At 75.1% G+C, this 110,751-nt stretch carries 104 protein-coding genes (1 of these 104 only partly in view); 59 read left to right on the forward strand and 45 right to left on the reverse strand.

Annotation, left to right across the window (positions count from 1 at the left end; all coding sequences use genetic code 11):
* Window positions 1-147 precede the first annotated feature (147 nt).
* From pcp to ACFVUY_RS35415, 5 genes are all read right to left on the reverse strand, one after another.
* The gene (gene pcp, locus ACFVUY_RS35395) at window positions 148-831 is read right to left on the reverse strand and encodes a pyroglutamyl-peptidase I (RefSeq protein ID WP_380636312.1); all 684 of its coding nucleotides are present in this window, start codon (window positions 829-831) and stop codon (window positions 148-150) included.
* Between the two features lie 154 nt (window positions 832-985).
* Window positions 986-2,179, reverse strand: a complete 1,194-nt coding sequence (locus ACFVUY_RS35400) for an alpha-hydroxy-acid oxidizing protein (RefSeq protein WP_387736353.1) — start codon at window positions 2,177-2,179, stop codon at window positions 986-988.
* 184 nt (window positions 2,180-2,363) lie between these two features.
* On the reverse strand, window positions 2,364-3,578 hold the full coding sequence (locus ACFVUY_RS35405; protein WP_387736354.1) for an MFS transporter: 1,215 nt from the start codon (window positions 3,576-3,578) through the stop codon (window positions 2,364-2,366).
* An 84-nt stretch (window positions 3,579-3,662) separates the two neighbouring features.
* A complete protein-coding gene (locus ACFVUY_RS35410) occupies window positions 3,663-4,442 on the reverse strand; it encodes a MerR family transcriptional regulator (protein ID WP_387736355.1) in 780 nt (259 codons plus the stop codon).
* Window positions 4,443-4,502: 60 nt separating this feature from the next.
* Window positions 4,503-5,417 (reverse strand): alpha/beta fold hydrolase, encoded by a 915-nt coding sequence (locus tag ACFVUY_RS35415; protein WP_387736356.1) that lies wholly within the window; start codon window positions 5,415-5,417, stop codon window positions 4,503-4,505.
* Window positions 5,418-5,690: 273 nt separating this feature from the next.
* Between ACFVUY_RS35415 and ACFVUY_RS35420 the strand changes: the two genes are divergently transcribed.
* The 4 genes from ACFVUY_RS35420 (at window position 5,691) to ACFVUY_RS35435 (ending at window position 9,616) form a co-directional block, all read left to right on the forward strand.
* Window positions 5,691-7,115: a DUF2079 domain-containing protein gene (locus ACFVUY_RS35420; protein WP_387736357.1), complete on the forward strand. Its 1,425-nt coding sequence runs from the start codon at window positions 5,691-5,693 to the stop codon at window positions 7,113-7,115.
* Window positions 7,116-7,213: 98 nt separating this feature from the next.
* On the forward strand, window positions 7,214-7,666 hold the full coding sequence (locus ACFVUY_RS35425) for a GntR family transcriptional regulator (RefSeq protein ID WP_387736358.1): 453 nt from the start codon (window positions 7,214-7,216) through the stop codon (window positions 7,664-7,666).
* 43 nt (window positions 7,667-7,709) lie between these two features.
* Window positions 7,710-8,624 (forward strand): ABC transporter ATP-binding protein, encoded by a 915-nt coding sequence (locus ACFVUY_RS35430; RefSeq protein WP_387693468.1) that lies wholly within the window; start codon window positions 7,710-7,712, stop codon window positions 8,622-8,624.
* Complete coding sequence (locus ACFVUY_RS35435) at window positions 8,621-9,616, forward strand: hypothetical protein (protein WP_387736359.1); 996 nt, start codon at window positions 8,621-8,623, stop codon at window positions 9,614-9,616. Before ACFVUY_RS35430 ends, ACFVUY_RS35435 begins: the two co-directional genes overlap by 4 nt.
* 190 nt (window positions 9,617-9,806) lie before the next feature.
* Here the strand turns inward: ACFVUY_RS35435 and ACFVUY_RS35440 are convergent, their stop codons facing one another.
* Entirely contained in the window at window positions 9,807-10,463 is a 657-nt protein-coding gene (locus ACFVUY_RS35440; RefSeq protein ID WP_387736360.1) for a response regulator, read from the reverse strand.
* A complete protein-coding gene (locus ACFVUY_RS35445; RefSeq protein ID WP_387736361.1) occupies window positions 10,451-11,800 on the reverse strand; it encodes a sensor domain-containing protein in 1,350 nt (449 codons plus the stop codon). Before ACFVUY_RS35445 ends, ACFVUY_RS35440 begins: the two co-directional genes overlap by 13 nt.
* Window positions 11,801-11,969: 169 nt before the next feature.
* Between ACFVUY_RS35445 and ACFVUY_RS35450 the strand changes: the two genes are divergently transcribed.
* Entirely contained in the window at window positions 11,970-12,995 is a 1,026-nt protein-coding gene (locus tag ACFVUY_RS35450; protein WP_387693473.1) for a hypothetical protein, read from the forward strand.
* Window positions 12,996-13,163: 168 nt separating this feature from the next.
* Here ACFVUY_RS35450 and ACFVUY_RS35455 read toward each other — a convergent pair whose 3' ends face one another.
* From ACFVUY_RS35455 to ACFVUY_RS35465, 3 genes are all read right to left on the reverse strand, one after another.
* On the reverse strand, window positions 13,164-13,916 hold the full coding sequence (locus ACFVUY_RS35455) for an FAD:protein FMN transferase (protein WP_387736422.1): 753 nt from the start codon (window positions 13,914-13,916) through the stop codon (window positions 13,164-13,166).
* A gap of 31 nt (window positions 13,917-13,947) precedes the next feature.
* Complete coding sequence (locus ACFVUY_RS35460; RefSeq protein WP_387736362.1) at window positions 13,948-14,478, reverse strand: FMN-binding protein; 531 nt, start codon at window positions 14,476-14,478, stop codon at window positions 13,948-13,950.
* A gap of 90 nt (window positions 14,479-14,568) precedes the next feature.
* Window positions 14,569-15,948, reverse strand: a complete 1,380-nt coding sequence (locus ACFVUY_RS35465) for a ferric reductase-like transmembrane domain-containing protein (protein ID WP_387736363.1) — start codon at window positions 15,946-15,948, stop codon at window positions 14,569-14,571.
* 227 nt (window positions 15,949-16,175) lie between these two features.
* Here ACFVUY_RS35465 and ACFVUY_RS35470 point away from each other — a divergent pair, with 227 nt between their 5' ends.
* On the forward strand, window positions 16,176-16,892 hold the full coding sequence (locus tag ACFVUY_RS35470) for a response regulator transcription factor (protein WP_387736364.1): 717 nt from the start codon (window positions 16,176-16,178) through the stop codon (window positions 16,890-16,892).
* On the forward strand, window positions 16,889-18,388 hold the full coding sequence (locus ACFVUY_RS35475; protein WP_387736365.1) for a sensor histidine kinase: 1,500 nt from the start codon (window positions 16,889-16,891) through the stop codon (window positions 18,386-18,388). The genes ACFVUY_RS35470 and ACFVUY_RS35475 overlap by 4 nt, the downstream gene beginning before the upstream one ends.
* Here ACFVUY_RS35475 and ACFVUY_RS35480 read toward each other — a convergent pair.
* Window positions 18,369-19,442, reverse strand: a complete 1,074-nt coding sequence (locus ACFVUY_RS35480) for a GlxA family transcriptional regulator (RefSeq protein WP_387736366.1) — start codon at window positions 19,440-19,442, stop codon at window positions 18,369-18,371. The two genes, ACFVUY_RS35475 and ACFVUY_RS35480, sit on opposite strands and share 20 nt — an antisense overlap.
* A gap of 152 nt (window positions 19,443-19,594) precedes the next feature.
* Here ACFVUY_RS35480 and ACFVUY_RS35485 point away from each other — a divergent pair, with 152 nt between their 5' ends.
* Together ACFVUY_RS35485 and uppS are read left to right on the forward strand one after the other, a co-directional pair.
* Window positions 19,595-20,185, forward strand: coding sequence for an isochorismatase family protein (locus tag ACFVUY_RS35485; protein WP_387736367.1), 591 nt, complete (start codon window positions 19,595-19,597; stop codon window positions 20,183-20,185).
* 148 nt (window positions 20,186-20,333) lie between these two features.
* Window positions 20,334-22,169 (forward strand): polyprenyl diphosphate synthase, encoded by a 1,836-nt coding sequence (gene uppS / locus ACFVUY_RS35490; protein ID WP_387736368.1) that lies wholly within the window; start codon window positions 20,334-20,336, stop codon window positions 22,167-22,169.
* Here uppS and ACFVUY_RS35495 read toward each other — a convergent pair.
* Window positions 22,108-22,794 carry a hypothetical protein gene (locus tag ACFVUY_RS35495; RefSeq protein WP_387693481.1) on the reverse strand — a complete coding sequence of 229 codons (687 nt, stop codon included), beginning with the start codon at window positions 22,792-22,794 and terminating at the stop codon, window positions 22,108-22,110. The two genes, uppS and ACFVUY_RS35495, sit on opposite strands and share 62 nt — an antisense overlap.
* A 363-nt stretch (window positions 22,795-23,157) precedes the next feature.
* Between ACFVUY_RS35495 and ACFVUY_RS35500 the strand changes: the two genes are divergently transcribed.
* From ACFVUY_RS35500 to ACFVUY_RS35515, 4 genes are read left to right on the forward strand one after another with little or no spacing between them, the layout of a single operon-like run.
* On the forward strand, window positions 23,158-23,937 hold the full coding sequence (locus tag ACFVUY_RS35500) for a DUF2071 domain-containing protein (RefSeq protein ID WP_359910831.1): 780 nt from the start codon (window positions 23,158-23,160) through the stop codon (window positions 23,935-23,937).
* Window positions 23,934-24,776 carry a class I SAM-dependent methyltransferase gene (locus ACFVUY_RS35505; protein WP_387736369.1) on the forward strand — a complete coding sequence of 281 codons (843 nt, stop codon included), beginning with the start codon at window positions 23,934-23,936 and terminating at the stop codon, window positions 24,774-24,776. The genes ACFVUY_RS35500 and ACFVUY_RS35505 overlap by 4 nt, the downstream gene beginning before the upstream one ends.
* Window positions 24,773-25,195, forward strand: coding sequence for a hypothetical protein (locus ACFVUY_RS35510; RefSeq protein WP_380551336.1), 423 nt, complete (start codon window positions 24,773-24,775; stop codon window positions 25,193-25,195). The genes ACFVUY_RS35505 and ACFVUY_RS35510 overlap by 4 nt, the downstream gene beginning before the upstream one ends.
* 47 nt (window positions 25,196-25,242) lie before the next feature.
* Complete coding sequence (locus ACFVUY_RS35515) at window positions 25,243-25,749, forward strand: hypothetical protein (protein WP_387736370.1); 507 nt, start codon at window positions 25,243-25,245, stop codon at window positions 25,747-25,749.
* Between the two features lie 102 nt (window positions 25,750-25,851).
* On the opposite strand, the gene ACFVUY_RS35520 is transcribed toward ACFVUY_RS35515, so the two are convergent.
* Window positions 25,852-26,616: an alpha/beta hydrolase gene (locus tag ACFVUY_RS35520; RefSeq protein WP_387693485.1), complete on the reverse strand. Its 765-nt coding sequence runs from the start codon at window positions 26,614-26,616 to the stop codon at window positions 25,852-25,854.
* Between the two features lie 200 nt (window positions 26,617-26,816).
* Here ACFVUY_RS35520 and ACFVUY_RS35525 point away from each other — a divergent pair, with 200 nt between their 5' ends.
* Window positions 26,817-27,623, forward strand: a complete 807-nt coding sequence (locus ACFVUY_RS35525) for a hypothetical protein (protein WP_387693486.1) — start codon at window positions 26,817-26,819, stop codon at window positions 27,621-27,623.
* Window positions 27,624-27,663: 40 nt separating this feature from the next.
* Here the strand turns inward: ACFVUY_RS35525 and ACFVUY_RS35530 are convergent, their stop codons facing one another.
* The gene (locus tag ACFVUY_RS35530) at window positions 27,664-28,017 is read right to left on the reverse strand and encodes a DUF6401 family natural product biosynthesis protein (RefSeq protein ID WP_359910813.1); all 354 of its coding nucleotides are present in this window, start codon (window positions 28,015-28,017) and stop codon (window positions 27,664-27,666) included.
* Window positions 28,018-28,180: 163 nt separating this feature from the next.
* On the opposite strand from ACFVUY_RS35530, the gene ACFVUY_RS35535 reads away from it, so the two are divergent.
* The 3 genes from ACFVUY_RS35535 (at window position 28,181) to ACFVUY_RS35545 (ending at window position 31,018) form a co-directional block, all read left to right on the forward strand.
* The gene (locus tag ACFVUY_RS35535; protein ID WP_387736371.1) at window positions 28,181-29,107 is read left to right on the forward strand and encodes an LLM class F420-dependent oxidoreductase; all 927 of its coding nucleotides are present in this window, start codon (window positions 28,181-28,183) and stop codon (window positions 29,105-29,107) included.
* Window positions 29,108-29,251: 144 nt separating this feature from the next.
* Window positions 29,252-29,920 (forward strand): AAA family ATPase, encoded by a 669-nt coding sequence (locus tag ACFVUY_RS35540; protein WP_387693488.1) that lies wholly within the window; start codon window positions 29,252-29,254, stop codon window positions 29,918-29,920.
* Window positions 29,921-30,013: 93 nt separating this feature from the next.
* Window positions 30,014-31,018, forward strand: coding sequence for a zinc metalloprotease (locus ACFVUY_RS35545; RefSeq protein ID WP_387736372.1), 1,005 nt, complete (start codon window positions 30,014-30,016; stop codon window positions 31,016-31,018).
* Window positions 31,019-31,069: 51 nt separating this feature from the next.
* On the opposite strand, the gene ACFVUY_RS35550 is transcribed toward ACFVUY_RS35545, so the two are convergent.
* Window positions 31,070-31,453 carry a hypothetical protein gene (locus ACFVUY_RS35550; RefSeq protein WP_387693490.1) on the reverse strand — a complete coding sequence of 128 codons (384 nt, stop codon included), beginning with the start codon at window positions 31,451-31,453 and terminating at the stop codon, window positions 31,070-31,072.
* 147 nt (window positions 31,454-31,600) lie between these two features.
* Here ACFVUY_RS35550 and ACFVUY_RS35555 point away from each other — a divergent pair, with 147 nt between their 5' ends.
* Window positions 31,601-32,062, forward strand: coding sequence for a universal stress protein (locus ACFVUY_RS35555; RefSeq protein ID WP_359900206.1), 462 nt, complete (start codon window positions 31,601-31,603; stop codon window positions 32,060-32,062).
* 51 nt (window positions 32,063-32,113) lie between these two features.
* Window positions 32,114-32,962 (forward strand): DNA-formamidopyrimidine glycosylase family protein, encoded by an 849-nt coding sequence (locus tag ACFVUY_RS35560; RefSeq protein WP_387693491.1) that lies wholly within the window; start codon window positions 32,114-32,116, stop codon window positions 32,960-32,962.
* Here the strand turns inward: ACFVUY_RS35560 and ACFVUY_RS35565 are convergent.
* Both ACFVUY_RS35565 and ACFVUY_RS35570 read right to left on the reverse strand, forming a co-directional pair.
* Window positions 32,910-33,545: a uridine kinase gene (locus ACFVUY_RS35565; RefSeq protein WP_387736373.1), complete on the reverse strand. Its 636-nt coding sequence runs from the start codon at window positions 33,543-33,545 to the stop codon at window positions 32,910-32,912. The two genes, ACFVUY_RS35560 and ACFVUY_RS35565, sit on opposite strands and share 53 nt — an antisense overlap.
* A 60-nt stretch (window positions 33,546-33,605) precedes the next feature.
* Window positions 33,606-34,943 carry a PQQ-binding-like beta-propeller repeat protein gene (locus tag ACFVUY_RS35570; RefSeq protein ID WP_387736374.1) on the reverse strand — a complete coding sequence of 446 codons (1,338 nt, stop codon included), beginning with the start codon at window positions 34,941-34,943 and terminating at the stop codon, window positions 33,606-33,608.
* A 162-nt stretch (window positions 34,944-35,105) separates the two neighbouring features.
* On the opposite strand from ACFVUY_RS35570, the gene ACFVUY_RS35575 reads away from it, so the two are divergent.
* The gene (locus ACFVUY_RS35575; RefSeq protein ID WP_387736375.1) at window positions 35,106-35,672 is read left to right on the forward strand and encodes a Uma2 family endonuclease; all 567 of its coding nucleotides are present in this window, start codon (window positions 35,106-35,108) and stop codon (window positions 35,670-35,672) included.
* A gap of 11 nt (window positions 35,673-35,683) precedes the next feature.
* Here ACFVUY_RS35575 and ACFVUY_RS35580 read toward each other — a convergent pair whose 3' ends face one another.
* A complete protein-coding gene (locus ACFVUY_RS35580; protein ID WP_380553349.1) occupies window positions 35,684-36,010 on the reverse strand; it encodes a DUF4326 domain-containing protein in 327 nt (108 codons plus the stop codon).
* Between the two features lie 186 nt (window positions 36,011-36,196).
* Here ACFVUY_RS35580 and ACFVUY_RS35585 point away from each other — a divergent pair, with 186 nt between their 5' ends.
* The 7 genes from ACFVUY_RS35585 (at window position 36,197) to ACFVUY_RS35615 (ending at window position 45,091) form a co-directional block, all read left to right on the forward strand.
* Window positions 36,197-38,635 (forward strand): SpoIIE family protein phosphatase, encoded by a 2,439-nt coding sequence (locus ACFVUY_RS35585; RefSeq protein ID WP_387736376.1) that lies wholly within the window; start codon window positions 36,197-36,199, stop codon window positions 38,633-38,635.
* A 132-nt stretch (window positions 38,636-38,767) separates the two neighbouring features.
* Window positions 38,768-40,435, forward strand: coding sequence for a sensor histidine kinase (locus ACFVUY_RS35590; RefSeq protein ID WP_387693497.1), 1,668 nt, complete (start codon window positions 38,768-38,770; stop codon window positions 40,433-40,435).
* A gap of 148 nt (window positions 40,436-40,583) precedes the next feature.
* On the forward strand, window positions 40,584-41,252 hold the full coding sequence (locus tag ACFVUY_RS35595) for a response regulator (protein ID WP_387693569.1): 669 nt from the start codon (window positions 40,584-40,586) through the stop codon (window positions 41,250-41,252).
* Window positions 41,253-41,808: 556 nt separating this feature from the next.
* A complete protein-coding gene (locus tag ACFVUY_RS35600; RefSeq protein WP_387736377.1) occupies window positions 41,809-42,564 on the forward strand; it encodes a transglycosylase family protein in 756 nt (251 codons plus the stop codon).
* 230 nt (window positions 42,565-42,794) lie between these two features.
* Complete coding sequence (locus tag ACFVUY_RS35605; RefSeq protein WP_387736378.1) at window positions 42,795-43,493, forward strand: class I SAM-dependent methyltransferase; 699 nt, start codon at window positions 42,795-42,797, stop codon at window positions 43,491-43,493.
* A 118-nt stretch (window positions 43,494-43,611) separates the two neighbouring features.
* A complete protein-coding gene (locus ACFVUY_RS35610; RefSeq protein ID WP_387693500.1) occupies window positions 43,612-44,367 on the forward strand; it encodes an SDR family NAD(P)-dependent oxidoreductase in 756 nt (251 codons plus the stop codon).
* A gap of 118 nt (window positions 44,368-44,485) precedes the next feature.
* On the forward strand, window positions 44,486-45,091 hold the full coding sequence (locus ACFVUY_RS35615; RefSeq protein WP_387736379.1) for a TIGR03086 family metal-binding protein: 606 nt from the start codon (window positions 44,486-44,488) through the stop codon (window positions 45,089-45,091).
* A gap of 109 nt (window positions 45,092-45,200) precedes the next feature.
* Here the strand turns inward: ACFVUY_RS35615 and ACFVUY_RS35620 are convergent, their stop codons facing one another.
* The 3 genes from ACFVUY_RS35620 to ACFVUY_RS35630 form a co-directional block, all read right to left on the reverse strand.
* Window positions 45,201-46,367 (reverse strand): alpha/beta hydrolase, encoded by a 1,167-nt coding sequence (locus ACFVUY_RS35620; RefSeq protein ID WP_387736380.1) that lies wholly within the window; start codon window positions 46,365-46,367, stop codon window positions 45,201-45,203.
* Between the two features lie 138 nt (window positions 46,368-46,505).
* Window positions 46,506-46,973 carry a (2Fe-2S)-binding protein gene (locus tag ACFVUY_RS35625; RefSeq protein ID WP_387693503.1) on the reverse strand — a complete coding sequence of 156 codons (468 nt, stop codon included), beginning with the start codon at window positions 46,971-46,973 and terminating at the stop codon, window positions 46,506-46,508.
* 44 nt (window positions 46,974-47,017) lie between these two features.
* Complete coding sequence (locus ACFVUY_RS35630) at window positions 47,018-49,498, reverse strand: molybdopterin cofactor-binding domain-containing protein (RefSeq protein WP_387736381.1); 2,481 nt, start codon at window positions 49,496-49,498, stop codon at window positions 47,018-47,020.
* Window positions 49,499-49,949: 451 nt separating this feature from the next.
* On the opposite strand from ACFVUY_RS35630, the gene ACFVUY_RS35635 reads away from it, so the two are divergent.
* The 4 genes from ACFVUY_RS35635 to ACFVUY_RS35650 all read left to right on the forward strand — a co-directional run bounded on the left by ACFVUY_RS35635 (window position 49,950) and on the right by ACFVUY_RS35650 (window position 54,277).
* Window positions 49,950-51,224: an MFS transporter gene (locus ACFVUY_RS35635; protein ID WP_387693505.1), complete on the forward strand. Its 1,275-nt coding sequence runs from the start codon at window positions 49,950-49,952 to the stop codon at window positions 51,222-51,224.
* A gap of 160 nt (window positions 51,225-51,384) precedes the next feature.
* Window positions 51,385-52,191 (forward strand): Mut7-C RNAse domain-containing protein, encoded by an 807-nt coding sequence (locus tag ACFVUY_RS35640; RefSeq protein ID WP_387736382.1) that lies wholly within the window; start codon window positions 51,385-51,387, stop codon window positions 52,189-52,191.
* Between the two features lie 95 nt (window positions 52,192-52,286).
* A complete protein-coding gene (locus ACFVUY_RS35645; protein WP_387693507.1) occupies window positions 52,287-52,412 on the forward strand; it encodes a hypothetical protein in 126 nt (41 codons plus the stop codon).
* Window positions 52,409-54,277: a CocE/NonD family hydrolase gene (locus ACFVUY_RS35650; RefSeq protein WP_387736383.1), complete on the forward strand. Its 1,869-nt coding sequence runs from the start codon at window positions 52,409-52,411 to the stop codon at window positions 54,275-54,277. The genes ACFVUY_RS35645 and ACFVUY_RS35650 overlap by 4 nt, the downstream gene beginning before the upstream one ends.
* A gap of 82 nt (window positions 54,278-54,359) precedes the next feature.
* Here ACFVUY_RS35650 and ACFVUY_RS35655 read toward each other — a convergent pair whose 3' ends face one another.
* A complete protein-coding gene (locus ACFVUY_RS35655; RefSeq protein WP_387693509.1) occupies window positions 54,360-55,436 on the reverse strand; it encodes a restriction endonuclease in 1,077 nt (358 codons plus the stop codon).
* Between the two features lie 286 nt (window positions 55,437-55,722).
* On the opposite strand from ACFVUY_RS35655, the gene ACFVUY_RS35660 reads away from it, so the two are divergent.
* Window positions 55,723-56,223, forward strand: a complete 501-nt coding sequence (locus ACFVUY_RS35660; protein WP_387736384.1) for an inorganic diphosphatase — start codon at window positions 55,723-55,725, stop codon at window positions 56,221-56,223.
* A gap of 52 nt (window positions 56,224-56,275) precedes the next feature.
* Here ACFVUY_RS35660 and ACFVUY_RS35665 read toward each other — a convergent pair whose 3' ends face one another.
* Window positions 56,276-57,535, reverse strand: a complete 1,260-nt coding sequence (locus ACFVUY_RS35665; RefSeq protein WP_387736385.1) for a pyroglutamyl peptidase — start codon at window positions 57,533-57,535, stop codon at window positions 56,276-56,278.
* A gap of 223 nt (window positions 57,536-57,758) precedes the next feature.
* On the opposite strand from ACFVUY_RS35665, the gene ACFVUY_RS35670 reads away from it, so the two are divergent.
* Complete coding sequence (locus tag ACFVUY_RS35670) at window positions 57,759-58,841, forward strand: TerD family protein (RefSeq protein ID WP_387736386.1); 1,083 nt, start codon at window positions 57,759-57,761, stop codon at window positions 58,839-58,841.
* 116 nt (window positions 58,842-58,957) lie between these two features.
* Window positions 58,958-59,572, forward strand: a complete 615-nt coding sequence (locus tag ACFVUY_RS35675) for an SUKH-4 family immunity protein (protein WP_387736387.1) — start codon at window positions 58,958-58,960, stop codon at window positions 59,570-59,572.
* Between the two features lie 153 nt (window positions 59,573-59,725).
* Here the strand turns inward: ACFVUY_RS35675 and ACFVUY_RS35680 are convergent, their stop codons facing one another.
* Complete coding sequence (locus ACFVUY_RS35680) at window positions 59,726-60,361, reverse strand: TetR/AcrR family transcriptional regulator (protein ID WP_387736388.1); 636 nt, start codon at window positions 60,359-60,361, stop codon at window positions 59,726-59,728.
* 116 nt (window positions 60,362-60,477) lie between these two features.
* Here ACFVUY_RS35680 and ACFVUY_RS35685 point away from each other — a divergent pair, with 116 nt between their 5' ends.
* Entirely contained in the window at window positions 60,478-61,515 is a 1,038-nt protein-coding gene (locus ACFVUY_RS35685; protein WP_387693570.1) for an aldo/keto reductase, read from the forward strand.
* Between the two features lie 186 nt (window positions 61,516-61,701).
* On the opposite strand, the gene ACFVUY_RS35690 is transcribed toward ACFVUY_RS35685, so the two are convergent.
* On the reverse strand, window positions 61,702-62,676 hold the full coding sequence (locus ACFVUY_RS35690; protein ID WP_387693515.1) for an NAD-dependent epimerase/dehydratase family protein: 975 nt from the start codon (window positions 62,674-62,676) through the stop codon (window positions 61,702-61,704).
* A 381-nt stretch (window positions 62,677-63,057) separates the two neighbouring features.
* On the opposite strand from ACFVUY_RS35690, the gene ACFVUY_RS35695 reads away from it, so the two are divergent.
* From ACFVUY_RS35695 to ACFVUY_RS35725, 7 genes are all read left to right on the forward strand, one after another.
* Window positions 63,058-65,829, forward strand: a complete 2,772-nt coding sequence (locus ACFVUY_RS35695; RefSeq protein ID WP_387736389.1) for an SdrD B-like domain-containing protein — start codon at window positions 63,058-63,060, stop codon at window positions 65,827-65,829.
* Between the two features lie 118 nt (window positions 65,830-65,947).
* A complete protein-coding gene (locus ACFVUY_RS35700) occupies window positions 65,948-66,757 on the forward strand; it encodes a hypothetical protein (RefSeq protein ID WP_359900257.1) in 810 nt (269 codons plus the stop codon).
* Between the two features lie 202 nt (window positions 66,758-66,959).
* Entirely contained in the window at window positions 66,960-67,850 is an 891-nt protein-coding gene (locus ACFVUY_RS35705) for an ABC transporter substrate-binding protein (protein ID WP_359900259.1), read from the forward strand.
* On the forward strand, window positions 67,837-68,913 hold the full coding sequence (locus ACFVUY_RS35710; protein WP_387736390.1) for an amino acid ABC transporter permease: 1,077 nt from the start codon (window positions 67,837-67,839) through the stop codon (window positions 68,911-68,913). The genes ACFVUY_RS35705 and ACFVUY_RS35710 overlap by 14 nt, the downstream gene beginning before the upstream one ends.
* Window positions 68,910-69,710, forward strand: coding sequence for an amino acid ABC transporter ATP-binding protein (locus ACFVUY_RS35715; protein WP_387736391.1), 801 nt, complete (start codon window positions 68,910-68,912; stop codon window positions 69,708-69,710). Before ACFVUY_RS35710 ends, ACFVUY_RS35715 begins: the two co-directional genes overlap by 4 nt.
* The gene (locus ACFVUY_RS35720; protein WP_387736392.1) at window positions 69,710-71,368 is read left to right on the forward strand and encodes an amidohydrolase family protein; all 1,659 of its coding nucleotides are present in this window, start codon (window positions 69,710-69,712) and stop codon (window positions 71,366-71,368) included. Before ACFVUY_RS35715 ends, ACFVUY_RS35720 begins: the two co-directional genes overlap by 1 nt.
* On the forward strand, window positions 71,365-72,228 hold the full coding sequence (locus tag ACFVUY_RS35725; protein ID WP_387736393.1) for a serine hydrolase: 864 nt from the start codon (window positions 71,365-71,367) through the stop codon (window positions 72,226-72,228). The genes ACFVUY_RS35720 and ACFVUY_RS35725 overlap by 4 nt, the downstream gene beginning before the upstream one ends.
* 70 nt (window positions 72,229-72,298) lie before the next feature.
* Here the strand turns inward: ACFVUY_RS35725 and ACFVUY_RS35730 are convergent, their stop codons facing one another.
* The 3 genes from ACFVUY_RS35730 to lysA all read right to left on the reverse strand — a co-directional run bounded on the left by ACFVUY_RS35730 (window position 72,299) and on the right by lysA (window position 74,861).
* Window positions 72,299-72,472, reverse strand: coding sequence for a hypothetical protein (locus tag ACFVUY_RS35730; protein WP_387693522.1), 174 nt, complete (start codon window positions 72,470-72,472; stop codon window positions 72,299-72,301).
* Between the two features lie 97 nt (window positions 72,473-72,569).
* Window positions 72,570-73,496 carry a LysR family transcriptional regulator gene (locus ACFVUY_RS35735; RefSeq protein WP_387693523.1) on the reverse strand — a complete coding sequence of 309 codons (927 nt, stop codon included), beginning with the start codon at window positions 73,494-73,496 and terminating at the stop codon, window positions 72,570-72,572.
* A 9-nt stretch (window positions 73,497-73,505) separates the two neighbouring features.
* Window positions 73,506-74,861 carry a diaminopimelate decarboxylase gene (gene lysA, locus ACFVUY_RS35740; protein WP_387736394.1) on the reverse strand — a complete coding sequence of 452 codons (1,356 nt, stop codon included), beginning with the start codon at window positions 74,859-74,861 and terminating at the stop codon, window positions 73,506-73,508.
* A 172-nt stretch (window positions 74,862-75,033) separates the two neighbouring features.
* Here lysA and ACFVUY_RS35745 point away from each other — a divergent pair, with 172 nt between their 5' ends.
* The 3 genes from ACFVUY_RS35745 to ACFVUY_RS35755 all read left to right on the forward strand — a co-directional run bounded on the left by ACFVUY_RS35745 (window position 75,034) and on the right by ACFVUY_RS35755 (window position 77,802).
* The gene (locus ACFVUY_RS35745; RefSeq protein WP_387693525.1) at window positions 75,034-75,705 is read left to right on the forward strand and encodes a GntR family transcriptional regulator; all 672 of its coding nucleotides are present in this window, start codon (window positions 75,034-75,036) and stop codon (window positions 75,703-75,705) included.
* 105 nt (window positions 75,706-75,810) lie between these two features.
* A complete protein-coding gene (locus tag ACFVUY_RS35750; protein WP_387736395.1) occupies window positions 75,811-77,070 on the forward strand; it encodes an MFS transporter in 1,260 nt (419 codons plus the stop codon).
* Window positions 77,071-77,232: 162 nt separating this feature from the next.
* On the forward strand, window positions 77,233-77,802 hold the full coding sequence (locus ACFVUY_RS35755) for a Uma2 family endonuclease (RefSeq protein ID WP_387693526.1): 570 nt from the start codon (window positions 77,233-77,235) through the stop codon (window positions 77,800-77,802).
* A gap of 2 nt (window positions 77,803-77,804) precedes the next feature.
* Here ACFVUY_RS35755 and ACFVUY_RS35760 read toward each other — a convergent pair whose 3' ends face one another.
* The gene (locus ACFVUY_RS35760; RefSeq protein WP_387736396.1) at window positions 77,805-79,871 is read right to left on the reverse strand and encodes an MDR family MFS transporter; all 2,067 of its coding nucleotides are present in this window, start codon (window positions 79,869-79,871) and stop codon (window positions 77,805-77,807) included.
* A 286-nt stretch (window positions 79,872-80,157) separates the two neighbouring features.
* Here ACFVUY_RS35760 and ACFVUY_RS35765 point away from each other — a divergent pair, with 286 nt between their 5' ends.
* On the forward strand, window positions 80,158-81,663 hold the full coding sequence (locus ACFVUY_RS35765) for an MFS transporter (protein ID WP_387693528.1): 1,506 nt from the start codon (window positions 80,158-80,160) through the stop codon (window positions 81,661-81,663).
* Window positions 81,660-82,301, forward strand: coding sequence for a maleylpyruvate isomerase N-terminal domain-containing protein (locus ACFVUY_RS35770; RefSeq protein ID WP_387736397.1), 642 nt, complete (start codon window positions 81,660-81,662; stop codon window positions 82,299-82,301). The genes ACFVUY_RS35765 and ACFVUY_RS35770 overlap by 4 nt, the downstream gene beginning before the upstream one ends.
* Window positions 82,302-82,420: 119 nt before the next feature.
* Here the strand turns inward: ACFVUY_RS35770 and ACFVUY_RS35775 are convergent, their stop codons facing one another.
* Window positions 82,421-83,317, reverse strand: a complete 897-nt coding sequence (locus ACFVUY_RS35775) for an ABC transporter permease subunit (RefSeq protein ID WP_387736398.1) — start codon at window positions 83,315-83,317, stop codon at window positions 82,421-82,423.
* Window positions 83,314-84,237 (reverse strand): ATP-binding cassette domain-containing protein, encoded by a 924-nt coding sequence (locus ACFVUY_RS35780; RefSeq protein ID WP_387736399.1) that lies wholly within the window; start codon window positions 84,235-84,237, stop codon window positions 83,314-83,316. Before ACFVUY_RS35780 ends, ACFVUY_RS35775 begins: the two co-directional genes overlap by 4 nt.
* Window positions 84,238-84,363: 126 nt before the next feature.
* On the opposite strand from ACFVUY_RS35780, the gene ACFVUY_RS35785 reads away from it, so the two are divergent.
* Entirely contained in the window at window positions 84,364-85,581 is a 1,218-nt protein-coding gene (locus ACFVUY_RS35785) for a sensor histidine kinase (protein WP_387736400.1), read from the forward strand.
* A 50-nt stretch (window positions 85,582-85,631) separates the two neighbouring features.
* The gene (locus tag ACFVUY_RS35790) at window positions 85,632-86,273 is read left to right on the forward strand and encodes a response regulator (RefSeq protein ID WP_387693571.1); all 642 of its coding nucleotides are present in this window, start codon (window positions 85,632-85,634) and stop codon (window positions 86,271-86,273) included.
* A gap of 121 nt (window positions 86,274-86,394) precedes the next feature.
* Here ACFVUY_RS35790 and ACFVUY_RS35795 read toward each other — a convergent pair whose 3' ends face one another.
* Both ACFVUY_RS35795 and ACFVUY_RS35800 read right to left on the reverse strand, forming a co-directional pair.
* Window positions 86,395-87,234 (reverse strand): SAM-dependent methyltransferase, encoded by an 840-nt coding sequence (locus ACFVUY_RS35795; RefSeq protein WP_387693533.1) that lies wholly within the window; start codon window positions 87,232-87,234, stop codon window positions 86,395-86,397.
* 145 nt (window positions 87,235-87,379) lie between these two features.
* Window positions 87,380-88,129, reverse strand: a complete 750-nt coding sequence (locus ACFVUY_RS35800; protein WP_387736401.1) for a hypothetical protein — start codon at window positions 88,127-88,129, stop codon at window positions 87,380-87,382.
* 454 nt (window positions 88,130-88,583) lie between these two features.
* Here ACFVUY_RS35800 and ACFVUY_RS35805 point away from each other — a divergent pair, with 454 nt between their 5' ends.
* Window positions 88,584-91,382, forward strand: coding sequence for a hypothetical protein (locus tag ACFVUY_RS35805; RefSeq protein WP_387736402.1), 2,799 nt, complete (start codon window positions 88,584-88,586; stop codon window positions 91,380-91,382).
* A 132-nt stretch (window positions 91,383-91,514) separates the two neighbouring features.
* Here the strand turns inward: ACFVUY_RS35805 and ACFVUY_RS35810 are convergent, their stop codons facing one another.
* The 3 genes from ACFVUY_RS35810 to ACFVUY_RS35820 all read right to left on the reverse strand — a co-directional run bounded on the left by ACFVUY_RS35810 (window position 91,515) and on the right by ACFVUY_RS35820 (window position 94,757).
* Window positions 91,515-92,528, reverse strand: coding sequence for a DUF1648 domain-containing protein (locus tag ACFVUY_RS35810; protein ID WP_387736403.1), 1,014 nt, complete (start codon window positions 92,526-92,528; stop codon window positions 91,515-91,517).
* Window positions 92,525-92,872 (reverse strand): GntR family transcriptional regulator, encoded by a 348-nt coding sequence (locus ACFVUY_RS35815; protein ID WP_359900298.1) that lies wholly within the window; start codon window positions 92,870-92,872, stop codon window positions 92,525-92,527. The genes ACFVUY_RS35810 and ACFVUY_RS35815 overlap by 4 nt, the downstream gene beginning before the upstream one ends.
* 94 nt (window positions 92,873-92,966) lie before the next feature.
* Window positions 92,967-94,757: an oleate hydratase gene (locus ACFVUY_RS35820; RefSeq protein WP_387736404.1), complete on the reverse strand. Its 1,791-nt coding sequence runs from the start codon at window positions 94,755-94,757 to the stop codon at window positions 92,967-92,969.
* A gap of 283 nt (window positions 94,758-95,040) precedes the next feature.
* Between ACFVUY_RS35820 and ACFVUY_RS35825 the strand changes: the two genes are divergently transcribed.
* Window positions 95,041-95,589: a universal stress protein gene (locus tag ACFVUY_RS35825; RefSeq protein ID WP_387736405.1), complete on the forward strand. Its 549-nt coding sequence runs from the start codon at window positions 95,041-95,043 to the stop codon at window positions 95,587-95,589.
* A 6-nt stretch (window positions 95,590-95,595) separates the two neighbouring features.
* Window positions 95,596-96,012 (forward strand): hypothetical protein, encoded by a 417-nt coding sequence (locus tag ACFVUY_RS35830; protein WP_387736406.1) that lies wholly within the window; start codon window positions 95,596-95,598, stop codon window positions 96,010-96,012.
* A gap of 240 nt (window positions 96,013-96,252) precedes the next feature.
* Here ACFVUY_RS35830 and ACFVUY_RS35835 read toward each other — a convergent pair whose 3' ends face one another.
* Both ACFVUY_RS35835 and ACFVUY_RS35840 read right to left on the reverse strand, forming a co-directional pair.
* Window positions 96,253-96,681, reverse strand: coding sequence for an RNHCP domain-containing protein (locus tag ACFVUY_RS35835; protein WP_387693541.1), 429 nt, complete (start codon window positions 96,679-96,681; stop codon window positions 96,253-96,255).
* A 30-nt stretch (window positions 96,682-96,711) separates the two neighbouring features.
* Entirely contained in the window at window positions 96,712-97,080 is a 369-nt protein-coding gene (locus ACFVUY_RS35840; protein ID WP_380549823.1) for an RNHCP domain-containing protein, read from the reverse strand.
* 289 nt (window positions 97,081-97,369) lie between these two features.
* Here ACFVUY_RS35840 and ACFVUY_RS35845 point away from each other — a divergent pair, with 289 nt between their 5' ends.
* A complete protein-coding gene (locus ACFVUY_RS35845) occupies window positions 97,370-97,966 on the forward strand; it encodes a GNAT family N-acetyltransferase (RefSeq protein WP_387693542.1) in 597 nt (198 codons plus the stop codon).
* Window positions 97,967-98,015: 49 nt separating this feature from the next.
* Here the strand turns inward: ACFVUY_RS35845 and ACFVUY_RS35850 are convergent, their stop codons facing one another.
* Window positions 98,016-98,999, reverse strand: a complete 984-nt coding sequence (locus ACFVUY_RS35850) for a S1C family serine protease (RefSeq protein ID WP_387736407.1) — start codon at window positions 98,997-98,999, stop codon at window positions 98,016-98,018.
* Between the two features lie 185 nt (window positions 99,000-99,184).
* On the opposite strand from ACFVUY_RS35850, the gene ACFVUY_RS35855 reads away from it, so the two are divergent.
* Window positions 99,185-100,192, forward strand: coding sequence for a Clp protease N-terminal domain-containing protein (locus ACFVUY_RS35855; protein WP_387736408.1), 1,008 nt, complete (start codon window positions 99,185-99,187; stop codon window positions 100,190-100,192).
* Between the two features lie 53 nt (window positions 100,193-100,245).
* Window positions 100,246-100,926: a GPP34 family phosphoprotein gene (locus ACFVUY_RS35860; RefSeq protein ID WP_387736409.1), complete on the forward strand. Its 681-nt coding sequence runs from the start codon at window positions 100,246-100,248 to the stop codon at window positions 100,924-100,926.
* Window positions 100,927-101,032: 106 nt separating this feature from the next.
* Here ACFVUY_RS35860 and ACFVUY_RS35865 read toward each other — a convergent pair whose 3' ends face one another.
* Complete coding sequence (locus tag ACFVUY_RS35865) at window positions 101,033-101,449, reverse strand: DUF3592 domain-containing protein (protein WP_387736410.1); 417 nt, start codon at window positions 101,447-101,449, stop codon at window positions 101,033-101,035.
* 165 nt (window positions 101,450-101,614) lie between these two features.
* Here ACFVUY_RS35865 and ACFVUY_RS35870 point away from each other — a divergent pair, with 165 nt between their 5' ends.
* Window positions 101,615-102,601 carry a right-handed parallel beta-helix repeat-containing protein gene (locus ACFVUY_RS35870; protein WP_387736411.1) on the forward strand — a complete coding sequence of 329 codons (987 nt, stop codon included), beginning with the start codon at window positions 101,615-101,617 and terminating at the stop codon, window positions 102,599-102,601.
* 15 nt (window positions 102,602-102,616) lie between these two features.
* Here ACFVUY_RS35870 and ACFVUY_RS35875 read toward each other — a convergent pair whose 3' ends face one another.
* The 5 genes from ACFVUY_RS35875 to ACFVUY_RS35895 form a co-directional block, all read right to left on the reverse strand.
* Complete coding sequence (locus ACFVUY_RS35875; RefSeq protein WP_387736412.1) at window positions 102,617-103,882, reverse strand: NAD(P)/FAD-dependent oxidoreductase; 1,266 nt, start codon at window positions 103,880-103,882, stop codon at window positions 102,617-102,619.
* A gap of 126 nt (window positions 103,883-104,008) precedes the next feature.
* Complete coding sequence (locus ACFVUY_RS35880) at window positions 104,009-104,440, reverse strand: nuclear transport factor 2 family protein (RefSeq protein ID WP_387693549.1); 432 nt, start codon at window positions 104,438-104,440, stop codon at window positions 104,009-104,011.
* 7 nt (window positions 104,441-104,447) lie between these two features.
* The gene (locus tag ACFVUY_RS35885) at window positions 104,448-105,251 is read right to left on the reverse strand and encodes an MBL fold metallo-hydrolase (protein WP_387736413.1); all 804 of its coding nucleotides are present in this window, start codon (window positions 105,249-105,251) and stop codon (window positions 104,448-104,450) included.
* Between the two features lie 130 nt (window positions 105,252-105,381).
* A complete protein-coding gene (locus ACFVUY_RS35890; RefSeq protein ID WP_387736414.1) occupies window positions 105,382-105,948 on the reverse strand; it encodes a hypothetical protein in 567 nt (188 codons plus the stop codon).
* Window positions 105,949-106,045: 97 nt separating this feature from the next.
* The gene (locus tag ACFVUY_RS35895) at window positions 106,046-107,320 is read right to left on the reverse strand and encodes an MFS transporter (protein WP_387736415.1); all 1,275 of its coding nucleotides are present in this window, start codon (window positions 107,318-107,320) and stop codon (window positions 106,046-106,048) included.
* 101 nt (window positions 107,321-107,421) lie between these two features.
* Between ACFVUY_RS35895 and ACFVUY_RS35900 the strand changes: the two genes are divergently transcribed.
* The 3 genes from ACFVUY_RS35900 to ACFVUY_RS35910 form a co-directional block, all read left to right on the forward strand.
* Entirely contained in the window at window positions 107,422-108,519 is a 1,098-nt protein-coding gene (locus ACFVUY_RS35900) for a DUF5937 family protein (protein ID WP_387693553.1), read from the forward strand.
* A gap of 92 nt (window positions 108,520-108,611) precedes the next feature.
* Window positions 108,612-109,469 carry a PhzF family phenazine biosynthesis protein gene (locus tag ACFVUY_RS35905; protein WP_387736416.1) on the forward strand — a complete coding sequence of 286 codons (858 nt, stop codon included), beginning with the start codon at window positions 108,612-108,614 and terminating at the stop codon, window positions 109,467-109,469.
* A gap of 330 nt (window positions 109,470-109,799) precedes the next feature.
* Window positions 109,800-110,751, forward strand: partial view of an aminoglycoside phosphotransferase family protein gene (locus tag ACFVUY_RS35910; protein ID WP_387736417.1) — the 5' portion only. Its footprint extends 296 nt past the window's final position; only the first 952 of its 1,248 coding nucleotides appear in the window; its start codon is at window positions 109,800-109,802; its stop codon lies off the right edge, out of view.

A 110,751-nucleotide genomic window follows, 5' to 3' on the forward strand; every position in this document is an offset into this window, starting at 1 on the left:
GCGCCGATGGTACTGCAGGGGGGACCCTGTGGGAGAGTAGGACGCCGCCGAACAATTCTTCAGAAGAACCCCCATCCGGGATCCGGATGGGGGTTCTTCGCATTTCCGGAAGTTTCCGGAAGTCTCCGGAACCCAGTTTCCGGGGAATCAGTTGCTCCGGCGGGACAGCCAGCTTCGTCGGCGCGGTGCCGCCACCGTGCCGACGGGCGGCAGGTGCAGGGTGGCCACGGCGCTGCGGATCAGGATGCGGACCCCCTCGGCGGCCGTCTCGGCCGACATCGAGGCGCTCTGCTCCCGGCCGGAGGCCTGGCTCGGCAGGTACGGAAGGCGCGCGAACCCGCCGCGCAGCTCCGGGCGTTCGGTGGCGATCAGGTGCGCCAGCCCGTAGAAGACGTGGTTGCAGAGGTGGGTGCCGGCGGTGTGGGAGACGGTGGCCGGGATCCCGGCCTGCTGGACCGCCTCCACACAGGCCTTCACCGGCAGGGAGGAGAAGTACGCGGCCGGGCCGTCCGGCACGACCGGCTGGTCGAGCGGCTGGTGGCCCTTCCGGTCGGCTGTCCGGACGGCGTCGTCGAGGTTGATCGCCACCCGCTCGACCGTGAGGTCCGGCCGGTTGCCGCCCTGGCCGGTGGCGATGACCAGGTCCGGCTCGAACCGGGCCACCGCCCGGCGCAGTTCGGCGATCGAGTCGCCGAACGCCCAGGGCAGCCCGGCGAACTCAAGGGCCACCCCGGCCGGCGGACCGGCGGCGACCAGCCGGCCCGCCTCCAGGGACGAGTTCAGGGGATCGCGGCCGAACGGTTCGAAGGCGGTCAGCAGGACGCGGATGATGGCGGACCTCCGAGCGTGCGGGAACGTACGGACCCGATTTGTGCCGTTCGAGCGTAGGGCCGTCCCGAATGTCCCGGCAAGCCCCGCCGCTTTCCGGTGGACACGATGACCTGATTCCTCGTCGCGACCTGACCTCTCGTGACCTGAATTCTCGTCATGTGCGGCGCAGTGCGCCGTCCGCGCGGAGGGAGGCGAGGGTGGGATAGCCGTCGACGGCCATCAGGAGGTCGGCCTCGGCGAGCAGGGAGCGCAGTACGTGGATGATGCCGTCGGTGCCCTCCAGGGCCAGGCCGTAGGCGTAGGGGCGGCCGATTCCGACGGCGGTGGCGCCGAGGGCGAGGGCCTTGACGACGTCGGTGCCGGTGCGGACGCCGGAGTCGAAGAGGACGGGCAGGCCGTCGGCGGCTTCGACGACGTCGGGGAGGGTGTCGAGGGCGGCGAGTCCGCCGTTGGCCTGGCGGCCGCCGTGGTTGGAGCAGTAGATGCCGTCGACGCCGCCGTCCCTGGCGCGGCGGACGTCCTCGGGGTGGCAGATGCCCTTGAGGATGATGGGCAGGTCGGTGAGGGAGCGCAGCCAGGGCAGGTCGTCCCAGGTCAGCGGGTTGCCGAAGACGCCGGCCCACTCCAGGACGGCCGCCTGCGGGTCCTCCTCGGGGGTCTTGGCGAGGCGGGCGCGGAACACCGGGTCGGAGGTGTAGTTGGCCAGGCAGTGGCCGCGCAGCTGGGGGAAGTTGGCGGTCGCCAGGTCGCGGGGGCGCCAGCCGGTGACCCAGGTGTCCAGGGTGACGACGATGCCCCGGTAGCCGGCGGCCTCGGCGCGGTGGACCAGGCTCTCGGCGAGCGCCCGGTCGGTGGGGGTGTAGAGCTGGAAGAAGCCGGGGGTGTCGCCGAACTTGGCGGCCACCCGCTCCAGCGGATCGACGGTCAGGGTGGAGGCGACCATCGGCACACCGGTCCGGGCGGCCGCGCGGGCGGTGGCCAGGTCCCCGTGACCGTCCTGGGCGCACAGGCCGATCACCCCGATCGGAGCCATGAACAGCGGGGTCGGCAGCCGCATCCCGAACAGGTCCACCGAGAGGTCCCGTGCGCGCGCGCCGACCATCATCCGCGGCACCAGGCCCCACCGGCCGAAGGCGGCGACGTTCGCCCGCTGGGTGGACTCGTCGCCGGCCCCGCCCGCCACGTAGGAGAGCACGGAGGGCGCCAGCGCCGTGCTCGCACGCGCCTCCAGTTCGGCGAAGGCCATCGGCATCGTCGGCAGCACGCCGCCGAGCCCGCGCAGGTAGATCTCGCTCTGGTAGTCGCCGAACCGCCCCTGGAACGCCGGATCCGTCCGCTGGCTGTCCATCCGTCGGCCGTCCTCTCGTCCTCGGCCGCCCGGGACCGTCCCGGCCGGCGGTGCCGTCCGCGGCTCCGTCGTACGGGACGGACGGGCTGACGGCACCCCGGCATTCTCACTGCGGACGGAGCGGACGGCCAGGGTCCGGCCGGGGGTGTGTCACCGCGTCGGCCGTCTTACGGCGTCGGCCGTCTCACCGCGTCGGTTCGGGACGGACCCGGTGGCCGTGCCGCCACACGGCGGCCGCGGCGAGCAGGGCGACCGTCCCGCCGAGCAGCATGACTGTGCCCGGGGAGGAGTGGTCCACCGCCAGGCCGCCGGCCAGCGCGCCGATCGAGAAGGCGGCCTGGAACGCCGAGGTGAAGACCACGCCGGCACCCTCCGGGGCGTGCGGGGCCGCGGCGAGGAACCAGCTGAGCGCGCAGACCGGGACGGCCCCGTAGGCCGTGCCCCAGAGCGCCAGCAGGACGGCGGCGCCCGGACCGCCGGTGCCCAGCAGCGGCAGCAGCAGCGCCGCGGCGGCGAGCAGGACGGCCGTCGTGCCGAACACCGGACGCAGTGCCCCGGCCGCCCGGCCCCCGGCCAGGACGTTGCCGAGCAGTCCGGCGGCGCCGTAGAGGAGCAGCAGGGCGGTGATCAGGCCGGGGCCGGCGTGGGTGGTGCCGGCGAGGAAGGGCGTGACGTAGGTGTAGCTGCCGAAGTGGGCCGGCACGATCAGGAAGGTCACCAGAATGCCGGTCCGGGTGCCCCGGCCGGCCAGCAGACCGCGCAGCACTCCCAGCCCGGTGACGGTCAGCGGGGGCAGCGGCGGCAGGGACCGCAGGAGGGCGGCCAGGGCGAGGAGGGTCAGTGCGGCCATCGCGAGGAAGGCCGTCCGCCAGCCGGCCAGGGAGGCGAGGAACACCCCCGCCGGGACGCCGAGCACCGAGCCGAGCGGGACGGCGGAGAAGATCACCGTGTTGGCCCGGGCCCGCCGGTGCTCCGGGACGAGGCGCGGGGCGAGCCCCGAACCGATCGACCAGAACGCCCCGATGACCAGGCCGAGGACGATCCGGGCGGCCAGCACCGCCCAGTAGGCGGGGGCGAGGGCGCTGAGCAGGTCCGCCAGGGTCAGCACCAGCAGCAGCGCGCAGAGCATGGTCCGCCGGTCCGCGCGCCGGGTCATGACGGTCACCAGGGGCGCGGCCACCGCGGCGACGATGCCCGGCAGGGTCATCATCAGCCCGGCCGTGCCGTCGGAGATCCGGAAGGTGGCGCCGATCGGGGTCAGCAGGCCGATCGGGAGGATCTCGGTGGTGACGATGGAGAACACGCCGGTCGTCACGGCGAGGACGGCGAGGGTGCCGCCGTCCCGGGGGCGCGGGCCCGGGGCGGTCGGGGCTGGATGGAGGGTGGTGCCGGTCGGCATGCCGGAGGTCCCGTCGCTGGGTGGTGGGTTCGTGACCCGAAGTCCAGCAGTACGAACGGGGGTTGGGCTGGCGTGAATCCGACGTCAACGCTTCCGTGCCGGGTCCGCGGCCCGGCCTTCCTCGGCGGCGGGGGGTTCCTCGGCGATGCGGCGCTGCTTGGCGCGGTGGGCGAGCACGCCGAGGATGCGCTGCCAGGTCGGCGAGGCCTCGGCGAGCCGGGAGAAGATCACCGCCTGCTTGCCGGGCCGGCTGCTGTCCCGCCCGTGGGCGGCCTCCCAGGCGTCCAGGTCGTCGATCAGCCGGTCCACACGGGGGTCGTCCGGTTCCCAGTCGAGCGACTGGTCGCAGAGCAGGAACAACCGCATCGTCTCGGCGTCGCCGAAGCTGGCGTTCTTCTCCCGGATGCCCCGGCGCATGGCCTCCGGGTCCAGGGCCTGGTGCAGGATCCAGGTGTCCCGTTCGAGCAGCACCGACCGCTCGCTGACCCCGAGCGCGCGCATCCGGTCCAGGATGGCGACCACCTCGGGCGGCAGCGCGAGCCGCTCGCCGCTCGCGAGGTCGGCGATCCGGCGGCGGTGCTCGGCGAGTTGGTCGATCCGGTGCCGCAGTTCGGCGTCGAGGTCGGTGATGGCGGCGGCGAACTCCTCCGGCTGCGCGTGCAGCAGCGCGTCGATCCGGGCCAGCGGCACCCCGGCGTCGGCGAGCGTCCTGATCCGGATGAGGTCCACCGCGGCCTGGGCGCTGTACCGGCGGTAGCCGGAGCGGTCGCGCTCGGGCTCGGGCAGCAGCCCGACCTGGTGGTAGTGGCGGACGGTGCGCACGGTCACGCCCGTGGTCGCGGCGAGTTGACCGATCGTCAGCACCGTCCGGCTCCGGTTCCGTTGTTGAGGCTTCGTGGCTGTGGCCGTGGCCGTGGCCGAAGTCTAGGCGCGGCCCGCCCGGTCCACGACATCGCGGATCGCCTGGACCACGACATCGGTCCGCTCGAAGACGAACTGGCTGTGGCCGGTGTCGGCGAGGAGGCGCTGCTCGCCGTTCGAGACCCTGGCCACCATGTCCGCGTACAGCCGCGTCTTGCCGTCGTGCATCGCCTGGAGGAGCTCCTCCGACATCAGCGCCTGCTGGCCGGGGTCGACGCCCAGCGGGGTGAGCGCGATCAGCGGGACGTCGGGGAGGTCCGCCCCGGCCCGCAGTTCGACGGCCAGCTCGGGCATCGAGGCGCGTTCGGCGATGCCGGCGTGGATCCAGCGCTCGCTCACGTGGTACTCGGTCACCGCGTCGCGGACGTCCGCCGGGTAGTCCACGAGCAGTTCCTCGCACAGCTGCCGGATGGCGGGGAGCGCCTGCCGCAGCTGCTCCTCGGTGGGCGACAGGCGCTGGGTGGCGGCCAGGCTCGCCTCGGCGGGCATGTAGTCGTCCCAGTCCCGGTGGAAGGCGTCCAGCCAGACCAGTCCGGCCACGTCCTGCGGGTACCGCTGGGTGAACCCGTGGGCGTACGCGCCGCCGAGCGAGTGCGCGACCAGGACGTACGGGCCGGGAACGCCCTGGGCACGCAGCAGTTCGCGCAGTTCGGCCGCGACCTCGGCGGCGGTGCGGGGCAGTGCGGCCTCGTCGCTGAAGCCGGTGCCGCCGCGGTCGTACACCACGGCGGTGGTGAACTGCGCGACCCCCTGCTGGACACCGAAGTAGTCCAGGCCGATGGCGCTGGCGCCGGGCAGGAGGACGACTGCGGGCCCGCCCGTGCCCTGGCGGTGCAGGTAGAGGTGGCGGCCGTCGACCTCCTGGAAACCGCCGACCGGGGGGTGGAGCGGGGCGGTGGAAGTGCTCTCGTTCGTCATGCGGCAAGCCTCCAACCCTGACGCAGCGTCAAGGTCAAGCGTTCGTCGCGGGAGCCTTCGGGACCTTCGGGTGCTCGGGTGCTCGGGTGCTCGGGTGCTCGGGCGCGGAGTGAGCCGGATCGGGGGTTCGGCGGGCAGCCCGAAGGCCCGGTCGGCGTCGGCCGGCCGGGTTTGACGGCGGGTCCGCCTTCCACCACCCTTCCACTAATCAAATAGTGAAAGGGTACTTTGCCGATGCCCGCTTCCGTCTCCCCACCGCGAACCCTGCTCCCCATGCCCTCCGCGCCCTCCGCCCGGTTCGCGACCCTGGTGGCCCTGCTCGCCCGCCGCCCCGCCGCGCTCGCCTGGGGCATGGCGGCCGGGTTCGCCGCGCTCTACATCTGCGTCGCCGTCAACCGGCACCGGCGCGGCCTCACCAAGGCCTACGACCTGGGCATCTTCGAGCAGGCCGTCCGGGCGTACGCCCACGGGCAGGCGCCGATCGTGCCGCTCAAGGGGCCCGGCTACCACCTGCTCGGGGATCACTTCCACCCGCTGATCGCCGTCCTCGCCCCCGCCTACCGGGCCTTCCCGAGCGCGCTCACCCTGGTCGTCGCCCAGGCGCTGCTGATGGCGCTGGCCGTCGTCCCGCTGACCCGCTGGGCCCACGAGGTGGCCGGGGCGAGGGCGGCACTGGTCGTCGGCTGCGCCACCGGGGCTTCCTGGGGGATCGTCCGGGCGGCGGCAGACGACTTCCACGAGATCGCCTTCGCCGTCCCGCTGCTCGCCTTCGCCGCCACCGCCCTCGGCCGGCGCCGGCCGCTCGCCGCCGCGCTCTGGTCGCTGCCGCTGCTGCTGGTCAAGGAGGACCTGGGGCTGACGGTCGCCGCCGTCGGCGTCCTGATCGCCTGGCAGGCCCGGCGGGAGCGCCGCCGCAGTCCGTTGCCCGGGCTCGCCCTCGCCGTTGTCGGCCTCGCCGCGACCGTGCTCACCGTGCTCGTCGTGCTGCCGGCCTTCAACCCGAGCGGGGGCTTCGACTACTGGCAGCAGCTGGACGGCGGTGGGCAGGGCGGGCAGGCCTCGCTCCGGGCGCTGCCGCTGCGGCTCGGTTGGCCGCCGGTCAAGTGGCTGCTGCTGTTCCTGCTCGCCGCTACTGCCGGCTTCGCCGGTGTGCGCTCGCCGCTCCTCCTGCTCTGCGTGCCCACCCTCGCCTGGCGGCTGCTCTCGGCCAACCCGCACTACTGGGGCGTCAGTTACCACTACAGCGCGGTGCTGATGCCGATCGCGCTGGCGGCCCTGGTCGACGTCCTGCGGCATTGCGACGCCCGCCGCGTCCGCCGCGCGCTCGCCGTCAGCGCCCTGGTGACCGCCGTGACGCTGCCGCTCTACCCGCTGCACGAGGTGGTGATGCCCGAGGCCTGGCGCACCTCGCCCCGGCTCACCGAGACCCGGGCGATGCTCCACCGGATACCCGACGGCGCCGCCGTGGCAGCCTCCAACCGGCTGGCGGCGCAGCTCACCGGTCGGGCCGAGGTCACCCTGGTCTGCCGGGCGCCGGTGGGCCCCGGACCGCAGTGGGTGGCCGTCGACCTGCGCGACCCGAGCGTGCAGGCCCCGTGCGCCACCGCCGACACCGCCCGGATGCTGGCCCTCTACCGGGAGCGCGGCTACCGTCCGCTGGTCGAGCAGGACGGCCTGCTCCTGCTGCGACGTCCCTGACGGACCTCTGTCGGGACACCCTCCGGGGGTCCGGCTTGACCCGCGTGCCGCCGTGGGCCACTATTCCACTATTGAACTAGTGAAAGGCCGAAACGCCGGTGATCGAGTACCGCATTGAGCGGCGCAGCGGCGTCTCCACGTACCAGCAGATCGTGCAGCAGACCAAGCAGGCCCTGCGACTCGGACTGCTCCAGCCCGGAGACAAACTGCCGACCGCCCGTGAGGTGGTCGAACTGACCGCGATCAACCCGAACACCGTGCTGAAGGCCTATCGCGAACTCGAACGCGAAGGGCTGGTCGAACCCCGCCCGGGTCTCGGCACCTTCGTCCGGCGCTCGCTCGCCCGGCCGGAGGCGGCCGCGGACGGGCCGCTGCGCGCGGACCTGGTCGGGTGGGTGGACCGGGCCCGGGGGGCCGGCCTGGAGCGCGAGGACATCGCCGCGCTGATGGCCTCCGTCCTGGAGCAGCGCTTCGACACCGGGGCCTCCGGCTCCGACACCGGGGCCTCCGGCTCCGACAACAAGGCCTCCGGCTCCGACAGCGGGGTCTGAGGACCCCTCGGCAACATCGAACAGAGAACAGTGGGGGGACCGGGTGGACGACCCGACGACCACGGCGCCCGCGTCGGCGCCGGCCCTGGAGGCCGAAGGCCTCGGCAGGAGGTATCGCGGCGGCTGGGCCCTGCGCGGCTGCGACCTCACCGTCCCGGCCGGGCGGATCTGCGGAGTGGTGGGCCCCAACGGCGCGGGCAAGAGCACCCTGCTCTCCCTCGCCGCCGGCCAACTCGCGCCCACCGAGGGCGGACTGCGGGTGCTGGGCGCCACCGCCGGTGATCCCGGGCTGCGCGCCCGGATCGCCTACGTGCCGCAGGACAAGCCGCTCTACCCGGGCCTCACCGTCGCCGAGACGCTGCGGATGGGCCGCGAGCTCAACCCGGTGTGGGATGAGGACGGAGCCCAACAAATCGTCGACCAGGGCGAGTTGAACCCCGACGCGCGGATCGGCTCGCTCTCCGGCGGCCAGCGCACCCGGGTCTGCCTCGCCCTCGCCCTCGGCAAGCTCCCCGACCTGCTGCTGCTCGACGAGCCGATGGCCGACCTCGACCCGCTCGCCCGGCACCAGCTGATGGGCGCCCTGATGTCGTCCGCCGCCGAGCGCGGCACCAGCATCGTGCTGTCCTCGCACATCCTTCCCGAGCTGGACGGCGTCATCGACCACCTGCTCCTCGTCCAGCGCGGACGCGTCCGGCTGGCCGGCGACCTGGAGGAGATCCTCGACGGGCACCGGCTGCTCACCGGCCCGGCCGCCCAGGAGTCCTCCCTGGCCGCCGAGTCGGTGGTCGAGCAACGCGTCAGCGGCCGTCGGGCCATCGCCCTGGTCCGCACCGACGAGCCGGTGGACGGCGAGTGGGAGAGCGAGCGCCCGAGCCTGGAGGACCTGCTGCTCGGCTACCTCCGCGGACCCGCCGAACCGGCCGACCGCAAGGAACCGAACGAGGTGGCCGCATGAGCACGACCGTCCTGCCCGACCGCACCACCGCTCCCGCGGCCTCCACCAAGCCCGCCCTGCGCGGAATCCTCTGGCTGGTGCTCCGCCAGAACCGGCTCCTCCTCTGGACCCTGGGCATCCTGCTGGTCCTCGCGGTGGCCGACCTCCTGTGGATCCACTTCGCCAGCAGCGGGATCGTCAGCGAACTGCGCCGGACCGACTGCTACTACCCCGAAACCTGGGACCGGCGCGAGTGCTGGAACCGCCTGGAGCCGATCGACCGCCCGAACTTCTGGTACCTCCAGGTCCTCCAGCCCGCCGTCACCGCGGTCCCGCTGCTGACCGGCGTGTTCGTCGGCGCCCCGCTGCTGGCCCAGGAGTACGAGCGCGGCACCATCCGCCTGATCCGGGCCCAGTCCGTCAGCCCGGTCCGCTGGCTGACCGTCCGCCTCGCCGTTCCCGGCCTCGCCGTCCTGGCCGCCGCCGGCGTGCTCGCCTCCCTGATGACCTGGGTGTGGTGGACGGACATCGTGCACGGCCCGGCCGCCTTCGACCCGCCGTTCCAGTTCTTCACCTACCCGGTCCTCGGCCTCGCCCCGATCGCCTGGTCCCTGTTCGCCCTGACCCTCGGCGTCCTGATCGGCCAACTCGTCCGCCGCACCCTGCCCGCGATGTTCCTCACCGGCGCCCTCGTCGCCGCCGCCCACGGCCTCGTCCTCTGGGTCCGCCCCCACTTCTACCCGGCCGTGGAACAGATCGCCGCCGTGGGCACCCCCCAACCCACCAACGCCTGGCTCCTCGGCCGTGGCATCGTCCTGCCCGACGGCACCCACGCCAGCACCGACTCCTGCCTCTTCTCCGCCCGCGCCCCCGGCTGCGACGAGGCCATCGCCTCCTGGGCCCGCTTCCACCCGGCCGACCACCTCGTCCCCATCCAACTCGTCGAGGCCGGCATCCTCCTGGCGCTGACCCTGGCCCTCCTGATCGCCGTCTTCCGCCGCATCCGCGCCTAGCGTCACCGCTCCGTCGAGCGGGCGACGACGACCCACGGCCAGGCCCCGAGTCACCGACTCGGGGCCTGGCCCGTTCTGCCGGCAGCAAGAGGCGGACTCCCGCAGCGCCCGGCGTGGCAGCCTGAGGGACCCCGCAAGGACGCAGTCCGTGCCGGGGGGCGCGTCGAGCGGGGCGCGGGACGGCGGGTGGTCAGTTGTCCGCGAGTGCGCGCAGGTAGGTGAGGACGGCGCGTACCCGGCGGTGTCCGGTGTCGGGGGTGGGCATGCCGAGCTTGCCGAAGATGCTGCCGATGTGCTTGTTCACCGAACTCTCGGCGAGGAAGAGGAGCCGGGCGATGGTCGGGTTGTTGTGGCCCTCGGCCATCAGGGCGAGCACCTCCCGCTCGCGCGCGGTGAGGGCGGCCAGCGGGTCGGGGCCGGTGCGGTGGGCCATCAGCTGGGAGATGACCTCCGGGTCCATCGCGGTGCCGCCCTCGGCGACCCGCCGCAGCGCCTGGAGGAACTCCTCGGCGCGGCCGACCCGGTCCTTGAGCAGGTAGCCGACGCCGGTGGCGCTCTGGGCGAGCAGCTCGGCGGCGTAGGCGCGTTCGACGTACTGGGAGAGGATCAGGACGGGCAGTGCGGGCAGTCGGCGGCGGGCCTCGACGGCGGCGCGCAGTCCCTCGTCGCGGAAGTCCGGCGGCAGCCGGACGTCGACCACGGCGACGTCGGGGCGGTGGTCGAGCAGGGCGGGCAGCAGGTCGTCGCCGTGCTCGACGGTCGCGCACACCTCGTGTCCCTCGCTGTGCAGCAGCAGGACGAGGCCCTCGCGGAGCAGGGCGTTGTCCTCGGCGATCAGGATCCGCACGGGATCTCCACTTCCAGGATGGTCGGGCCCCCGGGCGGGCTGGACAGGCGGGTGGTGCCGTCGAACGCGGCGACCCTGCGGCGCAGGCCGGGCAGGCCGCTTCCGGCGCCCTCGACGGCGCCGCCCCGGCCGTCGTCCTCGACCCGGACGGCGATGGCGGCCGCGGTGATCCGCAGCCGGACCAGGGCGCCGCGGGCTCCGCTGTGCCGGGCGACGTTGGCGAGCGCCTCGGAGACCACGAAGTAGGCCGCGGCCTCGGCGGCGGCCGGTGCGCGCGGTGGCGGGTCGGCCGGAGAAGGGGCGGCCCGGCCGTCCCCGGTGTCCGGTTCGCCCCGGCCGTCCCCGGTGTCCGGTTCGCCCCGGCCGTCCTTGGTGTCCGGCTCGACCCGGGTGGGCACGGCGCAGCGGGCGGCGAGCGACCGGACGGCCTCGGCGAGACCGCGGTCGGCGAGCAGTGGCGGGTGGATGCCGCGCACCAGGGCGCGCAGCGACTCCAGGGCCTGCTCGGCGACGAGTTGGGTGGAGTCCACCAACGCGGCCGCCTGCTCGGGACGTTGGTCCAGCGCGCGGCGGATCATGCCGAGCCGGAGCGAGACGGCCACCAGGTTGGCCTGGGCGCCGTCGTGCAGGTCCCGTTCGATCCGGCGCAGTTCGGCGGCGTGGGCGTCCAGCGCCTCGGACCGGGTGGTGGTCAGCTCCTGGACGCGCCGGGCCAGCGAGGCGCGGGGCTGGGCGACGAGCAGCCGGCGGGAGGCCCGGGCGTGCAGGTCGGCGGCGGGCGCCAGCACGGCCAGGGCGACCACCGCGTAGCCGACCCCGCCGACCGCCGCCGCGACGGCCACCGGCCAGGAGTCGACGGTCAGCAGGATGATGCTCCCGCGCTCGTCCGGCAGGAGCCGCCACCACACCGGCGCCGTCAGCCAGTTGACGGCGTGGCTGCACAGGGTGAGGGCGGCGGCGGACAGGGCCGTCCCGGCGGTGGCGTGGGCGAGCAGCCACACCAGGTCCTTGCGGACGGCCGGGTCGCGCAGGGACGTCCGGTCGCGGTACGGGGTGCGCGGCCGGTCGCCGCCCAGCCGCCGGCCGGCCCGCCGGCGGTGGAACTCGGCGAAGCGGCGCAGCAGTCGCAGGGCCGGCGGCAGGAGCGGCAGGCCCGGGCCGACCGGGCAGAGGGCGAGGACGACGAGCAGCAGGCAGAGTCCGACCAGCGCGGCCGCCCCGGTGCCGAGGCAGAGCAGGAGGTGGCCGGCGGCGGCGGGGGAGCGGCGCACCGCGGAGCGGGCGGCGGACCGGACGGCCGACCGGACCGTGGACGCGGCAATCCTGGGCGCCCGCACGATGGTTCAGTCCTCCGAGCCTCCGAGCCGACTGTTCGATCACCCTAACACCGGCCCTGGAAGCGGCTCCGGGACCGGCCCGGAGGCCGTCACGGGGCGCGGCTCTTCCGCCGCCGTACCGGACACCTCCACAATGGGGCGGGTCGATCGCGGAAGTGGGGGAACCGGGGTGGAGTGGCTGCTGGGGATCGGTGGGGCCCTGCTGCTCGGGGTGGTGACCAATCTGGTGTACGACTTCGCCAAGTTCGGCGGCTCACGGCTCGGTTCCCGGGTGCCGGTGCCGCGGGTCCGGCGGGCGAGCCTGACGGCGGCGGCCCGGGCGCACGACGTGCGGGCGGACGGGCTGGCGCCGCTGATCACCTGGTCGGCGACCCGGCCGCTGGCGCCGAGCACGCTGGTGACGGCGCACCGCGGGCGGGTCGAGCGCCCGCACGTGCTGGACGCGGCCGGGTGGGCCGAGGAGGTGGTGCGCCGGAGGGCGGCCGGTGCGGCGGGCCGCACCGCGTACATCTCGCGGCTGACGGTCGATCACGGCGAGCACGGCGGTGCGCGGGTCTGCGAGGTGGACATCGCGGAGAGCGACTACGCGGAGTGCATGGCCACCACCGGGATGGGCCGGGAGGACCCGGAGGCGGCCCGGCTGCTGCACGAGGCGCTGGACCAGGGCCTGACGAGCTTCGTGGCCGTCGCGCCGCCCACGATGGTCAGCGCCTGCGTCGCGGTGCGGGACCGGCTGGGCCGGCTGCTGCTGCTCCGCCGCTCGCTGGCGGTCCACACCTTCCCGGCGCAGTGGACGGTCGGGATCAACGAGACGATGAAGTACCGCGACGAGCCGGGCGCCGCCGAGGACTTCTACGGGCTGGTCCGGCGGGCGCTGGAGGAGGAGTTGGGGCTGCTGCCCGACGATGTCGGGCCGACCGTGATCACCTGGCTGGGCTGGAGCGAGCCGGCCTCCTGCTACACGCTGGTGGCCACCGTCCGGTCCCGGCTGGACGCGGCCGAGATCGACCGCCGCCGCGAGGCCTGCCACAGCACCTTCGAGCACGACATGGCCGTCTGGGTGCCGTTCACCCGCCGGACGGTCTCCGAGCTGATCGAGGGCGGCACCTGCCCGGACGGCTCGCGGCGCTGGTCGTACCTCGCGCCGCTGGTGGCCTGGGAGGCCTGGCGGGCGGCGCAGCAGGAGCGGGCTTAGGCCGGAACTCGCCTCGCCGGGACGGGTGTTCCGTTCGGAGTGGGCACAGTCCGTGCGGAGTGGCGCAGTTCCGCGCGGAGCGGGCACCGTTTCGGATGGAGCGGGCGCCGTTTTCGCGCGGGGAAGCGCGGCCCAGGAGGAACCGGCGTGCCGGGCCCGGCCGCCCGGTCAGCCGACGGCGGTGCGCCAGTCCGCCGGCCCGCTCGCCGGGAGGTGCCCGGGCAGGCCCGGGGTCCAGCGCTTCGAGCCGTCCGGCAGTACGGCCAGGGCCTCGATGCCGGGTCGGCGGGCGGCCCAGGCGAGGGCGCGGTCCGGGCCCATGGCGAAGGCGGCGGTGGCCCAGGCGTCGGTGCGGGCGATGCCGGTGCCCGGGGCGCCGACCAGGGTGAGCGAGGCCAGGGCACAGGCCGGGCGGCCGGTGTGCGGGTCGAGGATGTGCGCGCCGCGCTCGGCGGTGCCGGAGGTGGCAACGGCCAGGTCGTGGCCGGCCAGGACGGCGGCCAGCAGACCCGGTCGCCGGGGGTCGGCGATGCCGATCCGCCACGGTCCGCCGGCGCTCTGCACGTCTCCGCCGCCGCTGACGCAGTACTGCCGGGAGCCGGAGGAGCGCAGCAGGGCGGCCGCCTGCTCGACCGCCCAGCCCTTGACCCAGCCGCTGGGGTCGAGCCGGCCGCCCGGCCGGTCGGTGAAGTAGCCGTCGGTCTCGGCGGCCACCTCCCGGCAGGCGGCCAGCACGGTGCGGACCTCCGGATCGCAGTCGTCCAGGGCGAGTTCGCCCCGGTCGAGGCGGCTGATGTCGCTGTCCGGCCGGTACGTCGAGAACACCGCGTCGATCCGGTGCAGCCGTTCCGCGATCCGCTCCAGCACGGCCGGGGTCCCGGGGGCGCGGTCGCGTACGGTGACCGAGAAGACGGTGCCCATCACGGGCTCGGCGTGGCGCAGCACGGGCGCCTCAGCCCTTGGCCCGGTCGAGGGCGCTCTGCAGGGAGCGGACGTAGCCGTCGCTGGTGTACGTCGCGCCGCTGACCACGTCGATCCGGGCGCTCTGCGCGGCTATCGCCTCCTGGTTGAGGACCGGCAGCGCGGAGGTGTTGATCTCGCGGTCGCGCCGTTCGGAGCTCGGGTACTTGACCACGTCGACGGCGGTGATCCTGCTGCCGGCCAGGGTGACCTGGACCTGCACCGGGCCGTAGCGGGTGTTGACGGTGTCCCCGCTGACCTTCCTGGTGGCGCCCGAGGCGGATGCGGGCGCGGGTGCGGAGGCGGAGGGCGCCGGGGCGTTCGACGGTGCCGAGACCTCGGACCCGGTGCCGGAGCCGGTGCCGGAGCCGGCGGTGGTGCCGGCGGTGGTGCCCTGGCCGGTGCCGCTGCCCGGCCCCGAGCCGATCACCGGCGCGGGCCCGGCGGCCTCGTGCGGTTTGAGGGACAGCAGCAGGACCACTCCGGCCGCGGTGGCGGCGCTGGTGACGACGGCTCGGCGCATGGAATGGACGCTCCTCGGGTGCTCGGGTGCTCGGGTGCTCGGGTGCTCGGGTGCTCGGGGGCGAGCCGAACGGGCTCAGAAGGAAAGGCTTCAGAAGGAAAAGCTCTCGTGGTGGATGCGTCCCGGCCGCACCCCCGCCGCCCGCAGCGCGCGGACGGCCTCCTCGGTCAGGGCGTCCGGGCCGCACAGGTAGACCTCGTGCTCGGCGAGGTCCGGGACCAGCCGGGCCAGTGCGGCCCCGAGGTCGCCGACCTGCTCGCGCGGGCCGAGCAGCTCGTGCACCGCCGCGCCGCGTCGCCGGGCAACCTCGGCCAGCTCCGCCCGGAACAGCACGTTCTGCGGCCGCCGGGCCCGTTGGACCAGCGTCAGCTCGCCCGGCAGGGTTTCGAACAGGGCGCGCAGCGGGGTGATCCCCACCCCGGCGCCGAGCAGCAGCACCCGGCGCTGCCGCAGCCCCCGCCCGGTGAACGCCCCGTACGGGCCCTCGGCGCGCACCCGGGTTCCCGGGCGCAGGGCGGCCACCGCGGCGCTGTGCCCGCCGAGGTCCTTGACGGTGAAGCGCAGGAAGCGTGGGTGCGGCGGCGCGGACAGCGAGTACGGGTTGGCGGCCCAGCGCAGCCCGGGCGCCTGGAACTGGAGCCGGAAGAACTGGCCGGGCTCGGCGCGGAGTTCGTCCAGCCGCCGCCCGCGCAGGAACAGCGACACCACCCCGGGGCCCTCCGGCCGTACCTCGGCGACGGTCAGCCCGTGCCGCCGGTCGAGCAGCCACGGCCGCAGCAGCCGGTACCAGCCCAGCAGCGCCGCGGTGCCGAAGTAGAGCGCGTACCAGGCCGCCCGGCCGGGGCCGCCGCCCAGGTCGGCGCCGGTGGCCAGTTGGTGGGCGAAGGCCAGCGCCACCGCGAGGTAGGTCGCCAGGTGCAGGTAGTACCAGGCCTCGTACGGGAGACGGCGGCGTGCGATCCGGGCGGAGACGGCGCCGGTGCCGAGCAGCAGCAGGGTGCCCAGGGTGGCCTTGAGCATCTCGGGGTAGTGGAAGACGATCTCCACGCCCTCGCCGATCGGCCCGCGCCCGTCGGTCAGCGCGTAGCCCCAGACGACCGTCAGCACGTGCACCGTGACCAGGGCCACCGTCCAGCGCCCGCCGAAGGCGTGCCAGCGCGCCAGCCGGTCCGCGCCGACCCCGCGCTCCACCGGCGGCAGCCGGGCCATCAGCAGGACCAGCACCGGCGCGGCACCGCCGGCCAGCAGCCCGGTGATCCGGCCGGCGCCGGTCAGCCAGCCGTCCGCGCCGACCACGGCCGGGGTGCCCGTCCACCACAGCGCGAGCACGCCCAGCACGCCCGCGGCGATCAGGCCGAGCGCCGCGCGCGGGTCGAGGGCGAACGGCGGACGCGGCGCCGCCCGGTGGCCCGGGCGGTCGGGTGCCCGCCGGGGCCCGGGCCGCGGCTTCGGGGCGGCGGCAGTGGTCATCGGATCCTCCTCGGCGCCCGGCGGCGAGTGCCGCCGAGGCCGTCCACGATCGCACCGCAAGCTCTGAGCTGGCTCTGAACCGGGCCGGCCCCGGCGCCCATCGGTGAGTGGAAAAGGGCAGCTCAGGGTGGGCATGTCGGCCTACGAACCGTTTTTCGGGGTCTCACCGGTTTCTCATCGGGACCGGCCAGGATGACCACCGCGCAGCACCCGACACGAGGAGCCCCATGGACGAGACCGCCGACCGCCCGGACTGGCGGGTCCTGGTCGTCGACGACGAACCGGACCTGGTCGAGGTGGTCTGCGGAGCCGTCCGCTACGAGGGCTGGCAGGCCCGCGGCGTGACCACCGGCCTGGCCGCCGTCGAGGCCGCCGCGGCCTGGCGGCCGCACGCCGTGGTGCTCGACGTGATGCTGCCCGACCTCGACGGCCTGGAGGTGCTGCGCCGCGTCCACGCCGGGCAGCCCGAGGTGCGGGTGCTCTTCCTGACCGCCCGGGACGCCGTCGAGGAACGGATCGCCGGCATCGCGGCCGGCGGCGACGACTACGTGACCAAGCCGTTCAGCCTGGCCGAGGTGGTGGTCCGGCTGCGCGGCCTGCTGCGCCGGGCCGCCCCGCCCGCCGCGGCCGGGCAGCCGCCGCCGCACGCGCTGGTGCTCGGCGACCTCGTGCTGGACGACCGGGCCCGCGAGGTCACCCGGGGCGGGGAGACGGTCGAGCTGAGCCCGACCGAGTACGCGCTGCTCGCCCACCTGATGCGCCATCCCCGGCAGGTGCTCAGCAAGGCGCAGATCCTGGACGCCGTCTGGTCGTACGACTTCGGCGGGCAGGCGCACATCGTGGAGCTGTACATCAGCTACCTGCGCAAGAAGGTGGACGCCGGCCGCAGCCCGATGATCCACACGGTGCGCGGCGCGGGGTACCTGATCAAGGCCGCGACATGAAGCCCCGCGCGGGGCGCTCCCGTCCACGGCCGGCCCGCCGCCCGGGCGGACGCCGTCCACGGTTGGCCCCCCGCACCCTGCGCGCCCGGCTGATCGCCGGCCTGCTGGTGCTGCTCGTCGCCACCTGCGCCGCCGTCGGCCTCGCCACCACCGCCGCGCTGCGCCACTTCCTGGTCGACCGCCTGGACCAGCAGCTCGCCGAGTCCGGCGGCCGCTACGCCGCGAGCCTGGAGCACACCGGCCACGGCGCCGGCCCCGACACCCGGGCCCAGACCCCCGGCACCCTCGGCGTACGGCTGCTGGGCGGGCGGGTCACCGCCGCGGGCGTGGTCGACGGGGACGCCGACGACGTGGACGACCCCGGGAACGACGACGACCGGGTCGCCTTCGCCCCCGACCGGGAGCACGCCCTGGCCGCCCTGCCCGTCGACGGCCCGGCCCGCACCCTCGACCTCGGCCGGGCGCTCGGCCACTACCGGGTCCGCGCGGTCGCCGGGCGGGACGGCGACGTGCTGGTCAGCGGCCTGCCGCTGCGCCCGGCCGAGGACACCGTGGAGCGGCTGGAGAGCCTGGAACTCACCGTCTTCGCGATCTCCGTCGCCGCGGCGGGCGCGGCCGGGGCCGCCTGGGTCGGCTTCTCGCTGCGCCCGCTGCGGCGGGTGGTGGGCATGGCCGAGCGGGTCAGCGCGCTGCCGCTCGCCAGCGGCGAGGTGATGCTCGCCGAACGCGTGCCGGACGACGACCCGCGCACCGAGGTCGGCCGGGTCGGCGCCGCGCTCAACCGGATGCTCGGGCACGTCGGCGACGCGCTGGCGCGCCGGCACGCGGTGGAGGAGCGGCTGCGCGGCTTCGCCGCCGACGCCAGCCACGAGCTGCGCACCCCGGTCGCGGCGGTCCGCGGCCACGCCGAGCTGGCGCTGCGCCACCCCGGGCCGGTCCCGGCGCCGGTACGGCACTCGTTGGAGCGGATCGACGCCGAGGCGCTGCGGATGGGGGCGATCGTCGAGGACCTGCTGCTGCTCGCCCGGCTGGACGCCGGCCGCCCACTGGCCGAGGAGGAGGTGGACCTGACCCGGATCGCCCTCGACGCGGTGGCCGACGCCCGCGCCGCCGGGCCGGAGCACCGCTGGCGGCTCGCCCTGCCGGAGGAGCCGGTGCTGGTGCGCGGGGACGAGCACCGGTTGAGTCAGGTGGTGGCGAATCTGCTGGCCAACGCCCGGACCCACACCCCGCCCGGCAGCGAGGTCCGGCTCTGCCTCGAACGGACGGACGGCCAGGTGGAGTTGAGCGTCACGGACGACGGTCCTGGGATCGCGCCGGAGCTGGCCGACCGGGTCTTCGAGCGCTTCGTCCGGGGCGACCGGGCCCGCTCCCGCGCCACTGGCTCGACCGGGCTCGGTCTGGCGATCGTCCGGGCCGTGGTCGGGGCGCACGGCGGCACGGTGGCGGTGGCGAGCCGGCCCGGCCGCACCGTGTTCACCGTCCGGCTGCCCTGACGGTCACCGCCGTCGCCGTCGCCGTTCCCGTCGCTGGTGTCGTCGCCGTCGGTGCCGTCGCCGCCGTCGTACGGAAGCGCTGCCGGTAGTCGGTCGGCGTGGTGCCGAGGCGGCGGCGGAAGGCGCGCACCAGGGTGTCGACGGTGCCGAAGCCGCAGACGGTGGCGATACGGTCGAGCGTCGCGTCGGTGGACTCCAGCCGGTGGCGGGCGAGTTCGACCCGGGCGGACTCGACGTAGGCGCTCGGGGTGGTGCCCAGCTCGGTCTTGAAGATCCGGGTCAACTGCCGTTCGCCGACGTGGGCGTGGGCCGCGAGGTCCGGGACGGTGAGCGGCCCGGCGAGGTTGCGCAGGATGTGGTGGCGCAGCTCCTCGATCCGCCGGGTGGTCGACACGGGGTCCAGCGGGACGCTGAACTGGCTCTGGCCGCTGGGTCGTTTGAGGTACATGACGAGCTGGCGGGCGACCCGCAGGGCCAGCTCCTCGCCGAAGTCCTCGGCGACCAGCGCGAGCGACAGGTCCAGGCAGGCGCTGATGCCCGCACCCGTCCAGACCTCGCCCTCGCGGATGAAGATCGGGTCCGGATCGACCTCGACCTCCGGGTGCTCCTCGGCGAGCTGGCCGGCCGTGGACCAGTGGGTGGTGGCGCGCCGCCCGTCCAGCAGCCCGGCGGCGGCGAGCAGGTGCGCGCCGACGCAGACGCTGGCCACCCGGCGCGAGCGGGCGGCCAGCGTGCGGACCCGGTCGACCACCGCCGGGTCGGCGAGCGCGCGGACCCGGCGGTCGTCGTCCACCTCGACCGAGCCGGGCACCAGCAGGGTGTCGATCCGGCTCCGGGCGGCCTCGTCGAAGGTGAGGTCGGGCAGGATGCGCACGCCCGCCGCGGTGGTGACCGGCTCCGCCGTCTCGGCGGCGAGGACGACCCGGTAGCCGGTCGCGTCGCCGGTCTCCCGGCGGACCAGTGAGAACACCTCGGGCGGGCCGGTCACGTCGAGCAGGTCGACGCCCTCGAACAGCACGATGACGATCAGCCGTTGCGCAGCGGGTGCGGGCACCGCGTCCCTCCTCCTCGTCCCTGCTCGATGTCGGAATCTGCAGGTTAGACGACATTGCCGACACCCGAGCGCCGACCGTAGCGTTTTCAGGGCCGGCCGCACCCGCAGTGGCCCGCGAGATCCCCGACTCCCGACCGTGAAGGCGGTACCCCGTGCCCACCACGACCCTGCGCACCCTCAACGGCCTCGACGAGAAGCCCGCCGTGCTCGGCGACTCGACCCTGATCATGATCGACTACCAGAACACCTATGTGCGCGGCGTGATGGAACTGGCGGGCTGGCAGGAGGCGCTGGCCGCCGGCGCCGACCTGCTCGCCCGGGCCCGGGAGGCCGGCGCCACCGTGATCCACGTGATCAACGACGGTGGCGAGGGCACCCCGTACGACATCCGGGCCGAGATCGGGCGGATCCACTCGAGCGTGGTCCCCGCCGAGGGCGAGCGGGTGGTGGTCAAGCAGGCCCCGGACGCCTTCGTCGGCACCGACCTGGGAGAACTGCTCGACGCGGCCGGCCATCGGGACGTCGTCGTCGCCGGATTCATGACCCACATGTGCGTCGCCTTCACCACGGCCGGCGCCTTCCTGCGCGGCAACCGCCCGACCGTCGTGGCCGCCGCCTGCGCCACCCGCCCGCTGGAGTCGGCCGGCACCGGGCTGACGGCCGCCCAGGTCCACCGCGCCGCGCTGGCGACGATCGGCGACCTGTACGGCGTGGTGGTGGAGTCCCCGGCCGACCTCGGCTGAGCCTCGGCCGGACCGCCCGCCGAAGCGGTCCGCCGTGGTGGTCCACCGTGGTGGTCCGGGGCGTCGAGGGCGCCCGGAAACGCCACCGATCCGCCCCCGCCTCGTTGACCAGTCCGCGCACGGTGTCGGCGGAGGGCGGGGAACGGGCATGGCGGGGAACGGGGCGGCGGCCGTGGGCGGCCCGCCGGAGCTGGCGGAGTCGTACCGCGTCTGCGAGCAGGAGGTGGCCGACCACGAGGCCTCGCTGCGGGCGATCAGCGACACACTGCCGCCCGAGGTGCGGCCGTACTTCCACGCTGTCAACGGCTTCGCCTCCCGGTCCGACCGGATCGCCGACGATGCCCCTGACGCCGATATCCCTGACGCCGACGCCCGCAACGCCCGGGCCCAGGCCGCCCCCGCCGAGCGGCTGCGCCGGTTCGCCCGCTGGCGGGCCGAGACCCTGGCCGAGCTGGCGGCCGGCCGCAGCGAGCACCCGCTGCGCCGGGCCTTCGTGGACACCGTGCGCCGGTGGGAGCTGGACCCGGCGCTGGTCGAGGAGTTCCTGGACGCCACCCAGGGCGACGGGGCCCACCCGCCGGTCTTCGAGACCCGTGCGGACCAGCGCCGCCACCTGCGCGGCGTCGCGGGGACGATCACCGAGCTGTGGGCCCCGCTGCTGGGGGCGCGGGGCCCGCGGGCGGCGGACGCGCTGTCCGCGCTGGGGGAGGCCTGCCAGCTGGCCGACATCCTGGAGGACCTCCCGCTCGACCTCGCGGCCGGCCGCTGCTACCTGCCGCAGCAGGAGCTGCGCCGGCTCGGCCTGACCGTCGCCGACCTCGGCCGACCCGATCCCCGGGGTCGCCACCGGGCCGCCCTGGACACACTGGTCGAGGGTCAGCAGGCGCAGTTGCACCGGCTGTTGGAGCAGGCCCTGCCCGTCACCTGGCTCGCCGCCCCCGGCTGCCGCCCGTTCCTGCACACCCTGCTGCTCGGCGCCCAGCTGCAGTACGACGAAGTGACCCTGGCGCGCTCGCGCGTCCTGTCCGAGGGCCTCACTCCGCTGAGCTCCGACGGCGCCACCCCCCGCCGTCGCGCCCGGCCCGTGGCCGCCGAGGTGGCGCCCGCCCACGTCGCCGTGATCATGGACGGCAACCGCCGCTGGGCCGAGGCCCGCCGACTGCCCGCCCGGCACGGCCACCAGGCGGGGCAGCGGGCCGCCCTGCGCCTGGTCAACGCGGCGCTGCGGCTGGGCATCCGCCACCTGAGCCTGTACGCGTTCTCCACCGAGAACTGGGACCGCCCGCCCGAGGAGCTGACCGCGCTGTTCGACTCGCTGGCGGACGGCCTCACCCGTGGCGCGGAGGGCCTGCACGCGCTCGGGGTGCGGATCCGGTGGTGCGGCCGGCGGGACCGGGTGGACGAGTCGCTGGCCTCCGCGATCGCGCTGGTGGAGAGCATGACGTCCAACAACGGCACGCTGACCCTGACGGTCTGTGTGGACTACGGCGGACGGGAGGAACTGGCCGCCGCGGCCCGGGGCCTGGCCGCTGAGGTGGCGGCCGGGGGGATCCGTCCGGAGGCGATCGGCCCGGCCGATCTCGCCCGGCACCTGTACCTTCCGGACCTCCCGGACGTCGACCTGCTGATCCGCACCTCGGGGGAGCAGCGGATCAGCAACTTCCTGCCCTGGCAACTCGCCTATGCCGAGCTGCTGTTCGATCCCACGCCGTGGCCCGACTACGACCTGGCCCGGCTGCGCGGGGCCGTCCGCGCCTACGCGGCCCGCGAGCGCCGCTTCGGCGGGGGCGTGCCCGCCCAGTCCCGGCAGTCGCAGCAACCCGGGCCGCCGCAGCCGTCCGGGCCGTCGCAGCACTCGGGGCCGTTGGGGCCGTCCGCGCCGTCCCAACGGTCCCAGCAGTCCCAGCAGCCCCGGAAGCCCCCTACGAGTGCTGCTCCTGCGCCGCCGCCGGGGGAGGAGGGGTGTACGTTCCCTGGGCCGTGACGTACGCCAGCACCGTGTCCACGGTCACGGGGTGCGCGCCGAAGTTCGCGGTGTACGTGTCCACTGCCTCCTGGGTGGGGCGCAGCGGCACCCCGGTGAGCCGGACCTTGATCGGGTGCCCGGCCGGTACCGGATCGGCGGTCAGCTTGCCTTCCGTGAGGCCGCAGCGAAAGGCCGAGCGGTGCCCCATCTCCGCCCCGCCGACCTCGCACCGGCCGGAACCCAGGCCGTCCTTGATCGCGCCGGCCAGGTTCACCACCCGGTAGTCGCCCCGGGAGGTGCGGACGGACACCCCGCCGTCCAGTGCCCCGTCGCCGTGCGCCTTCGGCGGGTTCGCGAGGGACGGGTCGCCCACGGCCGAGCGGATCGGCAGGTGGACGGCCGGGCCGTGGCGGTCCATCACCATGCGGGCCGGGGCGACGACGTCCACCATCGCGTGGAAGCGGTCCAGCTGGGCCTGCGCCTCCGGGGTCCAGCGCACCTCGACCCAGCCGTTGGAGAGCGTTCCCAGGTTTCCGGAGCGGTCGGTGCCGCCGTCGACGGCACCGGCCGCCGTCCCGGTGAGCCACCCCAGTAGCGGGGCGCCCAGCGCCGCGCCCAGCAGCGAACGCCGCGTCGTGCTCATCGTCCCGAACCGTCCTTCCCGGGCCGTCCAGCACGGCCCTGGGACGGATCATCCGTCCACCGACCGTCTCCGAGGCCATTCCGGAGAACGAAACCACTCGCACGGGGGGAGTGGGACGCAGCCACGGGTGGTCCGTTCGGGAACATGAGCCCCCTGGGACGGCTGCCCGCCGGGTGTCCGCGCCGGGCCGTCCCGGCCGTTCGCGTACCCCCGCCGTACCGCCCCCACCCCGAGTTGAACGTGTTCAAAGTCGTGCGCCATGATGAGGACGCGCGAGAACACCCCACCGCGGCCTGCGGCGGAAGGCGGTCCCGTGCTGCCCCGTCACGCTCCGAACCCCCGTACCCGACCCCGGAGTCGACCGTGCGACACCTGCTGCAACGCCACCCCTTCGCGATGCGCACCCACTTCGCGCACTCGCTCGTCCTCACCTACGCCCTGCCGCCCCGGCTGCTCGCCCCGCTGGTGCCGCCCGGCCTCGCCCTCGACACCTACACCGACCCCGACGGCACCGAGCACGGCTTCGTCGCCGCCGCCGTCGTGGACACCCGGGCACTGCGCCCGGCCGCGCTGCCCGCCCGCCTCGGCCGGGACTTCATCCTGACCGGCTACCGGGTCTTCACCCGCTTCCCGACCCCCGGCGGCCGCACCATGCGCGGCCTGCGCATCCTGCGCTCGGACACCGACAGCCGGATGATGGCGCTCGGCGGCAACGCCTTCTCCCGCTACCACTACCGGCACGCCCGGATCGGCACCCGGGTGGTCGGCGACACCCTGGAGTTCAAGGTGGTCAGCGGCGACGGCCGCGCCGACCTGCACGTGCGCGCCGACCTCGGCGGCGCCCCCGCCGCCCTCCCGCCGGGCAGCCCGTTCGCGGACGCCCGGGCCGCGCGGCGCTTCGCCGGCCCGCTGCCGTACACCTTCGAGTACGAGCCGCAGACCCGCTCGATGATCGTGGTCAAGGCCACCCGCGCCCACTGGGACCCGGTCCCGGTGGCCGTCGAGGTGCCCCGGCTCACCTTCTTCGACCACGGCCCGCTGGCCGGCAGCCGGCCCCTGCTCGCCAACGCCTTCCACGTCGCCGGCCTCGACTACGGCTGGCACGCCGGAGAGCGCCGCCACCTCACCGGAGCCGCCCGATGACCGCCCCCGCCCCGGCCGGGCCCGGCCCGTCCGCCGCCCGCCCGTTCGCCGCCTGCTCCGCCGTCCTGTGCCCGTCCACGGCCCGGACCGACGGCCCCCGCCCGTCCGGTGTGCGCGAGGTCGTCCGCTACAACTGGCCGATGTATGCCGCCGGCGCGCTCACCGTCGCCGTCGGCGGGGCGCTGGCCGGCCGGCTGCCGGGCCCCGCCGCCGGGCTCGCCCGGGCGGTCGCCGCCACCGCCGCCGGCTACCTCGCCGTCAGCACCCTCGCCACCTGGTGCGTCTACGACCGCTCCGCACTCCACCGCTACGACTGGCTGCCGGAGCTGCTGCCCGACGGCCCCGGCGACCACCTGGTGATCAGCACCGGCCTGGACGAGGCCAGCCGCCCGATCGCCGCCCGCCACCCCGGTGCCCGCGGACGGCTCGCCGACCTGTACGACCCCGCGCTGACCGCGAGCGGCTCGATCCGCCGCGCCCGCCGCCACGCCCCGCCCGCCCCCGGCGGCATCCCGGCCCGCCCGGACGCCCTGCCCGCCGCGACCGGCGCCCTGGACACGGTGTTCGCCGTCTTCGCCGCCCACGAGCTGCGCCGGCCCGCCGACCGCACCGCCCTGTTCGCCGAGGCCGCCCGCGGCCTGCGCCCCGGCGGCACCCTGCTGCTGGTCGAGCACCTGCGGGACGCCGCCAACACCGCCGTCTACGGTCCCGGCGCCTGGCACTTCCTGCCCCGCGCCACCTGGCTGCGGCACGCCGCCGAGGCGGGCCTGCACCCGGCCGCCGAGCGCCGGATCGCCGGCCTGGTCACCGCCTTCGCCTTCCGGAAGGCCTCGTCATGACCGGGCTGGTCACCCTGGAGGCCCAGCTGCGCCTGGTCGGTGCCGCCCTCGTGACCCTCGGCCTGGTCCACGCGGTGCTGCCCCGCGCCATCGGCTGGCCCGCCGACCTGTCCGGCACCACCCTGCTGACCCGGCAGGTGTCCTACGCCCACCTCTTCTTCATCGGCCTGGCCTGCGCCCTGCTCGGCCTGCTCCCGCTCTGCCTGGCCCCCGACCTGCTGGCGGGCGGCCGGCTCGGCACCGCCCTGCTGGCGGGCCAGACCCTCTTCTGGGGCCTGCGCTGGCTCTTCGAGTTCGCCTACTTCTCGCCCCGGCTGTGGCGCGGAGACCGCCTGCGCACCGTCGCCCACCTCGGTCTCTGCGTGCTGTGGACCTGGGTGACGGCGGTCTTCGCCGGAGCCCTCTGGCACACGGTCTAGGATCAGTCGCGACCCCAGGAGCCCACACACCCCTCAAGGATCATGCGGTGACCGTTGCTTTCCCCCGTGCTCGCGCCGTGCGGTCGGCCCTGTCGGCCGGCGTCGTCCTGCTGGCGGCCACCTCCTGCTCCGGTTCGTCCGACGCGGCGCTGACCAGCGCCCAGGCCAAGCAGAAGACCGACCAGTACTTCTCCGAGACCTTCCTCGCCTTCCCGAAGCCGATCTCGCCGGTGGTCGACCGCGACGGCGAGGAGCAGTGCTTCAAGAAGGGCGCCCCCTCGGAGCCGGACGGCCGGGTGAAGGCCGTCACCTACCGCTTCCTGCGGGACATTCCGGCCGATCACCACGACACGATCTTCGACGCCTTCCGCGGCCACCTCGTCGTGGCCGGGTTCCGGGTCACCGACAGCAGGCCCGGTGTGATCGTCCTCACCAACCCGGACAACGGCTTCAAGGCCTCCATCTCGGACGGCGACAACTGGCCGGCCACGCTGAAGGTCGGTTTCGAGTCCCCCTGCGTCTCGCCCGACGGGGCCAAGGCGGCCACCGGCTGAGCACCCCGGCACCTCCTCGCCCGGGCGGACCGCTTTCGCGGGCCGCACCGGCCGCCGGCCCGGACGGGCAGCCCGCTCCGCCGCTCCGCGGGGCCCGTCCCGTCAGACGTTCGCCGGCAGGGCCGGCGCGCGGCGCGGCTGGGGCGGGAGGGCGAGGGTGAGGGCCTCGCGGGAGGCGGTCGGGAGGGCGAGGGCGGAAGCGGTCTCGGCGGGGAGCGGCTGGAGGCCGAGCAGCGCGGTGGTCAGCCGGGTGGTGGCGCGGTGCCAGTCGGGGATCCGCCGGAGCATGGCGTGGCCGCTGCCGGTGACGGTGTATCCGCAGACCCTGGCGCCCGCGGCGCGGCTGCGGGCGGCGAAGGCGCGGGTGTCGGCGGGCGGGGTGACGGTGTCGCGGTCGCCGTGCAGCATCAGCACGTCGCGTCCGGCGAGCTGCTCGCACGGGTCCTCGGCCGGGCACCACGGTGCGAGGGCGACCAGGCCGGTGACGGACGGGTGCCCGCCGGCCCGGAGCGCGGCGCGCCCGCCCATCGAGTGGCCGACCAGCACCGTCGGCACCGGCCCGAGCAGCGCGGTCAGTTCGTCGAGCGCGGCGGTCGCGTCCTGGGCGGCGTCGGCCCGTTCGCCGTTCCAGCCGCGGTGGCGGTAGCGGACGGTCCCGATGGCGACGCCGGCGTCCGCGGTCGCCCTGGTGAGCCCGCGCAGGAAGCCGTGCATCCGCAGCAGCGGGAGGTTGAGGCGTCCGGGCCGGGAGAAGTTGTGCTCCTCGCCGCCGTGCAGCACCAGGACGGCGGCCCGGGCCGCGTCCGGCCGGACCTGCCAGTGCAGCGCCCGGTGGTCCACCGCGCGCTCCGCCGCCGTACCGCTCACTGCCGCACCGTCCCGTCCGTCCCGCCCGTGGCCCGTCCCCCCGGACCGCCACTGTACGCGTGCGGACGGCCGGACCGTTCACCCGAGGGAACCATCCCGGACACCGGGCGCGCGCGGCCGGAGCGGGCGCCTGCTATTCACGAAGGGTGGGGGGCCGCAAGCGCCCGCTCGTGGCGCCGTGTCACCGAGTGGAGGACTCCGTGGCTCAGCAGCTCGCTCTGTCCGTCGACTTCGGGTCGGGTTTCACCCAGGCCTGGTCCAAGATCGCCAAGGTCATCCCGCAGTTCATCGCCTTCCTGGTGATCCTGTTCATCGGCTGGGTCGTGGCCAAGGCGATCGCCAAGCTCCTCGACCGGGTGATGCGCAGGCTCGGCTCGGAACGGGTCGCCGAGCGGTCGGGGATGGCCGCCCGGCTGGCCGGCTCCAAGTACGACATGACCGGCATCGTCTGCAAGGTCGTCTACTACATCGTCCTGCTGATGGCCCTGCAGCTGGCGTTCGGAGTCTTCGGCCCGAACCCGATCAGCGTGATGATCCACAGCATCGTCGCCTGGCTGCCCAGGGCGATCGTCGCGGTCGTGATCCTGGTGGTCGCGATGGCCATCGCCAACGGCGTGCGGGACATCGTGGGCAACTCGCTGTCCGGAGCCTCGTACGGCCGGGTGGTCGCCACCACGGTCTGGGCGTTCATCGTCGGCCTCGGTGTGATCGCCGCGCTGGGCCAGGTCGGGATCGCCACCGCGATCACGACCCCGGTGCTGATCGCCGTGCTCGCCACCATCGCCGGCGTGCTGGTGGTCGGCGTCGGCGGCGGCCTGATCCTGCCGATGCGCCAGCGCTGGGAGCGGTGGCTGGACGGTGCCGAACGGGAGACCGCCCGGCTGCGCGGCACTGCCTACCAGGCCGGCCGCTCCGACGCGCTGTCCAACCAGCCGGTCCGGCCGACCACCCAGACCGGTCCGGGCACCCCGCCCGCGCCGGGCATCGAGGGCGACCAGAACCGGTAGCCGCCGCCACAGCCGGTCGCCGGGCAGGGCCCGCCGGGGCTCAGACCTCCAGCAGGCCCTGCTCGCGCACCAGCCAGCAGATCGCGGTGAGCCGCATGACGGCGTAGTCGTAGCCGACCGGCTCCCGCCAGCCGATCTCGTCGAGCGCGTCGACGAAGCCCAGCGCGTAGTCCGACAACTCCTCACGGTCCAGGGGCCGGGGCGCCAGCTCCGGTCCCTGCGCGTACAGCAGTTCCCGCAGCATCGCCGCGTGCTGGTCGACCGCCGCGACGAAGCCGGGCTCGAAGGCGAACTCGGCCAGGCGGGGCGTGAAGGCCGTCACGATGCCGGGCAGCGGACAGCCGGCCGGCTCGTCGGGGGAGCGCCGGAAGGAATCGTCGGAGGTGGCGAACATCCGTCCACGTTAGGCGAGCCCCGGAGCCGGAACGGGCGCCCGTGACGGTTCCGTGCTGAGACCTTGGCCACCCCGCCCGCGCCACCGCCCGCCGCGGCGACGGTCCGTGTCCCGTCCGGTTCGCTCTGCCGATCACGGGGTGCTCCGTACCAGAATGGCCGGCATGGATCTCCGCATCTTCACCGAACCCCAGCAGGGCGCGAGCTACGACACCCTCCTCAAGGTGGCCCGCACCGCCGAGGAACTCGGGGCCTTCAGCGCCTTCTTCCGCTCCGACCACTACCTGAAGATGGGCGACGTCGACGGCCTGCCCGGGCCCACCGACGCCTGGATCACCCTGGCCGGCCTCGCCCGCGACACCAGCACCATCCGCCTGGGCACGCTGATGACCGCCGCCACCTTCCGGCTGCCGGGCGTCACCGCGATCCAGGTCGCCCAGGTCGACGCGATGAGCGGCGGCCGGGTCGAGTTCGGCCTCGGCGCCGGCTGGTACGAGGCCGAGCACACCGCGTACGGCATCCCCTTCCCGAAGGAGAAGTTCGGTCGGCTGGAGGAGCAGCTGGCGATCATCACCGGGCTGTGGCGGACCAAGCTCGGCGACACCTTCGACTTCGCGGGCGAGTACTACACGCTGACCGACTCGCCCGCGCTGCCCAAGCCCGTCCAGGAGCACGTCCCGGTGCTGGTCGGCGGGCACGGCCCCCGGCGGACCCCGGCCCTGGCCGCCCGCTTCGCCGACGAGTTCAACCTGCCGTTCGCCTCGGTGGACGACACCGCCGCCCAGTTCGGCCGGGTCCGCGCCGCCGTCGAGCACGCCGGGCGCGCGGCCGACGACCTGGTCTACTCCAGCGCCCTGGTCGCCTGCGTCGGCCGGGACGACGCCGAGGTCGCCCGCCGGGCCGCCGTGATCGGCCGCGACGTCGACGAGCTCAAGGAGAACGGGCTGGCCGGCACCCCGGACGAGGTCGCCGAGAAGATCGGCCGGTACGCGGCCGTCGGCAGCGAGCGGATCTACCTCCAGATCCTCGACCTGGACGACCTCGACCACCTGGAGCTGATCGCCTCCCGGATCGCCCCGCAGCTCGCCTGAGGCACGCCCGGGGCCCGTCGGCGGTCCGAACGCCCGGCGGCCCGGGCCCGGCCGGGGTCGTCCGTACCCGCCCCGACCTCCGCCCTTTACTCGTTCTTGGGAATGCGCCATGCTCCTTGGACGGGAACGGCGGGGGGAGACCGGGTGAGCGGGACGAGAACGGTGCGGACGGCGGCGGCGCCGAGGGTGCCGCCGCCGCGCACCGCCGGGGAGCGCGTCGTCCTGCCCGCGCCGCACGACCCGCCCGCCCGGCACGAGCTGCGCGGGCCCGGGCCGGCGGTCCTGCGCTACCCCGCCGGGGACCTGCTGGTCGTCACCGGCCTGCCCGGCAGCGGCAAGAGCACCCTGATGCGCCGCTGCGTCCGCGCCCCGCTGATCGACTCCCAGCTGGTCCGCGAGGAGTACGCGGCCAGGCTGCCCGGCCGCCTGCCGTACGCGCTCTACCGCCCGCTGGCCCGGCTCGCCCACTACCGGCGGCTGCGCCGTGCCGTCCTGGACGGCGGGCCGCTCGCCGTGCACGACTGCGGCACCCAGCCCTGGGTGCGGGCCTGGCTGGTCCGCGCCGCCGCCCGGCAGGGCCGCCGGGTGCACCTGCTGCTGCTCGACGCCGACCCGGCCGAGGCCCTGGACGGGCAGCGGCGGCGCCGGCGCGGCGTCTCGCGCTACGCCTTCGCCCGGCACCTGGCCGCGGTCGCCCGGCTGCGCCACCGGATCCTGGAGGCCGGCCGGTTGCCGGCCGGCTGTGCGTCGGCCGTGGTACTCGACCGGGCCGCCGCGCGCGCCCTGCGGGAGATCGACTTCACGGCGTCGTAGTCTCGGCGAGTCCGCGCCGGGCGCCGGCGGGTCCGGCCGGAGCAGGCCCGGCACGCGGCCGAGACCACGTCAACTCCCCCGTCAGGAGCGCTGATGCGCCGTACTGCCCGGGTGCGCTCGCGTGCCCCCCGCCTGTTCCCCTGCGCCGCCGCGCTGGTCGCCGCGGCCGGCCTGAGCCAGTTCGCCGCTCCGGCCGCACACCGCGCCACCGCGGCTCCGGCCGCCGCGGTGGCCGGGTGCGCGGACGGCGGCGCCGATGCGGCCGATGCCGCCGGGGAGGCCGGTGCCGCCGCCCGGCGGCCCGCCGGCAGCCGGCCGGGCGGGGACCCGAACGCGGTCGGCGCCGGGCAGGCCCGGGCGATGCAGGCCGACCTCGACCGGCGGCTCGCCGAACTGGGCGCCGGCCGGCGCCGGGCCACTACCCCGACCACCGTCCCGGTGTTCTTCCACGTGATCCACGACGGCGCCGCCGGACGGCTGGACCAGGCCGCCGTCACCGGCCAGATCGACCACCTCAACGAGAGCTACGGCGGCCGGGGGCAGAACAACGTCGCGAGCCCGTTCCACTTCGAGCTGGTCGGCGCCGACTGGACCGACAACGCGTCCTGGTACACCGGCATGACCCCGGGCTCGCCGGCCGAGCAGAACATGAAGACCGCCCTGCGCAAGGGCGACCAGGGCGTCCTCAACCTCTACACGGCCCGCCTCGGCGACTCCCTGCTCGGCTGGTCGACGTTCCCGGACGCGTACCGGACGAACCCGACCGACGACGGTGTGGTGGTGCTCGACGCCTCCCTGCCCGGCGGCGCCGCCACCCACTACGACGAGGGCGACACCGCGACCCACGAGATCGGCCACTGGCTCGGCCTCTTCCACACCTTCCAGGGCGGCTGCCGGGCCCCGGGCGACTACGTGGACGACACCCCGCCCGAGCGCACCGCCGCCTCCGGCTGCCCCGAGGGCCGCGACACCTGCGCCGGCCCCGGGCTCGACCCGATCCACAACTTCATGGACTACAGCTACGACTCCTGCATGACCGGGTTCACCCGGGGTCAGGTCCAGCGGATGGCCAACGCCTGGGCCGCCTACCGGAGTTGAGCGGCGGCGGCGGCGGCGCGGGCAGGGCGGCGCGGCAGGACGGCACGGGGCTCAGCAGAACACCACCAGGTAGAGCAGCGTCCGGCCGCCGGAGGCTCGGAACTCGTAGGCCAGGTGCTCCAGCTCGCAGGCCTCCCGCCAGGCGGCCGGACGCTCCTCGGGGGTGAGCAGGGCGGGCACGAAGACGCCCGGGGAGACCTCCTCCAGCTCGCCCCGCAGACCCAGCGTCATCTCGTCCGCGTCGACCGCCAGCCGCTTCGCCAGCCGCCGGTCCACCGGGCCGCGGGCCAGCCGCCAGTAGCGCCCCCCGGCGTCCACGAAGCCGCCCGACGCGAGCGGGTCGGCGAGATCCCAGTACTCGCGCTCCTCCTTCGGGGGCAGGGCGGCCAGGACGTCGGCGAAGCCGCCCGTACGGCGGCGGGGCTTGCTCGGCATCCGGGCATCCTCCCAGGCCCGGAACCCCGGCCGCGATCGAATTGAATGCGGCGGGTCGCTTTCGGCGTGGCAATACCGAGCGTTTGTCCGATTTGATCTATGTTCAGAGGGTCGGGACCGATCAGGAGCAACCGAAGGAGCAAGGCCATGAGTGCCAATCCCCGGATCGTCGTCGGCGTGGACGGCTCGCCCGCCTCGGAGCAGGCACTGCGCTGGGCGATCGACTACGCGCGGGCCGTCGGCGGGACGGTCCACGCGATCGCCGCCTGGGAGTACCCGGCCTTCTACGGGTGGGCCGGGCAGGGCGTGCCGACCGTCGAGGCCTTCAACCCCGAGGAACTCGCCGGGAAGACCCTCAGCGAGACCATCGCCAAGGTGGCCGGCGACGACGCCGGCGTGGCGATCGCCGAGAGCGTGATGCCCGGCAACGCCGCCCAGGCGCTGCTGGAGGCCGCCAAGGGCGCCGCGCTGCTCGTCGTCGGCAGCCGCGGCCTGGGCGGCTTCTCCGGCGTGCTGCTCGGCTCGGTCAGCCGCCACCTCACCGAGCACGCGCCCTGCCCGGTGGTCGTGGTGCGCGAGGGCCAGGCCGCCCCGGGGCAGTCGGCGTAACGCACCGGGGCCGGTGTCCCGCCGGGCCGCCGCGCGGACCAGAATGGAGACATGCCAGAAGGTGACTCCGTCTACCGCGTGGCGGCCCACTTGCGCGAGGCCCTCGCCGGACAGCCGCTGACCAGCGCCGACCTGCGGGTGCCCGCGCACGCCACCGCCGACCTCACCGGCCGCCGGGTGCTGGAGGTCGCCCCGCGCGGCAAGCACCTGCTCACCCGCTTCGAAGGCGGCCTCACCCTGCACACCCACCTGCGGATGGACGGCCGCTGGGAGGTCTACCGCCCCGGCGAGCGGTGGACCGGCGGCCCCGACCGGCAGATCCGCGCCGTCCTCGGCACCGACCGGGGCACCGCCGTCGGCTACCGGCTGCCCGTCGTCGAACTGCTGCGCACCGCCGACGAGCGGCGGATCGTCGGCCACCTCGGCCCCGACCTGCTCGGCCCCGACTGGGACCCGGTCGAGGCCGTCCGCCGGCTCCTCGCCCACCCGGGCCGCCCGGTCGTCGAGGCCCTGCTCGACCAGCGCAACCTCGCCGGGATCGGCAACGTCTACGCCAACGAGCTGTGCTTCGTCGCGGGCGTCACCCCCTGGACCGAGGTCGGCGAACTCCCGCACCCCGACCGGCTGGTGGAGCGCGCCCGGCAGATGCTGGAGGCCAACAAACTGCGCCCCGGCCACATCACCACCGGCGACACCCGGCCCGGCTACCAGCACTGGGTGTACGGCCGGGCCGGACGGCCCTGCCCGCGCTGCGTGACCCCCGTGGTCGCCGGCCGCCAGGGCTCGCCGCCGCGCGACCGGGCGGTCTTCTGGTGCCCCTACTGCCAGCGCGGCCCGGCTCCGGAGGTCACGGCCGCTCGACCAGCGCGGGGTGGCGCGGGTCGTCCACCCGGACGGTGACGTCGGCGGCCTCGGCGGGGACGGTCTGCGCCTCGTAGCGGGCGAAGGCGGGCAGCGTCCACTGCTGGTCGGCCGGGGTGCGGCGGGCCAGCGCGGCCGGACCGAGCGCCAGGTGGACGGACAGCTCCAGCGGCAGCCAGCGGCCGAGCAGCAGCGCGCCGTCCAGCAACAGCACGCCACCGGGCGGGAGTTCGGTGTACGGGGCGCGGGTCGAGCGGTCGGTGACCGGGTCGCGCAGCGAGGGCAGGACACGGCCGCTGCCGCCCGGCTCCAAGGGGTCGAGCACCTCGCGCGCCAGGGCGCCGTCGTCCAGCCAGAGGTCGTGGAAGGCGTCCGCGTCCTGGTGGCCGTACTCCAGCCGGATCGAGGCCGGACGCAGGAAGCCGGAGGCCGAGACCCGCAGCGTCGGGTGGCCGCGCAGTCGCAGCGGCTCCACCAGCGCGTCGGCGAGTGCCTCGGGGCGGGCCGCCGCCGCGCCGTCCACGGCCACCCGCAGGCGCCGGTCGCGGGCGCCGGGCAGGTCGGCGATGCGGTCGGCGAGCAGCTCGGCCAGCTTCTCGGGGGAGATCGGGCGTACCTGCATCGGGCCCTCCTGCCGGGTCGTCGGGACGGGTCGTCGGGACGTTCAGTGTCGTCGGGACGCTCAGTTCAGCGGAAGGGCGTGCAGGACGTCGTCGTGGCCCGCGTAGAGGCGGGTCCCGTCGTACTGGTGGGTCGCGTCGGTGGCGAGGGTCCAGACGTCCTTGCCCGGACCGGAGTCGTGGAAGGTCCACCCCAGCTCGCCGGTCGCCGGGTGGATCGCGCTGACCCCGCCGACCGACGTACCCGGGACGAACAGCGTGCCGTTGGCGACCAGCGGACGGCTGCGGCGGTCCAGCGGGAACGGCAGCCGGCAGGACCACAGCTCGGCGCCGTTGGACACGTCGAGGCAGCTGACGACGCCCTGGTCCCACGGGATGTACACCCGGGTGTTCTGCGCGACGGGCGGCAGCGCCCGCCAGGACTCACGCCGGTGGGGCGAGTGGGTCCAGCCCGGTTCGCCGGTGGGGAGCAGCATGCGCACGCCGCCGTTGCCGTCGGGGACGTAGACGCCCGTCGCGCCGGTGACGCACCAGCGCAGGTCCTCCTCGCCGGGGGCGGTCCACAGCTCGCGGCCGGTGGCGGCGTCCCGGGCCACCAGCTCGGTGCGGCCGTCGACGAATCGGATGCAGGCGAGGAGGCTGCCCCCGCCGAAGGTGGCGGGCGTGACGGGCTGCTCCGTCCGCTCGGTGCGGACGGACCAGAGCAGGGCGCGGTCGATGACCCGCAGGGCGAAGAGGCGGTTGTCCGTCGAACTGCCGTCGGCCCGCGGGTGGCCCCAGGAGTAGCCGTAGAGGATGCCGGGGTCGCGGTCGTAGCCGGCCAGGCGGACCTGCCCCTGCAGTTCGTCGGGCAGCGGCAGGCTCCAGTCGGCGGCGGGGTCGGTGAAGTGGCGGGCTTCGAGGTGGCCCTGGTAGGTGGCGGTGAAGAGGTGGTCGGGCCCGACCACCACCTTGCCGAGCATGTCGAGGTCGCTGGGCCAGCTGCGGTTGGCCGGTGGGTCGAAGACCAGCAGCCGGGCGGCGGTGCCCTTCGCCGGGTCGAGGACCTGCAGACCCTTCCGGGAGAGGAAGACGGGGCGGCGGGGCGGGTCGGTCAGCCGCTCCGGGGTCATCGCCTCCGGTCCGCGGTAGGTCCAGAGCGGCGTCGGGCCGGACAGCGCGGTCGGCGGCGGCCCGGTCGGCCCCGGCGAGGGACGGGCCCCATCGCCACCCGAACGGCCGAGCGCCCAGGCGGCCCCGCCCGCCGCGAGCGCCCCCGCCCCGAGCAGCAGCCGGCGCCGGCTCGGCCCGGTGCGCTCCCCGCCGCCCGCGATCACGTCCTCGGTGGCCCCGCCGCCGTCCGTCTCCTCGTCCCACTGCCACGACGTTCCGCGCGCGGGCCCCCCGGACGACGACTGCATACGGCTCTCGCTTCCCCACCGGCGGCCCCACGCCGCCACCCGTCCGGAGAATATCGAACAGTCCCCGAACCGTCCGAAACCGCCGCAACGCTCGTACGAGGGCTCGTACTAGGCTGTGGCACACAGAGTGAGGCCCGGCCAGCAGCCCAGGGGAGGTACGCCGTGACGGCCGAGTTGATCGCACCCGAGTGGATGCACCGGCAGATCACCAGTGAGCAGTACGACTCCTGGACCGAGGAGCAGTGCGCGGGCATCGAGATCGTCGACGGGATGGTGGTCGTGTCCCCAAGCGCTTCCAAGCGGCACAACCGGCTCGCCCGGCTCCTGGCGAACGCCCTGGACGACGCGGGCGGCATCGAATGGAACGCCGACACCGACTTCGACGTCCGGCTGCAGGACGTGCCGCTGAACAACCGCCGGCCGGACGTGGTGGTCTACCGCGCGGACACCATCGACGAGTCGCCGACCAGGCCCGACCACGTCCTGCTGGTGGTCGAGGTGGTCTCGCCGGGCTCGGAGACCACCGATCGGATGGTCAAGCCGGACCAGTACGCCAAGGCGGGCATCCCGTTCTACTGGCGGGTCGAGCAGGCCGCCGGCCGCGTGCCGATCGTCCACACCTACGTGCTGGACGAGGCCGAGGCCGCGTACCGGCCGGGGGAACTGTTCACCGGGCTGGTCAAGGCCGCGGTGCCGTACCCCGTGGCGGTGGACCTCGCCGGGCTCTGAGCCGCCCGGCCTCAGTTCGGCGGGTGGTCCGCGAGGTCGGCGAGGACGTCGGCGTGGCAGGGGAGCGGGGCGCACCAGCAGCCGAGGCGGTGGCCGCGCAGGGGCGGGACGAGGGCGAGCAGGTCCGGGCGGGCGAGCAGGTGCTCGCGGTACTTGACGACCATCTCCTCGCGGGTGAGGTCGGGGCCCGGGCGGTACGGGCAGTGCAGCGGGGACTCGGCGAGGTGCCAGCCGCCGCGGTGCATCGCGCGGCCGACGTAGACGACGTCCGCGTACCCGGGGTCGTCGCGGTGGCCCTTGAGGTTGACCACGGTGGTGCGGCGGGATCGGCTCGGCATGCCGTCCATGCTGGTGCACTCCGCGCCCCGGGGCAGCCCGGGCCGGTACGGGCTCGCCTTGACACGGTTGCGGGCCGGGCGTAGCAAAAGAGCATGCGCCATCCGCACGCGACCGGTGGGGCCCCTGGTACGCGGCCCGGTCCGGACCGGCCGTCGGAGCCCGGGGCCGGCGCGGAGGCGGACCGGGTGTTCCCGCCGTCCGTCCGGGACCCGGCCCCGCAGACGGACCAGCGGCGGGACGAGCTCCTCGCCGACGCGGTGCGCCGGGCGCTGGGGACGACCGGGGTGTACGGAGTGATGGTGTACCTGCGCTCGCGGGACCGCCGCTCGCTGGTGCTGCGCACGATCGCGGGCGTGCCGCTGGCGGTGATGAGCCCGTTCCGGCGGGTGGCCGCCGCCGGCCCGCTGCCGGTCGCGGTCTGCTTCCGGACCGGGCACGTGATCACCCTGACCGACACCGAGGACACCATGCGGCGCTTCCCGCAGCTCGCGGTCGGCCTGCCGTACGACTTCGCCTCCGTCTGCGTGCCGGTGGCGCACGGCGAGGAGCGCTTCGGCGTGCTGAGTGGGCTGTGGCCCGCCTCGGACGACGGGCTTCCGGAGCCGGCCGCCCGGCAGCTGGCCGAAGCGGCCGCCGGCCTGGGCGAGCAGCTGGCCGAACTGGCCGGGACCGGGCAGTCGGTGGAGCCGGGCGGCGAGGTGGCCGTGGTGGAGCTGCCGCCGCCGTCGTCGGTACCGACCACCCGGGTCGGGCTGTTCGACTGGGACGTGGCCACCGGGGCGCTCGCCGCCGACGAGCAGTTCCGGGAGATCTTCGGCTTCGGGCCGGGCGAGTTCGACGGCACGGTGGCCGCGCTGAACCGCCGGGTCGCCCCCGGTGACCTGCCGGCGTTCCGGGCCGCCGCCCGCGTCGCGCTGGAGCGCGGCGAGGTGCTGGCCGCCCGGGTCCGGGTGCTCGGGCCGGATGGCCTGCCGTACCCGGTGGAGCTGTGGGCCCGGGTGCCCGTGGCGATCTCCGACGGCCGGACCCACCTGGTCGGCGCGGTGCTGGACGTGCGCGACCTGACCGCCGCCGCGGCCGCCGTCGAGCGGCTGCAGGAGGGCGTGCTCTCGCTCGACCCCGACGGCCGGATCAGCTACGCCAACCGCGCCACCGAACCGCTGCTCCGGGCCCGCCGCGAGGACCTGCTCGGCCACCACCCCTGGGACGTGCTGCCCTGGCTCGCCGACCCGGTCTACGAGAACCGCTACCGCGCCGCCCTGTTCTCCCAGCGGCCCACCGCCTTCCTGGCCGCCCGCCCGCCGGACGGCTGGCTCGCCTTCTCGCTCTACCCGGACCCGCACGGCGTCACCGCCCGGGTGGTCGCGGCCGAGCCGCCGCCGGGCGCCGCCGAACCGCCCGCCACCCCGCCGCCCGCCGGCCGCACCGGGGTCGGCGGCACCCACCACCTGCTCCAGCTGGCCAGCGCCCTCACCGAGGCGGTCACCGTGCGGGACGTCTGCCGGGCGGTGGCCGAGGAGGTCCTGCCGTCCTTCGGCGGCCAGGAGCTCGCCATCTACGCGGCGCGCGACCAGCAGCTGCACCTGCTCTCCCAGGCCGGCTACCCGGACGGCTTCCTGGAGGCCTTCGAGGGCACCCCGATCGACGCCCGGGTGCCCGGCGCGGAGACGCTCAGCACCGGCACCCCGGTCTTCTTCGAGTCGGTGCGCGAACTCGCCGCCACCTACCCCGGCCTGGCCCTGGACGGGATGGGCGCCTGGGCCTTCCTCCCGCTGATCGCCTCCGGCCGTCCGGTCGGCACCTGCATCATCGGCTTCGACCGGCCGCGCCCGTTCAGCGTGGAGGAGCGCGGCCTGCTCACCGCGCTCGGCGGCTTCATCGCCCAGGCCCTGGAGCGCGCCCGGCTGTACGACGCCGAGTTCGTGCTGGCCCGCGGCCTGCAGCAGGCACTGCTCCCGCACCGGCTGCCCGAAGTGCCCGGCATCCGGATCACCGCCCGCTACCTGCCCGGCACCCAGGGCATGGAGATCGGCGGCGACTGGTACGACGCGATCGTCACCGGCGGGGACGTCACCCTGGTGATCGGCGACGTCGAGGGCCACAGCGTCGGCGCGGCCGCCACGATGGGGCAGCTGCGCAGTGCCGTGCGCGCCTTCGCCTCCGGCGGCGACCCGCCCGACGCGGTGCTCGCCCGCACCAACCGGCTGCTGCTCGACCTCGACCCCGGGCTGCTCGCCAGCTGCTGCCTGGTCCGGCTGACCCCGGCCGTCGGCCTGGCCCGGATCGCCCGGGCCGGACACCTCCCGCCGGTGCTGCGCCACCCCGGCGGGCGGGCCGAGGCGCTGTACGTCCCGGGCGGTCCGCTGCTCGGGGTGCACGACCTGGCCGACTACCCGGTCAGCGACCTGCGGCTGGGCAGCGGGGCGGTGCTCGCCCTCTACACCGACGGACTGGTCGAGGACCCCGCGGTGGCGATCGACCAGGGCGTGGACCGGCTGCGGGCCGCGCTGGCCCGGGCCGCGGCGGGGGAGGGGCTGGAGCAGGCGGCCGAGCGGCTGCTGCGCGAGGTCGGGTCGACCCGCCGGGTGGACGACGTGGCGCTGCTGCTCACGGCCTTCGGCTGAGCGGCCGGCGGGCGGTCGGTCCGGCGGGTGGTCCGGCAGGTGGTCCGGCGGGCCGACCAGGCGACTTTCGTCGGCGGGGGCCGCGACGAAGGAGGACGGCGGGTGCCCCGGCCGGACCGATAGCCTCGGTGCGTGGAAGCGATCGCGCGGGCCTGGAACACGGTGGTACGGACGGCGCTGCCGGGGCCCTGGCGGCCCCGGCGGGTGGTGGGCGAGGCGGTGGCCGCCCTGCTGATGGGCGGGTTCGCCGCGCTGTTGGAGCTGCTCGCCAACACCGGCCTGGCGCTGCCCCTGGGCCTCGCCGTCGCGGTGCTGTGGGTGCTGCGCAAGGGTCTGCCGGCCACCGTGCTGCTCGCCGCCGCGGCCCTGGCCGGCTGGTCGGTCGGACCGATGCCGCTGCTGGTGTGCGCGGGCTGGACGGCCGGCGCGCGGATCCGCCGGGTCTGGTCGCTGGTCGGCGCCTTCGTCGTGGGCTGGGTGCTGTTCACGGTGACGGGAGTGGTGAAGGACGTCGCCTCGCTCTCGCCGAAGCTGGTGCTGTCGCTGTCGCTCGGCTTCTTCCTCGTGATCGCCGTGCTGCCGGCGCTCTACGGCCGCTACCGGGCGCAGCGCCGCGCCCTGCTGGACGCGCTGCGCGAGCGCAACGAGCAGCTGCTGCGCGAGCGGGTCATGGTGGCGCACCAGGCGCGGCTGCGCGAACGGCACCGGATCGCCCAGGACATGCACGACAGCCTGGGCCACCAGCTGGCGCTGATCTCGGTGCACTCGGGTGCGCTGGAGGTGGACCGGACGCTCACCGACCGGCAGCGCGAGGCGGTCGGGGTGCTGCGGCAGGCGGCGGTCGCGGCGATGCGCGAGCTGCGCGAGGTGGTCGGGGTGCTGCACGACGAGTCGACGGCGCTGCCGCCGAGCGCCGGGACGGCCGCCGCCGGCCCGCCGGCCCGGGGCGGGGTGGACGGGATCGGCGGTCTGGTGGAGTCCTCCCGGGCGGCCGGGGCGGAGGTCGACCTCACCGTGGAGGGCGGCCGGCGTCCGCTGGCGGCCGCCGTCGACCACGCGGCGTACCGGATCGTGCAGGAGGCGCTCACCAACGCGCACAAGCACGCCCCGGGCGCGCCGATCGCCGTCGCGCTGCGGTACGAGCCGGACGCGCTGGTGGTGGAGGTGAGCAACACCCGCGCGCCGGAACTCGTGGGCGCACGCGGCGGCGCGGGCGCGGCGGTCAGCGGCGGTCAGGGGCTGACCGGCCTGCGGGAGCGCGCGAGGCTGGTCGGCGGCATGGTGCACGCCGGGCCCACGCCGGAGCAGGGCTTCCGGCTGGCGGCCGTGCTCCCGTACGAGGGAGCGGAGCAGGACGCGGCGGCGGCGACGGGCGGGGCCGAGGACTGGATGCTGGACGGCCTGCCGCCCGTCGAGGAGCCGGAGCGCGGGCGGCGCAGCCCGGCGATGGGCTGCGCGCTCGGGGTGGTCGCGGTCGCGCTGATCGTGCTCGGCCTGGTGGTCTGGGGCGTGATCGCCTTCGTCCAGGGCACCAACGACGCGACCGTGCAGAAGCCGATGTACGACCAGATCAGGGTCGGCACCGCCGAGGCCGAGGTGCTGCAGACGCTGCCGCGCGGCAACAACTTCTTCACCGACACCTATAAGGGGACGGGGCCCGAGGTGCCGGCGGGCGCGCACTGCCGCTGGTTCGTCCTGAACGGTGCGCCCGGAGCCGGCTGGAACGAGGAGCACGTGGCGCGATTCTGCTTCCGGGACGGGGCGTTGGTGGAGAAGCAGGAGTACGTCGCCAGGGGCTGAGTGCTCCCGTGCGCGGGCGGGTGCCCCGGCGGGGCGGGCCGGGCCGGTTTCGGAGCAGGGTGGTCCGGATCGGGGTGGTTCGGAGCGGTCCCGCCGGGATGTGAGGATGGTGCCGCAGCCGAAGCACCGTTCGAGGGGAATGACCAGCGTGATCCGAGTCCTCGTCGCCGACGACGAGCCGCTGATCCGGGCCGGGATCAGGATGATCCTCGGCTCCGCCGCCGACATCGAGGTGGTCGCGGAGGCCGCCGACGGGCGCGAGGCGCTGGAGCTCGCGCGGGCGCACCGGGTGGACGTGGTGCTGCTGGACATTCAGATGCCGGTGATGGACGGGCTGACGGCGCTCGGGGAGCTGGCGAGGGTCGCCCCCGGCGCGCGGGCCCTGATCCTCACCACCTTCGGGGAGCGCGAGAACGTCCTGCGCGCCGTGACCGAGGGCGGTGCCGGCTTCCTGCTCAAGGACACCGCGCCGAACGAGCTGATCCAGGCCGTCCGGGCGGCGGCGGGCGGCAACGCCTTCCTCTCGCCGGCCGCCACCCGGCACATCGTCGACTCGCTGGCCTCCGGCCGCAGTGCCTCGCTGGCCGCCCGCGCGGTGGCGGCGCGGCGCCGGCTGGAGGTGCTCACCCCGCGCGAGCTGGAGGTGTTGGCGCTGCTCGGAGAGGGTCTGTCCAATGCCGACGCGGGGGCGCGGATCCACATGAGCGAGGCGACGGTGAAGACCTACGTCAGCCGGATCCTGGCCAAGCTGGGCTGCGAGAACCGGGTCCAGGCGGCGTTGTTGGCCCGGGACGCGGAGCTCGACGGCCGTCACTGAAAGTCCCCTTTCGATCGCGGTGCGTGTCGGGCGTGACGGATGCCACTCGGCGGCGGCGCGGAACCGGGAACTCCGGACCGGATGGTGACGGTGCGTCAGCTGACGATTCCTCCGTGTGGATGGCGCGTGAGCTTTCTCGGAGGGATAGGTGTGAGCGAGGGCACGGATTTCGATCATTCGATCTTGAAAATTCGGTCAAAAGTATTCAAATCAGGCGCATCTTCTTGATCAATACCGCCGGTAACAGTCAACTGACCTGCGACGTCCAAGAATTGCTTGCTGCGTCCGGGTGATGCCCCCTAGCTTCATTGGCGGCGCAACGAGCGCCACCCGGGTCCACCCCGACGCACTGCCCGCCGCCTGACCAGCGGCGCGAGGGCGGTGCCCGCCGACGAGGCCGGCTCCAACAGGCCGTCGGCGTGCGGAGGTGACCGGGGCGGCACGGCACGTCCGACACGTGTCCGGCCGCCCGTCGAGTGAGGTGAGCGAAAAACTGCCGGCCCATGTCCCGGGCCTGGTTCCGCATGCCCACCCGGGACTTGTCGAGAGGACTTGTATGAATCCCCGTCACGAGACCGCCGCTGCCACCGACACCACCGCCACCCCCAAGCGCCGCCGCGTTCGGATGGCGGTCGTCGCGGGCGCCGCCGTCGCGGCCCTGCCGGTGGCCGGCCTCGTCACGGCCACCTCGGCCTCCGCCGCTACCGCCTCCACCTGGGACGCCGTCGCCCAGTGCGAGAGCGGCGGGAACTGGAGCATCAGCACCGGCAACGGCTTCCACGGCGGACTGCAGTTCTCCCCGTCCACCTGGGCCGCTTACGGCGGGACCGCGTACGCCTCCCAGGCCAGCAAGGCGAGCAGGGCGCAGCAGATCGCCGTCGCGGAGAAGGTCCTCGCCTCGCAGGGCCCGGGTGCCTGGCCGGTCTGCTCGCAGAAGGCGGGTCTGAGCAGGGGCGGCGCCCCGGCCGCCGTCGACACCTCGGGCGGTGCGGAGGCCAAGCCGGCCGCGAAGGCGGCCAAGCCCGCCAAGCCCGCCGCCGCGCCCGCGGCCAAGCCCGCCAAGCCCGCCGCCCCCAAGGCCGCCGCCGCGCAGCAGGCGCCCCAGGGGCAGCCCTCGGCCAAGCCGGCCCAGTCCGCGCCGGTCGCGCCGAAGAACACCGCCGCGGGCGGCTACACCGTCAGGAGCGGTGACACCCTGAGCGAGATCGCGGCCAAGTTCGGCACCGACACGGACAGCCTCTACCGCAAGAACGTGCGCACCATCGGTGGCGACCCGGACCTGATCTTCCCGGGCCAGACGCTGACGGTCTGACCCTTCGACGGGAGGCCGTCCGGCGGGGAGCCGCCCGACGGAGCCCTGCCGACCGGCCGGAGCGGCCACCCTGGACGGGGTGGCCGCTCCGGCCGGTTCCGGTGCGTTCGCGGGCCGTTAACGGCCCGTTACGGCCCGCTGCGAGCCCTGGTGGGCCCTGGCAGGCCCTTGCGGGGCCCCGTCCTCCGCGTGCGGTCGGCCGTCGCGCCCCTCGCCGGTAGGGTCGGCCGATGGTCCGACTGATCGACGACAGTGAGCTCACCGCCTCCCCGGTGGTGGCCAACAGCACGATGAACCGCGAGCGCGGGCTCACCGGGGTGAACAGCTACGCCCGCGAGCTCGGCTTCGACCCGCTCGCCTGGCTGGTGGAGCACGGGGGTGCGACGCCGGGGTGGCTGGACCTGTGCAGCGGCGAGGGCCGGGCGCTGCTGGCGGCGGCCCGGAGCCGGACCCCGGGGGCGGTCGTGGAGCTGACCGGTGTGGACCTGGTCGGCCCGCCGGCCCCGCCGCCGGACCTGGCGGAGCTGCCGCACCTGCGCCTGGTCACGGCGGCGGTGGCGGACTGGGAGCCGGAGCGGTCCTACGACCTGATCACCTGTGTGCACGGGCTGCACTACCTCGGCGACCAGCTCGGTGCGATCACCCGCGCCGCCTCCTGGCTGACCCCGGACGGCCGGTTCGCCGCGCACTTCGACCCGGAGTCGGTGCGCCGCCCGGACGGCTCCGGCGCGGCCCGCGCGGTGGTGGCGGCGCTGCGGTCGGCCGGCTTCGAGTACCGGGCGCGCCGGCACCTGCTGGTCCTGGACGGCGGGCGGAAGGTCGCGCTGCCCTTCGCCTACGCCGGAGCCGACCCGGCGGCCGGGCCCAACTGGACGGGTCAGCCGGCGGTCGGGTCGTTCTATCACCAGCGGGCGTGTGCGCCGGGGTGAGGGGCGCCGCACGGAATTGTTGAACGTTGAACGCAACGTCCGAATACCGCCGGAGGTTTGAAGCCCGTCGGACCAGGATCGAGTCATGTCCGAGATCGGAACGAGGAGTTCTGGAGATATGACGATGAACGGTGCGACGGTGCTCGACGGCAAGGTGGCCCTGGTGACCGGCGGCAGCCGGGGAATCGGGGCGGCGGTCGCCCTGCGGCTGGCCGAGGACGGCGCCGACGTGGTGGTGACCTACCAGGGCGGTGCGGAGCGGGCCGAGGAGATCGCCGCGAAGATCACCGCGATGGGGCGGACCGGCTGGGCCGTACGGGCGGACAGCGCCGACCCGCAGGCGGTGGAGGGCGTGGTCGAGGCCGTCGTCGAGCGGTTCGGGAAGCTGGACGTCCTGGTGAACAACGCGGGTGTCGGCGTCCTCGGCCCGATCGGCGACCTCACCCTGGCGGACGTCGACCGGGTGCTGGAGGTGAACGTCCGGGCACCCTTCCTCTACGCCCGGGCGGCCTCCGCGCACCTGGCCGAGGGCGGACGGATCGTCACGGTCGGCAGCTGCATCGCCCAGCGCGTCGCCTTCCCCGGCGCCACGCTGTACGCGACCAGCAAGGCCGCGCTGATCGGCCTGACCAAGGCGCTGGCCCGGGAGCTCGGGCCGCGCGGGATCACCGCCAACCTGGTCCACCCGGGGCCGATCGACACCGACATGAACCCGGTCGACGGCCCGTCGGCGGAGTTCCAGAGCGGGCTCACCGCGCTGGGCCGCTTCGGCACCGGCGCGGACGTCGCCGCCGCCGTCGCCTACCTGGCGGGCGAGGACGGCCGGTACGTCACCGGCGCCGAGCTGGCGGTGGACGGCGGCTTCGCCGCCTGACGCGCGGGACCCGGCGGCACGGCACGGTGTCGTGCCGGGCGGTTGTCGGCGCCCGCGCTTACGATCGCCCGGCACGACCCGTGCTCCCGCACCGGGACCCCGTACCGAGAGGTGTGCCATGACCGCAGCGGAAGACCCGATCGGGCTGCTCGCCCGGGCCCTCGCGCAGACCGCCGGGCTGATCGACGGCACCGGCGTCGAGCTGGCCGGCCACCCGACGCCCTGCCGCTCCTGGGACGTCGGCGACCTGATCAGCCACCTCCTGTACGACCTGCGGCAGTTCACCGTACGGGCGAAGGGCGGGCAGCCGGACTGGTCGCAGCCCTTCGAACGGGTCGAGGACGACTGGCTGCACGCCTTCGAGGCCGGGGCGGAGGAACTGGTCGACGCCTGGCGCGCGGCCGGCGACCTCGGCGGCACCCTGGAGGTCCCCGGCTTCGGCGCCCTGCCGGCCCGCTTCCCGGTCGACCAGCAGACCGCCGAATTCGCCGTCCACGGCTGGGACCTGGCCCACGCCACCGGCCAGTCCACCGAGGGCCTGGACCACGAGGTCGCGCTCGCCGCGCTCGCCTGGGCCGGCGGTGCGCTCAAGCCCGAGTACCGCGGCGCGGAGGAGGAGCGGCACGCCTTCGGCCCCGCCGTCGCCGTCCCCGACGACGCCCCGGCGTACGACCGGCTCGCCGCCTTCTTCGGCCGCGACCCGGCGGCGGGCCCGATGGGTTAGGCAGGGCCTCTCTTCGGACCCCCGGCTGCGGGGAGGCGCGCCCCGGCCCGGCGGCCGGGAGGTGCTCCCGGCTGCGCCGTGCGATGCGCGCACCCCGGCGCCGGGGTGCCTACGAGTGGCTCCAGCGGAACTCGATCTCCGGGTGGCGCGGGGACGGGGCGTCGAGGAGCGGGGCGGGGCGGCCGAGGAGGAAGTGGTCGGCGAAGGCCCGGACGTAGGTGCGGGTGAGCGCCGTGGCGCGGGCGGGGGCGATGGTGCCGAGCAGGGTGGTGTAGACCTCGGGGGGCAGGTGGGCCGGGAGGTTGCCCGGGACGGCGGCGTGCGGCAGGTCGGTGAAAGTGAGGTGGCCCGCGCCCAGGGTGCGCAGTTGGCGGCCCCAGGCGTGGTGGTGCTCGCGCCAGCGCTGCCAGGTGTCGTGGTCGTCGATCGAGGTGAGCAGCAGGAACGGCCGGTCCAGCCCGAGCTCCGGGACGGGAGAGCCGAACAGGCCGCCGTCGAGGTCGAGGCCGATCCGGAAGCGCGGGTCCAGACGCAGTGCCTCGGCGGCCGCGGCTCCGCCCATGGAGTGGCCGAGCACGCCGATCCGCTCCTCGTCGACCCGGAACGGCAGTCGGCCGTCGGTCAGTTCATCGGTGACGAAGCGCAGGTCGCCGACCCGCGCGGCGATCTCCTTGCGCTCGGCGGCGTCCCAGTCCGGCGGATCCTCCAGCAGGACGCTGCGCACCAGCCGGCCGTCCGGGAACTCCACGGCGGCGGCGTCGTAGGTGTGGTCGACGGCCGCGACGAGGTAGCCGTGCGCGGCCAACTCCTCGGCCAGCGCGGTGCAGTTGCTGCGTCCGCCGGTGCGGCCGTGGCCGAGCAGCAGCAGCGGGAGCGGGCCGGGGTGGGCGGGTGCGCCGGCGCGGGCGGTGGGGCGGACCAGGTCGAGGGTGCCCGGGTCCAGCGGCAGGATCCGCTCGATCGCGGCCGCGACCCGGGGGGTGGTGTAGGGCGCGCGGGGCCGGCCGGCGGTGCCGCGCGCCGGGTACCAGAACTGCACCATCAGCTCGCGCGGGCCGGGGGTGGGTGCGAACGGGTCGGGTCGGTCGTGGTCCACCAGGTGCAGGCTCGTGGTGCCGACCGGCCGGCCGACGGTGGGCGCGGGCAGGTCGATGGTGCGCGGCGGTGCGGGCAGGTCGACAGTCCGCGGCGGGGCGGCCAGGGCGGGCCCGGCGGGCAGCAGGGCGGCGGAGCCTCCCAGGCCCGCGAGGGCGAGCAGTGAACGGCGCCTGATCATGCGTCATCCTTGCCGGCTCGGCGACGTGGTCCGGCAAGCCTAGGTGCTCCGGGCCGGCCGGACCAGGGGCCGCAGGGTGCCGGTCGGCCCACGGCGGCCCAGGGCGGCCCAGGGCGGTTCAAGCCGACTCGGGGCGGCTCAGGGCTTGGCGGCCTGCCGCGCGGCGGCCTGCTTGATCGCCTCGCGGATGCGCGGGTAGGTGCCGCAGCGGCAGACGTTCTGGATCCGGTCGATGTCCGCGTCCGTCGGGTTCGGGGTGCGGCGCAGCAGGGCGACGGCGGTCATGATCTGGCCGGGCTGGCAGAAGCCGCACTGGGCGACGTCGCAGGCGAGCCAGGCCTCCTGGACGGGGTGGAGGACCTCGCCGTCGGCCAGGCCCTCGATGGTGGTGACGGTACGGCCCCCGCAGTCCTTGACGGACCGGGTGCAGGGCTGGAACTCCTCGCCGTCCAGGTGGCTGGTGCAGGCGCGGCAGACGCCCACCCCGCAGCCGTACTTGGGGCCGGTGACGCCGAGCTTGTCGCGCAGGACCCAGAGCAGCGGCATGTCGTCCGGGGCCTCGACGCTGACGGGCCGCCCGTTGAGGACGAAGGTGTGGGTGGGCATGGGGAGTCGGGATTCCTCAGCAGGTGGTCGGATGGTGCCGGGGGTCAGAAGAGGATCGGGAAGGAGCGGGGGCTGGTGCCGGTCGCGCGGGCGTAGGCGTTGGCGACGGCGGCCGAGGCGGCCGGGACGCCCAGCTCGCCCGCGCCGCCGGGCGGTCCGCTCGGCGGCATCAGGTGGACCTCGACCACCGGCGGGGTGTGCCGCTGCCGGGCGTAGTGGAAGTCGCCGTAACTTCCTTCCCGGAAGGCCCCGTTGTCCAGGTGGTTGCCGGCCTGCAGGATCACCGAGATGCCGTCGATCAGCGCACCGGTCAGCTGGGCCTCCAGGCCCCTGGGGTTGATCACCCGGCCGACGTCGGCGACGACGACGGCCTTGGTCACCCGGGGGTTGGCGCGGTCGGTGGCGTCCAGCTCGACCAGGTACCCGGCGCTGGCGCTGTGCTCGTCGTGGTAGCCGATGCCCTGGGCCTGGCCGGGAGGCATCGGGCGGCCCCAGTTGCCGCGCTTGGCGAGCTCGTCCAGCACCGCCCGCCCGGCGGCGCTGCGCATCCGGTCGCGGCGGAAGCCCAGCTCGTCCTGGCCCATCCGGCGGGCGAGTTCGTCCATCATGATCTCGTCGGTGACCCGGACGGTGCCCGAGTAGACCGAGCGCCAGCTTCCGGTGTTCAGCTCCAGCGGCACCTCGGCGAGCAGCTGGGTGGGCACTCCGACGTCGTACGGGATCTTCTCGGTGAGCAGGAAGAACAGTTCGGAGGCGGTGAGCCCGGCCAGCGGGAGGTTGTAGCCGGCGGCGGTGAGCATGTCGCCGAGGCCGTGTCCGAGGTCGGTCCGGACGCCGGCCACGTGGTGCTCCCAGCTGAACACCTGGCCGAGGCCGTAGGTGGCCCGGATGACGTGGTGGCTGGCCGGGCGCACCCGGCCGTGGCGCATGTCGTCGTTGCGGGTCCACATCAGCTTGACCGGGCGGCCGGCGGCCTTGGAGACCTGGGCGGCCTCCAGGGCGGCGTCGAAGAACAGCCGGCGGCCGAACGAGCCGCCGCCGCGCACCACGTGGACGGTGACGGCGTTCTCCGGCAGGCCGAGTTCGGCGGCGATGGTGCCCTGGGCGAGGATCGGGCTCTGCGAGGCGAACCACAGCTCGGCGCGGTTCGGCCGGACGTCGGCGACGGCGGTGAGCACCTCCATCGGGGCGTGGTTGACGAAGGCGAAGTCGAACTCCGCCTGCACCCGGTGGGAGAGCAGCGGCGGCGGGAGCGAGGGCAGGTGGGCGGCGCGCAGCCGGGACCGGACGTCGGCGTCGGACAGGCCCGCGACCGGGCCCGGGTTCCAGGTGGTGCGCAGCGCGTCGCGGGCCTTGAGCGCCTGGTCGAAGGTCTCGGCGAGGACGGCGACGCCGGTCGGGATCCGCACCACGCCGAGCACCCCGGGCATGGCGCGGGCGGCGGAGGCGTCCAGGGACTTGAGGGTGCCGTTGACGGTGGTCGGCCGGGCGACCACGGTGGGCACGGCGCCCGGGATCTGGAGGTCCCCGGCGTACTTGGCGCGGCCGGTGACGATGTCGCGGGCGTCGATCCGGCCGGTCGGCCGGCCCACCAGGCGCAGTTGGTCGGGGGTCTTGGGGACGGCCGGGACAGCCGGTACGGCGACTTCGGCCGCCTCGGCGGCGAGGTCGCCGTAGCCGAGTCGGCGGCCGTCGGGGGCGAGGACGGCGGAGTCGGCGGTGCGCAGGGTGGCCGCGGGAACGTTCCAGCGCTTGGCGGCGGCGGTCACCAGCCGGGCGCGGGCGGCGGCGGCCGCGGCGCGCACCGGGTCGTAGAGCGAGCGGATCGAGTTGGAGCCGCCGGTCAGCTGGTTGAAGAGCAGCTCGGGGCGGGAGTCGCAGAGCGGGACGTCGACGTCGGAGAGGCGGGCGTCGAGCTCCTCGGCGACGATCATGGCGATCGAGGTGGTGAGGCCCTGGCCGACCTCCAGCCGGGGCAGGTGCAGCGCGGCCCGGCCGGCGGGGGTGACTTCGAGGACCAGCAGGTGCGCGGTCGGCAGGCCGGCGATGATCATCGCGTCGCCGAGGTCGACGATGTCGGGGATGCCGGGCAGGCCGATCAGCTGATGGGGGAGGGCGGTCTCCCGGACCGGTACGGCGGCCGGGGCGGGCCGCGGGACGGGGGTCGGGGCGGCGGCCCGTGCGGGGGCGGGCGCGGCGGCGTCGAGGCCGGCGGCGACGGTGAGGGTGGGCGCGGCCAGCAGGTAGGTGAGGAAGCGCCGGCGGCGGGTGGCCCCGTTCGGGGCCGCGGTGTCCGGGGCGGTAGGGGTGTCCGGAGCGGTAGGGGCGGTGGGGGCGGCGGCGGTGTCCGGGGCGGTGGGGAGGGCGCGGGTGTGCGGGTGGTCGGTGCCGCCGGGTCGGCTGGGGGAGTCCGAGGGGGCGGTGGAGGTGCTGATGGGGGGCCACCCTTCGAGCCGGGGACGGCGACGGGACGGGCGGGCGGTGTGGCCCCGGCCCGGTGCCGGATCGCGAACGCCGTTGAGCATAAAAGGGCGCTACTGACGGGTCAACACGGTCAAAGTTGGCCCCTGGTCTGCCCGATCGCGGTTTCGCGGCGGGCGGCCGGAGTGGATTCGGAGCGGGTACGGACGGCGCTTCGGAGGCGCGGGCGAGGCCGGGGCGAGCTCGCCCGGAAGGGCTCGGAGGCGCCAACTGGCGCCTCTCGCACGCGGGTTCAGGGGTCGGTCGGCGGTGCGGCGGCGCGACGGATTGGCCCAGGGAATTCCTTGATCACTGGACCGTTCCACTGGGCCGGTTTTTCCCTAGAGTGGGGGCGTGCCGGCACCGGCGGTCGCGGAGATCGGCTCCGCGCGCCGCCCGTCCGGCGGTCGCGGGCAGGGGTGACGGTCCGTGAAGACGTTTACGCAGGTGGACGCGTGTGGGTGACCGCCCGGATCCGCCCGGCGGGTGACACCCGCTCACCAGAGAAGGAGGAGCATGCCGACCGACCGAGCCGCCCGTTGGGACGCCCTGCCGCCCGCCGGGCCCCAGCGGACCCTCGCGGCCGCCCAGTTGGCCGCCGCCGTGGGCGACGGCGCCTACTACACCTGCTCCGCGCTCTACTTCACCCGGGTCGTCGGGATGTCGCCGACCGCCCTCGGGCTCGGCCTCACCCTCGCCTGGGCACTCGGCTCCGTCGCCGGCGTCCCGCTCGGCCACCTCGCCGACCGGCGCGGCCCGCGCCGCACCTCGGTGGCGCTCGCACTCGGCACGGCGGCCGTGGTCGCCGCCTTCCTGGTGATCCGCTCCTACCCGCTGTTCCTGCTCGCGGTCTGCCTCTACGCCACCGCGCAGTCCGGCCTGACAGCCGCCCGCCAGGCGCTGGTCGCCGCCCTGGTGCCGCCCGCGCAGCGCACCGCCCTGCTCGCCCACATCCAGTCGACCCTCAACGGCGGACTGGCCGTTGGAGCGGCGATCGGCGGCATCGCGCTCGGCGTCGGCACCCGCGCCGCCTACCTTTCGGCCTTCGCCGTCACCGCGTTCGGCTTCCTGCTCAGCGCGCTGGTCCTGCGGCGGCTGCCCGAGGCCCCGGCCCCGGCGGGGCCGTCGGACGCCGGGCCGCGGCTCGCCGTGCTGCGCGACCGCCGGTACGCCGCCGTCACCGCGGTCAACGCCGTCCTGCTGCTGCGGATGCCCCTGCTCAGCCTGATCATCCCGCTCTGGATCGCCGCGCGCGCCCCTGGGATCGGCTGGCTCGGCTCGGCGCTGTTCGTGCTCAACACCCTCGCGGTGCTGGCCTTCCAGGTCCGGGCGGCACACGGCATCACCGGGCTGGACCCGGCCGCCCGGGCGGTCCGCTCCGCCGGGCTGCTGCTGCTCGGCTCCTGCGCCGTCTTCGGGCTGTCCGCGCTGGACGTGCCGGTCTGGGCGGTCGGCGCGCTGCTGGTCGCCGCCTCCGTCCTGCAGGTGGCCGGGGAGATGAAGCAGTCGGCCGGCAGCTGGCAGATCGCCTTCGACCTCGCCCCGGCCGGGCGGATCGGCCAGTACCAGGGCTTCTTCGGCACCGGCGTCGCCGTCGCCCGCACCCTCGGTCCGCTGCTGCTCACCACGCTGCTGCTGGACGGGGGCCTGGCCGGCTGGCTGGTCCTCGGCGGGGTCTTCCTCGCGGCGGGGTACGCGATGGGGCCGGTCGCCCGCTGGGCGGCGCGGGACCGCGGCCCCGCGGTGCCACCGCCGTCGCCGGTGGCCGCGGGCGCGTCGCCGGGGGCCTGACGGCGAACGCCGCGGTGGCGGCCGCCCGGGGACGTCGGGCCGGGGCCCGACCCGGGAGGCGGCGACGGCGGGTCCGACCCGGGAGGCCGCGACGGCGGGCCCGGGGAGCGGGCCGGAAACCCGGTGGCCCCGGCCCGCCGCCCGCTGTCATGCTGGCCGCGTGGACCGACCTCAGATCCGGCTCGACTTCGCCCCCGAGCTGCACCTCTTCGTCTCCGCGCCCCGGCGGGCCGGCCGCACCGCGCTGCGCACCGACGGCAGCTCCACCCTCGGCCACGTCGTCGAGTCGTTGGGCGTCCCGCTCACCGAGGTCGGCGGCCTGCTGGTGGACGGCCGGGCCGTGCCCGACACGCACGTGCCGGCCGACGGCGAGGAGATCGCCGTCCTGGCCGTGGCCAGGCCGCAACCCGTGCCCGGCCCGGCGCGCTTCCTGCTGGACGTCCACCTCGGCACCCTCGCCCGGCGGCTGCGCCTGCTCGGCGTCGACGCCGCGTACGAGAACCCCGACATCGGCGACGCCGCCCTGGCCGCCCGCTCGGCCGCCGAACAGCGGATCATGCTCTCCCGCGACCGCGGACTGCTGCGCCGGCGCGAACTGTGGGCCGGCGCCTATGTCTACAGCCACCGCCCCGCCGAGCAACTGCGCGACGTGCTCTCCCGCTTCGCGCCGCCGCTCGCCCCCTGGAGCCGCTGCACCACCTGCAACGGCACCCTGCACCCGGCCACCAAGACCTCGGTGCGCGAGCAGCTGCGGGACGGCACCGAGCGCTCCTACGACGCCTTCGCCCAGTGCGCCGACTGCGGCCAGGCCTACTGGCGCGGCGCCCACCACGCCCGGCTGGAGGCGATCGTCACCGAGGCGGTGCGCGACTTCGGCGACGGCCCGGCGGGCGGACCCTCCCAGGACTCCGGACACGTCCAGGACTCCGGGGAGGGTCAGGGCCGCATCGGGGTCGTCTCAGGGTAGAGCGCTCTGGTGGACGGCCGGGCGCGCGTGGTCCCATCGACGGTGGGGGACGGGACCACGCTACTCGCTCGTACGAGAGAGGCCAGGTCGTCGCAATGAGCAATCAGGCAGGTCGGCAGCCCTTCCACAGCGCGGACGTCGGGGACGCCGCCGTGGTGACGGTCCCGCACGGCGCCGAGGTACGCCCGGAGGAAGGCCCCCGGAAGGCGACCGTCCGATGAGGCGGGGGATACCGCGCCGCCCGCTGGCGGCGCTGGTCGCGGCTGCCGCCGCACTCGGAGTCTCGGTCGTCCCGGCGGCCGCCGCCGGGGCCGACGCGGGGCCCGCCGAGCCGCATCTGCGATCGCGCTACGTGACCATGCCGGACGGGGTCCGCCTCGCCGTTGACGTCTACCTACCCGAGGGCACCCGGGCCGGCGCCCACCTGCCCACCGTCCTGGTCACCCAGCGCTACTGGCGGGCCCGGGTCCGGGCCGGCCAACCCGGCGGCACCAGCGGCGAGGCCGACCGGTGGACCGCCCGCGGCTACGCCTTCGTGACCGCCGACCTGCGCGGCACCGGAGCCTCCTTCGGCACCCTCACCTCCGAACTCGGCGCCGACGTGACCGCCGACAGCGGCCCGCTCGGCGACTGGATCGCCGCCCAGCCCTGGTCCAACGGCCGGGTCGGCACCACCGGCATCTCCTACGGCGGCGACACCGCGATGCTCGCCACCTCCCTCGGCAACCACCACATCACCGCCGCCGCCCCCATCTCCTACGACTTCGACCCGTACGAGGACCTGGTGCGCCCCGGCGGCGTGCTCATCGAACCGCGGATCGCCCAGTACGCGCTGCTGCTGCGCATCCTCGACGGGGCCGGCGGCACCACCTGCGAGACCGACGAGCAGACCCGCAGGCTCTGCTCGGACGTCGGCCTCACCGGCTTCCAGCCGCGGCCGGTCGACGGGCCCGACGGCCCGGCCCTGCTCGCCGCCGCGCGCGCCGAGCACACGAACAACGCCAACCTCGTCGAGATGGCGCACACCGGCGTCCACCGCGACTACCGGGACGGCCCGAAGAGCTGGACGGTCGGCAGCGTCGGCGAGCGGACCGACGCCGTCGAGGCCGGCCGGGTGCCCGTCCTCACCCGCGCCGGCTGGCTCGACGCGGGCACCGCCAACGGGGTGCTCTCCCAGTTCACCGGCCTGTCCAACACCCAGGACGACTGGATCGGCCCGTGGAACCACGGCGCCGGCTGGCTCGCCGACCCGTTCCAGCCCGCCCGTCCGCTCACCGCGCGGGAACACGAGGAGAACGACCGGCGCGTGGTCGACTTCTTCGACCGCTACGTCCGGGGGAACGCCCGCCCCGACGGCCGCCGGCAGGTGCACTACTACACCTTCAACGAGGGCGTCTGGCGCACCACCACCCGCTGGCCGGTGCCCGGCACCCGCACCCAGCGGTTCCCCCTCGGCGCGGGCGGCACCCTCGGCGGCCTGGCGGACGACCGCCGCGGCGGCTCCGACCTGCTGCGCCTCGACCCGACCGCGGGCACCGGCCCGCTGGACCGCTGGAACACCAACCTCAGCGGAGACGAGGTCAGTTACCCCGACCGCGCCGCCGTCGACGCCAAACTGCTCAGCTACACCACCGCACCGCTGACCGCCGACACCCGGGTCACCGGCAACGGCAAGGTCGCCCTCGACGTCACCGGACTGGCCGGCTCGGCGCGCGGCGCCCTGCACGTCTACCTGGAGGACGTCGCCCCGGACGGCCGGGTCACCTATCTGACGGAGGGTCAACTGGCCCTGACCGAGCGGGCGGTGGCCGACCGCGACGACAACCCGGACTGGCGCCGGCTGCGCACCCCGCGCAGCTACGCGGCCGAGGACGCCGAGGACTTCCCGCAGGGCCGCGCCCAACGCGTCACCATCGACCTCCAGCCCGTCTCGGTGCTGTTCCGACCCGGAGACCGGATCAGGCTCACCGTCGCCGCCGCCAACCCCGACTCCTTCCAGCTCCTCCCCGCCGACGGGCAGGCGGGCTACCGGATCGGCTGGGGCGGCGACCGCGGGTCGGTGCTGGAACTGCCCGTCGTGCACTGAGAGTTGTGCCGATAGTTGCGACGAGAGCTGCGACGAGAGCTGAACGGCGGGGCACCCGGTGGCGGCCAGGTGCCCCGCCCCGTCACGCGTCCACGACCTCGAGCCCGTACGCGGTCACGGCCTGGCGCAGCCCACCCGGGTACCCGGCGAGCGCCGGGGTGAACTCCCAGTCCCCGGAGGGATCGCGGTCGAACCGGCCGAGCCGCATCGCGGTGTTGGTCTCCGCGCCGTCCGCCAGGTGCACCACGGCCGCGTCCTGCCCGGAGCCCGCCTCCAGGATCAGCGCCGGCCCGGCGAATCCGCCCATGGTGGCCCCGGGGTGGTTCTCGGTGTCGGCGGCGGCGATGACGACCAGCCGGTCGACCTCGGCGGGCAGCGCGTCGAAGTCGACCATCAGGCAGGCGTTCGCGTCTCCGTAGCCGGTCACCAGCCGCACCGAACCGTCGGGCGTCGAGCCGTTGTTGTAGAAGACCAGGTGGTCGTCGGAGAGCGCCGCGTTGCCCGTGCAGACCAGCGCGGCGATGTCGTACTCCTCCTCCCCGGTCCAGTGCAGGAGCAGTCGGGAGGGCTCGGTGGCCACCTCGATCGCGGGCAGGTGGTCCAGGGCGCCGGCCGTGGCGGAGGCCTCGTCCTGGGCGTCCGCGAACACCTCGTCGAAGCCGTGGTGCCTGAGCAGCCCGACCAGTTCGGAGCCGTTGATCAGGCTGATCGGCTTGCCCGCGACGAACTGGTGCGAGCTGGGGCCGAACTTGCTGGTGGTGACCAGGACGGCCTTGGTCGCGTCCCGGTCGTGCCGCAGCGTCCCGTACAGGTCCCGCACCGCGGAGGGCGTCACCGTGTCCCGGTACCGCTTCACCTGCACGATGACGTTGCCGCCCCGGAACGGGTCCGGGTCGATGCCGCGGACGTCCACGCCGCCGTCCCGCGACCGGGCGGTGAGCTCGACCTTCATGCCCATCGCCTCCATCAGCCGGCCGATGAGGCCCTCGAACTCGACCGGGTCCATCGCCAGCAGGAGTTGGAGTTCGCGGACGCGCCTGGCCATCCGGCCGCGGTTGGCGTTGGTGTCGTCGCGGAGGTGACGGAACAGCGCGCGCTGGGCGCGGCGTTCGTCGGCGTCGGGGTTGCTGAGGCGGTGGAGCTTCCGGCTCCGGGACATGGGCGTGCCCCCTCTTGCGTGGTGACGGTTGTTGCAGGCGTCACGGTAGGGGAATCGTGGACGAAGAACTGGCGGGCCGTCGGTTCCGCCGCACAATCGAGACCTGGGCCGATACGGGCCGCTGCGGCGGGCGCGGGCGCGGGTGTGGGTCCGGGTGGCGCGGGTGCCCGTCCGGGGCGGGGGGCGTTCGCGCCGGGGGGTGGCGGCGCCGGTCGAACGGCGGGGGTGCTTTCGATGGCCGTCCGGACGGCGGACAATTCCCCCAGGAGCCGAGGAGGAGGCCGCGGTGGAGTTCGAGGTCATGATCGAGATCCCGCAGGGGTCGCGGAACAAGTACGTGATGGACTTCGAGGCGGGCCGGATCCGCCTGGACCGCACCCTCTTCACGGCCACCCGCTACCCGGCCGACTACGGCTTCGTCGAGGGCACCCTCGGCGGCGACGGCGAACCACTGGACGCCCTGGTGCTCGGCGGCGAGCCGGCCGTTCCCGGCTGCGTGCGGACCTGCCGGGCGGTGGCCATGTGGGTGATGCGCGACGAGCGCGGCCCGGACCAGAAGGTGCTCTGCGTCCCGTCCCGCGACCCGCGCTACGCGGACCTGCGGGACATCGACGACCTGCGCGGGTTCGACCTGCTGGAGATCACCCACTTCTTCCTGGTCTACAAGGACCTGGAGCGCGGCAAGTCCGTCGAGGGCTCGCACTGGGCGGGGCGCGACGCCGCCTACGCCGAGATCGCCGAGTCGCGCGCCCGCGCGGTGGGCACCCGCTTCGCCGACCCGGTCTGAACGGGCGTCCGGGGGCGGGCCGGTGCGCCGGCGCCCGCCCCCGGACGGTCCGTCAGAGCCGGGCGGCGCTCAGGATCGCCCGCACCTCGTCGCCGATCGCGGTCTCGTTCCGCTCGAACTCCGGTGCGGTGAGCAGGTTCGGGTCGGCCGGCAGGCCGGTCAGGACCGGGGTGTGCAGATGGCCGCCGGGCAGGCCCGGGGCGAGGATCGTGCGCAGCCGGTTGGAACGGTAGGCGACTTCGTTGGAGAGGTACCCGCCGCCGCCACCGGAGACCGCGCGGGAACCGGGGGTGGGGCCGTCCGGCCGGAACACGGGGGCGGTGGCGCCCGCCGGGATCTCGGTGACGAAGGTGTTGAGCAGCACCGGGTAGGGCTGCTGGACGGCCCTCATGGCATCGGTCGGCAGGGTGGTGCGGACGAACTGCGGCCCGGGGGCCAGCCCCGGGGCGTCCACCGGGTGCTGGGTGGTGCCGCCGGAGAGCGCGGCGACGTTGTCGGTCGCCGGGTCGGCGGAGCGGGCGCGCCCGGCCCACTCCTCCAGGGTGAACTTGCCCGGGTAGCCCTGGCTGATGCTGGTGATCAGGTCGGCGGACTGCCGGCCCGGCCGCAGGTGCGGGGCGAAGGCGCGCTCCACGATGCCCCCGTCGAAGTCCCCGTAGCGCACCGGCAGCACGACCGCCCGGACCTCCGCGGTGCTGCCGTCGGCGAGCGTGATCCGCTGCCCGTGCAACTGCAGAACGGCCGAGCCGGAGGGGTTGGCGCGGCGCGGCTCGGTGTCCAGGCCGAACGGGTCGAAGCCGCTGACGAAGATCCGCCGGACGCCGCGGGCGGAGTCGAAACCGTCGTCCAGGCCGCGCGAGGCGTCCTCGAAACGGGACCGCAGCGCGGCGTGGTCGACGCCGAACCGGGGCTGCCAGCGGGCGAGCTGGACGGTCATGGCGAGCCTGGTCCAGTACAGCGGGCGGTCGTCCCGGGCGGGCAGTTCGCCGCTCGGCCGCCGGCCCTGGGCGCGGTCCAGGCCGGCCTGCCAGAGGGTCCGGCCCCAGGCGGTCACCACCCGCTCGGCCTGCCGGGCGTTGCGGGCCTCGCACAGGGCGGAGGGGAAGCCCCCGGGCAGCTCGCCCAGGCCGGAGCGCTCGGTGAAGCCGGTCGTGCGGGCGTCCTGGAGGCGGGCCTGCTCGGCGTCCAGCGGCACCGTGGCGGAGGTGCGGCAGCCGGCCGGGGCGGCCTGGGCGGCGGCCGGGGCCAGCAGGGCGGCGAGTGTTCCGGTGAGCGCGGCGGCCAGTCCGGCGGCGCGGCGTAGATATGTCATGTCCGCTGACAATAGGTCCGGACCTGACGGCCCGCCAGAGCGCCGACCCGGCGTCCCCCGCTGCCGGGACGGCTGCCGCCGGGGCGGCCGGACGGTGTTCCGCCGCTGGTGGGGCGCTGTTCCGGCCTTGACGGAAAACTGATGGTTCGACCGGGAACCGAGGCAACTTCTACAGCGTTGTCGTGGTCGAACAGCGGTACTCGTACGGTGGTGGAGGAGTTCCATGAGCGTGGCCCTGACGAAGGGCGGCAACGTCTCCCTGGGCAAGCAGGCCCCCGGGCTGAGGGTGGTCCGGGTGGGCCTCGGCTGGACGGCCGGAGCCGGGTACGACCTGGACGCCAGCGCGCTGCTCTGCGGGGCGGACGGGAAGGTCGCCTCGGACCAGCACTTCGTCTTCTTCAACAACCTGCAGAGCCCGGACGGCTCGGTCCGGCACCAGGGCGGGTCCGGCGGCGGCTCCGACCGCGAGCAGATCGAGGTCCGGCTCGCGGAGGTCTCCGCCGGGGTGGAGAAGATCGTCTTCGCGGTGGCGATCTACGACGCGGCGCAGCGGCGGCAGTCCTTCGGGCAGGTCCGCGGCGCCCACATCCGGGTCGTCGACCCGGACACCGGTGCCGAGGTGGCCCGGTACGACGTGGCGCCGGAGGCCGGCAGCGAGACGGCGATGGTGTTCGGCGAGCTGTACCGGCACGGCGCGGACTGGAAGTTCCGCGCGGTCGGGCAGGGGTACGCTGCGGGGCTCGCGGGCATCGCCGCCGACTTCGGCGTGGACGTCCTGCAGCCGGCGCCCGCCGCCGCGCCCGCCCCGGTGAAGCCGCCGGTCGCCCCGCCCGCGCCGCCCGTAGCGCTGCCCGCGCCGCCGGTCGCGGCCGCGGTGCCGGCCGTGCTGCCCGCCGCCGTACCCGCCGTTCCGACGACCCCGCCAGGACCAGGGAGTTCCCCCGTGACGTGTTTCTTCGACCCCTCGCACGGCGCCGGCACCACGGCGGTGTACTGGTCGCCGCAGTGGGGCGTGCCGCGCCAGATCGAGGCCTGCGTGGCCTGCGCCCAGCGGGTGCAGACCAACGTGCCGCCGTTCTACACCCCGCAGCCGGCCGGCTACCCGCAGCCGGTCCAGCAGCCGGTCCAGCAGGGCCAGCCGCAGGTGCCCGGCCAGCAGGCCCAGGGCGGGCGTCGCTTCGGCACCGGCGCGCTGATCGGTGCCGGCGCGGCCGGCCTGGTCGGCGGCGCGCTGCTGAACGAGGCCTTCGACGACGACCCGCAGGTCGTCGTCAACAACTACTACGAGGACGACGGCTTCTTCTAGGCCGTCGGGCCGGAGCCCCGGAAGGGCCGTCGGGGCCGTCCCCGGCGGCCCTCGCTGGCGGAGCGGTGCGCTTGAATGGCGCCGGAGTTACCGTTCCGACCGGGGGAGACGCACCGATGACCACGACCGACGCCGAGCTGACGGCCGCCGTCCGGAACCCCGACGCGGCCTGGCTGGAGTCCTGCTTCGGCCCCGGCACGCTGTGGCGGCCCGAGCCCGCGGCGCTGCCCGGGCGGCTGACGTCGAAGGAGGCCCGGGCGTTCCTGAGCGAGGTCGGCGTGCCGGCCGTCGAACTGGAATTCCTCGGCTTCGACGCCACGAAGCTGCCCGAGCGCGGGATGTGGGAGGCGGACCTGGATGAGCTGTTCGGCGAGCGCACACCGGACGACGACACCCCGCCGAACAACTGGGGGTACTGCGTCGGCACGTTCGACGACCAGCACCTGATGGTGGCCGGCGACACCGGCGCCGTTCGGATCTACGACCCGAACGGCTGGGACCACGGGAGCGGCTGCGGCGGCCGGGCGGCCGACTCGCTGCCCAAGGTGATCGGCGCGCTGGCGCTGCTGGCCCGTCTGGAGGGCCGGATCCGCGGTGGGGACGCCAGGGCCGCACTGGACGAGTTCGCCGCGCTGGTGGCCGCGGCGGGGCAGGGGCCGGACGAGTCGGACCTCTGGGTGGGCCTGTTGGAGAACCTGCGCGAGGAGTACGAGGACCTGGACGAGGGCTGACGCCCCGGGGCCTTCCCGGTCCTTCCCGTGCCCTCCCGGCCTCCTCCGGGCCCACCTCGGCCCGCCCGGGCCCGACGGCCGCACAACGCTTCGGCGCTGTGCGGCCGTTCGCGTCCCTGGGAACCGGCCGTTCGCGTCCGGGGCGTACCGGCCCTACGCGTCCCGGCGCCGGTACGCCCCGGCCCGGGCCGCCGCCTCGGCGGCCTCCGCCGCACGGTCGGCGGCCGCCTCGTCCAGCGGCTCCGCGGTGGTGAGCATCCGGTAGTAGAGCGGCGCCGAGACCGCCCGCACGACCTCGCACCCGTCGGTGTCCGGCGGGAGTTCGCCGCGCTCGACGGCCGCGGTGACGCACGGCGCCCACTCCTCGACCCGGCGCCGGTAGAAGTGCCGCAGGGCCTCGGCCGCGTCCGGGTCGCAGGTCGCCGCCACGATGACGGCGCGGAAGAGCGCGCCCTGCCGCGGGTCGGCCAGGGTGCGCTGGACGAGCCGGGCGTTGGCCCGCAGGTCCCCGGCGAGGGAGCCGCTGTCGGTGCGCGGCAGCGACTGCTCGGCCATGTCCGCGAGCAGGTCCGCGACCAGGGCGGTGGTGCTGCCCCAGCGGCGGTAGACGGTGGTGCGGCCGACCTCGGCCCGCTGGGCGATGTCGCCGAGGTCGAGGCCGCCGAAGCCGTGCTCGACCAGGGCGTCCTCGGCGGCGCGCAGGACGGCGGCGCGGACCCGGGCGGTCCGGCCGCCGGGGCGGACCGTGCCGGGCGTGGAGGGCTCGGGTGTGGAGGGCTCGACGGCCATTAACGGGATTCCTGTTCCATTAGAAGGTGGGAGTCTGCTAGGTTCAGGACATCCTAAAGGAACGGGAGTCCCATTAGGGGCTCGAGGGGAGAACCACCATGACCATCGCCACCGACATGGAGTACCGCCGGCTCGGCGCGTCCGGGCTCAAGGTGCCCGCGCTCAGCCTCGGCACCGGCACCTTCGGCGGCCGCGGCCCGCTGTTCGGCGCCTGGGGCACCACCGACGTCCAGGAGGCCCGTCGGCTGCTCGACATCGCCATCGACGCCGGTGTCACCCTCTTCGACACCGCCGACGTCTACTCCGACGGCGCCTCCGAGGAGGTGCTCGGCCAGGCGATCCGCGGCCGCCGCGACCAGGTGCTGATCTCCACCAAGGCCGGACTGCCCACCGGCGACGGCCCGCAGGACGCCGGCACCTCCCGCGCCCGGCTGGTGCGGAGCGTGGAGGACGCGCTGCGCCGCCTCGGCACCGACCACCTGGACCTCTTCCAGCTGCACGCCTACGACGCCGGCACCCCGATCGAGGAGGTGCTCGCGACCCTGGAGGACCTGGTCCGGGCCGGCAAGATCCGCTACACCGGCGTCTCCAACTTCTCCGGCTGGCAGCTGATGAAGTCCCTCGCCCTCGCCGACCGGCACGGCCGCCCCCGGTACGCCGCCCACCAGGTCTACTACTCGCTCGTCGGCCGCGACTACGAGTGGGAGCTGATGCCGCTCGCCCGGGAGGAGGGCGTCGGGGCCCTGGTCTGGAGCCCGCTCGGCTGGGGCCGGCTCACCGGGAGGATCCGCCGCGGGCAGCCGCTCCCGGACGGCAGCCGGCTGCACGACACCGCCGACTACGGCCCGCCGGTGGAGGACGAGCTGCTGTACCGGGTGGTCGACGCGCTGGACGAGGTCGCCGCCGAGACCGGCCGCACCGTCCCCCAGGTGGCGATCAACTGGCTGCTGCGCCGTCCGACCGTCTCCTCGGTCATCATCGGCGCCCGCAACGAGGAGCAGCTGCGCCAGAACCTCGGCGCGGTCGGCTGGGCGCTGACGGAGGACCAGGTGGCCCGGCTGGACGCGGCGAGCGTGCGCACCGCGCCGTACCCGTACTTCCCGTACCGCCGGCAGGAGGCCTTCGCCCGGCTCAACCCGCCCGTCGCGGGCTGAGCGGCCCCGCAGGCCGAGCGGCGCGGGGGGCGAAGCGGGACGGGGGCGAGGCGGCGCGTGGGCCCCGGCCCGGGAGATGTCCGGGCCGGGGCCGGACCGGCTGCTGCGGGGCGGCGGTCGGCCCCGTGCCGGTGGCTGCGGTGGTGGCTGCGGCGGCTGTGGCTGCGATGGCTGTGGCGGTGGCCCTCAGGCCTGCCGCCGGTGCCAGGCGGCGAGGAGTTCGGCCTCCCGCTCCGGGGCCAGGGCGTCCGGCAGGGGCTCGAACGGCCGGATGTCGCGGGCGGTCTCGGCCACCGGGCGGAGGGTCAGCCCGGTGGCGAGGGCGGCGGCCGGATCGGCGGTGCTGGTGGCGCGGATCTCCGGGGCGGCGGGCCACAGCGGCAGGGCGCGCTCCGGGACGCCGGCGGCGCGCAGGAAGTCCTCGGACACCCAGGTGAGGGTGGTGCCGGGCGGGGCGACCGCGGCGGCGACGGCGTCCAGGAGGTCGCCCATGCCGAACGGCGGGGGTGTGGCGGCGTGGTAGGCGCCGCGGGCGCCCTGTGCGAGGAGGCCGAGCATCCAGGCGGTGAGGTCGCGGACGTCGACCACCTGGAGCGGCGCGTCCGGCCGGCCCGGGGCGAGTACCTCGCCGCCCCGGGCGAGGCGCTGCACCCAGTGGTCGAAGCGGTGGGTGTAGTCGCGGGGGCCGATCACGTACGTCGGGCGGATCAGCAGCGTCTGCGGGCCGAAGGCCTCCCGGGCGGCGCGCTCGCACTGGACCTTGAGGACGCCGTAGGTCTCGGCGGTGACCTCCGCGGCCTCCGGGCCGTCGGCGGGGAGCAGCGGGGAGTCCTCGGCGAAGCCCGGGGCGGCCGGGGTGTCGTACACCGAGAGCGAGGAGACCAGCAGGTAGCGCCCGGCCGCGCCGGGATCGAGAGCGGCGGCCAACTCCCGTACCTGGCGTGGGAAGTAGGCGCAGAGGTCGACGGTGGCGTCCCAGCTGCGGCCGCGCAGCGCGGACAGGTCGGCGTCGCGGTCGGCGATCAGGTGGGTGGCGTCCGGGAGCAGTCCGGGGCCGGAACGGCCGCGGTGCAGCACCGTGACCTCGTGCCCGGCGGCCAGGGCCGCCTCGGCGAAGTGGAAACCGATGAAGCGGGTGCCGCCGATGACCAGAATGCGCATTCGGACATCGTGCCAGCCCGCCCCGCGCCGGGGCCAATCGGTGCGCGACCGTTGCTCAAGTTGTGCGTGGGGTGGGTGAGTCGGGGCGGATGTGCGGGGTTCCGGCGGGAAGCGTGTTCGACGGTCAACGGCGCGGGAGGGCGGCGATCGCCGGCGGCGGGGCGTGGCCGGACGGTCCCCGCTGGTCAGCCGGGTGCGGGCGGGGGCCGGCCGGACGGCCGCGACGGTCTCGTAACGCCTGATGACGGGTCAAAGTTCCTTGTTCCCCGGCGAACTTGTGTGAAGTCCCTTTAGGCTCCCGTTAACAATGGCGGCTTTCCGCCACTCTCGAACTCGCTCATGAGGTCGGGCGGCAGGCCCAACTTGACGATGAGAGCAGGGATGACGACGACAAGTGAACGAACCGCCGGTGCCGCGCGCGGCCCCGGCGGGCGGCGGACGGGCCCGCCCGGCCGCCGTGCCACGGGCCTTCGCACCGCGGGCGGCGCGGTGACGCTGGCCGTGCTGGCCGGTTCCTGGTCCCTGGCGGCGGCCCCTCCGGCCTTCCCCCAGACCGGTGACGGCACGGTGGCGGTCCATGTGATCCGGGCCGTGGACACCGACGGTGTGTGGACGCCCGGGCTGGAATCGGGCATGGCGGGCGTGAAGGTGACGCTCACCGACGAGGCCGGGGTCTCCATCGAGGGCACCACGGCGGCGGACGGCACGGTGACGCTGGCACCGGCCGCGAGCAAGCTGACCGGCGGCAAGTACCGGGTCCAGGTGGTGAATCCGAAGCCGGGCGTGCTCTACCCGGCCTTCGCCTCCCGCGAGGGCCTGGACGGCGGGGCGAACAAGCTGAGCTCCAACGAGGAGTTCGTCGACCTCTCCGGCGGCAAGAAGGTGGAGATCACCACCGGGCTCTGGAGCCCGGGTGACTACTGCCAGAAGAACGCGCCGCTGGTGTCGACCTGCCAGAACCCGCCCCGGGAGGGCGACGCCCAGCACACGCTGGTGTCCTTCCCGTACGACTCCCGCGGAACGGCCGGTACCGACTTCACCCTGACCGACGTGGCCACGGCCGGGCAGACCGGCAACCTGTACGGCATCGCCTGGAACAAGGCCGACCGGCGGGTGTTCTCCTCGGCCCAGGCCAAGCGGACCACCAGCTACGGTCCCGGCGGCCCGGGCGGGATCTACGTCACCGACTGGGCGACGAAGAAGACCACGCTGTTCGCCACCGTCCCGGACGCGGGCACCACCCCGCACAGCCCGGGCAACGACGACGACTTCCTGGCCGCGGCGGGCAAGGAGAGCCTCGGCGGCATCAAGATCACCGACGACGGCAAGGACCTCTTCGTCGTCAACCTGCACGACCGCAAGCTCTACCGCTACGACGCCACCGCGGCGACGGCGGCCACGCCCAAGGCCGCCTACGCCATTCCGGACCCGGGCTGCCCGGCGCCGGGAGACTGGCGTCCGTACGGCCTCGGCATCCAGGACGGCGCCGGCTTCCTCGGCGGCGTCTGCTCGGGCGAGTCCACCGGCAAGGCCTCGGACCTGCGGGCCGTGGTGCTGCCGTTCGACCTGGCCACCGGCGCGTTCAAGTCGGCGGTGCTGAACCAGCCGCTCGACTACCCGCGCGGCAACACGGTCGGTACCCCGTGCCCCGGCTCCAGCTGGTTCCCGTGGCAGGACACCTTCCCGACCGCCCAGAACGGCCATGCCTGCGGGGCCAACTACCTGGCCAACCCCGAGCCGGCGGTGGCCGAGATCGCCTTCGAGACCGACGGCTCGATGCTGCTCGCCTTCCGGGACCGCTTCGGCGACCAGTCGGCGGCCGGTCCGACGGCCGGCCAGGGCTCCATGGTCCTGCCCGGCGGCGACCTCCTCAAGGCCTGCCCGGTGAACGGCACCTACGTGCTGGACACCAACCTGGGCTGCGGGTCCACCGCCCGGGGCCAGCGGTTCTTCGACAACAGCCGGATCGGCCACAACAACCCCGCCAATGCCGGGATGGCGTTCTCGAAGGTCGAGGACTCCATCGCGATCTCGGGCTACGACAGCGACAGCAAGGCCTTCGGTTACGGCAGCGCCTTCCAGAAGCGCGACGGCAAGGCGGACGGCGGCGTGCGGCTCAACACGGGCCCGGGCGTCCCGCCGTTCGGCAAGGGCGCCGCGATGGGCGACCTGGAGGTGCTCTGCGACCAGGCTCCGCTCCAGATCGGCAACCGGGTCTGGTACGACCCCGAGCGCAGCGGCCTCCAACTGCCGGGCCAGAAGCCGGTGCCGGGTGCCACCGTCCACCTGTACGACGAGGCGGGGAAGCTCGTCGGCACGACGAAGACGACCAAGCGCGGCGAGTACTACTTCGACGACAGCAACGTCGAGGGCGGCCTCAAGCCGAGGACCAAGTACACGATCAAGCTGGACAACCCGGCGGACTACGCCAAGGACGGCCCCCTCTTCCAGTGGGTGCCGACCGACCACGACGTCGGTGACAACCACTTCATCGACTCCAAGGGCATCGTCCCGAAGGACGGCAGGTTCCCGGAGCGGGCGCTGACCACCGGCGGCCCCGGCGAGAACGACCACACCTACGACTTCGGCTTCCGGCTGCAGGAGGGCGCGCTGCGCCTGGTCAAGCACGACCAGGACGGCAAGCCGCTGGCCGGCGCCAAGTTCCAGCTGTGGCACGAGACCAACGGGACCGACGGGCTCCAGCCGACCGGCGACAAGCCCGACACCAAGGTCGGTGAGCCCTGCACGACCGGTGCCGACGGCATCTGCCAGGGCACCGGCGTGCCGGGGACGTACTACTGGCAGGAGCTGAGCCCGCCGGACGGCTACGCGGCGCCGGAGGTCACCGTCCTCGGGCCGCTGAAGCTGACCTCGGCGAACCTCGACGCCGGTGTGGAGGTGACAGCCGTCAACAAGCTGATCCCCACCCCGACGCCGACCCCGACGCCCACCCCGACCGAGACGCCGACCCCGGCGCCGACGTCGGCGGCTCCGGTGCCCCCGGCCCCGGTGCCCCCGGTGTCCGGGCACCTGCCCAACACCGGTGCGGGTGAAGGGATGCCGATCGTGTTGACCAGCGCGGCGGCGCTGATCGCCCTCGGCACCGCCACGGTGCTGATGGCCCGCAGGCGCAAGGCCGCCCGGCGCGGCTAGCCCCGCGCGGGGTACGTGAAAGGGGCCCGGCAGCGGGCCCGATCGGGCGGGTTCGTGGGACCGTTGGTCCCCGGGCCCGCCCGACTGTCGTGTCCGACCGAGGAAAGGGAGCGGCTGCATGCCCCGCAGGACGAAGGCCGAAGGCCGCGGGCCCCGGCGGTCCCACTGGCTCAAGGCCCTGATCGCGATCGTGGTGTGCGGCGCCGCGGCGGGCGGCGTGGCCGTCTACCGGACGGTCTCCGACGAGGCCGTCGAACGCCCGGTGACCACCGACGAGGCCGGCCGGCTCGCCCTGTCGCGCCTGAACCTCTACCAGGCGAGCCCGGTGGCGGTGACGCTCACGGCCGAGGAGGGCGGGGGCGTCACCATCCGGGTCGACGGGGTCGTCGACTACCGCAACCACCGGGGGGTCGGCCGCTACCGGACCACCGGTGCGAGCGGACCGCTGGACCACGGCCTGATCGTCTGGGACACCGGCGGCCTCGGGCTGGCCCCCGACCGGGCCGGCACCGACACCGCCACCGCCCCCGCCACCGATGCCCCGGCCTGGCAGCAGGCCGAGCGCATCCCGCGCCAGGGCTGGTCACCGCGGACCTACACGGCGGACCCGCTGGACGCCGGACTGAACCTGCTGGTCCAGCTCGGCGCGGACCGCCCCGACAACCCGCTGCTGCTCGCCCAGTCCGGGGCCCGCTGGCTGGGCCGGGACCGGATCGACGGCAAGGGCTACGACCGCTTCGCCGGTCCGCGCGCGCAGGGCTCCGCGCCCGACGGCGCCCGCTCGCCGCTGACCTACTGGGTCGACGGCGACGGCGGGCTGCGCCGGGTCACGATGCGGATGCCGGGGCTGGGGACCCCCACCACCGTCGAGCTCACCGGGCGGCAGGCGGACGCCAAGCTGCCGGAGGCCCCGTGGCTCACCGGCTGACCGGCTGACCGGCTGACAACTGACTGGTTGACCCGGTCGGTCGGGCACGGGCGGGCACGGTCGGGCACGGCCGGAAGTCCGCAGGACAGGGCGGTCAGCCGTACCAAAATCGTTGGTGAGGCAGCAATGGCTTCATCATCTTCCGTTCACCCGGACCCGGCTGCCAGCATCGGCGCACCGTCACCGCCCGAGGGAGTAGCCGATGAACCGCCCCCGTTCCCTGCGCTGTCTGGCCGCACTGTCCCTGGTCGTCCTGGCCGCCACCGCCTGCGGGCGCTCCGACCAGGGCGGCTCCCCGGCCGCCGGCGCGGCGCAGGCCGGACAGAACTCCGGGAAGAGCGCCGCCGAGCTGCTCCCGGCGAAGAACAAGCAGAGCGGCGTCCTCAGAGTGGCCACCTCCGTCGGCTACCCGCCGATGGAGATGTACAAGACCGGCACCACCGAGCTGACCGGGGTCGACCCGGACCTCGCCGCCGCCGTCGCCGGGAGGCTCGGGCTGAAGCTGGAGCTCGCCAACTCCTCCTTCGACGGCCTGATCCCCGGCCTCCAGGCCGGCCGCTACGACCTGGTGATGTCCTCCATGACGGACAGCGCGCAGCGCCGCCAGGCCGTCGACTTCGTCGACTACTTCCGCACCGGCGGCGTGATCATGACGAAGAAGGGCAACCCCGAGGGCATCAAGTCCATCGAGGACCTCTGCGGCAAGAAGGTGGTCCTCGCCAAGGGCAGCTCCAACCTGGAGATCGGCGAGCAGCAGAACGCCAAGTGCGCCACCAGGATGGCGATCTCGCAGAGCGAGGACGCCCCGACCGGGCTGCTCCAGCTGGACAGCGAGCGGGCCGTCGCCACGATCGTGGACTACCCGGTGGCGCAGATGTTCGTGCAGAACAGCGGCTCCTACGAGGTGCTGCCGGAGCAGTACGGCACGGCGCCGTGGGGCATCGCGGTCGCGAAGAAGGACGCCGGGCTGCGCGACGCGGTGCAGAAGGCGCTCCAGGAGCTGATCGAGAGCGGCGAGTACCGCAAGGTGCTGGACACCTACCAGGTCGGCGGCAGCGCGGTGGAGCGCGCCACCGTCAATGCGGCGCAGTGAGAACGGCGGCACCGACGAGATGAGCACCGACATGAGAGACCCCGGGATCCCCGCCGGCCCCGAGATTCCCGCTGAGCCCGCGATCCCCGCCGACCCCGCGACGCCCGCCCCGGCACCCCGAACGGCCGCCGCGGGCCCCGTCGACGACGACCTGGCCTTCGAGGTGACCGGCCGGCCCCGCCCGGCACGCTGGTTCGCCGTGCTGGCGGCCGCCTTCGTCGCCGTCTGGCTCGCCTGGACCGTCATCGTCAACCCCAACCTGCACTGGGACATCGTCGCCAAGTACCAGTTCGACGGCGTGATCCTGGAAGGGCTCTGGGTGACGGTCCAACTCACCCTGATCTCCCAGGCGGTGGGCATCGTCATCGGCGTGGTGGCCGCGGTGATGCAGCTGTCCGACAGCCCGGTGCTGCGGACCACCGCCGGCGCGTACACCTGGTTCTTCCGCGGCACCCCGCTGCTGGTCCAGCTGATCTTCTGGTTCAACCTGGCGCTGCTCTTCCCGGAGATCAGCATCGGCATCCCGTTCGACGGGCCCAAGCTGGTCAGCTGGCAGTCCAACACCCTGATCACCGGCTTCGTGGCGGCGCTGCTCGGCCTGTCGATCAACGAGGGCGCCTACATGTCCGAGATCGTCCGGGCCGGCATCCAGAGCGTCGACCCAGGGCAGCGCGAGGCGGGCGCCTCGCTGGGCATGTCCAACCGGCAGATCCTCACCCGGGTGGTGCTGCCGCAGGCGATGCGGGTGATCATCCCGCCGTTCGGCAACCAGTTCATCTCGATGCTGAAGACCACCTCGCTGGTCTCCGTCATCGCCGGCGCCGACCTGATGACCGTCTCCCAGCACCTCTACCTCGCCAACTTCGAGGTGATCGCGCTGCTGATCGTCGCGTCCATCTGGTACCTGGTGCTCACCACCGTCGCGAGCGTCGCCCAGCACGCGGTGGAGCGGAGGTTCAACCCGGCCGGCGCCCCGCCGGCGCTGCACCGCCGGGTGCTGGCCAACCTGCGCCCGGGGCGCGGCGGAGCGGGAAAGCGCGTGAAGAAGGGGGAGGTCAAGTGACGACCACGGACCTGGGGAAGCCGGCCGCCGAGGTGGTCCTGTCGGCCCGGAAGGTGCGCAAGCGGTTCGGGGACCTGGAGGTGCTGCGCGGCATCGACCTGGAGGTCCGGGCGGGGGAGGTGCTCTGCGTGATCGGCCCCTCCGGCTCCGGCAAGTCCACCCTGCTGCGCTGCTTCAACCACCTGGAGAAGATCGACGCCGGGCGGATCGAGGTGGACGGCGAACCGGTCGGCTACGAGTCGTACGGCGCCTCCGGCAGCAGGCTGCGCGAGCGTCGGCCGCGCGACATCCGCCACCAGCGCGAGCGGATCGGCATGGTCTTCCAGCGCTTCCACCTCTTCCCGCACCGCACCGCGCTCCAGAACGTCATGGAGGGCCCGATCGCGGTCAAGGGCCGCCCCCGCGGGGAGGCCGAGCGCCGGGCCCGCGAACTGCTCGCCCGGGTCGGCCTGGCCGACCGCGCCGACCACTACCCGGCCCAGCTCTCCGGCGGCCAGCAGCAGCGGGTCGCGATCGCCCGGGCGCTGGCCATGGAGCCGACCCTGATGCTCTTCGACGAGCCCACCTCCGCGCTCGACCCGGAGCTGGTCGGCGAGGTGCTCGGGGTGATGCGCGACCTCGCCCGCAGCGGCATGACGATGATCGTCGTCACCCACGAGATGGGCTTCGCCCGCGAGGTCGCCGACCGGGTCGTCTTCATGGACCAGGGCGCCGTCGTGGAGGCCGGCAGCCCGGCCGAGGTGTTCACCGCCCCGCGGCACGACCGCACCCGGGCCTTCCTCTCGACGGTGCTCTGATGGGAGCGATGGGACTGATGGGAGCGGACGTGACCACGACCCCGGTCGACCTGCTGCTGCGCGGCGCCACCCTGGTGGACGGCACCGGGGCGCCCGCCCGTCCGGCCGACCTCGCCGTCGCCGACGGCCGGGTCACCGTACTGCCGCCCGGCACCGCCGTGACCGCGGCCGAGACCCTGGACGTCACCGGGCGGGTCGTCACCCCCGGCTTCATCGACGTCCACACCCACTCGGACGCGCTCGCCGCCCCCTTCGGCGGCGGCACCCACACCGACGGCGACGCCCTGGACGAGCTGCGGCTGGCCCCGCTGCTCCAGGGCGTCACCACCGAGATCAGCGGCAACTGCGGGATCAGCCTGTTCCCGGCGCTGCCCGGGCGGCTGCCCGAACTGGCCGAGCACCTGCGGGTCTCCTTCGGCCTCGGACCGGTGCTGCCCGCCGAGGACTTCGACGCCTTCGCCGCCGGCCAGCGGCCCGAACTGCGCCGCAACCACATCGCCTCGCTGGTCGGCCACGGCACGCTGCGCGCCGGAGTGATGGGCTTCGAGGACCGCCCGCCCACCGATCAGGAGCTGGCCGCCATGTGCGGGCTGCTCGACCGGGCACTGGCCCAGGGCGCGGCCGGACTCTCCACCGGGCTGATCTACCCGCCCGGCGTCTACGCGGACACCGAGGAGATCGTGGCCCTGGCGAAGGTCGCCGCGCGGCACGGCAAGCCGTACGTGACGCACCTGCGCGACGAGATGTCCCAGGTGGAGAAGGCGCTGGAGGAGGCGCTGGAGATCGCGGTGCGCTCCGGCGCCCCGCTCCAGGTCTCCCACCACAAGACCGCCGGGCGGCACGCCTGGGGCGCCACCCTGCGGACCCTGCCGCGCCTGGAGCAGGCCCGCGCCGAGGGCGTGGACGTGCTCTGCGACGTCTACCCGTACACCGCCGGCAGCACCGTGCTGCACGCAATGCTGCCGCCGTGGACCAGCGAGGGCGGGCCGGCCGCGCTGCTGGAGCGGCTGCGCAGCAAGGAGGTGCGGGACCGGATCCGGGCGGACATCGCGCACGGCGTCGAGGGCTGGGAGAACACCGTCGGCAACGGCGGCTGGGACCTGATCTCGGTGGCCGCCGCGCCCGCCCGCCGGACGGCCGAGGGCCGCCGGATCGCCGACCTGGCCGCCGAGCGCGGCGCCGACCCGGTGGACCTCGTCTGCGACCTGCTGCTGGAGGCGCAGGGCGAGGTGACCATCATCAGCCACTCGATGCGCGAGGACGACGTCCGCCGGGTGCTGGCCAGCCCGCTGTCGATGATCGGCTCGGACGGGGTGCCCAAACCCGGCCGCCCGCACCCCCGCTGGGCGGGCAGCTTCGCCCGGGTGCTCGGTCACTACGGGCGCGAGCAGGGGCTGCTGCCACTGGAGCTCGCGGTGCACAAGATGACCGGCCTGCCCGCCGAACGGTTCCGGCTGGCCGGGCGCGGCGTGGTCCGGGACGGCGCCGTCGCGGACCTGGTGGTGCTCGACCCGGCGGCCGTCCTGGACGGCGCGACCTTCGAGCGGCCGCTGCTGCCGCCGGTGGGCGTGGAGGCCGTCGTGGTGGCCGGGCGGGTCGCGGTGCGCGGCGGCCGGCCGACCGCGATCCGGGCCGGAGAGGTGGTGCGGGTCCGATGAGCCTCGCCCAGGTGGCCGCCGCCGCGCGCAGCTCCGCGGCGCTGCCGCTGACCCTCGCGGTGGCCGCCGTCGACGTGGACGCCGCCGAGGCGGACCGTGGAGTCGACGCCGGTGCGGTCGGGGTGGACGACACCGTCGTCCTGCCTGTCGCCAGCGCCTCCAAGCTGCTGCTGCTCGCCGAGGTCGCCCGGCGGCTGGAATCCGGGGAACTGACGGCCGGACAGCCGGTGGAGATCCTCCCCGAGGACGTCACCGGCGGCACCGGCCTGCTCGGCCGGCTGAGCCGCCCCGACTGGACGGTGGAGGACCTGGCCTGGCTGACCGCCGCGGTCAGCGACAACACCGCCACCAACGCCCTGCTGCGGCTGGTCGGCCTGCCGGCCACCGCCCGGCTGGCGCGCGAGCTCGGACTGGAACGGCTCACCCTGCACGACCGGGTGCGCGACGAGCGCGGGCCGGACGTCCCGCCGGTCTTCGCCACCGGCACCGCCCGCGACCTGGCCCGGCTGGTGGCCCTCGCGGTCCGGGGCACCATGGCAGGCCCGGCCGCCTCGGCCCGGCTGCTCGGCTGGATGCGCGCCAACACCGACCACGGCCTGGTGCCCGCGCTGATCGACCACGACCCGTTCGCCCCCGGCTTCCCCGCGCCGCTGCCCGGCCGCCTGCTGGTCGCCAACAAGACCGGCACGGACACCGGGGTACGGGCCGACGCGGGCGTCATCGTGGGCGCCCGCCGGGTGGCCTACGCGGTCGTCGCGCACTGGGACGTGGCGCTCGGGCCCAGCACCGAACGGGCCGCCGTGCACGCCATCCGGGACGTCGGCCGCGCCCTCGCGGCCTGGGCCCAGCGACCCGCCTGAACCGGCCGGCCTGCGCCGAACCGCCAGAGCCGGCCGGCCTGAGCCGACCCGCCTGAGCCAGCGGGTGGGCTCAACGGCCGGTCGGCTCCGAGCGGTTCGGCGTGTGTCCGCCCGCGGTGGAGTCCTCGGCCTCCTCGGCGACGACGGAGGTCGAGGCGTGCCGGTCGTGGGTCGTCGCCGCCGTCGCCGCGACGGACAGCAGGGCCGCGGCGGCGACCAGGAGTGCGGAGATCCGGCGGATCACGGGGTTCCCCCTCGGTGGACGGGTGCTGGCGGGTGCAGCATCGCACAGCCGCGGCCCGCCGCACAGAGCCGGGAACCGTACAGCGCCGCGGGGGAGGTCAGGCGCCCCACCGCATGTCCAGCAGCGACCTGATCTCCCCGGCGGCGGAGCCGAGTTCGGCGAGGAAGGCGCGCAGCACCGGATTGCGGTTGGTGGGCCGGGTGGCCACCCCGATCCGGCGGTACAGCTGCGGATGGTCCAGCCGGCACACGTGCACCCCGGCGCTGTCGGCCAGGCCGAGCGCCGGGATCAGCGCGACGCCCATGCCGGCCCGTGCGAGGTTGATGGTCACCTGGTAGTGGTCGCTGCGGCAGCGCACCCGGGGGCGGAACCCCTCGGCGGCGCAGGCGCGTTCGAGCACCGGCTCGCCGGTGCTGCCGCCGTGGGTGCCGATCCAGCTCTCGCCCTCCAGCTCGGCCAGCCGCACCACCGAGCGCCGCCCGAGCCGGTGCCGCAGCGGCACCACGACCAGCTGCGGCTCGTCGAAGTACATCCGCACGTCCACCGCCGCCCGGCGGCACCACGGGTCCAGCGGGTGCTCGAAGACGACGGCCGCGTCCAGTCGGCCGGCCTCCAGGTCCGGGACCAGCTCGTGCGGCTGGCCCATGATGAGTTCCAGCTCCACCTGCGGGTGCCCGGCGGCGAAGGCGGCCAGCGCCCGGGGCAGCAGGTCCAGTCCGGCGGAGGCGAAGAAGCCGATCCGCAGCACGCCGGCCGCGGCCTGGGCGTGCGCCCGCAGGTCGTCCTGGGCGACGGCCATCAGATCGGCGATCGCCTGGGCGTGCTCGGCCAGCCGGACACCCGCGGGCGTCAGGCGCAGGGACTGCGGGGCCCGTTCCACCAGCGCGACACCCAGCTCCTGCTCCAGACGGGCGAGCTGGTGCGAGATGGCGGACGGGCTCAGGTGCAGGGCCTGTGCCGCGGCCACGATGGTGCCCCGGCGGGCGATCTCCAGGAGGACGTGCAGTCGGGCGCTGTTCAGCATCGGCCCAGGTTAGGCCGTGTGCGCCGGGAGGGCGGCCACCGGTTCCCCGGTCGGTCGCGCCGTCCCGTCGGCGGCGGTGTCCAGCCGGAGCAGGTCGTGCTCGGTCTCCCGGCGCACCACCACGCGGGCCTCGCCGTCGCGGACGAAGACCACGGCGGGCCGCGGCAGCTTGTTGTAGTTGGACGCCATGGCGTAGCCGTAGGCGCCGGTCACCGGGGTCGCCAGCAGGTCGCCGACCCGGAGGTCGGCGGGGAGCGCGGCGTCGTCGATGATCACGTCGCCGCTCTCGCAGTGCTTGCCGACCAGCCGGGCGCGCCGCGGGCGGGGCGCCTCGGGGCAGCGCGGCAGGAAGGCCTCGTAGCGGGCGCCGTACAGGGCGGGGCGCAGGTTGTCGCTCATCCCGCCGTCCACGCTGACGTAGGTGCGCACGCCCTCGATCCGCTTGACGGTGCCGACCCGGTACAGGGTCAGCCCGGCCCGGGCGGCTATCGACCGGCCGGGCTCGACGCCCACCGGGCCGTTCCAGCCGGCGCCGCGCACCGCCGCGCGGACCCGCTCGGCCCAGTCCGCGAAGGAGGGGGCGCTCTGCCCGCCCAGGTACGCCACGCCCAGGCCGCCGCCGACGGTCAGCCGGCGCAGGCCGTGCTCCACCGCGAACCGGGCCACCGCGGCGGCGCCGTCGGCCAGCTCGGCCGGGTCCAGCACCTGAGACCCGACGTGGGCGTGGACGCCCTCCAGCCGTACGGCGGCGCAGGCCCCGGCCCGGCGCACCGCGGCCGCGGCGGCGCCGTCGGCCAGGCCGAAGCCGAACTTGGAGTCGTGGCCGCCGGTCCGGATGGCCTGGTGGGCGCCGGCCGCGACGCCGGGCGCCACCCGCAGCTGGATCCGGGCCGGGGGCAGGCCCTCCTCGTGGTGCAGCCGTTCGATCCGGTCCAGCTCGTCGAAGCTGTCCACCACGATGTGGCGCAGGCCGACGGTGAGCGCGGTGCGCAGTTCGGCCTCGTCCTTGTTGTTGCCGTGCAGCACGATCCGGTCCGGGTCGACCCCGGCGTACAGGGCGGTGCGCAGTTCGCCGCCGGAGGCGACGTCCAGCAGCAGGCCCTCCTCGGCGGCCAGGCGGGCCATCGCGGTGCACAGGAAGGCCTTGGAGGCGTAGGCGACGTTGCCCCGGCCGAAGGCGGCCACCGCCTCGCGGCAGCGGCGGCGCAGGTGCTCCTCGTCGTAGACGAACAGCGGCGTGCCGTACCGGCGGGCCGCCTCGTCCAGGAGCACCCCGCCGACGGACAGGCCCTCGGGGCGGAACTCGGCGGTGAGCGGCAGCAGGCCCGGGTCGACGGGCGACAGGGCTGGCGACACAGGGGACACGGCTTTCCTCCCGAGGAGCTGGTTGGCCCCGCCCATCCTCGGTCCTGCGGAGGGGGTGAGAAAGCGCATTCTTCCGGCCCTGAGCAGTACGGAAACCGATGCTCCGTCCTGCGGGCGGCCCTGTCCGGAGCCTTGCATCTAAGCTTGCATCTATGGTGCTACGGTGTGGTCCATGGCCGACACCCCGCCTCCCGCCCGCGTCCCGGTCCCCGCCCGCGTCCCGGCCGCGGACCGCGCGTACGAACTGACCAAGGACCTCATCCTCGGCGGCGGCCTCCCCGGCGGGACGCTGATCAGCGAGGGCGAGATCGCCGAGCGCACCTCGCTCAGCCGCACCCCGGTCCGGGAGGCCTTCCTGCGGCTCCAGGCCGAAGGACTGCTCCAGCTCTTCCCCAAGCGCGGAGCCGTCGTGGTGCCGGTCGGCCCCGGCGAGGCCGAGGACGTGCTGGAGCTGCGCGAGGCGCTGGAGAGCACCGCGGTACGCCGGATCACCCGCCGCGCCGAGCCGCTCGACGACCTGCTGCGGCAGCTGACCGACCTGATCGACCAGCAGCGCGAACCCGCCCGCCGGGCCGACCTCGGCGCCTTCGCCGACGCCGACGAGGCCTTCCACCGGGGCATCGTGACGGCCTCCGGCAACGCGCTCGCCGAGCGCTTCTACGAGACGCTGCGCGACCGCCAGCGGCGGATGGCCGTGCAGTTGCTCCAGGTGCGGCCGGAGCGGCGGCCGCAGCGGCTGGCCGCGCTGGTCGAGGAGCACACCGCGCTGGTCGAGCGCATCGCGGCCCGCGACGCCGCCGGCTTCACCGAGGCGCTGCGCGCCCACCTGGACGCGCACCGCTGAGCCACCGCACCGCCGAGCCACTCCTCCCTCTCTTCCCCCGCGCGGCGACGGCCGCGCACCCCGACGGACCGCCGGGACCACCATCCGACAAGGAGCAGCACCACCATGAGCACCACCCGGCCACCGTCCGCCGGTCCCGTCGCGCCCACCGATCGGGGGAGGCCCTGGCTGGTCGCGGCCCTGGCCATGCTCTGCTGCGGCTGGGGCGGCAACCAGTTCACCCCGCTGCTGCTGATGTACCGCCACCTCGGCGGCTACTCCGAGGTCACCGTCGACGCCTTCCTGGGGGCCTACGTCCTCGGGCTGGTCCCCGGACTGCTGGTCGGCGGCGCGGCCTCGGACCGCTACGGGCGCCGTCCGCTGATGATCGGCGCGGTCGTCGCCTCGCTCGCCGCCAGCGGTGTGCTGTGCGGCGGCGTCACGGGCGAACTCCCCATCTACGCCGGGCGGTTCCTCACCGGCACAGCCGTCGGCATCGCGATGGCCGTCGGCACCAGCTGGGTCAAGGAGCTCTCCCAGGCCCCGCACGACCCGGCCGCCGACCAGGGCGCCGGCGCCCGCCGTGCCTCCCTCGCCCTCACCGTCGGCTTCGGCCTCGGCGCCGGCGTGGCCGGCGCGCTCGCCCAGTGGGGCCCCTGGCCGATGGTCACCCCGTACCTCGCCCACCTGCTGGTCACCCTGCCCGCGCTGTTCCTGCTCCCGAAGGCCGTCGAGACCCGGGCCCGCTCGGCCGCCGTCCGCAGCCTCTGGGCCGACCTCAAGGTCCCGGCGGCCGGGCACCGGCGCTTCCTGCGGGTGGTCCTGCCGATGGCCCCGTGGGTGTTCGGCTCGGCCGGCGTCGCGTACGCGGTGACCCCGCAGCTGGTCGGCGACCGGCTCGGCGACTGGTCGCTGGCCTACGCGACCCTGCTGACCGTCCTCACCCTCGGCACCGGCGCCCTGGTCCAGCCCCTCGCCAAGCGCCTGGACTCGCTGAACTCGGCGCGCGGCGTCGTCGTCTCCATGGTGCTGATGGCCTGCGGCATGGCCGTCTGCGCCGGCGACGCGGCGGTGCGCTCCCCGCTGCTCGGCCTCGGTGGGGCGGTCCTCCTCGGCGCCGCCTACGGCATCGGCGTCGTCTCCGGGCTGCTGGAGATCCAGCGCCTCGTCACCCCCGACGACCTGGCCGGCATCACCGGCGTCTACTACGCCCTCTGCTACTCCGGCTTCCTGCTGCCCGCCGTGCTCGCGGCGCTCTCCTCCCTGGCCTCCTACACCGTGATGCTCTCGGCGGTGACCGCCCTCGCCCTCGCCAGCCTCGCCGTGATCGCCTTCTCCTCCCGCCGCACCGCCCCCGCCCCGGTCCCGGCGGAAGCCTCCCGCTGACCCCACCACCGCCGCCGCCCCCGCCCGTTCCCGGGCGGGGGCGCAGAACGCTCTGCGAACCGGAAACCCACGGACATGAGCGGTCACGGCACGTCCAATTCCGGTCGGTCGGCCGGACGGTGGCATGGTCTGAGGGAGAATCACGGAGGAAGGAGACACGTTGTGAGTACGGCACCCCATGTCCCTGGCGACTACAGCACCGTCAGCGACCCCGAGAAGGCGTTGAAGTATGCGATCCGGCACATCGCGGGCGACCGGACCGAGATCATCGAGGGAGTCATCACCCCTATGTCGCCGTCATGGGCGCACGAGTCCGCTGCCGAGTTCGTCCGTCGTCAGCTCGGGCCTCGGATGGACGAACTCGACCTGGTGTCCGGTTCCGGCAATCTCGATCTGCCCGGTAGCGAGAACTGGTACATCCCGGATCTGGCCATCGTGCCCGCCGAACTCGCGATGAAGACCGAGGGCGCGCTGCTGCCCGATCAGACCCTCCTGATCGTCGAGGTCAGTTCTCCGTCGAACGCGGAGACCGACCGCGTCGTCAAGCGCCGCCGCTACGGTCAGTACGGCGCCCCGTTCTACCTCCTCATCGACCGGCAGAACCGCAGCTGCACCCTGTACAGCGAGCCGACCCGTCTCGGCTACGCCGCAGAGAGCGGGCCGCACCCCTTCGGCACGCCCGTTCCCCTCCCGGCGCCCTTCGACCTGGAGCTCGACACCTCCCGGCTGTAGGGCTAGACCTTCGCGTCGTCCTTGGGGCGGGCGTGGGCGGGGAGGCCGTTGGTGAGGTCCTCGACCAGGAGGCGCCAGGCGATGGCGTCGGCGGCGGCGCGCAGTTGGGGGCTGCGGGGGCGGCCGGCGTCGGCGTCGAGGCGGGCGTTGAGCCAGTCGGACCAGGCGTGGGCGAGGGTGCGGACCTCGTGGGTGCCGGCCTCGGTGGGGGAGAGGGCGTCGCCCTCGCGCAGGAGGTAGCCCTCGGCGGCCATCCGGTCGAAGACCGGCTCCAGCACCTCGGGCGGCACCCGCTTGCGGGCGGCGATGAGGTCGAGCGAGGCGTGGCCGACGGCCCTGGTGTGGCCGGCCACCTCCATCAGCGCCCAGGCCCCGGCCAGGTCCACCCGGGCGCCGGCGCCGGCGACGATCGTCCGGACGGCGTCGAGGTCCACCCCGCGCACGATCCGGCAGACCGAGTACTCCAGGTGCGGGTCGGAGTCGGCGGTGGTCGGCTGGGCGAAGGCCTCGCCCATGTCGGTGGAGCCCGCCCGGGCGGTGTCGCGCAGCTGCACCTGTTTGAGGAAGAGCGCCACCACGAAGCCGACCACGGCCACCGGGATGGTCCACAGGTACACGGTGTGCAGGGCGTCGGAGTAGGCCTGGACGATCGGCGCGGCCTGGTCGGCGGGCAGTTGGTGCAGGCCCTGGGGGCTCTGCGCGGCCTGGCTGAGCACGGCCGGGTCGGCGCCGGTCAGCCGGGCGGCGGTGGCGATCCCCTCGGCGAGTTCGGTCTGCAGGCTGTTGGCGTAGATGGTGCCGAACACCGCGGTGCCGAAGGAGCTGCCGATGGTGCGGAAGAAGGTCACCCCGGAGGTGGCGGTGCCGAGGTCGGCGTAGTCGACGGTGTTCTGCACGGCGATGGTGAGCACCTGCATGCTCAGCCCGATGCCGACGCCGAGCACGAACATGTAGAGCGAGGCCAGTGCGGAGCCGGTGTCGGGCTCCAGCCGGGAGAGCAGGTAGAGGCCGAGCGCCATCACCGCCGTGCCGACGATCGGGAACACCCGGTACTTCCCGGTCTTGCTGACCGCGTTGCCGCTGGCGATCGAGGCGATCAGCAGACCGATCACCATCGGCAGCGTCCGCACGCCGGAGACGGTCGCCGAGTCGCCGTCCACGTACTGGAGGAAGGTCGGCAGGAAGGTCAGCGCGCCGAGCATGGCGAAGCCGACGATGAAGCTGAGCACCGAGCAGACCGTGAACACCGGGTTGCGGAACAGCCGCATCGGCAGCATCGGTTCGACGGCCCGGGTCTCCACCCAGCAGAACAGGCCGAGCGCCAGCGCGCCGCCGACGAACAGGCCGATGATCACCCCGGAGCTCCAGGCGTACTGGTTGCCGCCCCAACTGGTCGCCAGGATCAGCGCGCCGGCGCCGACCGCGACCAGCACGATGCCCAGGTAGTCGACGACCGGGCGGGTCGCCGAGCGGACCGAGGGGATGGTCCGGGCGGCCAGGAGGACCACCACGACCGCGATCGGCACGTTGACGTAGAACGCCCAGCGCCAGGACAGGTGGTCGGTGAACAGCCCGCCCAGCAGCGGCCCGATCACCGTGGCCACGCCGAACACCGCACCGATCGCGCCCTGGTACTTGCCGCGCTCGCGCAGCGGGATGACGTCCGCGATCAGCGCCATGGAGGTGACCATCAGGCCGCCCGCGCCGAAGCCCTGCACGGCGCGCCAGGTGATCAGCAGGGTCATGTCGGTGGCCAGACCGCACAGGAACGAGCCGCCGACGAAGACGATCGCCGAGACCTGGAACAGCAGCTTGCGCCCGTACAGGTCGCCGAACTTGCCGGCCAGCACGGTGGCCACCGTCTCGGCCAGCAGGTAGGAGGTCACCACCCAGGACATGTGCGCGGCTCCGCCGAGGTCCGCGACGATGGTGGGCAGGGCGGTGCCGACGATGGTCTGGTCGAGGGCGGCCAGCAGCATGCCGAGCACGATGGTGGCGAAGACGACGTTCCGCTGCCGGACGTCCAGCACCGGAGGGGCGGAGGGCGGGGTCTCGGTGGCGACGGTCATGCCGTCAGCCTCCGGGGTGCGGACGGCGGTCGCGATCCGGTTCGGCCGTTCGGGTGAGGACGGGCGGCGGCGGCCCGGGCGGCGCCCCCGAGTGCCGGGCCGAGTGCCGGGCCGGGCGGGGGCGCGAGCGGGGGCGCGAGCGGGGGCGCGAGCGGTGGCCCGGGTGGCGGCCCCGGGAGGCCCGGGCGACGATGGGCCGAACGAAGCCGACCGACGACGGGCCGAACGAAGCCGACCGGAGATCATCCACCGACCCGGACGCCCCGGCCCCGGGAAGAGGCTCCCCATGAACGCCGACCCCCCGCGCAGCAGCGTGCACCCGCCCCGGCCCGGCGCCACCGCCGTGGGCGCCCGGGCCGCCACCCGGCGCTGGCGGGCGCTCACCGTCTGCCTGGTCGCCGGCTTCATGACCCTGCTGGACGTCAGCATCGTCAACGTCGCCCTGCCGACGGTACGGGCCGGGCTGCACATGTCCGACAGCGGCCTGCAGTGGGTGCTCAGCGGCTACGCGCTGGCCTTCGGACTGGTGCTGGTGCCCGCCGGGCGGCTTGGCGACGCGCGCAGCCGACGGGCCGTCTTCCTCGCCGGGCTGGCGCTGTTCACCGTGGCCAGCGCGCTCGCCGGGGCGGCGCAGAGCCAGGAGTGGCTGGTGCTGGCCCGGCTGTTCCAGGGCGCGGCCGGCGGGGTGCTGGTGCCGCAGGTGTCCGGCTTCATCCAGGTGCTGTTCCAGGGCGCCGAGCGCGGCCGGGCCTTCGGCGCGCTCGGCGCCACCATCGGGCTGTCCACCGCGGTGGGGCCGCTGCTCGGAGGGCTGCTGATCCACCTGGTCGGCCCGCAGGACGGCTGGCGCTGGGTGTTCCTGGTCAACCTGCCGATCGGCGTCGCCCTGCTGCCGATCGCCCGCCGGCTGCTCCCGGCGCCCCCGCCCGCCGACCAGCGGGCCGGGCACCGGGACTTCGACCCGGTAGGCGTGCTGCTGCTCGGCGCCGGGACGGTCGCGCTGCTGCTGCCGTTCGTCCAGGCGCAGCAGTGGCACGGCTCGGCCCGCTGGCTGCTGCTGCCGCTGGCGGCGGTGCTGCTCGCGGCCTTCGCCGGCTGGGAACTGCACTACGGGCGGCGGCGCGAACCGCTGGTGAGCATGGCGCTGTTCGCGGTGCGGCCGTACGCGGCGGGCACGCTGCTGTCGCTGGTGTACTTCGCCGGGTTCACCGCGATCTTCTTCATCTTCACGCTCTACCTCCAGGCGGGCCTGCACTACTCGGCGCTGACGGCGGGCCTGGCGATCACGCCGTTCGCGGTCGGCTCGGGGGTGTCCGCGGCGGTGGGCGGGCGCCTGGTGAGCCGGCTGGGGCGGCGGCTGGTGGTGGCCGGACTGGTGCTGGTGCTGGCCGGGCTGCTGGCCTCGGCGCTGGCGGTGCAGCTGTGGTCGGGGCCCCGGGTGGGCTGGACAACGGCGCTGCCGCTGCTGGTCGCCGGGGTGGGCAGCGGGCTGGTGATCGCCCCGAACCAGACGCTGACCCTCCAGCAGGTGCCGGTGGCCCGGGCGGGCAGCGCGGGCGGGGTGATGCAGACCGCGCAGCGGGTCGGCTCGGCGGTGGGCATCGCCGTCGTCGGCTCGGTGTTCTTCGCCCACGCGGCCGGCCCCCGCCCGGACTGGGCGCTGGCCTTCCAGCTGGGCGTGACGGTGGCGGCCGGGCTGGTGCTGACGGCGCTGCTGGTGGCGGTCGCCGACATGGCCTCGGGCCGGGGCGGCTTCCGGGCCGCCGGGCCGCGAGTGGGGAACGGGCCGTGACGGGCGCCCGGAGGGACTTCCTGGCCGCCGCCGGTACGGCCGAGGAGCTCCTGCGCCGCCCGGAGGTGGCCGGGGCCTGGCAGCGGCCGAGCGCGCTGGCGCGGTGGAGCGTCGGCGGGCTGGCCGGGCACCTGGCCTACCAGGTCCTCTGCCTGCCGGAGCTGCTGGCCGCCGCCGTGCCGGCCGAGCCGGTGATCGGCCTGCTGGAGCACTACGCCCGCTCGGCCTGGGTCGGTGCCGCGCTCGACGCGGACGTCAACGTGCGGATCCGGCAGGGCAGCGAGGCCTTCGCGGCCGACGGTCCGGCCGCGCTGCACCGTCGGCTGGCCGCCGTGCTGCCGGAGCTCGCGGGCACGCTCGCGGCGGCGGACGGCACCCGGCCGGTCCGGCTGCCGTTCTGGGGTCCGTGGTCGCTCACCCTGGACGACCTGCTGGCCACCCGGACGATGGAACTGGCCGTCCACGGCGACGACCTGGCGGTCAGCGTCGGAGTGCCGGGCCCCGAACTCCCGCCGGAGGCCTTCGAGTCCGTCGTCGTTCTGCTGACCCGGCTGGCCGCCCGGCGGCACGGCCGGGCGGCGGTGCTGCGGGCGCTCAGCCGGGCCGAGCGGGCGCCGGGGAGCATCGCGGCGTTCTGAGCGCCTCCGTTCGGGGCCTTCCGGTGCGGGGCTCTCCGCTGCGGGCCACTCCACTGCGGGGCGTTCCACTGCGGGGCTCTTCGCTGCGGGCCTTCCGCCCCGGGGAGCCCTCCCGGCCGTCAGTGGTCCCGGCGGTGGACCGCGGCCGCGGCGACCGCCACCGAGGCCAGCGACCACACGGCGAAGGTGACCCAGGCGCCCGTGACGGTGGCCGGGTACTCGGACGGGCGCATTCCCGCCAGGGTGGTCCGGGCCAGCCGCTGCCAGGCGGGCATCGGCAGGGCGTGCAGCAGGTCGGCGCTCCAACGGTAGCGCTCGGTGACCAGCGAGGGGAGGAAGAACAGCACCACGACGGTGCCCACCACGGCGCCCGCGCTGTGCCGGATCAGGGTGCCGAGGCCGAGCCCGACCAGGGCGCAGACCGGGCCGAACAGCACCGCCGCCGCGACGTACCGCAGCGCGGCCGGGTCGGTGACGGACTGTCCGAAGCCGGTCCCGGCCAGGATCGCCTGACTCCCGCCGAAGGAGACGCCGACGGTGAGCACCCCGTAGCCGAACAGCACGGCGGCCAGCACGCAGGCCTTGGCGAGGATCACCGCCCGGCGGTCGGGCACGGCCGCCAGGGTGGTGCGGATCAGCCCGGTCGCGTACTCGCCCGCGATGACGATCGCCCCGAGGCCGCCCGCGACCAGCAGCAGGATGTCGGCGGAGGCGAGGTTGAAGGCGTCGTTCAGCGCGGTCTGCGCCATGACCGCCGGATCGCCCTCGCCCGGCGTCCAGTGGTCGCGGGTGTACACCGCGGACTTGAGGTTGGCGGCGATGCTCGCCAGGGCGCCGAGGCCGAGCACCCAGGGGATCGAGCGCAGTGACCAGAGCTTGATCCACTCGGCGGCCAGCAGGTCGCCGAAGCGGGCGCGCGGCTCGGTGGCGGTGCGGCCGGGCTCGGTGGCGGTGCCGGTGGGCTCGGCGGCGGTGCGGGTGGGCTCGGCGGCGGTGCGGGTGGGCAGGGTGCTCATCGGGGCTCTCCGGCGAGGTATTCGACGCTGTCGGCGGTCAGGTCCATGAACGCCTCCTCCAGGGAGGCGCCCCGGGTGGTCAGGGCTTGCAGCAACAGGCGTTGTTCCAGGGCGAGTTCACCGATCCGGGTGGCGTCCAGGCCGGTCACCGCGAGGGTGCCGTCCGGGCCGGGCCGCACGGCCGCGCCCGCCGCCGTCAACACGGCCGCCAGCCGGTCGGGTTCGGCGGACCGGACGGTGACGGCGGACCGGCCGGTCCGGGCGGCGAACCCGGTGAGGCTCTCGTCGGCGAGCAGCCGGCCGCGTCCGATCACCACCAGGTGGTCGGCGGTGTGCTCCATCTCGGCCATCATGTGGCTGGAGACGAAGACCGTGCGGCCCTCGTCCGCGAGCCGCCGGAACAGCCCGCGCACCCAGAGCACGCCCTCCGGGTCCAGCCCGTTCAGCGGCTCGTCGAACAGCAGCACCGGCGGGTCGCCGAGCAGCGCGCCGGCGATGCCCAGACGCTGCTTCATACCCAGTGAGTAGCCGCCGATCCGCCGCCCGGCCGCCGCGGCGAGCCCGACCTCCTCCAGCACCTGCTCGACCCGCGCGGCCGGGATCGCGTTGGCGCGGGCCAGCGCCCGCAGGTGGGCCCGGCCGGTGCGCCCGCCGTGCGCGTCGCCCGCGTCGAGCAGCGCACCGGCGTGCCGCAGGCCGCGCGGCCTGCCGCGGAACGGCCGGCCGTCGACGGTGACGGTGCCGGAGCTGGGGTCGCCCAGGCCGAGGACCAGTCGCAGGGTGGTGGACTTCCCGGCGCCGTTGGGGCCGAGGAAGCCGGTGACCAGGCCCGGCCGGACGGTGAAGGAGAGGCGGTCGACGGCGGTGCGGACGTGCCGGCCGCGGCCGTAGCGCTTCGTCAGTTCGGTGACTTCGATCATGGGTTCCACGGTGCCCGGGGGAACCGGCCGGCCGCATCGGACCGGCGTCGACACCGCAGGTCACCCGCGGTCGTACAGCCAGGGTTGGATGACGGCGGGCGGCGGCCGTCGCTACGATCTCGAACCATGCCCTCGACCCCCTCCCCGCCGCTGTTCCGGCGCGTCCCGCCCGAGGTCTGGGTCGCTCTCGCCTGGTGCGCGGCCGCCGGCTACCCCGCCGTACGGCTCGGCGGCGACGCCGCGCAGCACCCCGGCGCCGCCGCGCACGGCGGCTGGGCGTTCACCCTGGCCGACACGCTGCTCGCCTTCACGGGCGCGGCGCTGGTGCGGCGGCTGCCGGTGCTCTCGGTCGCCCTGCTGCTGGTCGCCGCGTTCACCGAGACCGACGGCTGGGCCGGCGGCGCCCAGGTGCCGCCCGGTGCGCTGCTGGCCGTGGACACCGCGCTCTGCCTGATCACCGCCGACCGGCCCCGGCGCAGCTCCCGGGCCGCGTTCGCGCTGGTCATGGTCTTCCTGGTGCTGCACATCGGCCTGGTGCGCGGCAGCACGGTGGGCATCTTCACCGGCACCCACATCGGCTCGGCCGACGGCGCCGCGCTGCTCGCGCTGGTCGCCTGGCTGGTCGGCCGTTCGGTGCGGCAGAACCGGGAGCACGCCGAGGCGCTCAGCGCCCGGGCGGCCGAGGAGGCGGTCACCGCCGAACGGCTGCGGATCGCCCGCGAGATGCACGACACCGTCGCGCACAGCCTCGGCATCGTCGCCCTCCAGGCCGGTGCGGCCCGCCGGGTGATCGACCGTCGGCCGGAGCGGGCCGCACAGGCGCTGGGCGAGATCGAGGCCGCCGGGCGGGAGACCCTGGCCGCGCTGCGCCGGATGCTGGTCGCGCTGCGCCGGGCCGACGGCGAGGCCTCGGCGACGCTGTCGCAGGGCCTGGCCGACCTCGACCGGCTGGCCGGGGCGACCACGGCGGCGGGGGTGCGGGTGGAGGTCCGGCGGCACGGCGAGCCGGGGCCGCTGCCGCCGGAGGTCGACCTGGCGGCCTTCCGGATCGTCCAGGAATCGGTCACCAACGTGGTGCGGCACGCGGACGTGGACGCCTGCGTGGTGACGGTGGACCACCGCACGGCGGGGGAGCTGTCCGTCGAGGTCACCGACCGGGGGCGGGGCCGGGGCCGGGCGCCCGGGGCCGGGTTCGGGCTGGCCGGGCTGCGGGAGCGGGCCGTCCTGCTGCGCGGGGAGTTCGAGGCCGGGCCGCTGCCCGGCGGCGGCTTCCGGGTGGCGGCCCGGCTGCCGGTGCCGGTGTCGGTCTCCGGGCCGGTCCCGGTCGAGGGGGCGGGCGCGTGATCCGGGTGGTGCTGGTGGACGACCAGCCGTTGGTGCGCGCCGCGCTGGAGATGGTGATCGCGGAGACGGACGACGTCGAGGTGGTGGGTGAGGCGGGTACCGGGGCGGAGGCCGTCCGGCTGGCCGCCGAACTGCGGCCGGACGTCGTGGTGATGGACATCCGGATGCCGGGCATGGACGGCATCGAGGCCACCCGGCTGGTGACCGCCGACGGCGGACCGACCCGGGTGGTGGTGCTCACCACCTTCGACGAGGACGAGCACGTGTACGCGGCGCTGCACGCGGGGGCGTCCGGCTTCCTGGTCAAGGACATGGCGCTGGACGACATCCTCGGCGCGGTGCGGGTGGTCGCCGCAGGGGACGCGCTGATCGCGCCGGGCGTCACCCGGCGGCTGATCGGGGCGTTCGTCGCCGGCCGCCCGCAGTGGCCCGGGGGCGGTGGGCACGCCCCTGCCGCCGCCGCTGCGGTGGCGGCCGAGCGGCGGCTGGCGGCGATCACCGGGCGCGAGCGGGAGATCCTCACCCTGGTCGGCCGGGGTCTGTCCAACACCGAGATCGCCGCCGAACTGGTGCTCAGCATCGCGACCGTCAAGACCTACATGACACGGCTGCTGGCCAAGCTCGACGCCCGGGACCGGGTGCAGCTGGTCATCCTGGCCTACGAGGCGGGCCTGGTCTCCGTGTCCGCCTGAACGGGCCTGCCTTTGACGGGCCTGCTGGAACGGTCCTGCCTTTGACGGGCCTGCTGGAGCGGGCCCGGCCGGCCGGGCCCGTCGCAGAAACGATTCAGCACTCGATCACGAGGACCGGGGCTCAGCGCTTGACCGCCACGCCCGCGTACATCGCGATGTCCCGGTCGCGGACGGGCGGGGCGTCGGCGTCCGGCCGCCAGTGGTGCACCAGCGTGACGCCCGGGTCGAGCAGCTCGTAGCCCTCGAAGAACGCCTCGGCCTCGGCCTTGTCGCGGATCTGGAGCGGGATGCCGCGCGCGTTGTACTCGCGGCCGACGCCACCCACGCCCACCGGGTCGGTGTCGCCCGTGAAGACCGTCAGGGCGAGGAAGCTGCCGGGGGCCAGGGCGTCCATGAAGCGGCGCACGATGCCCTGCGGGTCGTCCTCGTCCAGCACGAAGTGGACGATCGCGATCAGCGACAGCGCCACCGGCTGCGAGAAGTCGAGCACCTCGCGCAGCCGGGGGTTGTTGATGATCGACTCCGGGTCGCGGAAGTCGGCGTCCACGTAACAGGTGCGGCCCTCGGGCGTGCTGTCCATCAGGGCCCGTGCGTGGGTCAGCACGATCGGGTCGTTGTCCACGTACCCGACCCGGGCCCCGGGCGCGATCGCCTGGGCGATCTCGTGCAGGTTCGGCGAGGTCGGGATGCCGGTGCCGATGTCGAGGAACTGCCGCACGCCGTACTGCTCGGCGAGTCGGCGCACCGAGCGCTGCATGAAGTCGCGGGTGGTGCGCATCGAGATCGGCAGCGACGGCCAGGCCTGCACCGAGGCGTGCGCCGCGACCCGGTCCGCCTCGAAGTTGGTCTTGCCGCCGATGAGGTAGTCGTAGACCCGGGCGGAGTGCGGAACGTCCATCCGCAGGTCCACCGATGGGTAATCCTCGTGCGGACCGCGCTCCGCCCGGATCTCGTTCGCCATGCTCGTTCTCCCGCTGCTGGGCGTCCGTCAGTGACCGCCGAGGTGGCGGCCCATGGTGCGCATGGTAACGGTCGACCGGTGCGGCGGAATGACGGGCCCTCAGGCCCGCGCCTCCGGGTGCTTCGGGCCCGTGCCTCCAGGTGCCTCAGGCTCGCGCCTCCGGGTGCTTAGGGTCGAGCGCGGCGGCGCCCGGCTGACGGGGGACGGCGGCGGATCCGGCGTCGCCCCGGCCGTGCGCCGCCAGTTCGAGTGCGGCGCCGATCCACGCGATGCCGAAGGCCCATGTCGCCAGCCACTCGCACAGATACAGCGGCCGCACCGACCAGCCCGAGCCGAGGCCCGTCACCCCGGCCAGGACGGAGAGCGCCAGGGCGACCAGGATCACCACCCCGGCCACCAGGTAGGCCGTGCCCACCCGGGCCGGCTGGGTGGAACGGGGATTGCGGAAGGAGTGGAGGCAGAACAGTGCCAGCATGACGAACAGCAGGCCGGCGAAGACCAGGTGGAACACTCCGACGGTGCGCTGGACGCCGGAGGCGCCCGCCGGGGCCGTCGGGCACAGCGCGACCCCGACCGCGAAGAACCCGGCGGCCGTGCTCCAGCGGTCGTCCCGGCGGTCGAAGCGGTAGCAGATCAGGAACACCCCGAGGGCGCACAGTCCGCCGACGAAGAGGTTCCGGGTGTCGGTGTAGTAGGCGGCGCTCATCGAGCCCGGCCAGAAGTCGTCGGTGCTGCGCCCCGTCACCTCGGCGGCCAGCCAGTTGCCGAACGGCAGGGCCGGCGGCAGCAGGACGCCGATCAGGCCGATGCCGAGGCGGAGGATCGCGATGGTTCGAACGTCCTGGATGCTCCGCCGGACACCGGGGGAGTTCTGCGTGCGCGAGTCGTGCGTCACGGACGCCTCCTTGCCTTTCCACGGGCTCCTCGGCCCGCTGTTCCTCCGGTCGCGGGGGACGGGGTGGGGCGGCGTCGGACGGGCGCCGCCACACACCTGAGCGACCGTCACCTTGTGTACCCGCATCGGCGTTCGAAGCACCACCGATTTGAGCGGTTTACGCCCTCAATGACCGTCCGGAGAACCTCGGGTCACCATTCACCACGGCCGTGACGGCTCCACCGGTTCAACTCCTTCGTGGAGAGCCGGGAAGGCGGCTGCCACCAGCCCAATCGTCACTGACCGAGCGGGAATTGATTTATGCGATTCCCTTCCGATCGGCGATCGGATCTGACAACATCGTCCGCTGTCCGGTCGCCGGAGCCCCGCGCACCGGTGACCCGTGCGCCGCCGTGCGCCGTGTCCACCCCGGCCGATCGGCGGCCGCCGTCCCGCTGCGCCTCGTGGAGGAACCGTGACCACCAAGGCCGACCCCGCCGGGACCGCCCTCCGCCCGGCCCGCTGGGTCCGCACCCGGCTGCGCGCCAGCCCCTCGGCGGCCCTGCTGACGGCCGCCCTCGCCTTCGTCACCGTCCTGCTGGCCGTGGCCGTCCCCCGCGTCACGGACCGGAACGCGGACGCGGCGCTGCGGGACTTCGTGCGCCAGAAGGGCATCCACGCGACCAGCCTGCACTACGCCTCCAAGGCCCGCCCGACCGACACCGCAGCCGCCCTCGACGCCGTCGACCGGGACATCGTGGCGAGCGTCGGCGCGACGGTGGCGCTGGCACCGGACCGCCTGGCCCACGGCACCAGGACCGAGACCAACCCGGTGTACAACCCGGGCTACCACCGGGTGAGCCAGGACATCCCGCCCAGGATCCTGCTGATCCGGCTGCAGGGCCTCGCCGACCGGGTCACCCTGACCGAGGGCAGCTGGCCCGGCCCCGCCGCGGCCGGCGACCCGGTGCCGACGGTGGTGAGCCGGGCGGCCGCCGAGGCGATCGGCATCAAGGTCGGAGACGTCCTCGACAACGGCAGCAGCGGCCCCGACCGCCGGCGGACCACCGTGGTGACCGGCATCTACCGGCAGAACGACCCGTCGGACCCGTTCTGGGTCGGCATCGGCTGCCCGAACCGCCCCTGCCTGGGGCTCGACCCGGAGCACGGCAACTGGCAGGAGGTCACCGGCTTCGTCGACGACGGCAGCGTGGGCGCGCTGACCGCCTGGAGCCCGTCCGTCCAGAACTTCTGGCGGGTCTCCGTCGACCCCGCCCCGCTGCGCGCCGACCGGCTGGAACGGACCCGCGCCGCCGTCGCGCCCCTCCTGGCCGGGCCGGAGGCCGACGCCCTGGTCACCGCGACCGGGCGCGCCGACCTGCGGGTCGTCTCGACGCTGCCCGTGGTCCTCACCTGGGCGGCCGAGCGCTACCGGGCCGCGATGGCACTGGGCGCGGTCGGCCCGGCCGGCGTCGCGGGCGTCGCCGCCGTGGTGCTCTGCCTGGCCGCCGCGCTCGGCACCGACCGGCGGGCCGCCGAACTGCGGCTGCTCCGGGCCCGTGGCTGCTCGCGCGGCGGGGTGCTGCTGCGGCTGCTCGGCGAGAGCGCGGTGACGGTCCTGCCCGCCGCGGCACTCGGAGCGGTGCTCGCCCTGGTGCTGCTGCCCACCCCCCGGTGGGGCTTCGCGGTGGCGGCCGGCCTGGTCGCCACGCTGTTCGCCCTGCTCGCCTTCCCGGTGCGCGCCGCCCTGCTCCGGACGCACCCCCGGCGGACCGGGCCGTGGCGCCGGCTGATCGGCGAAGGCGCGCTGCTGGCCGTCACCGCGGTGGCGGTGGCCGAGGTCCGCCGGCGCGGCGTCGGCCACCCCGACCGGGGAGCGGATCCGCTGCTGGTGGCCGCGCCGCTGCTGCTCGCCGTCGCCGGCGGGCTGCTGCTGGCACGGATCGAGCCCGTGGTGATCGGCCGACTGGCCGCCCTGGCCCGCCGGGGCCGCGGCCTGATCGGCTTCCTCGGCCTCTCCCGGGCCTCCCGCGACCATTCCGGCCGGCGCCGGCCCTCCGCGCTGCCGCTGCTCGCCCTGCTGATCGCCGTCACCGCGACCGGCTTCGGCGCCACCCTGCTCGACGCGGTGGACCGCGGCAGGCTGAGCGCCGCGCGCCTCGCGACCGGCGGCGACGTCGCCGTCTCCGTCCCGGGCTACGCGACCCTGCCGGAACCGTTCCTCAAGGCCGCGGGCGACCTTCCGCAGGTCCGGGGCGCGACGGCGGTCCGGGTGGACCCCCGGGCGCTGTTCGTCGGCGCCGACGCGAACAACTACACCAAGGTGACCCTGGTGGTCGCCGAGCCGACCGCGTACGCCGAGATCGCCCGCACCCTCGGGGCCGGCGAGTTCGACCCGGCGAAGCTCGCCGGCACCCCCGGCGGCCCGGACACCCCGGTGCCCGCGCTGTTCAGCCGCGACCTGGCCGCGCGACTGGGCGCCGGCGCGCCGACGGTGCACCTGTCCACCGCGAGCGAGCTGCGCACCACCGTCGCCGGGATCGTCACCGCGACCCCGGCGCTGCCGGAGCCGGCCCTGCCCTTCGTCGTGGTGCCCAGCGGTCCGGCGGTGGAACGCCTGCCGGAGCTCGGCCGGTGGACCGGGTGGCTGGCCGTGGGCGACGGCCTCGACCCCGGGCGGATCAGGTCGCTCCTCCTGGAACGCGGCCTGGTCGAGGCGACCGGCCTCGCCAAGCTCATCTCGGAGAACGCCGCGGCGGACGGCAAGGGCGACCACGGGCTGCCGCCCGCCTACGCGGTGGGCAGCAGCCGCGAGTACGCCGCGCAGCTCGCCGACGACCCGCTGCAGCAGGCCGCCGGGCGGCTGTTCTGGTACGCGGCGCCCGCCAGTGCCGGATTCGCCGTCCTCGCGGTCCTGCTGACGCTGCTGCGCGCCGCGCCCGACCGGACGGCGGTGCTCGCCCGGCTGCGCACCATGGGCCTGCGGCCCCGTCAGGGGCTGGCGCTGATCGTCGCCGAGGCACTGCCGCGGACGCTGGCGGCGGCCGTCGGCGGTGCGGTGGTCGCGGCGGTGGCCGCCGTCCTGCTCGGGCCGGCCTTCGACCTCTCCACCCTGATCGGCGCCAGGGCCGGCGACGGCCTGGGCCCGGCGGTGCTGCCGGTGCTGCTGCCCACGGCGGGACTGGCGCTCGTGGCCTGCCTCGGGGTGGTGCTGGAGACGCTGGTCGCGGGACGGCGGCAGATCGCCACCGAACTGCGCGCGGGGGAGTCCTGACGGCGGTGCGAGCGGTGCGAGCGGTGCGAGCCGTGCAGGCCGTGCGAGCGGTGCGAGCGGTGCGAGCAGTGGAAGCGGTGGGGCGGTCCGGCCGTGGTGGCCGAACCGCCCCTTCGCCTCCGCCGAACCGGTTCAGCCGGCCGGCTGCCCGGCGCGCGCGATCAGCGCGTTGAGCAGGGCCGCCCCGCGCTCGGCGTCGTCGACGCTGACCGCGAAGTCCGAGCCCTGACGGGTGCGGACCACCAGGCAGACGCCCCCGCGCAGCATCACGGTGGTGCCGAGCCGGTTCATCCGGTAGCCCCAGCCGCCCGCCTGCGCGGCGGTGCGCTGCTCGGCGCGGGCGGATTCGAGCTCGGCGGGGGACCAGTGGCGCACGGGCCGGCCGAACGGGCCGAATCCGACGGTCAGGCCGCCGGCGGTCACCCGCGCCCGCACCGAGGAGCAGGCGAGGCACGCGAGGGAGACGACGGCGAACGGCACCACCAGCGCCCAGTCCAGCTCGGCGACCCCGCTCGCGGCGGCCAGCACTCCCGCCACCGTCACCAGCGCGAACACCGCGGCGGCCAGCTGCAGCCACGGGTTGGCGGCCCGGGAGAGCCAGACGAACCGCTCGCCCGCGGGCATCTCCAGCGGATCCGCCCCGGCCGCCGGGAGCCGCTCGGGCCGGCCGCCGAAGCGGCGGCCGGCCAGCAGGGCCAGCAGCCCGGCGAGGCCGGTGGCCAGCAGGATCAGGACCACCTCGACGCCCATCGGTGCGGCGTCCTGCCAGCGGGCGCGGTCGAGGTTGGCGTGCACGATCGAGGTCTGCGCCCCCGTCAGCAGCACCCCGCCGGCCGCCAGCGTGGCCGCCGCCGCCCCGGGCGACCGGTCGGCCCAGTACCGCCGCACGGCCACCGAGGTGAGCACCAGGACCGCCCAGAACGCGGCCGGGAACAGCGCGGCCGCCGTCAGCGACATCGAGCCGTTCGGCTCCCGCCCGCCCCAGTGGGTGGCCAGCGGGTCCGGCAGCCGGTGGCGCGCCACCAGCGGCAGGGCGATCAACAGTGCCAGCACGCCGACGGACCAGGCCGCCGCGGCCCAGAGGGCACCGCGAGCCGCCGGTCGCTCCGCCGTGGTCGCTTCCTTCGTTGTGCCGTCGTCCGTCACGACATCCCCCTGATCATGTCCACGAGATCGTTCCTGCTGTAGCCGAACCGGGCCGCGTCCTCGACCAACTGCCGTACGCGGTCCACCAGTTCGGAGCGGGTGTCGGCGCCGGTCGCGATCGTGATGCCGCGGCCCCGGCGGAACTCCAGCACCCCCTCGTCGCGCAGCGTCCGCAGTCCGCGCAGGACGGTGTTGGTGTTCACCCCCAGCGCCCGGGAGAGCTCCCGGGCCGGGGGCAGTTTGTCCCCGGGGGCGCACTCGCCCTCGGCGACGGCCCGTCTGATCGCGCCGGCGACCTGTTCGTGCAGCGGTCGGGTGTCCCCGATGTCCAGCTTCAGCAACATAGTGCTACTGACGATAGCACCATCCATGTCTTGTGCCACCGCCCCGAGGCCACTGCCACTGCGCTCGGGGCGGTGCTCCCCGCTGCCCCGGCGGCTACCTCCGCTCGTCCTCGATCAGGCCGAACTCCTGCAACAGCTCGCCGACCTCGGTGGCCTCCAGCCGCCGCAGCAGCCGCTTGCGCAGGAACTCCGGCCCGGGCAGGTCGAGTTCGGCGCCGTCGCGGAGCCGGGTGGTGGCGGCGAGCAGCTTGCGCACGTCGTAGGTGGAGTTGAACACCTCGGGCACGCCGCGCTCGACGTCGAGCAGCCGGTAGACGGCCTCCATACCGGTGCGCACCGAGTACTCGGTGGTGAAGACGCAGTCCCGGGTGGTCTCCGCGAACTGGCCGATGAAGGCGAAGTTGACGGCGCCCTCGGGCACCACGTCCGGCCGGTCGCCCGCGTGCCGGGGCAGGAAGAACGACGTCACGTACGGCATCATCACCGGCACGCAGCGGGCGGCGTTCGCGGCCAGGTCGGGGATCTCGCCGACCGGCACGCCCAGGTGGTACAGCCACTCCTGGGTGATCTCCTCGCCGGTGCACGCCTGCATGGGCTTGCGCACGAAGTCGCCCGGGCGGTCGACGAACAGCGAGTAGACCCAGACCACGATCCGGTCGGCGGGCTGCTGCTTGAAGTGCGGCTGGCGGTTGACCGTCCAGCTCAGCAGCCAGGAGGAGTCCCGGGCGGTCACGATGCCGCCGGTGACCACGCCGCCGCTGAACGGGTCGCGCCTGGCGACCTTCTGGATGTAGTGCGGGATGCGCGGGTCCAGGGTGGTGACGGTCGCCGACTCCCACTTGCTCTCGGCGATGCTGCCGCAGAACACCTCGGGGCGGCCGAAGGCCGGGTCCTTGGCGGCGATCCGGCGCCACAGGTCCCAGGCCGGGGCCGGGCCCTCGTCCAGCCGGGCCGGGGTGTGCTGGTCGCCGTCGTCGGAGTTCTCGGTGAGCGAGCCGATGGTGGTGAACACCAGGTCGTCCGGGCCGAGGTCCACCCCGCCCTCCCGGCCGGCCTCCCGCCAGTGGATCCGGGTGGCCTGCTTGCGGCCGGGGGCGTCCCGGGTGGCGGGGGAGATGTCGAAGTCGATGTCGGTGACCTCGACCTCGTACCGGAACCGGACGCCCTGGTCCATCAGCCAGTGGGTCAGCGGCAGGACCATCGACTCGTACTGGTTGTACTTGGTGAACTTCAGCGCGGACAGGTCCGGCAGGCCGCCGATGTGGTGGATGAAGCGGTGCAGGTAGAGCTTCATCTCCAGGGCACCGTGCCACTCCTCGAAGGCGAACATGGTCCGCCAGTACAGCCAGAAGTTGCTGTCCAGGAAGTGCCGGGAGAAGACCTCGTCGATCCGCTTGCCCTCCAGCTCCTCGCGGGTCGCGAGGAAGACCCGGACCAGGTCCTTCTGGGCCTTGTCGTCGAGTGCGAACAGGCCGTCGGTGCGGGCGTCCTGGCCGCGGCGCTCGGTGACCCGCTGGAGGGAGAGGTTCGGGTCGTCCTTGTTGAGCCAGTAGAACTCGTCCAGCACGGACGCGCCCTCGATCTCCAGCGAGGGCACCGAGCGGAAGAGGTCCCACAGGCACTCCATGTGGTCCTCCAGCTCGCGCCCGCCGCGGACCACGAAGCCCTTCTCGGGCACCTCGATCCCGTCCAGCGCGCCGCCGGCCAGCTTGAGCCGCTCCAGGATCGTGATCCGCTCGCCGGGCACCTGCCCGTCCCGGACCAGGAAGGCCGCCCCGGCCAGCGCCGCGAGCCCCGACCCCACGAACCACGCCCGCTTGCGCTCGGCCCCCTCGGGCTTCCTCGGCCGGGCGAACGCCTCGTAGTTGCCGCTGCTGTAGTACAAGACCGTGCTCCCTGGAACGTTCGGCATCGAACCGCCCGTCGGGCATGCCGCATCCCGGCGGGCCGTCTCCATCCACCCATCCGGCGGTGCTCCTCGCCTGTTGAGTAGGCCGAACGGGTGAGGCCCGGACGGCCCGGACGGTCCGGACGCCCGGCGGGCCGCGTATGGAGCGCGTTGGGAACACCGGCCGGAACGTCAGGAAGCCGTCAAGGAGAGCAGGTCAGCCCCTGTAGCGGCGGTTGGGTGGAGGACGACGGCGAACACGACCACACGAGGACGGATCATGCACGGCAACGGGAGTTCGAAGGCCGCCCCCAGGGTGGTGGTCGGGGTCAGCGGGTCGCTGGGAAGCCTGGCCGCCCTGCACCGCGGCGTCGCCGAGGCCCGCGACCGCGGCGCCGTCCTGGTGCCGGTGCTCGCCTGGGAGCCGCCCGGCGGCGAACACGGCTACCGGCGCTCGCCCTGCCCGCCGCTGCTCGCCGCCGTCCGGGAGGCCGCCGAACGGCGGCTGCGGGACGCCCTCGACGAGGCCTTCGGCGGCGCCGACCCCGGCGTGCCGCTGAGCCCGGTCGTGGTCCGCGGCGAGCCCGGACCGGCCCTGCTGCACATCGCCGACCGGCCGGACGACCTGCTGGTCCTCGGGCGCAGCGGCGGCCCGCTGCACCGCCGGCTGCGGCGATCGGTGCCCGGCCACTGCGCCCGGTGGGCGGGCTGCCCGGTGCTGACCGTCCCGGTGCCCGAGCTGCTGCACGACCTGGAGGCCCTGCACCGGCGCACCCGATGGCACCTGCCGGTCGCCACCGAGCGCGAACTCGCCTCGATGCGGCGGTAGTCCGCGGTGCGGATGTACTCGGCCCGGCCCGGCGGGCGGCGCTTTCGCCCGGTGCTCGACCGGTTCCCGGACGGCACCTCCGGCGCCGTCGCGCTGCTCGCCGGCGGCGCTCTGGCGCTCGCCCTCGGCGCCGTCGGTGAACTGCACGCCGGCCCGCTGCCGTACCTCGCCCACCTGGCGCTGTGCGCCCTGGTCGGCCGCCGCTCCCGGCCGGTGGACGCACCGCTGATCGGCCTGGCCGCCTGGCTCTGCCACAACGCCTTTTCCGAACACCGCCACGGCGAACTCGGCTGGGCGGGCCCCGGGCCGGAGGTCGGGCACTACGCGCTGTTCACCGCCGCCGCGCTGCTGGCGGCCCTGCCCGCGGCCCTCCCGCGCCGCACCGTACGGGCGTTCCCGCCGCGCCCCGACGGCCCGCGCTGAGGCGCCGCCCATGGACGGTCCGCCCGTTCGGACGTACTGCCCGTTCGGACGGACCGCACCGGGGAACCGCGGTCCCGGCCGGTATCCGGAGCCCGCGGCGAAACGGTGGAGGCAGGAGGCAGGAGGCAGGAGGCCGGGCGCACGGAGCGGTCGCCGGTTCGGACAGCGGGCCCGCCCCCACGGACGGGCCCGCCCGCGACCGCCCCGCGCGCCCGGCCGGCGTCGCGGGGCGCCCGGCCGCTACAGGGTGAGCAGGGTGCGGTGGGCCAGGGTGGTGTCCCGCAGGGGCCTGAGGGCGAGCCGGACCAGGGTCAGGGCGTTGTCGTCCCCGGCGATCCGATTGGCGCTCAACTCGCCGCAGGACAGGCACTGGTGGATGATCATCCACTCGCCGTCGGCGCGGACCGACAGGCTCAGCGCGGTCATCCGGCCGCCGCAGTCGGCCGCCCGGTCACCCGGTGTCCGGCCGTCGACATGACGGCTGGCCAGGCAGTTCGGGCAGTGGTTGCGGTGGGCGCTGCCGGGGGCGTCCACCGGGACGTCCAACCGGCAGCCCACGCAGCGGAAGGAGCGCGCCCGGTGGCCGCCCCGTCCGTGCAGGACGTCCTTGTACCGTTGCGGGCGGCGTTCCCGCCGGCCCCGGCCGCCGGTGTTCCTGTGTCGTGGCACGGTTCGGTGCTCCCCTCTTCCCCGCGCGGTTCAGAGGGTGCCGAACGCTTCGAGTGGGAACGGCGGTTGGGCGAGCGGCCGGACGGCCATCCGCATCAGGACGAGCTGGTTGTCGTCCGTGCGGACGGGCGTGGACGTCAGCTCGTCGCAGCGCACGCATCGGTGGACGACCGTCCAGTCACCGGTGCGCAGCACGGCGATGGCGATCGGCGACATCCGGCCCAGGCACTCACTGGGACCGCCCTCGACGTGGTCGAGGACGTGCCGTGAATGCAGGCAGGACGGGCAGTGGTTGCGCCGCGTGCCGTCGGCGGCACAGGTGGAGACGGTCAGACCGCACCAGGTGCAGGCGAAGGTGGAGGTCTTCAGGACGGGGGGCGTGCTGGAGGTGCTGGACACCCGGGGTGCTCCTTGCTGAGGGGTTCTGCGATGGCAGCAAGAGCAGGCCGAGTGGCCTCGACGGTTCGTCGGGCGGTGGTCGTCAGCCGGCGTGGCGAGGCGCACTCGGCGCGAGGCGGGACATCAAGACACCCTCTCCGGTCGGGCGGTGGCCCGGGTCGATCGGTACGGAACGGCGTCAGCGTAACCACACCGGTCGCACGGGCGCCAACGGATTTCCGTGCCAACGGATTTCCGTGCCACCGACCCTCGCCGCCACGACGGGGATAAGGGCGCGCACGATGTCCGTATGCAGATGACCAACGTGCCGCGGCCGGCGGCCCCCGACGACGCTTCGGCCATCAGCCGATTACTGGCCCTGGCCTTCGCCGACGACCCGGTGATGTGCTGGTTCTTCCCCGACCGGGCCACCCGGCAGGCGGGACTGGGCGGCTACTTCACCACGCTGTTCACCCGGCAGTACGGCCGGCACGGCGTGTGCGAGCGGACCGCGGACGCGGCCGCCTTCTGGATGCCGCCGCGGGCGCAGGACAAGGCGGTCCCGGACGAGGAGACGCTCCGGGAGCTGGCGGGGCTCCTCGGCGACCGGGCCGAGCCGTTCCGGCGCTCCGTCGGGGCGGCCGCCGCCAACATGCCGCAGGAGCCCTACTGGTACCTGGCGGTCATCGGCGCCGACCCGGTCGCCCGGGGCCGGGGGCAGGGCGGCGCCCTGCTGCGCTCCGGACTGGCCAAGGCCGACGCGGACGGGCTGCCCGTCTATCTGGAGTCCTCCAAGGAGGAGAACCTGGCGGTCTACGGACACTTCGGCTTCGAGGTGCTGGAGGAGGTCCGGCTGCCGGAGGGCGGGCCGGCGCTCTGGGTGATGCGGCGTGCGGCCCGCGCCTAGGGACGTGTGCCGCCGGGCCCCCCGCTCCCGCTCGGGTCCCGGGCCGCGGTCAGTCGTCGACGGGCAGCTCCGTCGGGACGGCGAGCACGTCGACGAGGGCCTCGCCGCGCAGGACGGTCAGCGGCAGCGGGCGGCCGATGGCGTCGGCCAGCATCAGGCGCTGGAGGGCCTGGGCGCTGCCCATCGGCTCGTCGGCGGCGGTGAGCAGCAGGTCGCCCTCGTGCAGCCCGGCGCGGTCGGCGGGCGCGCCGGGCACCACCTCGACGATGCGCAGGCCGGTGGGCTGCCCGGTGCGGTGGCGCAGGGCGGGCGGCAGGGGCGCGGGCACTCCGGCGAGGCCGAGGTAGGCGCGGCGGATCCGGCCGTCGGCGAGCAGGGCGGCGACGATCCGGCGGCTGGTGGCGTCGATCGGGACGGCCAGGCCGAGCCCGTTCCCGGCCACCGCCGTGGTGATGCCGACGACCTCGCCGTTCGCGGTGGCCAGCGCGCCGCCGGAGTTGCCCGGGTTGAGTGCGGCGTCGGTCTGGATCACGTTGTCGATCACCCGCGCGGTGCTGCCGGAGCGGGCCGGGATCGAGCGGCCGAGCGCGCTGACCACGCCCGCCGTGACCGTCCCGGCCAGCCCCAGCGGGTTGCCGACGGCGACGACCAGCTGTCCGACCCGCAGGCCGGTCGCCTCGCCGAGGGCCACCGGCTTCGGGGTCGGCCCGTCGGCGCGCAGCACGGCGAGGTCGGAGAGCGGGTCGGCGCCGATGGTGTGGAACGGGGAGGTGGTGCCGTCGGCGAAGGCGAGCGTCCCGGCGTCGGCGTGGCCGACGACATGGGCGTTGGTGAGCAGGAACCCGTCCTCGGTGAAGACCACGGCCGAGCCCAGCGCCGTGCTGAACCAGCCGCCCCGGCCGCGCCGGGGGACCTGCAGTGCGGCGACCCGCGGGGTCAGCGTGGCGGCCACGGTGGTGACGATCAGGGAGTAGGCGTCCAGCGGGGCCTGGGCCTCGGGGACCGGGCCCGGCCCGGGGAGCGTGTCGGCCATGGTGCTCACCCCTCTCGCGGGCGTGGTTCTCACGATGGCACCAGGTGGCAACAACGCTGGGGCGCCCGGTCTTCCGCGTTCTTGCGCAGGTGCCGTCCTGACGCGTTCTTGACGCGCGGGAAATTCCCAAGAGAAGGAAAAGCGGGAATATAGTTCGAGTAAAGCCGCAGTCGTGGGAGGGGCCGATGGACACGACCATGCTGGAGCCGGACTGGCACGCGCTCGGCGGGCCGGGGGACGGGCCGCTGGGGACGGAGCACCTCCTGGTCGCCGTGGCCGGGGAGACGGGCCCCGCCGGTGCGGCCCTCGCCGCGGCCGGGGCGGGCGCGGACACCCTGCGTGCCCTGGTCCGGGAGCGGAAGGGGCGCTGGACGGCCGACGACGGGCCCGGCGTCGTGTCCGCCGCCGTGCCCGCCGCCGTGCCCGACCGGGAGACGCCCGGCGCCGCCGGGGCGGACGGCCGGCCGTTGAGCGGGGCCGCCGCCAGGGCACTCGCCGTGGCGACGGAGCACGCCCGCCGGGACGGCGAACCCGCCTGCACGGCCGTACACCTGCTGCGCGCCCTGCTCGCCGACGGGCGCGACGGGCACGGCGACGGGAACGGCGCGAACGGCGACGGGAACGGCGCGAACGGCGGCGGGCCCGGCGACCGGACCCGCGCCGCCGAACTGCTGCGCGCGGCCGGCGTCGCGCCGCAGGCCGTCCTGGACCGCCTCGACGGTGCCGTGCGCCAGGGCGGTGGCCTCGACCCGCTGCTCCACCCCACCCGGGAGACGCTGCTGGCCCGCCGCGGCCACCGGGCCCCGCGCTGGAAGCGCCTGCTGCAGCCGGGCCCGTCCGGCCCGGCGGCCTGGATCCGGCCGGAGGCCGACGCCCAGGCCGAGCGCCTCGGCCGCCGGACGCCCGGCACCGAGCACGTCCTGCTCGCGCTGCTGGCCGTTCACGAAGTGGCCCGCCACGAGCCGGGGTTGGCGGCGGAGGACGGCGCCGGCGAGCTGCTCGCCGGGCTCGGCCTCGACTACGCCCGGGCGCACGCCGCGCTCGACTCCGGTGGGGTGACGCTGCCCGCCGACCCGCGCGCGGTCGAGGCCTATCTGACCGAGATCGCAGGTCAGGGCACTGATCGGCTGCTCCGGGCGTTGCTGGAGGAGGACACCCGGGCCCGGCGTCTGGTCGAAGCCCTGCGCGGCTGAGGCCCCGGCGGGTCGGTGAACCGCGACACGGAGAAGAGAGGAAGGGACACCCGATGCACGTCACCCTCGCCGAGGAGCTGATGCTGCTCTCGCTGGACGACGAGTCCGGCGTGGCGAAGGACGCCCCCACCGCCGCCTGGGCCGCCGCGGGCGGCATCCTGGCCGAGCTGGTGCTGGCCGGGCGGGTCACGATCGAGGACGGCCGGCTCACCGTCGCCGACCGGACCCCGACCGGGGAGCCGCTGGTGGACGGCCGGCTGGCCCGGCTCGACGCGTGGGCCGCCGGCCGCCGCTCCGGCAAGGCCAAGGCGGGCGACTGGCTGACCAAGGACCGGTCCACGGCGGTCGCCGACACGGTCGGGCGGCTGTGCGAGCGCGGCCTGGTGGTCGAGGAGCGGCGCCGGGCGCTGGGCCTCTTCCCGGTCCGCCGCTACCCGGAGGCGGACGGCAGTGTGGAGCGGGAGCTGCGCGGGCGGCTGGCCGCGGTCGTACTGAACGGCGCCGAACCGGATCTGCGCACCGCCGCCCTGGTGGCCCTGCTGCACGGCTCCCGGCTGCACCGGCTGGCCTTCCCCGAGCTGCCCCGCAAGCAGGTCGAGCCGCGCTTCGCCGAGATCGCCGCCGGTGACGGGGCGGCCGAGTCCGTCCGCGAGGCGATCCGGGCCGTGCAGCTCACCATGGCCGCCGTCTCCATCGCGGCCACCGTGGCGGCGACCACCGCCGCCACCGTCTGAGCGCGCCGGGCGGGCTGCGCGCGGAGCCGTGCGCGGCCCGCCCGCCGGTGCGGCCCGCCCGCCCGTGTGGACCGCCCGCCCGTGTGCGCCGCCCCGTTCGGACCGTTCAGAGCACCGCGGCGCCGAGGGTGATCGAGCCGAGCACCACCAGCACCCCGAGCGCGAGGAACCCGTACTCCAGCCCGGCCCGCTCCCGCCCGTCCACCAGCACCTGCCGCGGGTCCGACGGGTCGTAGCGGACCGGGACGAAGCCGCCGTCCGGCAGCGGGTGGCGGGCGGTGGAGGGGACGGGGGAGAAGACCTCGACCACCCGGCCGTCCTCGGTCTCGAACTGGAGCAGCGGCCGCGGCGGCAGCGCGCGGTCCTCCGGTGCCGGGGCGCGTTCGCGCACCAGCGCCCGCACCGGAACGCCGACCCGGCGCAGCCGCCGCAGTTCGCGCAGGCCGACCACCCCGGCGAGGTAGGCGACCACGCCGCCCAGCGCACCGAACACCACCACGGCGAACCCGGCCGTTCCGCCCACCGCCGCCTCCCTGTCCGAGACTCCCCCAGGGCTCCAGTATCACGCCGCCGGGGCGCTCTTGACGTCCCGGAATGGTCCAGTCCACGCTGAGCGACGGCATGTTCCTGCCACCACTGGGCCGCCCGCCGCCCCGCCCGGCCCCGACCACCGCAAGGAGCACCGTCCGTGACCAAGCGCCCCGCCGCCCTCGCCGCGCTCACCGTCCTCACCCTCGGCTGCGCCGCCCCCGCGGCCGTGGCCGCCCACCCGGCCGCCCCCGAGGCCGTCGCGGCCGTCGTCAAGGTCGCCACCGCCAAGCAGCTCCAGAGCGCGCTCGCCGCCGCCGTGCCCGGCCGGACCATCCAGCTCGCCGACGGCACCTACTCCGGCAACTTCAAGGCCACCGCCCCCGGTACCGCCGCCGCCCCGATCACCCTCACCGGCTCGGCGAAGGCCGTCCTCACCACCCCCACCGGCGGCGGCTACGGCCTCCACCTCGACGGCGCGAGCTACTGGACCGTCCAGGGGCTGACCGTCACCGGCGCCCAGAAGGGCATCATGGCCGACTCCGCGGACCACGTGGTCCTCGACGACGTGACGGTCCACCACACCACCATGGAGGGCGTGCACTTCCGCAACTCCAGCGCCTACGGCACGCTGCGCAACTCGCGCATCCACGACACCGGCCTCGGCCGGGACGGCATGGGCGAGGGCGTCTACGTCGGCACCGCCAACACCCTGACCGACCGCAGCGACCACGTGCGGATCACCGGAAACACCTTCGGCCCGAACATCGGCGGCGAGAACGTCGACCTCAAGGAGGGCACCACCGGCGGCCTGGTCTCCGGCAACACCTTCGACGGCGACGGCCTCACCGGGCGCAACTCCGACGACTCCTGGGTCGACGTCAAGGGCAACGACTACGTCATCGAGAACAACACCGGCCGGCGCACCACCGACGACGGCTACCAGACCCACAGCCTCCGGCCGGGCTGGGGCTGCGGCACCGTCTTCCGGGGCAACCGCTCCGACCTCACCGGCGCCACCGGCCCGGACCGGTACGCGATCGACGTGACCGACTACGACGCGGCGACGTGCAAGGTCACGATCGGCGCGGGCAACACCGTCACCGGCGGCCGGGGCCTGGTCAACCCCGGCGTCCCGGTGGGGTGACCGCCGGCCGGTCGCTCACACGTCCCCGAGCGGCACGTTCGGGTCGGCCAGTGCCTTGGTGTCCACCACCCGCCCCGAGCACACCAGTTCGCGGATCGGGTCGGTGACGTCCCAGACGTTGACGTTCATCCCCGCGAGCACCCGGCCGCCGGACAGCCAGAACGCGATGAACTCGCGGGTGGAGGGGTCCCCGCGGAACACCACCCGGTCGTAGCCGTCCGGCTCGACGTAGCCGACGTACTCGGCGCCGAGGTCGTACTGGTCCGTGAAGAAGTAGGGAACGCGGTCGTAGACGGCGTCCTCCTGCCCGAGCAGGGCGCGGGCGGCCGTCTGCGGCTGGTTGAGGGCGTTGGCCCAGTGCTCGACCCGGATGTGCCGCTCGAACAGCGGGTGGTAGGCGTTGGCGACGTCTCCGGCCGCGTAGACGTCCGGGTCGGAGGTGCGCAGGTGCCGGTCGGTCCTGACGCCGTTGTCGATCTCCAGCCCGGCCGCCTCGGCGAGGCCGGTGGCGGGCGAGATGCCGATGCCGACCACCACCGCGTCGGCGGCCACCGTCGTGCCGTCCGCGAGCCTCACGCCGTTCACCGTGCCGCCCTCGCCGGTCAGTTCGGCCACCTTGACGCCGAAGCGCAGGTCCACGCCGTGCTCCCGGTGCAGGTCGGCGAAGACCTGGGCGACCTCCCGGCCGAGCACCCGCAGCAGCGGCAGTTCGAGCGCCTCCAGCACCGTCACCTCGGCGCCCGCCTCCCGGGCCGCGGCCGCCACCTCCAGCCCGATCCAGCCCGCGCCGATCACCGCGATCCGGGCCCCCGGCCGCAGCGCCGCCTTGATCCGGTCGCTGTCCTCGACCCGGCGCAGGTAGAGCACCCCGTCCTGGTCCGCGCCGGGCACCGGCAGCCGGCGCGGCACCGAGCCGGTGGTCAGCAGCAGCTTGGCGTACTCCACCCGGCCGTCGTCGGCGAGCGTCACGGTGTGCCCGGCCGGGTCGATCGAGGCCACCGCCGTGCCCAGGCGCAGCGTGACGTCGTGCTCCGCGTACCACTGCGGCGGGTGGACGTAGATCTTCTCCCGGGGCGTCTTCCCCAGCAGGTAGCCCTTGGACAGCGGCGGCCGCTCGTACGGGCGCTCGTGCTCGTCGCCGATCAGGACGATGCCGCCCCGGTACCCGGCCTCGCGCAGCGCCTCGGCCGCCTTCGCGCCGCCCAGGGACGCCCCGACGATGACGACCGGGCGCTGCCGCCCGCCGTCCGCTCCGGTGGTCCCGGTGTCCGTGCCCGCCATGCTCGACTCCTCGTTCTCCGGCCGTGATCGGGGTCAGCCTGCCGCCGTGCGGGTGGTCTGTCGAGACCGCGCCTGGCGCGCCGCGCCGCGCTCGCCCGTACGAGTGAATGCGACCCCGGTCGGGCCTCAGCCGGTCATGGCCTCCCTGACCAGTGCGGTGTCGGTGAACTGCTCGAAGCGCACGATCCGGCCGCCGCGCACGGTGAAGCGGTGGGCGATCCGGACGGCGAGCGGTTTTCCGGTGGTCTTGTGGACCGCCGTGTAGCGGCCCAGCACCACCACGGTCTCGCCGTCCACCACATAGGTGTCGTCGTGGGCCGTCCAGTCGTCCCACTCGGCGGCCAGCCGCTCCATCACATGGGCGGTGACGCCCTTCGGGGTGCGGTAGGTGCCGGCCAGCGGGAAGCCGGCCATCTCGGTCCACTCCACGTCGTCGGCCAGGGTGGCGCGCAGCGCGGCCAGGTCGCCCCGGGCGGACGCCAGGTACTGGCGGCGCACCACGTCGGCGGGGGCGGACGACTCGGCGAAGGAGGAGACGTCCCGGGGGATCTCGATCATCGTCCGCTCACCCCCAGGCCATCTCGCCCATGGCGACCTTGGTGCCGATGTCCACCGCGATCCGCAGCCCCAGCTTCGGGAAGCGCCGCTCCAGCGACTCCTTGGCGGTGGCCGCGTCCGGGGCCCGGCCGATCTCGGTCTCGAAGGCTCGCAGGTAGGCCCGGGTGTGGTCGACGGCGTTCAGGTCGGTGGGCGCGCCGGCGACCCGGTGGCCGGCCGCCACCCAGGTCGGGTGGAGCGCCTCGATGCCGTCCAGCAGGTCGATCCAGGCGGCCCGCTGGGCGGAGGTCGGGGTGTCCGCCGTCCACACGTGCAGGCCCTCGAAGAGCAGCACCCCGCCCAGCACGGCGCGGTGGTGGTGCTGCCAGAGGTAGTGCCGGTCCGGCAGGTGGAAGTCGGCGCCGCGCAGCTCGAAGCGGTGGCCCTCGAAGACCAGCTCGTCCCCGTGCAGCACCTCGGGCCGCACCAGCCGGGTGGGCAGCTCCGGGCCCAGGTGCGCCCAGGTGCGCAGCTTGGCCTCGTACGTCTCCTGGATGTGCTCGACGGTGGAGGCGGTGGCCAGGAAGCGGGCCTGCGGGAAGGCGTCCTGGACCTCCTGGGCGCCGAAGTAGAAGTCCGGGTCGCCGTGGCTGACGAAGACGGTGGTCAGCCGCTTGCCGCTCGCCCCGATCCGTTCCACCAGGCGGCGCCCGTCCGAACGGGTGAACCCGGCGTCCACCAGCAGGGCGTCCTCCGGGCCGGTGACCAGGACGGAGGTCTTGTTGAGCGAGCTGTCGGGGGTGTCGACGATCTCGAAGTCGAGTGCACTCATGCGCCCACCTCGCACCGCTCGATGGTCCGCTCACTGCGTTCGCTCACGTTCGGTGTCCTTCCTCTGGCCGGGCACGCCTCGCCGTCAGCATCGGCGGTCCGCGGCCCGTCCGCATCCGGAGCCGGAACACCTACTGGCGGCTCCAGAGCGCGAGGTCGCTGCTGGTGGCCACCGCGAGGGTCCGGCCGGTCGGGGAGAAGCCGGCCGCGCGGAAGGCGGACCGGTCGGAGTCGAGGACCAGCCACCAGCTCTCGCCGTGCTCGCCCTGCCACGGCCCCCGGCCGCTGGCGAGCAGCACCCGGTGGTGCGGCCACTCCGGGGCGACCACCTCGATGTGCCAGCCGCCCTCGGCGGCCGTGTGCAGCCCGCCGCCCCACGTCCCCGCCACCGGGATGCGCACGTCCGCGACCTGGCCGAGGCCGGGGCAGGAGAGGTCCAGGCCGTCCGGGTCCTCGGTGGGCTCGTGGTCGCGGGCCAGCTTGAGGCCGGTCACCGCGTCGAACAGGCCGTGGCCGCCGTGCGAGACCGTCAGCACCAGGTCGTGCCCGCTCTCGGGGTGGACGGCGAAGCCGATGCCGAGCAGCCCGCCGACCGCGATCAGCCCCCGGCCGACCGGCCGCCACGGCTCCGGCGGGGCGGTCACCCCGGCGGCCATGATCCGGTCGCGGAGGTGCTGCTGGTGCGGGGTCAGGGCCATGCAGCCGATCATCCCACCGGGGCGTTCCCGGCGCGCCGGCCCGTCGGCGCGGCGCTCCTCCGGTCCTCCTCCGGTCCTCCTCCGGGGCTCCGTCCTGTCAGTGGGCCGGACCCAGCCGCAGCACCGCCAGCGCCCCCAGCGCGGTGGCCGCGGCCAGCGGCACCCACAGCTCCCCGGAACCGCCCGCCAGCAGCGCCGTCAGCACGGCCGGGGCCGCCGCCCGGCCCACCCCCGCCGACAGCTCCCAGCGCGCCAGCGCCCGCCCCAGCAGGTGCGGCGGGGCGACGGACGCCACCAGCGCCGTGCCCGAGCCGGTGTAGAGGATCTCGCCCAGCGTGTACAGCACCGAGACCGCCGCGATGCCCACCGAGCCCGGCACGCCGCCCAGCGAACCGACCGCCCAGAAGCCCAGGTACGACACCGCCAGCAGCGCCCCCGAGGCGGCGAGCACGACGTGCCGCGGACGGTCCGCCAGCCGCAGCACCAGCGCCAGCTGCAGGGCGATCACCAGCACCGTGTTGCCGACGAAGATGCCCGAGGACCAGGCCGGCGAGGCGTGCAGCCGCAGCACCAGCAGCGCGGGCAGCGCCACCTCCAGCACGTCGAAGCAGAACGCGTACGGCAGGTTGGCGACGCCCAGCAGGGTGATCCGGCGCAGCGGCTCCGCCCGCTCCGGCGCGTCCGCCGGCCGGTCCAGGCGCGGAGCCCGCACCCGCAGCGAGCCCACCAGGACGGCCGCGCCCAGGCAGGCCGCGCCCGTCACCCCGGCCAGCAGCCGGATCGCGCCCGCCCCGCCGCTCACCGCCAGCGTGGCCAGCAGCGCGCCCGCACCCATCCCGGCGTTGCGCAGCGACCGCCCGGCGGCCAGCGCGGCATCCCGCAGCCGGCCCTCGGTCAGGGTGCTCACCACCGCCGCGTGGGTGGTCGGCCAGGACTGGCTGCCCACCCCGAACAGCACCGCCGCCGCCGTGAACCCCGGCAGGCCGTCCGCGAGCAGCAGCGTCAGCGCGCCCGCCGCCCGCAGCAGCAGGGTGGCGGCGGCGGGCAGCGTCCGGGCGCCGCGGTCGATCCACCGGCCGGTCAGCGGCACCACCAGCAGGCCCGCCAGCATCCCGGCCGAGAGCGCCAGCCCGGCCGCACCCGCGCCCAGGTGCAGCATGCCGACGCCGTACAGCAGCAGGAACGGCCGCAGCAGGCCGCCGCCCACCGCGTCCACCGCCAGCGCGACGGCGTACCGGGGCCCGCCGGCCGCGGTCAGCAGGCCCAGCAGCGTGGACGGGCTCCGGCGGCCCGGGCCGGCCGGCGGAGCGGGTGGCCCGCCGCGGCGGTCGGCGGTGCGGTCGTGGACGGACTTCTCCCGGATCAGGCTCATGGCCGGTACCGTCCGCCCGGGTCGGACCGCGGGGCACGCGGATTGACGCTTCCCGTCAATCCGCGGGAGCCCGGTCGACGGCGGGTGGCAGGATCCCCGGTGTGAGCTTGACCATCGACATCACGGGCCTGCCCGACGAGCGCCTGCTCTTCACGCCCTCCCCGCTCGGCGAGTTGAACGCCATGCTGCACGTGCTCGCCGAGCCCGCGCACCACCCCGCGCTGCAGGGCTGGGCCGGCTGCACCGCCACCGTGATCCCGCCCGAGCTGTCCGAGCGGCTGCTGGAGGCCGACTTCCTCTGGCGCTCCTCGCGCGCCGACTTCCTCGTGCCCGGCCTGCCCGGCGCCACTCTCGCGGAGGAGCTCGACGCCGTCGACCGGATCGACGACGAGCTCTACGTCGCCGCCGCCCTCATCACCACCTGCGGCTCCTCCCGGCTCACCCGGCGGATGGGCTCCCCGCTCACCGACCCGGAGGCCAACGAGCGGGCCCGGGAACTCGCCCTCGCCCGAGGCCCCCGGCAGGCCGCCTTCGCCGACCGGCTGCTCGCCGACCCGCCGGCCGTCCGGGGCCTGGTGCGGCGGTTGCTGGAGGACTGCCGGTCCGCGTTCTTCGCCGACGCCTGGCAGCGCGTCCTGCCCGACCTCGCCGCCGACGCCCGGCGCAAGGCCGACCTGCTCGCCCGCCGCGGCCTCGCCGAGGCGCTCGCCGACGTCTCGCCCTCCGTCTCCCTCGACCAGAGCGTGGACGGGCGGCGCCGGATCGTCATCGACAAGCTCCAGGACAACACCACCAGCGGCACCGAGGCCGGCGGCGTCACCTTCATCCCCACCGCTTTCGGGCGCCCGCACCTCCTGGTGGTGCACGCGCGCGGCTGGCGGCCCGTCCTCCAGTACCCCGTCGCCGAGGCGGGCCTGCCCGAGCCCGTCTCGCTCGCCCTCGTCCAGCAGCGCCTGGAGGCGCTCGCCCACCCCGTGCGGCTGCGCCTCGCCCGCACCATGGCCCGCGGCCCGCACACCACCGGCGAACTGGCCTCGGCCTGGCAGCTCAGCGCGCCCGAGGTGTCCCGGCACCTGGCGGTCCTGCGCAGGGCCGGGCTGCTCACCACCAGGCGGCGCGGGCGGTACATGCTCTACGAGCTGGACCTGGCGGGCAGCGCCCGGCTCGGCTCGGACTTCCTGGAGGCGGTGCTGCGGTGAGCGGAGGCGCCGAGGCGGGAGGAAGTGCTGCCGTGCGGGGAAGCGCCGCGGTGGGCGGGAACAGTCCGCGCACCCGGCGCGTTCGTCCGGTCATGATCGACGACGCCACCCCCGAGATCCTCCGCTACGCCGCCTTCGCCACCCGCCCCGAGGGCGGCAACCCGGCCGGCGTGGTGCTCGACGCCACCGGACTGACCGACGAGCGGATGCTCGCCGTCGCCGCCGAGGTCGGGTACTCCGAGACCGCCTTCCTGACCGCCGGCCCGACCGAAGGCACCTACCGGGTGCGGTACTTCAGCCCGCTCGCCGAGGTGCCGTTCTGCGGGCACGCGACGGTCGGCTCCGCCGTCGCCCTCGCCGAGCACACCGGCCCCGGACGGTACGTCTTCGCGACCGCGGCCGGGGACGTCCCGGTCGAGGTCGAGCGCGGGGCCGACGGGCTGCTGCGCGCCACCCTCACCAGTGTCGAGCCGAAGGTCGAGGAGGTGCCGGCGGCCGACGTGGCGCAGGCGCTCGCCCTGCTCGGCTGGTCCGCCGACGACCTCGACCCGGTCCTGCCGCCCCGCGTCGCCTACGCGGGCGCCCGGCACCTCGTCCTGCCGGTCGCCACCCGCGAGCGGCTGGCCCGGCTCGACTACGACTTCGACGGCCTCGCCGCGTACATGCGCGCCCGCGACCTGGTCACCCTGCAGCTCGCCTGGCGGGAGGCCCCCGAGGTCTTCCACGTCCGCGCCCCGTTCCCGGTCGGCGGCGTGGTCGAGGACCCGGCCACCGGCGCCGCCGCTGCCGCCTTCGGCGCGTACCTGCGGGAGCTCGGCGCGGTGACGGCCCCGGCCGTGCTGACGCTCCACCAGGGCGAGGACCTGGGCCGCCCGGGCGTCCTGCGGGTCGAGCTGCGGACGGAGGACACCCGGGTGCGGGTCTCCGGCACGGCCGTGGCGATCGGCTAGCGATTCCGGGCCTCAGGACGGCGGGGGCTGGAGCAGGACCTGCCCGCCCTCGCCCCGGGGCTCCTCGAAGCCGGTGAAGCAGCGGTCGGGCAGACCGCACATCAGCACCACCGTGCTCGATCGCCTTGTCACCGGCCCAGGTTGGCCCCGCAACGGCGGGTGGGCCGCCCTGTCCTGTGCGGAGAGCGCCGCCGCCGGGCGAAGTCCCTCGTGTCCGACCGGGAGCAGGTACGGGCGGCGGCAGGCGAACGGGCCCGGGCGGCGGTGTTCCGGCCGGTGCGGGCGGAAAACCGTTGGCACGGGCCCGCCCCGGTGGGCGAAGCTGCTCCGATGCAGCGAGCGAGCAACCGGACCGTGACGGTCGATCTCACCTACGGCGACGAGTACTTCGGGCAGCTGGGGCCCTTCGAGGTGGAGCTCGGCTGGTGGTCCTCCGTGGACGAGGTGGTCGCGCGCGCGGCGGCGTCGGCCGGGGTGCCGGTGCTGGTGGCGCGGCTGGTCGACGGGCGGAGCGAGGAGCCGGGCCACGGCGGGCGGGTGCGCTACCACGCCGAGGCGAGCGAGCGGCCGAGGGCGCTCGACTCCCGGCCCCCGGAAGCCGGGACGGCCGCGCTGCTCGGCCCCGCCGAGCGCCGCGCCGCCTGGGCCACGCCGGAAGGGCTGCGGTCGGCGCTGGGCTGGGCGGAGGCGGAACTCGCCGCCGTCGGTCGCCCGCCGGCCGGGCCCGCCCGGCAGATCCGGACCTGGAACCTCTCCGGCCTCTTCCGCCTCCCCACCGCGACCGGCGTGGACGCCTGGCTGAAGACCACGACGCCGGCGTTCAACGCCCACGAGGGCGAGGTCGTCGCGCTGCTCGGCGGCGTCGACCGCACGCTCGTCCCGACCGTCCTCGCCGCCGACCCCTCCGGCGGGCGGCTGCTGCTCGACCACGTCCCCGGCGAGGACTGCTGGAACCCCTCCGCCGGGACCGTCGCCGACGTCGTCCCCCGGCTCGTCGCCGCCCAGGCCGCGCTCGCCGGCCGTCCGGACGACCTGGCCGCCCTGCGCGACCGCACCCCGCGGGCCCTGGCGGCCCAGCTGACGGCCCTGCTGGACCGGCTCGCGGAGGAGACCGACCTGACGCCCGAGGAGCTGGACCGCCTGGCCGGCTTCGCCGCCGGCCTGCCCGGGCTGCTGGACCGACTCGCCGCCTGCGGCCTGCCGGAGACCCTGCTGCACGGCGACTTCCACCCCGGCAACTGGCGTTCCGACGGCGAGAGCACGGTGGTCGTCGACTACGCCG

The sequence above is a fragment of the Kitasatospora sp. NPDC058063 genome (assembly GCF_042885395.1).
Lineage (GTDB): Bacteria > Actinomycetota > Actinomycetes > Streptomycetales > Streptomycetaceae > Kitasatospora > Kitasatospora lactacystinica.

Excerpts from the sequence above, each read along its gene's own strand:
- ACFVUY_RS35565 (WP_387736373.1), bottom strand. The coding sequence starts at position 33,545 with ATGCAGGTACGCCCGATCTCCCCCGAGAAGCTGGCCGAGCTGCTCGCC.
- ACFVUY_RS35505 (WP_387736369.1), top strand. The coding sequence starts at position 23,934 with ATGACCGCCCCCGCCCCGGCCGGGCCCGGCCCGTCCGCCGCCCGCCCG.
- ACFVUY_RS35460 (WP_387736362.1), bottom strand. The coding sequence starts at position 14,478 with ATGCGCCGAGCCGTCGTCACCAGCGCCGCCACCGCGGCCGGAGTGGTC.
- ACFVUY_RS35825 (WP_387736405.1), top strand. The coding sequence starts at position 95,041 with ATGCACGGCAACGGGAGTTCGAAGGCCGCCCCCAGGGTGGTGGTCGGG.
- ACFVUY_RS35655 (WP_387693509.1), bottom strand. The coding sequence starts at position 55,436 with ATGTCCCGGAGCCGGAAGCTCCACCGCCTCAGCAACCCCGACGCCGAC.
- ACFVUY_RS35530 (WP_359910813.1), bottom strand. The coding sequence starts at position 28,017 with ATGTTCGCCACCTCCGACGATTCCTTCCGGCGCTCCCCCGACGAGCCG.
- ACFVUY_RS35795 (WP_387693533.1), bottom strand. The coding sequence starts at position 87,234 with ATGGCGAACGAGATCCGGGCGGAGCGCGGTCCGCACGAGGATTACCCA.
- ACFVUY_RS35720 (WP_387736392.1), top strand. The coding sequence starts at position 69,710 with ATGGGAGCGATGGGACTGATGGGAGCGGACGTGACCACGACCCCGGTC.
- ACFVUY_RS35545 (WP_387736372.1), top strand. The coding sequence starts at position 30,014 with ATGCGCCGTACTGCCCGGGTGCGCTCGCGTGCCCCCCGCCTGTTCCCC.
- ACFVUY_RS35560 (WP_387693491.1), top strand. The coding sequence starts at position 32,114 with ATGCCAGAAGGTGACTCCGTCTACCGCGTGGCGGCCCACTTGCGCGAG.
- ACFVUY_RS35605 (WP_387736378.1), top strand. The coding sequence starts at position 42,795 with ATGGTCCGACTGATCGACGACAGTGAGCTCACCGCCTCCCCGGTGGTG.
- ACFVUY_RS35680 (WP_387736388.1), bottom strand. The coding sequence starts at position 60,361 with ATGGCCGTCGAGCCCTCCACACCCGAGCCCTCCACGCCCGGCACGGTC.
- ACFVUY_RS35710 (WP_387736390.1), top strand. The coding sequence starts at position 67,837 with ATGCGGCGCAGTGAGAACGGCGGCACCGACGAGATGAGCACCGACATG.
- ACFVUY_RS35670 (WP_387736386.1), top strand. The coding sequence starts at position 57,759 with ATGAGCGTGGCCCTGACGAAGGGCGGCAACGTCTCCCTGGGCAAGCAG.
- ACFVUY_RS35645 (WP_387693507.1), top strand. The coding sequence starts at position 52,287 with ATGAGCAATCAGGCAGGTCGGCAGCCCTTCCACAGCGCGGACGTCGGG.
- ACFVUY_RS35615 (WP_387736379.1), top strand. The coding sequence starts at position 44,486 with ATGACCGCAGCGGAAGACCCGATCGGGCTGCTCGCCCGGGCCCTCGCG.
- ACFVUY_RS35875 (WP_387736412.1), bottom strand. The coding sequence starts at position 103,882 with ATGGCGGGCACGGACACCGGGACCACCGGAGCGGACGGCGGGCGGCAG.
- ACFVUY_RS35580 (WP_380553349.1), bottom strand. The coding sequence starts at position 36,010 with ATGCCGAGCCGATCCCGCCGCACCACCGTGGTCAACCTCAAGGGCCAC.
- ACFVUY_RS35635 (WP_387693505.1), top strand. The coding sequence starts at position 49,950 with ATGCCGACCGACCGAGCCGCCCGTTGGGACGCCCTGCCGCCCGCCGGG.
- ACFVUY_RS35735 (WP_387693523.1), bottom strand. The coding sequence starts at position 73,496 with ATGCTGAACAGCGCCCGACTGCACGTCCTCCTGGAGATCGCCCGCCGG.
- ACFVUY_RS35855 (WP_387736408.1), top strand. The coding sequence starts at position 99,185 with ATGGACACGACCATGCTGGAGCCGGACTGGCACGCGCTCGGCGGGCCG.
- ACFVUY_RS35790 (WP_387693571.1), top strand. The coding sequence starts at position 85,632 with ATGGTGATCGCGGAGACGGACGACGTCGAGGTGGTGGGTGAGGCGGGT.
- ACFVUY_RS35890 (WP_387736414.1), bottom strand. The coding sequence starts at position 105,948 with ATGGCCCTGACCCCGCACCAGCAGCACCTCCGCGACCGGATCATGGCC.
- ACFVUY_RS35725 (WP_387736393.1), top strand. The coding sequence starts at position 71,365 with ATGAGCCTCGCCCAGGTGGCCGCCGCCGCGCGCAGCTCCGCGGCGCTG.
- ACFVUY_RS35435 (WP_387736359.1), top strand. The coding sequence starts at position 8,621 with ATGAGCACGACCGTCCTGCCCGACCGCACCACCGCTCCCGCGGCCTCC.
- ACFVUY_RS35815 (WP_359900298.1), bottom strand. The coding sequence starts at position 92,872 with ATGTTGCTGAAGCTGGACATCGGGGACACCCGACCGCTGCACGAACAG.
- ACFVUY_RS35510 (WP_380551336.1), top strand. The coding sequence starts at position 24,773 with ATGACCGGGCTGGTCACCCTGGAGGCCCAGCTGCGCCTGGTCGGTGCC.
- ACFVUY_RS35535 (WP_387736371.1), top strand. The coding sequence starts at position 28,181 with ATGGATCTCCGCATCTTCACCGAACCCCAGCAGGGCGCGAGCTACGAC.
- ACFVUY_RS35650 (WP_387736383.1), top strand. The coding sequence starts at position 52,409 with ATGAGGCGGGGGATACCGCGCCGCCCGCTGGCGGCGCTGGTCGCGGCT.
- ACFVUY_RS35470 (WP_387736364.1), top strand. The coding sequence starts at position 16,176 with ATGGACGAGACCGCCGACCGCCCGGACTGGCGGGTCCTGGTCGTCGAC.
- ACFVUY_RS35570 (WP_387736374.1), bottom strand. The coding sequence starts at position 34,943 with ATGCAGTCGTCGTCCGGGGGGCCCGCGCGCGGAACGTCGTGGCAGTGG.
- ACFVUY_RS35845 (WP_387693542.1), top strand. The coding sequence starts at position 97,370 with ATGCAGATGACCAACGTGCCGCGGCCGGCGGCCCCCGACGACGCTTCG.
- ACFVUY_RS35880 (WP_387693549.1), bottom strand. The coding sequence starts at position 104,440 with ATGATCGAGATCCCCCGGGACGTCTCCTCCTTCGCCGAGTCGTCCGCC.
- ACFVUY_RS35630 (WP_387736381.1), bottom strand. The coding sequence starts at position 49,498 with ATGCTCAACGGCGTTCGCGATCCGGCACCGGGCCGGGGCCACACCGCC.
- ACFVUY_RS35555 (WP_359900206.1), top strand. The coding sequence starts at position 31,601 with ATGAGTGCCAATCCCCGGATCGTCGTCGGCGTGGACGGCTCGCCCGCC.
- ACFVUY_RS35400 (WP_387736353.1), bottom strand. The coding sequence starts at position 2,179 with ATGGACAGCCAGCGGACGGATCCGGCGTTCCAGGGGCGGTTCGGCGAC.
- ACFVUY_RS35745 (WP_387693525.1), top strand. The coding sequence starts at position 75,034 with ATGGCCGACACCCCGCCTCCCGCCCGCGTCCCGGTCCCCGCCCGCGTC.
- ACFVUY_RS35610 (WP_387693500.1), top strand. The coding sequence starts at position 43,612 with ATGACGATGAACGGTGCGACGGTGCTCGACGGCAAGGTGGCCCTGGTG.
- ACFVUY_RS35905 (WP_387736416.1), top strand. The coding sequence starts at position 108,612 with ATGATCGACGACGCCACCCCCGAGATCCTCCGCTACGCCGCCTTCGCC.
- ACFVUY_RS35455 (WP_387736422.1), bottom strand. The coding sequence starts at position 13,916 with ATGGGCACCGTCTTCTCGGTCACCGTACGCGACCGCGCCCCCGGGACC.
- ACFVUY_RS35665 (WP_387736385.1), bottom strand. The coding sequence starts at position 57,535 with ATGACATATCTACGCCGCGCCGCCGGACTGGCCGCCGCGCTCACCGGA.
- ACFVUY_RS35785 (WP_387736400.1), top strand. The coding sequence starts at position 84,364 with ATGCCCTCGACCCCCTCCCCGCCGCTGTTCCGGCGCGTCCCGCCCGAG.
- ACFVUY_RS35860 (WP_387736409.1), top strand. The coding sequence starts at position 100,246 with ATGCACGTCACCCTCGCCGAGGAGCTGATGCTGCTCTCGCTGGACGAC.
- ACFVUY_RS35700 (WP_359900257.1), top strand. The coding sequence starts at position 65,948 with ATGCCCCGCAGGACGAAGGCCGAAGGCCGCGGGCCCCGGCGGTCCCAC.
- ACFVUY_RS35705 (WP_359900259.1), top strand. The coding sequence starts at position 66,960 with ATGAACCGCCCCCGTTCCCTGCGCTGTCTGGCCGCACTGTCCCTGGTC.
- ACFVUY_RS35420 (WP_387736357.1), top strand. The coding sequence starts at position 5,691 with ATGCCCTCCGCGCCCTCCGCCCGGTTCGCGACCCTGGTGGCCCTGCTC.
- ACFVUY_RS35850 (WP_387736407.1), bottom strand. The coding sequence starts at position 98,999 with ATGGCCGACACGCTCCCCGGGCCGGGCCCGGTCCCCGAGGCCCAGGCC.
- ACFVUY_RS35895 (WP_387736415.1), bottom strand. The coding sequence starts at position 107,320 with ATGAGCCTGATCCGGGAGAAGTCCGTCCACGACCGCACCGCCGACCGC.
- ACFVUY_RS35600 (WP_387736377.1), top strand. The coding sequence starts at position 41,809 with ATGAATCCCCGTCACGAGACCGCCGCTGCCACCGACACCACCGCCACC.
- ACFVUY_RS35675 (WP_387736387.1), top strand. The coding sequence starts at position 58,958 with ATGACCACGACCGACGCCGAGCTGACGGCCGCCGTCCGGAACCCCGAC.
- ACFVUY_RS35775 (WP_387736398.1), bottom strand. The coding sequence starts at position 83,317 with ATGAGCACCCTGCCCACCCGCACCGCCGCCGAGCCCACCCGCACCGCC.
- ACFVUY_RS35695 (WP_387736389.1), top strand. The coding sequence starts at position 63,058 with ATGACGACGACAAGTGAACGAACCGCCGGTGCCGCGCGCGGCCCCGGC.
- ACFVUY_RS35475 (WP_387736365.1), top strand. The coding sequence starts at position 16,889 with ATGAAGCCCCGCGCGGGGCGCTCCCGTCCACGGCCGGCCCGCCGCCCG.
- ACFVUY_RS35750 (WP_387736395.1), top strand. The coding sequence starts at position 75,811 with ATGAGCACCACCCGGCCACCGTCCGCCGGTCCCGTCGCGCCCACCGAT.
- uppS (WP_387736368.1), top strand. The coding sequence starts at position 20,334 with ATGGCGGGGAACGGGGCGGCGGCCGTGGGCGGCCCGCCGGAGCTGGCG.
- ACFVUY_RS35690 (WP_387693515.1), bottom strand. The coding sequence starts at position 62,676 with ATGCGCATTCTGGTCATCGGCGGCACCCGCTTCATCGGTTTCCACTTC.
- ACFVUY_RS35465 (WP_387736363.1), bottom strand. The coding sequence starts at position 15,948 with ATGACCACTGCCGCCGCCCCGAAGCCGCGGCCCGGGCCCCGGCGGGCA.
- ACFVUY_RS35685 (WP_387693570.1), top strand. The coding sequence starts at position 60,478 with ATGGAGTACCGCCGGCTCGGCGCGTCCGGGCTCAAGGTGCCCGCGCTC.
- ACFVUY_RS35765 (WP_387693528.1), top strand. The coding sequence starts at position 80,158 with ATGAACGCCGACCCCCCGCGCAGCAGCGTGCACCCGCCCCGGCCCGGC.
- ACFVUY_RS35625 (WP_387693503.1), bottom strand. The coding sequence starts at position 46,973 with ATGCCCACCCACACCTTCGTCCTCAACGGGCGGCCCGTCAGCGTCGAG.
- ACFVUY_RS35760 (WP_387736396.1), bottom strand. The coding sequence starts at position 79,871 with ATGACCGTCGCCACCGAGACCCCGCCCTCCGCCCCTCCGGTGCTGGAC.
- ACFVUY_RS35620 (WP_387736380.1), bottom strand. The coding sequence starts at position 46,367 with ATGATCAGGCGCCGTTCACTGCTCGCCCTCGCGGGCCTGGGAGGCTCC.
- ACFVUY_RS35885 (WP_387736413.1), bottom strand. The coding sequence starts at position 105,251 with ATGAGTGCACTCGACTTCGAGATCGTCGACACCCCCGACAGCTCGCTC.
- ACFVUY_RS35550 (WP_387693490.1), bottom strand. The coding sequence starts at position 31,453 with ATGCCGAGCAAGCCCCGCCGCCGTACGGGCGGCTTCGCCGACGTCCTG.
- ACFVUY_RS35495 (WP_387693481.1), bottom strand. The coding sequence starts at position 22,794 with ATGAGCACGACGCGGCGTTCGCTGCTGGGCGCGGCGCTGGGCGCCCCG.
- ACFVUY_RS35780 (WP_387736399.1), bottom strand. The coding sequence starts at position 84,237 with ATGATCGAAGTCACCGAACTGACGAAGCGCTACGGCCGCGGCCGGCAC.
- ACFVUY_RS35405 (WP_387736354.1), bottom strand. The coding sequence starts at position 3,578 with ATGCCGACCGGCACCACCCTCCATCCAGCCCCGACCGCCCCGGGCCCG.
- ACFVUY_RS35415 (WP_387736356.1), bottom strand. The coding sequence starts at position 5,417 with ATGACGAACGAGAGCACTTCCACCGCCCCGCTCCACCCCCCGGTCGGC.